Source organism: Pseudomonas sp. P106(2024) (assembly GCF_057480815.1).
On record NZ_JBLIYU010000008.1, the window covers coordinates 113,889 to 220,923 of the forward strand.

At 61.6% G+C, this 107,035-nt stretch carries 76 protein-coding genes, 3 pseudogenes and 2 riboswitches (1 of these 81 running past the window's edge); of the genes and pseudogenes, 47 read left to right on the plus strand and 32 right to left on the minus strand.

Annotated features, from left to right (window positions below):
- Both AC25M7_RS15310 and AC25M7_RS15315 read left to right on the plus strand, forming a co-directional pair.
- Window positions 1-419 (plus strand): annotated as a pseudogene (locus tag AC25M7_RS15310) (PAS domain-containing protein) (its annotated part extends 298 nt beyond the left edge of the window); the annotation flags it as partial.
- A gap of 114 nt (window positions 420-533) precedes the next feature.
- Window positions 534-956: pseudogene (locus AC25M7_RS15315) on the plus strand (methyl-accepting chemotaxis protein); the annotation flags it as partial.
- Here the strand turns inward: AC25M7_RS15315 and AC25M7_RS15320 are convergent.
- The 7 genes from AC25M7_RS15320 to AC25M7_RS15350 form a co-directional block, all read right to left on the minus strand.
- The gene (locus AC25M7_RS15320) at window positions 931-4,209 is read right to left on the minus strand and encodes a transporter substrate-binding domain-containing protein (RefSeq protein ID WP_062360325.1); all 3,279 of its coding nucleotides are present in this window, start codon (window positions 4,207-4,209) and stop codon (window positions 931-933) included. The pseudogene AC25M7_RS15315 and the gene AC25M7_RS15320 sit on opposite strands and share 26 nt — an antisense overlap.
- 3 nt (window positions 4,210-4,212) lie before the next feature.
- The gene (locus tag AC25M7_RS15325; protein ID WP_028690792.1) at window positions 4,213-4,827 is read right to left on the minus strand and encodes a response regulator transcription factor; all 615 of its coding nucleotides are present in this window, start codon (window positions 4,825-4,827) and stop codon (window positions 4,213-4,215) included.
- A 173-nt stretch (window positions 4,828-5,000) separates the two neighbouring features.
- Window positions 5,001-5,243: a DUF1272 domain-containing protein gene (locus AC25M7_RS15330; RefSeq protein ID WP_028690793.1), complete on the minus strand. Its 243-nt coding sequence runs from the start codon at window positions 5,241-5,243 to the stop codon at window positions 5,001-5,003.
- Window positions 5,244-5,307: 64 nt separating this feature from the next.
- Window positions 5,308-6,060 (minus strand): precorrin-4 C(11)-methyltransferase, encoded by a 753-nt coding sequence (cobM, locus tag AC25M7_RS15335; protein ID WP_028690794.1) that lies wholly within the window; start codon window positions 6,058-6,060, stop codon window positions 5,308-5,310.
- A gap of 29 nt (window positions 6,061-6,089) precedes the next feature.
- Window positions 6,090-6,491 carry a cobalamin biosynthesis protein gene (locus tag AC25M7_RS15340; RefSeq protein ID WP_062360324.1) on the minus strand — a complete coding sequence of 134 codons (402 nt, stop codon included), beginning with the start codon at window positions 6,489-6,491 and terminating at the stop codon, window positions 6,090-6,092.
- A complete protein-coding gene (locus AC25M7_RS15345) occupies window positions 6,491-7,186 on the minus strand; it encodes a CbtA family protein (RefSeq protein WP_062360322.1) in 696 nt (231 codons plus the stop codon). Before AC25M7_RS15345 ends, AC25M7_RS15340 begins: the two co-directional genes overlap by 1 nt.
- 10 nt (window positions 7,187-7,196) lie before the next feature.
- Entirely contained in the window at window positions 7,197-7,382 is a 186-nt protein-coding gene (locus AC25M7_RS15350) for a CbtB domain-containing protein (RefSeq protein WP_028690797.1), read from the minus strand.
- Window positions 7,383-7,484: 102 nt separating this feature from the next.
- Window positions 7,485-7,706: riboswitch (cobalamin riboswitch) on the minus strand.
- A 61-nt stretch (window positions 7,707-7,767) separates the two neighbouring features.
- A riboswitch (cobalamin riboswitch) is annotated at window positions 7,768-7,967 on the plus strand.
- A 100-nt stretch (window positions 7,968-8,067) separates the two neighbouring features.
- On the opposite strand from AC25M7_RS15350, the gene cobW reads away from it, so the two are divergent.
- From cobW to AC25M7_RS15370, 4 genes are all read left to right on the plus strand, one after another.
- On the plus strand, window positions 8,068-9,135 hold the full coding sequence (gene cobW / locus AC25M7_RS15355; RefSeq protein WP_028690798.1) for a cobalamin biosynthesis protein CobW: 1,068 nt from the start codon (window positions 8,068-8,070) through the stop codon (window positions 9,133-9,135).
- A 3-nt stretch (window positions 9,136-9,138) separates the two neighbouring features.
- Window positions 9,139-12,900, plus strand: coding sequence for a cobaltochelatase subunit CobN (cobN, locus tag AC25M7_RS15360; protein ID WP_069016603.1), 3,762 nt, complete (start codon window positions 9,139-9,141; stop codon window positions 12,898-12,900).
- A gap of 2 nt (window positions 12,901-12,902) precedes the next feature.
- A complete protein-coding gene (locus AC25M7_RS15365; RefSeq protein ID WP_088853048.1) occupies window positions 12,903-13,901 on the plus strand; it encodes a magnesium chelatase ATPase subunit I in 999 nt (332 codons plus the stop codon).
- Window positions 13,902-14,002: 101 nt separating this feature from the next.
- A complete protein-coding gene (locus AC25M7_RS15370) occupies window positions 14,003-14,569 on the plus strand; it encodes a vWA domain-containing protein (RefSeq protein WP_182323987.1) in 567 nt (188 codons plus the stop codon).
- Window positions 14,570-14,672: 103 nt separating this feature from the next.
- On the opposite strand, the gene AC25M7_RS15375 is transcribed toward AC25M7_RS15370, so the two are convergent.
- Complete coding sequence (locus AC25M7_RS15375; RefSeq protein ID WP_028690802.1) at window positions 14,673-14,939, minus strand: hypothetical protein; 267 nt, start codon at window positions 14,937-14,939, stop codon at window positions 14,673-14,675.
- Window positions 14,940-15,272: 333 nt separating this feature from the next.
- Here AC25M7_RS15375 and AC25M7_RS15380 point away from each other — a divergent pair, with 333 nt between their 5' ends.
- On the plus strand, window positions 15,273-16,598 hold the full coding sequence (locus AC25M7_RS15380) for a sigma-54 dependent transcriptional regulator (RefSeq protein ID WP_062574247.1): 1,326 nt from the start codon (window positions 15,273-15,275) through the stop codon (window positions 16,596-16,598).
- Window positions 16,599-16,604: 6 nt separating this feature from the next.
- On the opposite strand, the gene AC25M7_RS15385 is transcribed toward AC25M7_RS15380, so the two are convergent.
- The 11 genes and pseudogenes from AC25M7_RS15385 to AC25M7_RS15435 all read right to left on the minus strand — a co-directional run.
- On the minus strand, window positions 16,605-18,800 hold the full coding sequence (locus tag AC25M7_RS15385; protein WP_486971213.1) for an LTA synthase family protein: 2,196 nt from the start codon (window positions 18,798-18,800) through the stop codon (window positions 16,605-16,607).
- A gap of 129 nt (window positions 18,801-18,929) precedes the next feature.
- Complete coding sequence (locus tag AC25M7_RS15390) at window positions 18,930-20,210, minus strand: hypothetical protein (protein ID WP_028690805.1); 1,281 nt, start codon at window positions 20,208-20,210, stop codon at window positions 18,930-18,932.
- 45 nt (window positions 20,211-20,255) lie between these two features.
- On the minus strand, window positions 20,256-20,993 hold the full coding sequence (locus AC25M7_RS15395; RefSeq protein ID WP_028690806.1) for a hypothetical protein: 738 nt from the start codon (window positions 20,991-20,993) through the stop codon (window positions 20,256-20,258).
- A 33-nt stretch (window positions 20,994-21,026) separates the two neighbouring features.
- The gene (locus AC25M7_RS15400; RefSeq protein ID WP_486971214.1) at window positions 21,027-21,707 is read right to left on the minus strand and encodes a C39 family peptidase; all 681 of its coding nucleotides are present in this window, start codon (window positions 21,705-21,707) and stop codon (window positions 21,027-21,029) included.
- Window positions 21,708-21,769: 62 nt separating this feature from the next.
- A complete protein-coding gene (locus AC25M7_RS15405; RefSeq protein WP_062360314.1) occupies window positions 21,770-23,083 on the minus strand; it encodes a hypothetical protein in 1,314 nt (437 codons plus the stop codon).
- A gap of 52 nt (window positions 23,084-23,135) precedes the next feature.
- Window positions 23,136-23,708: a hypothetical protein gene (locus tag AC25M7_RS15410; RefSeq protein WP_062360313.1), complete on the minus strand. Its 573-nt coding sequence runs from the start codon at window positions 23,706-23,708 to the stop codon at window positions 23,136-23,138.
- A 1-nt stretch (window position 23,709) separates the two neighbouring features.
- Window positions 23,710-24,153: a hypothetical protein gene (locus AC25M7_RS15415; protein WP_186595817.1), complete on the minus strand. Its 444-nt coding sequence runs from the start codon at window positions 24,151-24,153 to the stop codon at window positions 23,710-23,712.
- 298 nt (window positions 24,154-24,451) lie between these two features.
- Window positions 24,452-25,003, minus strand: coding sequence for an AAA family ATPase (locus tag AC25M7_RS15420; protein WP_028691554.1), 552 nt, complete (start codon window positions 25,001-25,003; stop codon window positions 24,452-24,454).
- Window positions 25,000-25,566 (minus strand): nicotinamide riboside transporter PnuC, encoded by a 567-nt coding sequence (gene pnuC, locus AC25M7_RS15425; RefSeq protein ID WP_028691553.1) that lies wholly within the window; start codon window positions 25,564-25,566, stop codon window positions 25,000-25,002. Before pnuC ends, AC25M7_RS15420 begins: the two co-directional genes overlap by 4 nt.
- 95 nt (window positions 25,567-25,661) lie before the next feature.
- Window positions 25,662-26,396, minus strand: coding sequence for a methyl-accepting chemotaxis protein (locus AC25M7_RS15430; RefSeq protein ID WP_371877800.1), 735 nt, complete (start codon window positions 26,394-26,396; stop codon window positions 25,662-25,664).
- A 138-nt stretch (window positions 26,397-26,534) separates the two neighbouring features.
- Window positions 26,535-27,296, minus strand: a pseudogene (locus AC25M7_RS15435) (cache domain-containing protein); the annotation flags it as partial.
- A 300-nt stretch (window positions 27,297-27,596) separates the two neighbouring features.
- Between AC25M7_RS15435 and AC25M7_RS15440 the strand changes: the two are divergent.
- Both AC25M7_RS15440 and AC25M7_RS15445 read left to right on the plus strand, forming a co-directional pair.
- Entirely contained in the window at window positions 27,597-28,427 is an 831-nt protein-coding gene (locus AC25M7_RS15440) for an undecaprenyl-diphosphate phosphatase (RefSeq protein WP_069016612.1), read from the plus strand.
- A gap of 1 nt (window position 28,428) precedes the next feature.
- The gene (locus AC25M7_RS15445; RefSeq protein WP_028691550.1) at window positions 28,429-28,848 is read left to right on the plus strand and encodes a DUF1294 domain-containing protein; all 420 of its coding nucleotides are present in this window, start codon (window positions 28,429-28,431) and stop codon (window positions 28,846-28,848) included.
- A 12-nt stretch (window positions 28,849-28,860) separates the two neighbouring features.
- Here the strand turns inward: AC25M7_RS15445 and AC25M7_RS15450 are convergent, their stop codons facing one another.
- Window positions 28,861-29,529 carry an HAD family hydrolase gene (locus AC25M7_RS15450; RefSeq protein WP_028691549.1) on the minus strand — a complete coding sequence of 223 codons (669 nt, stop codon included), beginning with the start codon at window positions 29,527-29,529 and terminating at the stop codon, window positions 28,861-28,863.
- A 159-nt stretch (window positions 29,530-29,688) separates the two neighbouring features.
- Between AC25M7_RS15450 and AC25M7_RS15455 the strand changes: the two genes are divergently transcribed.
- The 8 genes from AC25M7_RS15455 to AC25M7_RS15490 all read left to right on the plus strand — a co-directional run bounded on the left by AC25M7_RS15455 (window position 29,689) and on the right by AC25M7_RS15490 (window position 39,682).
- Window positions 29,689-30,099 (plus strand): acyl-CoA thioesterase, encoded by a 411-nt coding sequence (locus AC25M7_RS15455; protein ID WP_028691548.1) that lies wholly within the window; start codon window positions 29,689-29,691, stop codon window positions 30,097-30,099.
- A gap of 326 nt (window positions 30,100-30,425) precedes the next feature.
- The gene (locus AC25M7_RS15460; protein WP_213882972.1) at window positions 30,426-30,896 is read left to right on the plus strand and encodes a thioesterase family protein; all 471 of its coding nucleotides are present in this window, start codon (window positions 30,426-30,428) and stop codon (window positions 30,894-30,896) included.
- Window positions 30,897-31,056: 160 nt separating this feature from the next.
- Window positions 31,057-31,818, plus strand: a complete 762-nt coding sequence (locus AC25M7_RS15465) for a hypothetical protein (protein ID WP_062360307.1) — start codon at window positions 31,057-31,059, stop codon at window positions 31,816-31,818.
- Between the two features lie 3 nt (window positions 31,819-31,821).
- Window positions 31,822-33,420 carry a hypothetical protein gene (locus AC25M7_RS15470; protein ID WP_088853040.1) on the plus strand — a complete coding sequence of 533 codons (1,599 nt, stop codon included), beginning with the start codon at window positions 31,822-31,824 and terminating at the stop codon, window positions 33,418-33,420.
- A 1,424-nt stretch (window positions 33,421-34,844) separates the two neighbouring features.
- On the plus strand, window positions 34,845-35,543 hold the full coding sequence (locus AC25M7_RS15475; RefSeq protein WP_486971215.1) for a hypothetical protein: 699 nt from the start codon (window positions 34,845-34,847) through the stop codon (window positions 35,541-35,543).
- Window positions 35,544-35,656: 113 nt separating this feature from the next.
- Window positions 35,657-37,453: a hypothetical protein gene (locus tag AC25M7_RS15480; protein ID WP_371041613.1), complete on the plus strand. Its 1,797-nt coding sequence runs from the start codon at window positions 35,657-35,659 to the stop codon at window positions 37,451-37,453.
- Window positions 37,450-38,364: an ATP-binding protein gene (locus tag AC25M7_RS15485; protein WP_486971216.1), complete on the plus strand. Its 915-nt coding sequence runs from the start codon at window positions 37,450-37,452 to the stop codon at window positions 38,362-38,364. Before AC25M7_RS15480 ends, AC25M7_RS15485 begins: the two co-directional genes overlap by 4 nt.
- Window positions 38,354-39,682, plus strand: a complete 1,329-nt coding sequence (locus AC25M7_RS15490) for a hypothetical protein (protein WP_144050974.1) — start codon at window positions 38,354-38,356, stop codon at window positions 39,680-39,682. Before AC25M7_RS15485 ends, AC25M7_RS15490 begins: the two co-directional genes overlap by 11 nt.
- Before the next feature lie 45 nt (window positions 39,683-39,727).
- Here AC25M7_RS15490 and AC25M7_RS15495 read toward each other — a convergent pair whose 3' ends face one another.
- The gene (locus AC25M7_RS15495) at window positions 39,728-40,819 is read right to left on the minus strand and encodes a site-specific integrase (RefSeq protein WP_015270469.1); all 1,092 of its coding nucleotides are present in this window, start codon (window positions 40,817-40,819) and stop codon (window positions 39,728-39,730) included.
- A 381-nt stretch (window positions 40,820-41,200) separates the two neighbouring features.
- On the opposite strand from AC25M7_RS15495, the gene AC25M7_RS15500 reads away from it, so the two are divergent.
- From AC25M7_RS15500 to AC25M7_RS15525, 6 genes are all read left to right on the plus strand, one after another.
- Entirely contained in the window at window positions 41,201-43,357 is a 2,157-nt protein-coding gene (locus tag AC25M7_RS15500) for a type I secretion system permease/ATPase (protein WP_486971217.1), read from the plus strand.
- Complete coding sequence (locus AC25M7_RS15505; RefSeq protein WP_486971218.1) at window positions 43,354-44,727, plus strand: HlyD family type I secretion periplasmic adaptor subunit; 1,374 nt, start codon at window positions 43,354-43,356, stop codon at window positions 44,725-44,727. Before AC25M7_RS15500 ends, AC25M7_RS15505 begins: the two co-directional genes overlap by 4 nt.
- A gap of 2 nt (window positions 44,728-44,729) precedes the next feature.
- Window positions 44,730-46,871: a type I secretion system permease/ATPase gene (locus tag AC25M7_RS15510; protein ID WP_486971219.1), complete on the plus strand. Its 2,142-nt coding sequence runs from the start codon at window positions 44,730-44,732 to the stop codon at window positions 46,869-46,871.
- Window positions 46,872-46,981: 110 nt separating this feature from the next.
- Complete coding sequence (locus tag AC25M7_RS15515; RefSeq protein WP_486971220.1) at window positions 46,982-56,473, plus strand: C80 family cysteine peptidase; 9,492 nt, start codon at window positions 46,982-46,984, stop codon at window positions 56,471-56,473.
- Window positions 56,474-56,545: 72 nt separating this feature from the next.
- Window positions 56,546-57,967, plus strand: coding sequence for a TolC family outer membrane protein (locus tag AC25M7_RS15520; protein WP_486971221.1), 1,422 nt, complete (start codon window positions 56,546-56,548; stop codon window positions 57,965-57,967).
- 40 nt (window positions 57,968-58,007) lie between these two features.
- Complete coding sequence (locus AC25M7_RS15525) at window positions 58,008-61,559, plus strand: PAS domain-containing protein (RefSeq protein ID WP_486971222.1); 3,552 nt, start codon at window positions 58,008-58,010, stop codon at window positions 61,557-61,559.
- A 53-nt stretch (window positions 61,560-61,612) separates the two neighbouring features.
- On the opposite strand, the gene AC25M7_RS15530 is transcribed toward AC25M7_RS15525, so the two are convergent.
- Genes AC25M7_RS15530 through AC25M7_RS15540 form a run of 3 tightly spaced genes read right to left on the minus strand, consistent with a single transcriptional unit; the run spans window position 61,613 to window position 64,491 of the window.
- Window positions 61,613-62,536: a LysR family transcriptional regulator gene (locus AC25M7_RS15530; RefSeq protein ID WP_486971223.1), complete on the minus strand. Its 924-nt coding sequence runs from the start codon at window positions 62,534-62,536 to the stop codon at window positions 61,613-61,615.
- Between the two features lie 15 nt (window positions 62,537-62,551).
- Window positions 62,552-63,526 (minus strand): response regulator, encoded by a 975-nt coding sequence (locus AC25M7_RS15535; RefSeq protein WP_486971224.1) that lies wholly within the window; start codon window positions 63,524-63,526, stop codon window positions 62,552-62,554.
- A gap of 44 nt (window positions 63,527-63,570) precedes the next feature.
- Window positions 63,571-64,491, minus strand: coding sequence for a LysR family transcriptional regulator (locus AC25M7_RS15540; RefSeq protein WP_486971245.1), 921 nt, complete (start codon window positions 64,489-64,491; stop codon window positions 63,571-63,573).
- Between the two features lie 150 nt (window positions 64,492-64,641).
- Here AC25M7_RS15540 and AC25M7_RS15545 point away from each other — a divergent pair, with 150 nt between their 5' ends.
- From AC25M7_RS15545 to AC25M7_RS15560, 4 genes are all read left to right on the plus strand, one after another.
- Complete coding sequence (locus AC25M7_RS15545; protein WP_280060154.1) at window positions 64,642-65,739, plus strand: alkene reductase; 1,098 nt, start codon at window positions 64,642-64,644, stop codon at window positions 65,737-65,739.
- 211 nt (window positions 65,740-65,950) lie between these two features.
- Entirely contained in the window at window positions 65,951-66,427 is a 477-nt protein-coding gene (locus AC25M7_RS15550; RefSeq protein ID WP_486971225.1) for a VOC family protein, read from the plus strand.
- A 117-nt stretch (window positions 66,428-66,544) separates the two neighbouring features.
- A complete protein-coding gene (locus AC25M7_RS15555) occupies window positions 66,545-67,021 on the plus strand; it encodes an Atu1372/SO_1960 family protein (protein WP_280060158.1) in 477 nt (158 codons plus the stop codon).
- A 15-nt stretch (window positions 67,022-67,036) separates the two neighbouring features.
- Window positions 67,037-68,302 (plus strand): MFS transporter, encoded by a 1,266-nt coding sequence (locus AC25M7_RS15560; protein WP_280060159.1) that lies wholly within the window; start codon window positions 67,037-67,039, stop codon window positions 68,300-68,302.
- A 40-nt stretch (window positions 68,303-68,342) separates the two neighbouring features.
- Here AC25M7_RS15560 and AC25M7_RS15565 read toward each other — a convergent pair whose 3' ends face one another.
- Entirely contained in the window at window positions 68,343-69,233 is an 891-nt protein-coding gene (locus tag AC25M7_RS15565; RefSeq protein ID WP_280060160.1) for a LysR family transcriptional regulator, read from the minus strand.
- A 106-nt stretch (window positions 69,234-69,339) separates the two neighbouring features.
- Here AC25M7_RS15565 and AC25M7_RS15570 point away from each other — a divergent pair, with 106 nt between their 5' ends.
- The 6 genes from AC25M7_RS15570 (at window position 69,340) to AC25M7_RS15595 (ending at window position 75,368) form a co-directional block, all read left to right on the plus strand.
- The gene (locus AC25M7_RS15570; RefSeq protein ID WP_486971226.1) at window positions 69,340-70,347 is read left to right on the plus strand and encodes a zinc-binding alcohol dehydrogenase family protein; all 1,008 of its coding nucleotides are present in this window, start codon (window positions 69,340-69,342) and stop codon (window positions 70,345-70,347) included.
- An 84-nt stretch (window positions 70,348-70,431) separates the two neighbouring features.
- Entirely contained in the window at window positions 70,432-71,574 is a 1,143-nt protein-coding gene (locus tag AC25M7_RS15575) for an L-dopachrome tautomerase-related protein (protein ID WP_486971246.1), read from the plus strand.
- 209 nt (window positions 71,575-71,783) lie between these two features.
- Window positions 71,784-72,110 carry a putative quinol monooxygenase gene (locus AC25M7_RS15580; RefSeq protein ID WP_486971227.1) on the plus strand — a complete coding sequence of 109 codons (327 nt, stop codon included), beginning with the start codon at window positions 71,784-71,786 and terminating at the stop codon, window positions 72,108-72,110.
- 10 nt (window positions 72,111-72,120) lie between these two features.
- A complete protein-coding gene (locus AC25M7_RS15585) occupies window positions 72,121-73,026 on the plus strand; it encodes a glycine betaine ABC transporter substrate-binding protein (protein ID WP_486971228.1) in 906 nt (301 codons plus the stop codon).
- Between the two features lie 197 nt (window positions 73,027-73,223).
- Window positions 73,224-73,784, plus strand: coding sequence for a hypothetical protein (locus AC25M7_RS15590; protein ID WP_486971229.1), 561 nt, complete (start codon window positions 73,224-73,226; stop codon window positions 73,782-73,784).
- A 498-nt stretch (window positions 73,785-74,282) separates the two neighbouring features.
- The gene (locus AC25M7_RS15595; protein ID WP_486971230.1) at window positions 74,283-75,368 is read left to right on the plus strand and encodes an L-dopachrome tautomerase-related protein; all 1,086 of its coding nucleotides are present in this window, start codon (window positions 74,283-74,285) and stop codon (window positions 75,366-75,368) included.
- 88 nt (window positions 75,369-75,456) lie between these two features.
- On the opposite strand, the gene AC25M7_RS15600 is transcribed toward AC25M7_RS15595, so the two are convergent.
- Window positions 75,457-76,392 carry a DMT family transporter gene (locus AC25M7_RS15600; protein WP_486971231.1) on the minus strand — a complete coding sequence of 312 codons (936 nt, stop codon included), beginning with the start codon at window positions 76,390-76,392 and terminating at the stop codon, window positions 75,457-75,459.
- 138 nt (window positions 76,393-76,530) lie between these two features.
- On the opposite strand from AC25M7_RS15600, the gene AC25M7_RS15605 reads away from it, so the two are divergent.
- The 5 genes from AC25M7_RS15605 to AC25M7_RS15625 all read left to right on the plus strand — a co-directional run bounded on the left by AC25M7_RS15605 (window position 76,531) and on the right by AC25M7_RS15625 (window position 84,924).
- The gene (locus tag AC25M7_RS15605) at window positions 76,531-77,022 is read left to right on the plus strand and encodes an Lrp/AsnC family transcriptional regulator (protein ID WP_280060171.1); all 492 of its coding nucleotides are present in this window, start codon (window positions 76,531-76,533) and stop codon (window positions 77,020-77,022) included.
- Window positions 77,023-77,884: 862 nt separating this feature from the next.
- Window positions 77,885-78,874, plus strand: coding sequence for a DNA-binding protein (locus AC25M7_RS15610; protein ID WP_486971232.1), 990 nt, complete (start codon window positions 77,885-77,887; stop codon window positions 78,872-78,874).
- Window positions 78,875-79,553: 679 nt separating this feature from the next.
- A complete protein-coding gene (locus AC25M7_RS15615; RefSeq protein ID WP_486971233.1) occupies window positions 79,554-80,471 on the plus strand; it encodes a radical SAM protein in 918 nt (305 codons plus the stop codon).
- The gene (locus tag AC25M7_RS15620) at window positions 80,468-80,875 is read left to right on the plus strand and encodes a DUF6375 family protein (RefSeq protein ID WP_486971234.1); all 408 of its coding nucleotides are present in this window, start codon (window positions 80,468-80,470) and stop codon (window positions 80,873-80,875) included. Before AC25M7_RS15615 ends, AC25M7_RS15620 begins: the two co-directional genes overlap by 4 nt.
- A 14-nt stretch (window positions 80,876-80,889) precedes the next feature.
- Window positions 80,890-84,924 carry an NACHT domain-containing protein gene (locus tag AC25M7_RS15625; RefSeq protein WP_486971235.1) on the plus strand — a complete coding sequence of 1,345 codons (4,035 nt, stop codon included), beginning with the start codon at window positions 80,890-80,892 and terminating at the stop codon, window positions 84,922-84,924.
- 743 nt (window positions 84,925-85,667) lie between these two features.
- On the opposite strand, the gene AC25M7_RS15630 is transcribed toward AC25M7_RS15625, so the two are convergent.
- From AC25M7_RS15630 to AC25M7_RS15645, 4 genes are all read right to left on the minus strand, one after another.
- Complete coding sequence (locus AC25M7_RS15630; protein WP_486971236.1) at window positions 85,668-88,862, minus strand: tetratricopeptide repeat protein; 3,195 nt, start codon at window positions 88,860-88,862, stop codon at window positions 85,668-85,670.
- Between the two features lie 466 nt (window positions 88,863-89,328).
- Window positions 89,329-89,634, minus strand: coding sequence for a hypothetical protein (locus AC25M7_RS15635; RefSeq protein ID WP_486971237.1), 306 nt, complete (start codon window positions 89,632-89,634; stop codon window positions 89,329-89,331).
- 643 nt (window positions 89,635-90,277) lie between these two features.
- Complete coding sequence (locus tag AC25M7_RS15640; protein ID WP_336201791.1) at window positions 90,278-90,595, minus strand: hypothetical protein; 318 nt, start codon at window positions 90,593-90,595, stop codon at window positions 90,278-90,280.
- Complete coding sequence (locus AC25M7_RS15645; protein ID WP_486971238.1) at window positions 90,592-90,993, minus strand: hypothetical protein; 402 nt, start codon at window positions 90,991-90,993, stop codon at window positions 90,592-90,594. The genes AC25M7_RS15640 and AC25M7_RS15645 overlap by 4 nt, the downstream gene beginning before the upstream one ends.
- 393 nt (window positions 90,994-91,386) lie before the next feature.
- On the opposite strand from AC25M7_RS15645, the gene lexA reads away from it, so the two are divergent.
- Genes lexA through AC25M7_RS15665 form a run of 4 tightly spaced genes read left to right on the plus strand, consistent with a single transcriptional unit; the run spans window position 91,387 to window position 97,111 of the window.
- Window positions 91,387-91,995 carry a transcriptional repressor LexA gene (lexA, locus tag AC25M7_RS15650; RefSeq protein ID WP_081791599.1) on the plus strand — a complete coding sequence of 203 codons (609 nt, stop codon included), beginning with the start codon at window positions 91,387-91,389 and terminating at the stop codon, window positions 91,993-91,995.
- Window positions 91,995-92,615 (plus strand): translesion DNA synthesis-associated protein ImuA, encoded by a 621-nt coding sequence (gene imuA, locus AC25M7_RS15655; protein WP_028691544.1) that lies wholly within the window; start codon window positions 91,995-91,997, stop codon window positions 92,613-92,615. The genes lexA and imuA overlap by 1 nt, the downstream gene beginning before the upstream one ends.
- Before the next feature lie 6 nt (window positions 92,616-92,621).
- Window positions 92,622-94,040, plus strand: a complete 1,419-nt coding sequence (locus tag AC25M7_RS15660) for a Y-family DNA polymerase (protein ID WP_028691543.1) — start codon at window positions 92,622-92,624, stop codon at window positions 94,038-94,040.
- Window positions 94,037-97,111, plus strand: a complete 3,075-nt coding sequence (locus tag AC25M7_RS15665) for an error-prone DNA polymerase (RefSeq protein WP_486971239.1) — start codon at window positions 94,037-94,039, stop codon at window positions 97,109-97,111. The genes AC25M7_RS15660 and AC25M7_RS15665 overlap by 4 nt, the downstream gene beginning before the upstream one ends.
- Before the next feature lie 90 nt (window positions 97,112-97,201).
- On the opposite strand, the gene AC25M7_RS15670 is transcribed toward AC25M7_RS15665, so the two are convergent.
- Entirely contained in the window at window positions 97,202-98,023 is an 822-nt protein-coding gene (locus AC25M7_RS15670) for an aldo/keto reductase (RefSeq protein WP_486971240.1), read from the minus strand.
- Window positions 98,011-98,916, minus strand: a complete 906-nt coding sequence (locus tag AC25M7_RS15675; RefSeq protein WP_028691540.1) for a LysR family transcriptional regulator — start codon at window positions 98,914-98,916, stop codon at window positions 98,011-98,013. Before AC25M7_RS15675 ends, AC25M7_RS15670 begins: the two co-directional genes overlap by 13 nt.
- A 119-nt stretch (window positions 98,917-99,035) precedes the next feature.
- On the opposite strand from AC25M7_RS15675, the gene AC25M7_RS15680 reads away from it, so the two are divergent.
- The 5 genes from AC25M7_RS15680 to AC25M7_RS15700 form a co-directional block, all read left to right on the plus strand.
- Window positions 99,036-99,734 (plus strand): CoA transferase subunit A, encoded by a 699-nt coding sequence (locus tag AC25M7_RS15680; RefSeq protein ID WP_069016620.1) that lies wholly within the window; start codon window positions 99,036-99,038, stop codon window positions 99,732-99,734.
- Window positions 99,735-99,769: 35 nt separating this feature from the next.
- A complete protein-coding gene (locus tag AC25M7_RS15685) occupies window positions 99,770-100,426 on the plus strand; it encodes a CoA transferase subunit B (protein ID WP_028691538.1) in 657 nt (218 codons plus the stop codon).
- A 137-nt stretch (window positions 100,427-100,563) separates the two neighbouring features.
- The gene (locus AC25M7_RS15690; protein WP_062360297.1) at window positions 100,564-101,982 is read left to right on the plus strand and encodes a short-chain fatty acid transporter; all 1,419 of its coding nucleotides are present in this window, start codon (window positions 100,564-100,566) and stop codon (window positions 101,980-101,982) included.
- A 206-nt stretch (window positions 101,983-102,188) separates the two neighbouring features.
- Entirely contained in the window at window positions 102,189-103,898 is a 1,710-nt protein-coding gene (locus AC25M7_RS15695) for a ShlB/FhaC/HecB family hemolysin secretion/activation protein (protein WP_486971241.1), read from the plus strand.
- Window positions 103,899-103,921: 23 nt separating this feature from the next.
- Window positions 103,922-107,035 (plus strand): two-partner secretion domain-containing protein (locus AC25M7_RS15700; RefSeq protein ID WP_486971242.1); only part of this gene is annotated, 3,114 nt, incomplete at its 3' end.

The following is a 107,035-nucleotide window of genomic DNA, read 5'->3' on the forward strand; positions in this document are numbered from 1 at the left end:
GCCAGCAGGTCACCAGCGTGATCAAGGTGGCCTCCGACATCACCCGCCATGTGATCGAGGAGCATGAGAGCGAAAGCCTGCTCAAGGCCATCGGCCGCTCCATGGCGGTAATCGAGTTCACCCCGGCCGGGCGGGTAATCAAGGCCAACCAGAATTTCCTCGATACCATGGGCTATCGCCTGGAGGAAGTAGTCGGGCGCCACCATGGGCTGTTCTGCCTGCCCCATGAGCGCGAGTCGGCCGAGTACCGCGACTTCTGGGCCTCGCTCAACCGCGGCGAGTACCACTCGCACCGCTTCGAACGCATCAACAAGCAGGGCCAGACCGTGTACCTGGAGGCGTCCTACAACCCGATCTTCGACAACAAGGGCCGGTTGTACAAGGTGGTGAAGTTCGCCAGCGACATCACCCGGCAGATCAGCACCCAGCAGACCGCCGCCGATGCTGCCCATGCCAGTTCGATGCAGACCGACGCCTGCGCGCGCAAGGGCACCCAGGTGGTGCAGCAGGCGGTGGAGGTGATCGAGCAGATTTCCTCCGAGTTGAACGACGCCGCCCGCACCATCGATGCGGTGAGCAAGCAGTCCGAGGTGATCGGGCAGATCGTCCTCACTATCCGCGGCATCGCCGACCAGACCAACCTGCTGGCGCTCAACGCCGCTATCGAGGCGGCCCGGGCCGGCGAGCATGGCCGAGGCTTCGCCGTGGTCGCCGACGAAGTACGCAACCTGGCGGCGCGCACCAGTAAGGCGACCCTGGAGATCGTCGAGGTGGTGCGGCAGAATCACGACCTGTCACTGACCGCGGTGGCCAGCATGCAGTCGAGCCTGACCCGCACGGGGTTGGGCGTGGAGCTGGCCAACGAGGCCGGCACGGTGATCATGGAGATCCAGCAGGGATCACGGCACGTGGTGGACGCCATCAGTCAGATCAGTTCGACCCTTCAATTGCACTGAGGCTCTGGCGAAGCTCCAGCTCCAGGCCTTGCAGGCTCGCCCGCAACCGGGCGAGTAATTGATCCACGGGCAGGCCTAGGGCGATGGCTTGCTCCAAGGCTTCGCAGTCCTGTCTGACACCTCTGACCTTGAGCATTTTCGCGCCACCTTTGACCCGATGGACAACGGGCACCAGGGCCTCGGGTGACGGATCTGCGCCGAGCGCATGCAATGCCTGCAGGTCCTCGGCACTGCTTTGCGCCAGTTGTTCCAGCAGGCGCCGGGTCAACTGAGTGTCGTCCTGGGTGAGGTGGCGCAGTTCGGCCAGGTCGAAGCCGCTGGGCCGTGGCATCATGTCGACCTGATCGGGCAGGGTGGTGGCCAGTGGCAGGCATGCCCTGAGCGCCTGCAGGCCGATCGGTTTGAACAGGCATTCGTCCATGCCGCTGTCCAGGCAGCGTTGACGCTCTTCGGCCTGGGCGTTGGCGGTGACGCCGATGATGCGACAGGCCGGTGATCGAGCCTCGCGTTCCTCGGCACGGATGCTGCGGGCCAGCGTATGGCCATCCATGACCGGCATGCTGCAATCGGTGATCACCACGTCGAAACGACCGACTTGCCAGAGTGCCAGCGCCGTCTTGCCGTGATCGGCGAGAGTCACCTGGTGGCCCAGCGAACGCAGTTGCTTGTCGAGTAGCAGCAGGTTGGCCGGATAATCGTCGACCACCAGGACGCGCAGGGGGCCGCTGCCGGTTTCGATCGAGGCGCGGTCGAGCGACTCCCGGGTGGCGGGTTCGGCAGCGGGCAGGGTGAGGTGGACATCGACCTGGGTCCCCAGGCCTTCGATGCTGTGCAAGCGCAGCTCGCCGCCCATGAGCTCGCACAGCTCGCGGCTGATCACCAGTCCCAGCCCTGCGCCTTGGCGCGCCTGGCGGCCATCGACCTGGGAGAAGGTGGTGAACAGCCGTGTCTGGTCGCTGGAGCTGATGCCTACACCGCTGTCCTTGATCTGCAGCGTGACGTGCTGCAGGTCGCCGTCGAGCGGGGTCACCACCAATGACACATCGACCTGGCCCTGGTCGGTAAACTTGATCGCATTGCTCAGCAGGTTCGACAGTACCTGCTTGAGGCGCAACGGATCGGCAAGCGCCCAGGCGCAGGTATCGGGCAGTACAGCACGCAGGTTGAGCCCCTTGAGACGGGCGTTGCCTTCGAAGACCCTCAGGGTGGTGCGCACGATCTCGACCAGGTCGGTGGCCACCGGTTGCAAGGTCATGTGGCCGGCCTCGATGCGTGAGATGTCCAGTACATCGCCGATCAGTTCGAGCAGGCCGATCGCTGAATCGTGGGCCGCCTCCAGCGCCTGGCGGTCGCTGTGGCCGTGGCGGCTGTCCTCCAGGGCCATTTCGAGCAGCCCGATGACGGCGTTCATCGGTGTGCGGATCTCATGGCTCATGACCGCCAAAAAGGTGCTTTTTGCCCGGCTGGCCTGCTCGGCGTCGTCCTTGGCCTGACGCAGCTGTTCGAGCAGCCCGCGGCTGAGCGTAAGCTGTTCTTGCAGGGCACGCTGGGCCTCGCTGCGTTGCTGGATCAGTTTACGCAGGTAGCTGTTCCAGAACACCACGCCGGCCAGCAGCAGCGTGGCCAGCACCAGGACCTGCAGCGCCAGCGTGCGGTAATTGCGCCAGGGGCTGTCACTGGCCACTGCGTTGGTGCGCCAGCGATTGACCAGTTGTTCCAGCTCATCAGGTGGGATACTCAGCAACGCCTTGTCGAGGATCGCCTGCAGTTGTGGCAGCGCGGGGCTGACGGCGAAGGTCGCCAAGGCGGGTTCATCGCCCAGTAACCCGGCGATTTTGAGGCGGCCACTGAAAGCCTGGTTGATGAAGTAGGCGGCATTGACGTGCGAGTTGATGGCGACGTCGGCATCACCGTTGGCCACCGCCTCCATGAGCTGCAAGGGATTTTCGACCTCCACGGTACGCAGGCCGACGACCTGGCGTTCCAGGTCGTCGAGCAATGGCGAGCCGCGCAGCAGTGCCACGCGCAACCCCTGCAGCGGCTGCTTGGTGTCTAGTGGCGGTGCATTCTGGCGGGTGACCAGCACTCGCGGGCTGATCATGTAGGGGCGTGTGTAGCGCAGGCGTTGGGCACGATGCACGCCGTAGCCGATAGCGCCGATCATGTCCACCTTGCCTTGGGCGACTTGCTCGACCATGTCCTCGAATGACTCCGACTCGACGATCTGGAATTGCAGGCCGGTGCGCAGGCCGATGCGCTCCAGCAAATCCAGGGCAATCCCCCGTGCTTGCTGCTGGGCGTCGGTGAAACTCAGGGGGGCGAGGGTGGTGTTGATCATCACCTTGACCTGCCGGTGCCGGGCGATCCACTCGCGTTCTTCGTGGGTCAGGGCGTCGAGGCGGCGGTCGAGCAGGAAGCTGGTGCTGCCGCCCGTCCAGCGCCGAAGGATGTTCAGCCGTTCGCTGTCGGAGATGCGGCCGAGGGCGAGGTCGACCAGTTGCAGCAAGCGCGGGTTGTCTCGAGCCAGGGCAAACGCGAAAGTGCTGGCCGGCATCTGGACGAAATGATCGACCTTGACCCTTTCCTGGAAGCCCTTGGCGATCACGTAGTCGGCGCTGATGGCATCACCCAGGTAGACATCGGCTTGCCCCAGCGCCACCGCGGTCACACCGGCGAGCGTGGAGCGGTAGAGGCTGAGCTGAGCGTGGGGGTAGAGTTGCTGCACTGTGCGAATGGGCAGGTAATGGTCGACCATGGCCAGGCGCAGACCCTCAAGCTTGTCCTCTACGCGCAGGCTTCGGTTCTGCCGGGACACGATAACCGGCAAGTCGTCGGCATAGGGCAGGCTCAGCGTAAGGTCAGCATCGTTGGCCTCGAAGGCATTGGAGCTGCCCAGCAGGTCGATCTCGCCGGCACGCAAGGCATCGAGCGCCTGGGCGCGGCTGGCATAGCGTCGCACCTCGATGGGTAGCCCGAGCTGTTCGCCGATCAGGCCGGCATAGTCGGCGCTGAGGCCTTCGTAGTCAGCCTGGCTGATGTTGATGTCGAAGGGTGGATAGTCCGGGCGCGAGCTGCCCAGCACCAGGCGCTTGCGTTGGTTCAGCCACTGTCGGTCGGTCGCTGCCAACGCCAGCGGTGGCGCCGCGCTCAGGGCACGGGCAAGCAGGTGGCGGGGCTCGCTGTGCACCTCGCTCAGTGCGGATGGCGACAGCAACGCGACCAGCAGCAGGCACAGTGATGCCCCCTTAGTCATGGTTCAGGCCACGTTGTTGCGTTTGGCGAGGTCCACCATTTCTACCAGCGACTCGACCTTGAGCTTCTCCATGATCCGGCCGCGGTAGGTGCTGATGGTCTTGGCGCTGAGGTTCATCTGCTCGCCGATCAGCTTGTTGCTCTGGCCGGCGCTGAGCCGGCGCAGCACTTCCATTTCCCGGTTGGACAGCAGTGCCAGGCGCTCGGTCTCGCTTTCCAGGGTGTTGCTGTTGACCGCCATCTGCGGGAAGGTCGAGTAACCCTTGACCAGTGCCTTGAGGGCGAAGACCAGGGCATCGAGGTCTTCGTCCTTGTTGACGAAGGCCGAGATGCCAGCGTCCATGCAGCGCCGCACGTAGAGGTCGGCGGGCTGGCCGGTGAGGGCCATGATCCGGGGCGGTGGGTCGATCAGCTTGAGCCGCTTGATCACCTCCATGCCGTCGAGGTCCGGCAGGCCGATGTCGAGGATGACCACGTCCGCCTTGGTCTGCTCGGCCAGGCGAGCAGCCTCCTTGCCTTTACCGGTTTCCCCCACGACGGTGAAGCGTTCGCGTTCGAGCAGCATGCGTACGGCGAGTCGAACAATGTGGTGGTCATCGACCAACAGCACGGATGTCATTCAGGTAGCTCCTGTCAAAGTGCAGCCCGCTTCCAGCCTATGATCAAAGGCGCTGAGCAGCGGACTTGCTGGGCAGCGCGCACCTTACGGATATTCAGGAGCCTTGGTAATAGGCGAGTATAGGTGTGTTGAAAAACCTGCACAAACCTGTAGAAAAGTCCTACAAACGAGGTTCAGGCGCAGGGCGCGTGCGGCTTGTGCACACGCTGTGTCGAGGCGGGATTGTTGTCCAGCACCTTGCCGGCGCGGGAGGGGCGGGCAACCAGCTGGCCGCCGCAGTTCGGGCAGCGGTGGTGGAAGTGCCGGTCGTTGCAGGCTCGGCAGAAGGTGCACTCGAACGAGCAGATCAGCGCATCTGGGCTTTCGGCCGGCAGGTCGGCGTCGCAGCATTCGCAGTTGGGGCGCAATTCGAGCATGGTCTTGGTTTCCTTCCAGTTGGAAAAACCAGTGTGCTACGCCGCGCCCCGGTCGGCAATCGCTTCACGTGCCTGGACGGTAAAGGTGGGCGTGACCAGCGCGGTACAGGGCCGAGTCGGCGAATGGCGCGTCTCCCAGCACATGACCGACCAGGATCAGCGCGGTACGCCGAAAATCCTTGGCGGCAACGCGCTCGCAGATATCGGCCAGCGTGCCCTTGACCCAGTCCTGGTCCGGCCAGGTGGCGCGATGGACCACCGCTATCGGGCAGTCGACGCCATAGTGTGGCAGCAGCTCCTGGACGATGCGGGCCAGGTGGCGCACCCCCAGATGGATGGCCAGGGTACTGCCGTGGCGGGCCAGGTCGGCCAGTTGCTCACCGGCCGGCATTGGCGAACGGTCGCCAAAGCGGGTGAGGATCACGGTCTGCGCCACATCGGGCAAGGTCAGCTCGCAGCCGAGCAGCGCGGCACTGGCGGCGGTGGCGGTGACGCCGGGGACGATCTGGTAGTCGATATCCAGTTCGCGCAAGTGGCGGATCTGTTCGCCGATGGCGCCATAAAGGCTGGGGTCGCCGCTGTGCACGCGCGCCACGTCCTCGCCGTTGGCGTGAGCCTGGCGCATCGCCTCGACGATCTGCTCCAGGTGCAGTTCGGCGCTGTTGATTACCGTGTGCGCCTGGTGACCTTCCAGCACGGCGGCGGGGACCAGGGAGCCGGCATAGACGATCACTGGGCACTGGCGGATCAGGCGCTGGCCCTTGACCGTGATCAGCTCGGGATCGCCGGGGCCGGCGCCGATGAAATAGACCGTCATGGGGGTTCCTTGTATAGAAGAGTGGCGGATTATCCGCCGATGGCCAGGGCCAGGGTAGCGCTGCCGAGGACCTGCCTCGGCACGTGCAGGCGGCCGTTATCGCCGGCCAGGGCCAGTGCGGCGCTTTCGGCGACGCCCCAGCAGCCGGTCTGCGCGTACGCCGTGGGCGAACGCTGGCTGAGCTGCGCTTCGAAAACCAGTAGATGCGCGGCATCGAAACAGATGTACGGCAGCCCCAGGCGTTCGGCCAGTGCCAGCAGGCCGGGCTCGCGGGCCTTGGGCTCGATGCTGGCAATGCCGCGCAGGGCCGAGAGGGGCAGGGCGTTGCGGGTGAGGGTCTGGCGCAGCAATACCGCAAGGGTCTCGACCGGGCAGCCGCGGCGACAGCCAAAGCCGGCGTACAACGCCGGCTGAGCAGGCAGATCGCGCATCAGGCCTGGCTGGAGCGACGGTACAGCCAGGCGCTGAGCAGGCCCAGGGCCAGCCAGAACGCGGCGTTGGTCAGCCAGGAAGCGATCTTGAACTGGGTCTCGAGGGCTTGCGGCGCCAGGCTTTCATGCACGGCCGGCTGTGGCGCGCCGATCAGGTGCGGGATCACCAGCAGAGCGGCACCCAGCGCCTTGAGCAGCCAGTGCCGGGCGAACACCAACAACGCCAGGCCGGCGGCGGTGGCCGCTGCGGTGCCGATCCACCAGGTCTGGCGCTGACCGAGGTCGGCGGCGGCGGTGCCGGGCAGTTCCGGTGGCAGGCCCAGGGTCGGCGCCAGGCAGAACACGGCAAAGCCGGCCAGGCCCCACAGCGCGCCGGTGGCCACGCGGTTCGGTTCACGCAGGCCGTAGAGAGCGACCAGGATCAGGGCGAAACCGACGGCGACCACCAGGTTGCCACCGGTGGTGGACAGCACGCGCTGCCAGCCGTCTTCCGGCGACCAGGCTTCGGCGCTGTGCTCATGCTCGTGGGGCGCGGTGGCGTCGCCGTGTTCATGGTGTTCGGCGACCGGGGCGGCGGACTCGTAGGTTTCCGCCTGGAGAATCAGTGGGGTGACCCAGAAGCTTTGCAGCAGGGTCAGCAGCAGGGCCGCGAGCAGGCCGCTGAAGCCCGCGGTACGGGCGATGCGCGTAATCATGCGGGTTTACTCAGTGGCAAGGGAAGGCGGCGCTGTGGCGGGTATCGTGGGCAGCGTTGTGCACTGCCTCGATGTGCGAGAAACCGGCGAAGTACACCAGGCACAGGCCCAGCAGGCTGGCGCCGACCGCGACGATCAGTCGCTGGCTGAGGCTGACGGGGGTGGCGATACTGTGTTTGGCGCTGGTGATGGGCATGACGCGTTCCTCTGCTGCTTTTGTTGTGGCAACGGACATGCGCGACGACCCCGGGCACGATTGGCCCAGGTGATACGACGACGCCCGCCCACCGCGGGGTGTACTGTGAGCACGTGTCAGGCCGGTCTCCGGGCTGGCGAGGTGGAGCAGGACTCCGTGGGGCGTCACCTTCCCATGCCTTACTGTTGGCACAGTGGTTCGGACGCTTCTCTCGCTTACCGTTGCGGGGGCAGCACCGGCCTTGTCGGCTCCTTAGCAATGGAGGCGCGACGCACCGGTTTCCCGTTTCACCCCCGTCGGGGGCACCTGAACGCAATGCGCTAGCAAATCACGGGGCCGGGCCCGCGTCAATCGCCATGGCGGTTGACCGCCAGGCAGGCACTGCGTAGCCTTGCCGCTGCGAGGTTCTCGGGCGTTGGCCCGAGCTAAGACGGGAACGCGGTACAAGCCGCGGCTGCCCCCGCAACTGTAAGCACTGAAGGGTTCGGCACAGCCACTGCGCAGGCGCGCGGGAAGGCGCCGGCCCACCGGCCAGCGAGCCGCAGCGGTGCGAGCCAGGAGACCTGCCTCGTGACGTTTTCGACTTTCAACCGGGCGGGGTGATCCGGTGGCGAACGCGCCAGGCCGGCAGGGCCGTGGCTGTCGTCCTGCATGCCCGCGCCATTGCTGCCAAGGGCATCGCGACATGAAAACACTGGCCAAGCTTCCCGTCACCATCGTTACCGGCTTCCTCGGCTCGGGCAAGACCACCTTGCTGCGCCATATGCTCGACAACGCCCAGGGCCGCCGCATCGCGGTGATCGTCAACGAATTCGGCGAGCTGGGCATCGACGGCGAGATCCTCAAGCAGTGCAGCATCGGCTGCACCGAGGAAGAGGCCAACGGCCGCGTCTATGAGCTGGCCAACGGTTGTCTGTGCTGCACCGTGCAGGAAGAGTTCTTCCCGGTGATGCGCGAGCTGGTGGCCCGTCGCGGCGACCTCGACCACATCCTTATCGAGACCAGCGGCCTGGCCTTGCCCAAACCGCTGGTACAGGCCTTCCAATGGCCGGAAATCCGCAACGCCTGCACCGTCGACGCGGTGATCACCGTGGTCGACAGCCCGGCCGTGGCCGCCGGCACCTTTGCCGCCTACCCGGAGCAGGTCGATGCCCAGCGCAAGCTCGACCCCAACCTCGACCACGAGTCGCCGCTGCACGAGCTGTTCGCCGACCAGCTGGCCAGTGCCGACCTGGTGGTGCTGAACAAGGCCGACCTGATCGACGCCGAGGGCCTGGCCAAGGTCCGTGCCGAGGTGGCCGAGGAGCTGCCGCCAGCGGTCAAGGTGATCGAGGCCAGCAGTGGCCGTCTGCCGCTGGAAGTGCTGCTGGGCGTGGGCGCCGAGTCCGAGGTGCATATCGATGGTCGCCGTACCCATCACGACTCGCATCACGACGGCGATGACCATGACGACCATGACCACGACGCCTTCGACTCGATCTCCATCGATCTGCCCGAGTCCGACGAGAGCCTGCTGCTCGACGCCCTGACCCAGCTGGTCACCGAGTTCGGCATCCTGCGCGCCAAGGGCTTCGCCGCGATTCCCGGCAAGCCGATGCGTCTGCTGATCCAGGGGGTGGGCACCCGCTTCGACAAGCATTTCGATCGCGCCTGGCGTAGCGATGAACCACGGATCACCCGCCTGGTGCTGATCGGCCAGGCGCTGGACGCCGCACAGCTGGAAGCGCGCCTGCGCCAGGCCCTGGGCGCCTGAACCATGCACCTGCTGCGGACCCAACCCGGCGGCTTCGTGCCGGACGACAGCATCGCCGACCTCGGCCAGACCCCCGCCGACCTGGTGATCCTCTGCAGCGGTGATTCACACCTGGCGCTGCTCGCCGAAACCGCCGAGCAGCTGCCGGCGCACTTTCCCAGCGTGCGCCTGGCCAACCCGATGCAGGTGCAGAACCATGCCTCGGTCGACGTGTATGTCGACCAGGTGCTGCGCCATGCCAAGGTGATCCTGGTGTCGCTGCATGGCGGCGTCGGCTACTGGCGCTATGGTGTCGAGCAACTGGTCGAACTGGCGGAGCGTGGGGTCGAGCTGATCCTGGTGCCCGGCGACGACCGCCCCGATCCTGAGCTTACCGACCTGGGCACGGTCCGCGGCGAACAGGCCGAGCGCCTCTGGCACTTCCTGCGCCAGGGCGGCAAGGCCAACGCCGTTAACCTGTTCAACTGCCTGGCCAGCCAATGGCTGGGTTGTGATTACCCGTGGGATGAGCCGCAGCCCTTGCCGCGCACGGCGGTCTATCACCCGGCCAAGGCCACGGCGCGCCTGGAGGACTGGTACGCCGAGTGGAATCCGGAGCATCCGGTGGCGCCGTTGCTGTTCTACCGTTCGCACCTGCAGGCGGCCAACACGGCGTTCATCGATGTGTTCTGCCAGCGCCTGCAGGCCTGCGGGCTGAATCCATTGCCCATTGCCGTGGCCAGCCTAAAGGAACGCGCCTGCCTGGACCAGGTCGAGGCCTGGCTCGACGAGGTGCAGGCCGAGGTGGTGATCAACACCACAGGCTTCGCCCTGTCCAGCCCCGAGCAACCCAACCTGCGTCCGCTGCGCCGCGATGTGCCGGTGCTGCAGGCGATCTGCGCCCAGGACAACCAACCTGGCTGGGAGCAGAGCGAGCAGGGCCTGGGCGCCCGCGACCTGGCGATGCACATCGCCTTGCCGGAATTGGACGGGCGTATCATCACCCGGCCGGTGAGTTTCAAGGACCTGGCCTGGCGCAGCGAGCGCAGCCAGTCCGATGTGGTCTGCTACCGGGCCCACCCCGAACGCATGGACTTCGTCGCCGAACTGGCACGGCGCTGGGTGACCCTGGCGCGCCTGGACAACCAGGAAAAGCGCGTGGCCCTGGTGCTGGCCAACTACCCGACCCGCGACGGGCGCATCGGCAATGGCGTCGGCCTGGACACGCCGGGCGCGGCGCTCAATATCCTTGAGGCCCTGCAGGCGCAGGGTTACCCAGTGGCTGGCCTGCCTGAAACCGGCACTGAGCTGATTCACCAGTTGCTCGGCGGGGTCACCAACGACCTCGACCATCTCGACCAGCGCCCCTGCGCCCAGAGCCTGGCCCTGGCCGATTACCAGCGCGCCTTTGCCGCCTTGCCCGAGACCAACCAACGCGCCGTGCTGGAGCGCTGGGGGCCGCCCGAGCAGGACCCGATGTTCCGCAGTGGGCGCATGATGGTTGCCGGCCTGCGCTACGGCCTGACCTTCGTCGGCATCCAGCCGGCGCGGGGCTACCAGGTGGACCACAGCGCCGTATACCACGACCCGGACCTGGTGCCGCCCCATGGCTACCTGGCGTTTCACTTCTGGCTGCGCAACGGCTATGCCGCCGACGCGGTGATTCATGTGGGCAAGCATGGCAACCTGGAATGGCTGCCGGGCAAGGGCGTGGGCCTGTCCGCCGAATGCTGGCCGGATGCCTTGCTCGGCCCGTTGCCCAACATCTACCCATTCATCGTCAACGACCCGGGCGAGGGCGCCCAGGCCAAGCGCCGCACCCAGGCGGTCATCATCGACCACCTGATGCCGCCGTTGACCCGTGCCGAGACCTACGGCCCGCTGCGCCACCTGGAGCAACTGGCCGATGAATACTACGAGGCGCAGTTGCTCGACCCACGTCGTGCCCGCGAGCTGCAACGTGACATCCTCGAACTGGTCAAGACCCACCATATCGACCGCGAACTGCAGCTCGAAGGCCAGATGGAGGACGCGGCGGTCTGGCTGCCGCGGCTGGACACCTACCTGTGCGACCTGAAGGAATCGCAGATCCGCGACGGCCTGCACGTGTTCGGCCAGTCGCCGCAGGGGCGTTTGCGCAGCGATACGCTGCTGGCGTTGCTGCGGGTGGCGCGGGGCGATGGCAGGGGCGGTAACGCCAGCCTGATCCGCGAGCTGGCCAAGGCGTTGGCGCTGGGCTTCGATCCGCTGGATTGCGACCTGGGGCAGGCCTGGGAAGGGCCGCGCCCGGACCTGCTGACGCAACTCGACGCCAGCCTCTGGCGAACCTGTGGCGATACTCGCGAGCGCCTGGAGTTGCTGGCGTTGTCATTGATCGAGCAGGCCCAGATGGGCACGGTGGCGCTGCCGGACGAGGCGCAATGGGAGGCGGTGCGCGCGGTGCTGCGCACGCTCATCGAGCAGGTCGCGCCCGACCTCGATGCCTGCGGCGGCGCCGAGATCGATGGCCTGCTGGCGGCCCTGGCCGGGCGTTTCGTCCCGGCCGGGCCCAGCGGCGCGCCCAGCCGCGGCCGCCTGGACGTGCTGCCCACCGGGCGCAACTTCTATACCGTCGATGTGCGCAACCTGCCCACCGCCACGGCCTGGCGCCTGGGGTTCGCCTCGGCCAACCTGATCCTTGAGCGCCATCTGCAGGATCACGGCGATCACCTGCGTCAGTTGGGCCTGTCGGTGTGGGGCACGGCGACCATGCGCACCGGCGGCGACGATATCGCCCAGGCCATGGCGCTGATGGGCGTGCGCCCGGTGTGGGCCACCGGCAGCCAACGGGTCGATGACTTCGAGATCCTGCCGCTGAGCCTGCTCGACCGGCCGCGGGTGGACGTGACGCTGCGGGTATCGGGCTTTTTCCGCGATGCCTTCGGCAACCTGATCCGCCTGTTCGACGCCGCCGTGCAGGCGGTGGCGGCGCTGGACGAACCGGACGACCAGAATCCACTGGCCGCGCGGGTGCGCGCCGAGCGCCAAGCGCTGCTCAAGGCCGGAGTCGAGGCCGAGCAGGCAGCGCGACAGGCCGGTTGGCGGGTGTTTGGTGCCAAACCTGGCGCTTATGGGGCGGGTGTGCAGAACGCTATCGATGGTCGCCTGTGGCACAGTCGCGACGATCTGGCCGAGGTCTACCTCAACCATGGTGGCTACGCCTACGGCGTCGCTGACGAAGGCACCCCGGCCCGCGCCGCGTTCGTCCAGCGCCTGGCCCAGGTCCAGGCGGTGCTGCAGAACCAGGACAACCACGAGCACGACCTGCTTGACTCCAACGATTACTACCAGTTTCAAGGCGGCATGCTGGCGGCTGCCGAAACCCTGGCCGGCACCTCGCGGGCCAGCTACCACGGCGACCACAGCCAGGCCGACCGGCCCCGGGTGCGCACCCTCAAGGAAGAACTCAACCGGGTGATCCGTGCCCGGGCGCTCAACCCCAAGTGGATCGACGGTGCCAAGCGTCACGGCTATAAAGGCGCGTTCGAGCTGGCGGCCACGGTCGACAACCTGTTCGCCTTCGACGCCACCACCCACCTGATCGACGATCATCATTACCAAGGGCTGGCCGATGCCTATGTGCTCGACCCGACCACCCGCGATTTCATGCGCGAGCACAACCCCGAAGCCCTGCGCGACCTCACCGAACGCCTGCTGGAAGCCCAGCAGCGCGGGTTGTGGCAGGAGCCGGGCGACTATCGTGAAAGCCTCGAGCAGCAGTTGCTCGCCGGCGAGGAAGACAGCTGAACATGAGTGAACCCGTGCAATTCCCCCTGGCCGCCGTGGTTGGCGCCGACGACCTCAAGCTGGCCCTGTGCCTGACCGCCATCGACCCGAAGATCGGCGGCGTGCTGATCGAAGGCCCGCGTGGCATGGCCAAGAGCACCCTGGCCCGGGGCTTGGCCGATCTGCTTGGCGACGGTCCGTTCGTGACCCTGCCGCTGGGAGCCACCGAGGAGCGCCTGGTTGGCACCCTCGACCTGGATGCCGCCCTCGGCCAGGGCCAGGCACGGTTCTCGCCGGGCGTGCTGGCCCATGCTGACGGTGGGGTGTTGTACGTCGATGAAGTCAACCTGTTGCCCGATCCCTTGGTGGACCTGCTGCTGGATGTGGCCGCCAGCGGCACCAACCGCATCGAGCGCGACGGCATTTCCCATCGGCATGCCGCCCGCTTCGTGCTGATCGGCACCATGAACCCGGAGGAGGGCGAGCTGCGTCCGCAGTTGCTCGACCGTTTTGGCCTCAACGTGGCCCTGGAAGGTTTGCCAGCGCCGCAGGCGCGTCAGCAGATCATTCGGCGCCGGCTGGCCTTCGACAGCGATCCGCAGGCGTTCTGCGAACTGTGGGCCGAGCAGCAGGCGGCGTTGCGCGAGCGCTGTCGGTCGGCGCGTGAGCGCTTGGCATCGATCGCCCTGGACGACCAGGCCCTGGCCTGGATTACCGAACGCTGCTTCGCCGCTGGCGTGGACGGCCTGCGCGCCGACCTGGTCTGGTTGCGCGCAGCGCGGGCCCATGCCGCCTGGCGGGGTAACGCGGTGATCGAGGAGGTGGATGTGCAGGCGGTTGCCGAGTTTGCCCTGCGTCATCGGCGCCGCACCGAGGCGCCGCCACCCCAGGCCACGTCGGCTGGCGGGCAGGCGAGTGCGCAGGAGGCGCCGGGCGGTCAGGGCGACTGGGGGGCATTGCCTGCCCAGCCGGTGGCCACGGGGGCTCGGCGCGAGGTGCCGAACTGGGCAAAAAAGCCCTGAGCATCCGCTCGCGCCATGATCGGGTGGCGGATGCCAGGCCTCGCGTCGGCCATTTGACGGGGTCTTCCCGGGGCCGCCCGCGCACCAGCGATAGCGGACGTATCGCCTGGTTGGCGACTTTGCTCAAGGGCCGGCCACGCCAGCGCCGCGACCTGTGTTGGCAGCAGCGCCAAGCCCTGGCGCCGGAATTGTGGCTGGTGATCGTCGATGCCTCGGCGTCGACCCGGCGCAATCAGGCACTGGCCCAGGCCAAGGGGCTGCTGGCCGGGTTGTTCGATGAGGCCTACCGTCAGCGTGCACGGCTGGCCTTGCTGACAGCCAGTGGCAACCGACCGCAATGGCAACGCCATGGCCTGAAAGCCTCGGCGGCGTTACAGCCCTGGTTGCAGGCGCTGGGGGCGGGCGGTGGTACACCGTTGCCGGCGGCACTGGAGGAGGCACGTCAGTGGTTGTTGGCCCGGCGCAAGCGCTTTCCCCATGAAACCCAGCGCTGCCTGGTGTTGACTGATGGCCGCCTGCAACAGGGTGCGGCGTTGCAACCGCTACCTTGCAGCACATTGCTGGTGGATATGGAAACAGCGGCGGTGCGCATTGGCCGGGCACGCCAACTTGCCGAACAACTGCAGGCCGACTATCGGCATATCGAGCAGTTCGCGGTGATCAAATAAGGATGTAACTGCGACAGGATGTCGCAATTGACCAAGTTATCCCCGAATGTGGGGAAACTTGCACAAGTGCGTGGTGGCCACGCACTTGCAGTACCGTGCTCTTTTACTTCGGCATCGACCAGGGTTGCAGGTCGTAACCTTTGCCGGACAGTTCGGCGCGCACTTCCTCGATCAGGCTGGCCCATTGCGCGGGGTCGGAATAGACGCGCGAGGACACTTGCTTGCTGCCGATACGGGTGCTGGTCCGGTCGATCACTGCCAGGCTCAGTTCACCAGTACCGTTAGGGGCATCCCAGGCTACGCACTGGAAGGGTTCGAAGGCGTGGTCGGCGATCAGCAGTGCTTCGTTGACACGGAGCGGGGCGTTCATGGTTCGGTCTCTCTCATGGTCCCAAACAGCGAAATAAAGTGCCGCGGTGTTATTCCACAAAAGTGTACAGCGCGGGGTTATTCGTACTGATGCTCCAGGTCAGGGTTCAAGTCACATGACCGTTGAAAATTTTTTAAATCGGCGATGTTTCCCTACCTGTCCATCGCGCCTATGACGGTAATCGAGTTGGAAAATTCCCGGCGTGGCATGCGCAGTTCTTACCGGGCTGACCAACGGTAGTGGGGAGCGTCAAGTTCATTGCTACTGTTAATTCGGGCGTCGCAACTGACTGTTTATAGTTAAAAAACCAAAATCTGGCGCCAAGGAAAGGTCATGCCCGATACCGCATCCCTGCGCCGCTTGCTGATCGTCGACCCCTGCGATGATTGCCACCGCCTCTTGCCGGGCCTGCGCAGCGTCGGCTGGGATGTGCGAAGTTGCACGCTCGAGGCTGCGATGGAGCAGCCCTGCGATGTGGGCCTGGTACGACTGCAAGCCTCGCACCTGCTGCACCCCGAGGCGGTCAAGGACCTGATCAAGCGCAGCAACACCGAATGGATCGCCGTGCTCAGCGCCGAAGAATTGCGCCTGCAGAATGTCGGCGATTTCGTCTGCGAGTGGTTTTTCGATTTCCACACCCTGCCATTCGACGTCTCGCGAGTGCAGGTTACCCTGGGCCGCGCCTTCGGCATGGCGCGGCTGCGCGGCAAGGGCACGGTGCGGGTGGACGAGCCCGAACACGAACTGCTTGGAGAGAGCCGTCCGATCCGTGAGCTGCGCAAGTTGCTGGGCAAGCTGGCGCCGACCGAATCGCCGGTGTTGATCCGGGGTGAAAGCGGCACGGGTAAGGAGTTGGTGGCGCGTACCTTGCATCGACAATCGCAACGGCGCGACAAACCGTTCATCGCCATCAACTGCGGCGCCATCCCCGAGCACCTGATCCAGTCCGAGTTGTTCGGCCATGAAAAAGGCGCGTTCACCGGGGCGCACCAGCGCAAGGTAGGGCGTATCGAGGCGGCCAATGGTGGCACCCTGTTCCTTGATGAGATCGGTGACCTGCCGTTGGAGCTGCAGGCCAATCTCCTGCGATTTCTACAGGAGAAGCACATCGAGCGGGTAGGGGGCAATCAGCCCATCGCGGTGGACGTCAGGGTATTGGCGGCGACGCACGTGGACTTGGAGAAGGCCATTGCGCTGGCACGCTTTCGCGAGGACCTGTACTACCGGCTCAATGTCCTGCAGGTGGTGACCGCGCCGCTACGTGACCGGCATGGCGACCTGTCGATGCTGGCCAGCCATTTTTCCCAGTTCTACAGCGCCGAGACGGGGCGCCGGCCGCGCTCGTTCAGCGAGGGCGCCTTGGCGGCCATGGGGCGCCACGATTGGCCCGGCAATGTTCGTGAGCTGGCCAACCGGGTGCGCCGCGGCCTGGTGCTGGCCGAGGGCCGGCAGATCGAGGCGCAGGACCTGGGCCTGCAGGAGCTGCAGGAGCAGGACCAGCCGCTGGGCACGCTGGAGGACTACAAGCATCGGGCTGAGCGACAGGCGCTGTGCGATGTGCTGAACCGGCACAGCGACAACCTGAGCATCGCGGCCAAGGTGTTGGGCGTTTCCAGGCCAACGTTCTATCGGCTGTTGCACAAGCACCAGATTCGCTAGCTGACCTCAGCTCGACTGGGCAAGATGCCCGTCCGCCAGCTCATCCACCATCTCCGGCTCATCTGGCAGCGCGGTAATCACGCTGAAATCGCTGACTTCCACCTCGCCCCTGCCATACCCCAGCAGATGGAAGGAAAACGCCTTGCGCACGGTTGGGTTGTCGAAGTCGAACGCCATTTCCAACGGTTCATCAGCCGTCACGCGGATCTCTTCGGGCAGCCCGAGCTGCACGTCCTGCTCCAGTTCCTTGGCCTTGAGGCGGATATACGCCGCATGCCGGGGATCCAGCGCCCGCACCTTCAGTCGCACACGGGTACGCGACCCCTCGGGCATCTCCAGGTATTGCGCGCCGATCAGGTTGTCCGCCCAGTCATCCTTGATGCGCTCAGCTAAGGCGATGGGCGAGGGCCCACCGAACTGGTAGCGCAGGTTGAGCGGGGTCTGCAGCAGCGACTGGTCGAGGTTGGCGGCCAGCAGATTGAGTTGCGGCCCTAGGCTGTCGTCGCCACGGCCGAGGAACTTAGCCAGGTCGGCAATGAATCCACTGCTGGCATAGCGCCTGCAACGTTGCTGGAAGTCGCACTCGCTGAAGGTGCCTTGACCGTCGTGGTAGCGCAGCATGCCGTTGGTGTAGGAGATCATCTCGCGGCCGCTGTCGTAATCGCGGTACAGCGAGCGTCCGCCCAGGGCTGCCGGAATCGGCAGGGCGAAATAGTCGAGCAGGGAGGTGCTCAGGTCAATGTGGCCGTAGGTGCCCTGCTTGAGCCTGGGTAGCTGGGCCTGCTCCGGCGCCAGTGTGAGGTTGAAGCCCCAGGCCGAGGCCAGGCGCACGCCATCGATGCCGTGCGACTCGTCCGAGGTGACGATCACCAGGGTGTCTTGCAGCACGCCCTGTTTCTCGAGGCTGTCGAGGAAGCCGCCCAGTGCATCGTCAAGGTAGGCCACTGCGGCCTGCTTGGGCGTATCGAAGCGTTGCAGATAGGCATCAGGCGCCGAGTAGGGCTGGTGAGTGCCGACCGTGAGCAGGGTGAGCATCCAGGGTTGTGGTTGCTTGCGCAGCTCGCCGACATAGTCGAGCGCACCTTCGAAGAAGGCGCGGTCGTCCTTGCCCCAGGGGAATTCCAGGTAGTTGTCGTTGGCGAACCACTCTTGGCCATGCACCGCGTCGAAGCCGATATGCGGCATGATTCGGTCCTTGGCCATGAAGCGCAACCCGGCGCCCTGCAGGTAATGGGTGGCGAAACCAGCCTCGCGCAGTTGGGCCGGCAGGCACGCCTGGTTGCGCTGCTGCTGGGTCAGCAGTTCGACGCCCTTGGGCGTGCCGTTGGCCAGCTTGTCGTAGTCGCCGCAGAGCATCGCATAGAGCCCGCGAATGGTCTGGTGGGTGTGCAGCACATAGTCAGGGGTGTTCATGCCGCGCTCGGCCCACTGGCTGAGCCGCGGCATCAGCTCCTGCTGGAAGCGGCTGCCGAGTGCCTCGCGGTTGGGGCGCAGGTAGGCGCCGGGGATGCCCTCTACGGTGATGATCAGCAGGTTGCGCGCCTTGCCCGGGGCGTCGAGCAGCTTGGCGCCATTGAGGTCGGATTGGGTCAGGCCGGCAGTGGGCAGCGCCGTGACCGCCGGCACATGGCCCAGGCCGCTCAAGGCCTGGTGCTGGAGCTTGCCCACCGCCGCCGACAGCGCCTGGTGGGTGAGACCGTACTGACGCCATTGGTCGGCGTCCGAGGGGGCCAGTTGCTGGCCGCCCCAGTGCAGCCCGAACAACGCCAGGGGCAAGGCCCAGAGTCGCCGTGGCAAGGGTGCGCCGACAGGCGATCGCCCTATGCTCGCCAGCCAGGCGACAAGACCGGCGACCAGCAGGGCGGGCAGCCAGGCATGGGCCAGGGCGCCAGCGGTGGAGTTCTCCATGAACTGCGGGTCGACCAGATAGGTCAGGTCGTCGACCGTGGGCAGCCGGCCGACGGCGCTGACCAGCTCGGCGCAGGCCACCCACAGGCCACCCCAGGTCAACAGCAGCGGCAGGGCCAGCCACCAGGGGCGGCGGTGGACGAGCAGCAACAGTAGGCTGCCGATGGCCAGGTCGGACAGGTAACCGAAGACGTTGGACCAGCCCAGCAGGGCGCGCGCGGTCAGCGGAATCACCAGCACCAGGATTGCCAGCGTGGCAAGGCGGGCGCGAGGGTGACCGAGCAGGTTGTTCACGAAACTTTCCTTATTGCCATTAAATCGTCACAAAACTGTGCGCGATGATAACAGGCCGATGCCGGGAAAGTTGGACGCTACAAAACCGGTAACCAAATCCCGGGCCCTGGATCGGGCCCGGTTGGTGGCTCAGAAGTAGTAGGGGAATTTCAGGCTGAACGAAAAGTCCGGTGCATCCTCGGTCAGTCCGATGGACAGGTTGGGGACGATGGTCAGGTTGTCGGTGGCGGCGAAGGTCAGGCCGACGTTGAAGTTGGCGGCGTTGTAGTCGCTGTTGGTGATCGACTGCCAGTCGCCGCCATCGGGCTTGATCTTGCTCTTGCGGGCAAACTGGTCGGTGACCGAGAACGACATGCTCATCCGTTCGTTCAGGGCAAAGGCGATACCGCCGCCGATCTGCCAGGAGTCACCCAGTTTCACGTCACCTTTGACCTTGCTGTTGACCTGGGGGCTGATGTCGCTGAACGAATCCTGCATGTTGTAGGTGTAGGACAGGCTGGCGAACAGCACGGCCGGGTCGAAGGTCTTGACCAGCGAGATACCCGGCGTGATCGCCCAGACGCCGTTGCCGGTCGGCAGGCTCTCGGGCACCGACAGGTTGTTGTTGGTGGGGTCTTCGACCAGCTTGATGCCATAGGGGTCCTTGCCGGTAGGGGCTTTGACCCGCAGGGTGACGACTGCGTCGGGCAGGTTCTCCGACTCGTCGAGGAACTTGTAGGCCACGCCAACGTTGACGTCGCCGATGGTCGGGTCGCGGGTGACCGTTGCATCGGAGGTGACCGGCCCGGCACCACCGGCGCCGCCGGAGGAATAGGTCGATTCGCGATAAACGATGGGTACGTTAATATCGAACTGCCAGCGTTGATCCATGTTGTAGCGGGCGGTCAGGTCCAGGGTCCAGTTGTCCGCCTTGATCCGGTCGAGGTTGATGTTGCCGAGGAAGATCGAGTCGAGGGCGAGGAAACCATTGAGCGTCAGCGCACGGGTATCGTAGTGCGTGTAGGTAATCCCGGTCTCGACGCTGAACTTGCCGCCACCGAAGAATCCACTGGCCTCGTCATACAGGTTGGAAACGCTTTGCGCAGGTTCCGAATCATCCTTGAGCGACTGGCCGTAGGAGCTGCCACTGCTCCCCGGAGCACCGGAAGCCACGGTCTGCGCGCCTTTGGCCGGTGTCGAGGGTGACTTGGTCAGTCGCTTGGGCGGGGGTGCCGCCGGGGTTTCCTCGACTTGACGGACGCGCTGCTCAAGCACCATCAAGGCATTCTGCTGGGCTTCGTAACGTTGTTTCAGCTCGCGCAGTTCTTGCTTCAGTGCCTCGACCTGAGGGTCCGGAGCTGCGTAAAGCATTGTCGCAGGGGCCAATGTACTCAAACAAACTACAGCTCTGAACGTCAACGATCGTTGCATGGGTTAGCCGTCCCTTCTGACTACAAAGATGAGACTCAGCGTAGATCAGTATCCGAGTGCGCGAAGACCTTTGAGCTGGTCAAGATTGCCGTTCAGCGCGGCGGCGGGCACATGGTCGCGCAGCACGACGTTCAGCGAGGTGAGGTTGCTGACCTGGTTGCCGCTGCCGAGCAGCGTGGCGTTTTGCATCAAGCCGCCTTGGGCGATCTGCTGCAGGGTGCTGCCCTGGTTGTTGTTGGCCACCACGTTCAGCTGCACGCCCGTTCCGCTCGCAGAGACGCTCAGGGAGCCGGCAGCGTTGCTGCCGACCAGTGTGGAACCGGCGGCAAGCAGTTGGCCTTGCTGCGGCGTTTCGGGCACCTGGTTGGCCTTGGTGACGCTGATGTCGACGTTGTTGTTGGCCGTGTTGTTGTCCCCGGCCGCGCGCACGACCTGAGTTACGCCGACGGTGGTGTTCAGGCCTGCGCCACCGGTAATGGTGCCGGTGCCCTTGGCGCTGGACGAGCCGGTGCCTTTCTCGTCGATCATGGACACATAGAACTGCGGCTTGATGGTCGACTGTTGCACCTGCATCGAGGTCCTGGCGCCGATGACATCGCCGTTGGCGTTCTGCCAAGTGCTGGTCATCACCACGCCGAAGCTGATGATGCGCCCTGGCAACACATAGCGACCGCGCAGGTTCGCCAACTCCTGATCCTTCAGTTCAATGGGCTTGAACGTCTCTGCCTGGATGGGCAAGGCGGTGGCCAGGCAGATCAGGGTAAGCCAGGCTGCAGTCTTCATGGGATGCTCCCGACGCGTTGCGCTCGATTATCGTTAGAAGAAGTCGCTGCGAATGAAGCCGAAGTCCATCAGTTCGGCGTCCTTGACCGGGGTGAAGGAATTGATGCGATCCTTGGCGCTCAGTGGCAGGGGCGGGTCGAGCAAGGCATTGGTCTTGTCGTAGCCCTGGCCGATCACGGCGAAGATGATGCCGTTCCAGCCCTTGAGGAAGTCTTCGACCTTGTAGCGTTTGTGGCCGAGCACCGGGTCGCCGATGTAGACCCAGCCCTTGTCGACCCGTTGCAGGACCACGAAGTGCTTGTAGCCACGGATGTCCATCAGCACCACCACGGGGATGCGCACGCTGCTCAGGGTGTCGGCGGCGACCCGGTAGCCGCGGGCTCGCATGCCGAGGCTTTCCACGTAGCGTTTCATGTCGAGCATCGAGAAACCCTGGACCTTGACCAGGTCCTGGTCGGCGTGGGCCAGCATGCCCTCGATGATCGTGTGTTCGTCCACGTCCAGCCAGTAGGCCTGGCGCAGGATGGTTGCCAGCGCCGCGGCGCCGCAACTGAAATCGGTCTTCTGTTGCACCAGGTCGGCGAACTTGCGCTCGCGAATGCTCTGGATGGGCTTGTAGATCACCGCGCCCCCCGGCAAAACCGAAAGCGGCATCTGCGCCGCTTCGCTGTAACTGGCCATGCACAGCAAAAACGCCAAGGCGATCATACGCATGGTCGTGCCCCCCGATCCTGTTGAGGAAAGGCCCCCCGAAGGGGGCCTCAAGGTCACAGCTGTCAGAACGAGGTGTTGGAGATGGCCAGCGAGTTGCTTTGCTGGTTGCCCACACCGGCTGCCACGTTCACGCCGAGGTTGCCGCTGCCGCCATTCACCGAGCCACTCAGGGTGGCGGTGTTGGTCACAGGGTTGGCCCAGCCGGTAGGCGTCAGCACCTGGAAGGACACGGTGTTGCTCAGGTCGTACGAGCTGGATTCGCTGTAGCTCTTCGAGCCGGATTTGGACGATTCGTTGGAGGCGCTGCCCGACTTCTCATAAGAGGAGTCGTAGGCTTTCTCGAACGCAGAGTCGCGGGCTTTTTCGTACGAGGAGCTGGAAGACTTCTCGTGCGACTTGTCATACGACGCGTCGATCGAAGCGCTCAGCGAAGCATCGAACGAGTCGGTGCGGCTGCGTTCGTGGCGACCGAAGTCCTGGGTATGGGTCACGCTGCCATTGGCCGAGGCATCCAGCGAAGCGTTCAGAGAACCGCTTGCCGAAGAGCTCGATTCATGGCTGCGCGAACCACTGGCGCTGGAGCTGTTGGAACCACTGGCATTCCAGCTGTTCGAACCTGCAGCATCCCAGCTCGACGAGGCGCTGCTGTCCTTGCTGTAGCTGGAGTCCTTGTCGTACGAGGCGCTGCCGCTTCTGGTGGTGGTCAAGGTCAGCGTATCGACCCGATAGGTGCGGTCGGCGCTGTTGTTCACGACCAGGCCTGGGCCGTTCTGGTCGGCGGAGGCTGTAGCGGTGGCGTTACCCAGTGGCGCATTGGAGTTGGCAATGGCCATGGTGTTTTTCTGCTGGTTCAGGTCGCCACCGGCAATGTTGATGCCCATGTTGCCGCTGCCGTTGTTGCCCGAGCCGCTCATGACGCCGGAGTTGGTGACACCGTAGTTGTTGACCTTGTTGTTGTTGCTGTACTGACGCACGTCGGCGGTGGCCGAGGCGGAGCCGAACACGAAGCTGTTGTCCAGGCTCGAGTCGGCACCGGCATTGGCGATGGCGGCGGCGTTGTCCTGCTGGTTGCCGGCGCCGGCTGCCACGTTGACACCGACGTTGCCGCTGGTGCCGGAAGCCGAGCTGCTCATTTCGGCTTCGTTCACGGTGCCTTCATTGTTGATGCGGTTGTTGGTGCTGCTTTGCTTGTCCCAGGCATTGGCGGTGGCATACACCGGGATCTTGGTAGGAGGAGGGGTGTGATGACCGTTGTTGTGGCCGTGGCCATTATTGTGTCCATGGCCACGCGGATCATTCTGCCCAGCTTGTACAGCCACAGCCATGATCGCAGCAATTGCGAAAACCAGAGGCTTGAGTGCCATCGAGGGTTTCATGGTGGTTCTCCGTACTTTATTTTAGGTTAAGTGTTGTTGTTACCTGTTTGGGTCAATCCGCGACCCGGATGCTCAGGGTGTTGGCCGTTCGGTTTCCCACCCCTGCACTCTGATTCAACTGCACCACGCCACGGCTACCGGTGAATGCCTGGTCGCTGGTGCTGACCTGGCGATGGCCGGGAGTCTGGGCAGTTGGATCCGAGCTGTTGACCAGCGCCACGTTCTGTTGCAGAAGGACGCTGTCGTCGATGCTTTGCGGTTGGGCACTGACGCTGATGCGCAGTGCGTTGGCTTGCTGGTTGCTGGCGCCGGCGCTCTGGTTGACACCGAGGATGCCATTGCCGTGACTGAACGCCGTGCCCTGAATGCTGGACTGCGCATCCAGCGCAGGGTCGACGTGAGTGCGCAGGCGCTGACGGATCTGTGTGCTGGCGTTGGCATCGTGGCCAATGGCGATGGCCCGTGCATTGACCTGCTGTTGCTGGTCGCCGGCCGCCTGGTTGACGCCCAGGTTGCCTTGGTATTGCGCGCCGGAACTGTCGATAGTGGCGGTGTTGGTCACGGGGGATTGGGCGAAGGCCGAAGCACTGCACAGCGTGGCCAGAATCAGCAGCGAATGCCTCATGTCATTGGCCTCCGCCGAGCACTTTCAGCGCGCCCAGGCCTTGCTGGACGTTCGAATTGACCATGTTGGCGATACCGTTGCCGCCCGAGCCCGAGCCACGTCCGCCGGCGATGTTGGGCAACTGGGTCTGGTTGCCGATGTTGGCGCCGATGGTATTGGTCTGCTGGGTGATCAGCGAGTTGATCCCTGCACCGCTGGTGATGCCGGCGAAGTCGCCATCGCTCAGCTCACTGGTCTGCCTGAGAATGTGCGCGGACGGGTTAGTGTTGACGGTGACTGGATTCGGGTCGGGGATCATGGGCGCGCGGATCGCACTGCGGGTCTGCACCTCGCGAGTGATGACGACGATGCCGTTGTCTGCCTGGGCGGGCAGGCTGAAGCTGGATCCCAAAGCGCAGCCAAGCAGCAGGAGGTGACAGATCTTGCCTTTTTCTGGTTTCCCCACGATGGCAATTCCTTCTTCGGCGTTTGGGCCAGGGGCCGCGTTGCCAGAAGAAGAGCAGAAGCTGTGCCGGTTTTGGTTATTGCTTAAGAATCAGGATCTTGGGTGGGAAGTGCTGGTGCGTCAGAGAATTGTTGTATCAGGGCTGAGACAGATCTCGGGTGAGGAGAGGGTCAAACCCTGCAATACTGGGCTTCGAGGGGAATTCGCCGCAGGTGTATCAACGGTGTGACACTGCCCCCGAAACGGTGGGATTACGCGCAAATCCGGGGGCTATGGCCGTTCGATGTGTATCAGCGGCTTAACATTCAGTGGGGAAAACCGGTGCTTTTCCGTCAAGCAAGCGTTGCACCGAGCTCAGCACCTTGGCGCTACGTTGCGGCCAGTCACCGTCGATGACCTGTAGATTCTGCCGGTGACCTTGCAACCAGGCCAGGCTGTCGTCGAAAAACGCCTGGCGTTCTTCCAGTCGTGGTTGGCAGCGTTGTCCATCACCGACCCATTCGACGCCTTCGGGGCGTAGCAGCAGGTGCAGGTCGTAGTGGCGCGCCTTCAGTGCCTCCTCGATCCAGGCAGGGCAGTCGCCAAACAGTGCCCGGCTCCAGAGGATGTTGCTGAGCAGGTGAGTATCGAGAATCAGCAGTTCCGGCGCTTGCTCTCGGCCCTGGTCTTCCCAAGCCAGCTGACCGCGGGCGATGGCGGGGATGTCGGCGTAGCAGGTGTCACGTTGCTCACAGTCCATGAAGTGGCGGACATATTCCCCTACCAGCACGCCGCCGAAATGCGCCTGGATCTCGCCGCTCAGCCAGCTCTTGCCGCTGGACTCCGGGCCGCACAGCACCAGGACCTTCATGCCGCCGCCAGCGCCGGATCGCGGCGCCACTCCAGCCAGCCGCGCACGGCGATCAGGGTGAACAGGGCATAGAGCGCGGCGGTGAGGTACAGGCCCTTGTACAGGAACAGGCCGACGAAGATCACGTCCACCACCACCCACAACGCCCAGCATTGCAGACGCTTCTGCGCCATCCACAGCTGCGCCACCAGGCTGAAACCTGTGAGGGCGGCGTCCAGCCAGGGCTGGGCGGCGTCGGTCCAGTGCGCCATGCCCGCGCCCAGCAGCAGGCTGGCCAGCAGGCCGGCCGCCAGGCCTTTGAGCATTGGCGCAGGGGCCAGGCGGGTCACCTGGCGGGCGTCCTCGATGCGGTCCGGCCGGGTCCACTGCCACCAGCCGTACAGCTGCAGCACCGCGTAGACCAGTTGCAGGAGCATGTCCGAGTACAGTTTCACCTCGTAGAAGATCCAGCTGTACAGCACCACCATCACCAGGCCGATCGGCCAGCACCAGGGGTTCTGCTTGACGGTGAGCCAGACGGCGATGACGCCGAGCGCGGCGGCGAAGAGTTCGAGGCCGGACATCGGCGATCCTTGGGCGGGGAAAGGCGGGATGCTAACCGCTTCGAGCGGGACGCTTCAAGCAGCGGGCGGACGTATCAGCCCGCCGCTTGCCGCCGCTAGACCCTGAACTGGCGCAACAGTTGCTCCAGCTCTTCGCTCAGCCGCGCCAGGGCCACCCCGGCGTCGCTGGACTGGCGCGCCGCCTCGGCGGTCTGCTGCGATAGGTCGGCTGTTTCGGTGACGTTGCGGTTGATTTCCTCGACCACATGGGACTGCTGCAGGGTGGCGCTGGCGATCGAGGCGTTGAGCGCGCCCAGGTTGCCCAGCGCCTGGCTGATGGCATCCAGGCTGCTGCCGGCCTCGCGGGCCTGCTCAACGGTCTGGCGCGAAGCTTCGCTGCTGGTGTCGATGGCTCGTACCGCGGCCTCCGACTGCCCTTGCAGATGCTCGATCATGGTCTGGATCTCGGCGGTCGACTGGGCGGTGCGCTGGGCCAGCAGGCGCACCTCGTCGGCGACCACGGCGAAACCACGGCCCTGTTCACCGGCGCGAGCGGCCTCGATGGCGGCGTTGAGCGCCAGCAGGTTGGTCTGTTCGGCGATCGAGCGGATCACCTCGAGAACACCTCCGATCTTCGTACTGTGGCTGGCCAGTTCGCGGATCACCTGCACCGCCTGCTCGATGGTCGCCGAGAGCCGGTCGATCTGCTGCAGGCTGCCGTGGATCGCCTGCTGGCCGTGGCCGACCTGGGTCTGGGCGTTGCGCATCTCGCTGGAGGCCTGTTCGGCGTGCTTGGCCACGTCGTGCACAGCGTAGGAAACCTCGTTGATGGCGGTGGCCACCTGGTCCATTTGCAGCGATTGCTGGGTGCTGCGGGCCTGGGCCGCGCCTGCGTTGTCGCCGACATGGCCGGCCGACTCGGCCAGGGCATGGGCGGCGCCCTGCAACTGGCCGATTACGCCCTGCAACTTGCCGTTGAAGCGGTTGAAGTGCTCGCCCAGGTGAGTGATTTCATCACGCCCATGGGTGTCCAGGCGTCGGGTCAGGTCGCTTTCGCCGCTGGCGATGTTGCCCATGGCCTGCACGGCTTCCTGCAGCGGACGGGCGATGCTGCGGGCGATCAGCATCACCAGCAGGGCCATCAGCAGGGCAATGCCCAGGCCCAACAGCGAGGCGTCACGCAGCTGGCGGGCGAACTCGGCCTGCACGTCGTCGATGTACACCCCCGAGCCGATGATCCAGCCCCAGGGCTTGAACAACTGGATATAGGACGTTTTCTCCACCGGTTCGCTGGCGCCCGGTTTGGGCCAGCGATAGTCGACCGGCCCCGCGCCCTGGCTGCGGGCCAGGGCGACCATTTCGTTGAACACGGCAAAGCCATCCGGGTCGCGGATGGCCGAGAGGTCCTGGCCATCGAGCTTGGGGTTGGCCGGGTGCATGATCATCTTCGGGTGCAGGTCGTTGATCCAGAAATAGTCGTTCTGGTCGTAGCGCAGGCCGCGCACCACTTGCAGGGCTTGTTGCTGCGCGGCTTCGCGGGTGAGCGTGCCGGCGGCCTCCAGGCCCTGGTAATACGTCAGGATGCCGGCGGCGGTCTGCACCACGTGGCGGGTCTTTTCGGCCTTGGCCTGGTACAGGTCGCCGTGGAGCTGGCGCAGCATCAGCAGGCCCAGCACCAGCAGCATGGCCACGGCCACCAGCAGGATCAGCCACAGACGGCGGCTGATCGACATCGACCTCAGGGTCTTCATGATGCGTTACTCCAGTCTTTGTTCTTTTTATCCAGGGCATCCAAGCATGCTTTGCCGCCGGCCCCCACTCGACCAACGGCTAATGAGTCTTTCTTGACATCCCGTGTAGCAGCTAACGCAAGCCTTGAAACACAGGCTCTGCTAGGATTTCGGCCGCGTCAGATGAAACCTTTAGGCAACCGCGTTTTTCAGCTGGCCTTGGCAGCTACAGTCACTGTAAAAAGCACGCGCCGCGTGCGGCATCATTGAGTCAATCAAAACAAGCGGCCTGCCATGCGCAGCGTCGCACTTGGGGGAAGGATGGATTTTTGGAGTGCCTTGCAGGCAATCATCTTGGGCGTGGTCGAGGGGCTGACGGAGTTCCTGCCCATTTCGAGCACCGGGCACCAGATCATCGTTGCCGACGTGATCGGCTTTGGCGGCGAACGCGCCATGGCGTTCAACATCATCATTCAGCTGGGGGCCATCCTGGCGGTGGTGTGGGAGTTCCGGCGCAAGATCCTCGACGTGGTACTGGGCCTGCCCACGCAGGTGCCGGCGCGGCGCTTCACCGCCAACCTGCTGATCGCGTTCTTCCCGGCGGTGGTGTTGGGCGTGCTGTTCGCCGACCTGATCCACGAGTACCTGTTCAACCCCGTTACCGTCGCCGCCGCGCTGGTGGTGGGCGGGGTGATCATGCTGTGGGCCGAGCGTCGCCAGCACCGCGTGGAGGTCGACCATGTCGACGAGATGCGCTGGAGCCATGCGCTGAAGATCGGTTTCGTCCAGTGCCTGGCAATGATCCCCGGCACCTCTCGGTCGGGCTCGACCATTATCGGTGGCCTGTTGTTCGGCCTGTCGCGCAAGGCGGCCACCGAGTTCTCGTTCTTCCTGGCGATGCCCACCATGGTCGGTGCGGCAGTGTATTCGGGGTACAAGTACCGTGAGTTGTTCCAGCCGGGTGACTTGCCGGTGTTCGCGCTCGGTTTCGTGGTGTCGTTCATTTTCGCCATGATCGCTGTGCGCGGGCTGCTCAAGTTCATCGCCAACCACAGCTATGCGGTGTTTGCCTGGTACCGGATCGCCTTCGGCCTGCTGATCCTGGCGACCTGGGAATTCGGCTGGGTCGATTGGTCGACGGCGCACGGCTGACATGGCGCGCAGGCATAACGCGCCCACGGGCGAGGCGGGCATACGCCATTTACGCCTGAAAATGCTGATGCTGGTGGTACTATGCCTGTTGCCGCTTTTCGGCGGTGTGCAAATGGGCCTGGGCGGCCGAACATGGCTGCCCTTGGCAATGTACCTGGCGGCGAGCCTGGTCAGCCTGTTGTTGTACTGGCAGGACAAACAGCAAGCCCGCAGCCAGGCTTGGCGTACCCCCGAGAAGGTGCTGCACGCCAGTGAGCTGCTGGGCGGCTGGCCGGGCGCGCTGGTGGCGCAGCAGCTGTTTCGGCACAAGACCCGGAAGGTCTCCTACCAGGTGGTGTTCTGGGGGATCGTCCTGCTGCACCAGGTGTTCTGGGTCGACTACCTGTTCCTGGCGGGGCGTTGGAGCAAGGTCGTGATATGAGGGATTTTCCGATCAATCACACTGTCGCTGCATCCGTTCGATCAGATCCCACAACCGCGGATCATCATACGTCTCGATCACCAGGCTAGCCCCAGCCTCCATCAGCCGTTCGGCAGGCTGGGTGGTCGCCAGCCCCACGGTGAAGATTCCGGCATCGACGGCGGCCTTGACCCCCGGCAGCGAATCCTCGAACGCCAGCGCCTGCCCGGCCTTGGCTCCCAGGCGCTGCAGCCCGGTGAGGTAGGGCAGGGGATCGGGCTTGGGTCGGGCCAGTTCGTCCGCTACCAGCACATGCTCGAAACGTGCGCCCAGGCTCATGGCCCCGAGCATGTGTTCGGCGTTCAGGCGCGGCGCGTTGGTCACCACGCACATGCCGATTCCCTGTCGTTCGGCGTGGTCCAGCAGGCGCAGCAGGCCGGGCATCGGCGCCAGTGTCGGTGACAGCTCACGGAACAGTGCTTCCTTGCGCTCGGCCAAGGCCTGGCGGCTGGCGGCATCGGCCTGTGGGAACAGTTCGGCGAACAACAGGCCGTTGGCGCGGCCGCTGACCTGAGTGTTGAACTGCTCCTGCGTCAGCTCGCGACCGTCATGGTCGAACAGCAGCTTGCGGAAGGCTTGCAGGTGCAAGGTGTCGGTATCGGTGAGGGTCCCATCGAGGTCGAACAGCAGGGCGGTCAGCATTGGGCATCCTGAGGCTGGAGAAACCATTCAGCATCATAAGGGATCAGGGTTGGAAAATGTACTTGGCGGGCAGTGCGGGGGTAAGTCAAGGTGCCAGCCGTTTTACCGTGTGCGTTAGTATGGCCTGCCAGGCATTCCTAGCACGGAGCACCCAACGCCATGCCTTTTGTCACCACCCGCAAGATCCTGTTCGGCGACTGCGACCCCGCCGGGATCGTCTATACACCGCGTATCTCCTATTTCGTCATCGAGGCGGTCCACGAGTTTCTCTCCCACTGCCTGGGCGGCGAAGGCCTGCGCAGGTTGTTCGCCATGGGCGTGATGCCGCCGGCGCGGGCCCTGTCCATCGAGTTCCTGGCACCCATGGCTTGGGATGATCTGATCAGCGTGCAGGTCAGCAGTGGCGAGCCGGGTACCACTTCGTTCAGTTTTGCCGTCGAGGCGCGCGGCGCCGGTGGCGAGGTCTGCTTTCGCGCCAGCATGACCCAGGTGTGCGTCTGCCCTGAGAGCAAGCAGCCGGTTGCAGTGCCCGAGGCATTACGCCAGGCATTGTGCAAGCACATGGACTAGCGGAGCACCGCGACGAATAGTTTTCCAATAAAAGAACAAACGTTTCAGCATCAATTGAATATAAAGTCCGAACGTGACCGGTTATTCAGTTGGCGTTTTTAGAGTAATTAAGGTGTTGGCCTCTGGTTGCTCCCGGTGAAAGCTGTTAGTTTCGCCACCGCTGAGAGGCAAACAAGCAGGCCTGCAATGCGCCGCTTGCAGCCAACCGATTAATCAACGGTTGGTTGAACAGGGAACGATAATAAAAAATCCTAGGGAGGGATAACCGGATGAACCTTTACATCCGCCTGTTGCTGGCTGTTCTGCGTGGTTTCTTCAAGCCGCCCATGGCCCTGACCGACACGCTGCACCGCACGTTGCGGGTCTGGCCGAACGATATCGACATCAACAAGCACATGAACAATGGCCGTTACATGACCATCGCCGATTTGTTCATGCTGGAACTTTGTCTGCGCGCGAAAATCCTCATTCCAGCCTTCAAGTTGGGCTGGAAGCCGATGCTCGGCGGCAACTTGGTCGTCTACAAGAAGCAACTTTCAATGTTCGAGAAGTACACAGCTGAATTCAGCATCTGCTGCCTCGACGAGAACTGGACTTACTTCCAGTACAGCTTCTTCAACAGCGCAGGCGACGTGGTCGTGACTGGCTACTCCAAAGGCGCCTGGGTTGGCCGCAAGGGCCTGGTCGCCAACGCGGTGATCGCCGAGAAGCTCAAGGTGCAGCCCACCACCGCGGCGATGCCCGAAGCCGTGAGGAAATGGCTGGAAGCTGAAGCCCACGTCCTCGGCAAGGCCTGAGCCAGGCCGCATTGCGGCCCTCTTGCCAGTCACCTGATACCTGCAACGCCTGTCCATTGCTCCACCGTCCCCGGCCTCTGGCCCGGGCGTGCGCGGCAGGCTTTGCCGTGCCCGGCGTTCACGCCGCACATCGATCCATGAACGAGTAGGGAAACCCCTCATGCCGAACACATTGCTGTTGATGCTGGCCTTCTTCGCCGCCTTCCTGCTGGTCGCCGAGCTGTTCAGGCGCTACCGCCTGGTGGGCCTGACCTTCTTCGTGCTGTCGCTGCCGGCGCTGCTGGTGCCCAACGCCAACCTGTTCATGCGCATCAAGACCATCAGCGTGCTGCTGCCCATGTGTTTCCTGGCCTATGCCCGCTACAAGCCAAGGATCGAAGGCTTCATCTACAAGCTGATCTACCTGGTGATCGTGCTGAACATCATCGAGGCCTCGGTGATCGACTGGCAGACCGGCAACATCCTCAACATCGTCGCCGCCGTGGGGCTGATCGTCTGCCTGCCGTACTCGCGCAAGCATTGGGAGGTTTCCGGGCGACACAGTGATTTCGTGGTGCATGTCCCGGCCTACTGGCCCTACCTCTACACCACCTGGAACCTGTGTTTCCTGTACTCGGCGCGGATCACCACCTTCGGCTACGCCCTGCCGCTGTTGCTGGCGCCGGTGGCCTACGCCTTGCTGCTGCGCCGCTCGGACCTGTACTTCCAGGCCCGTGCCTACACCTTCGGTTTCTACCTGTTCGTGCGCACGCTGGCCGGCGACACACCCCTGATGAACCTGCCGGCCTTCGACCTGACGGGCTGGTACAGCCCTGACGCGGCGCTCGCCTGGAGCATCGTCAACGTGATTTTTACAGGCGCCTGCCTGTACAGCTACGGCGCAAGCCGCAACAAGAACAAAGCGATCGAACAAGGAGTTTGAAGCATGCTGGAAGTCATCCTGCTGGCGTTTTTCATCACCGTCAGCCCCGTGATCATACTGATGAGCAAGACCCGCGCCGAGCCGTTGAAGCATGTGTACGTGGGCCTGTACTACGTGAAGTTCGTACCGCTGCTGCTGGCGTTGTACGCGGTCAATCTCGGCACCAGCTTCCTGGCCTGGAAGTGGGTTCAGCTGAAATGGCTGCTGCCTCGTTACTTCGGCTATCGCCACTACAACCGCGATTCCATCTCGATGGAAAGCACGCCGATCCCGGGCACCGACTACCACATGGGCTACATCCCCAAGAAGCTGCCCGCCGAGCTGGTCTACCGCTGGAGAAAGGACAAGGTCTACCACAACTACATCCAGTCGATCATCAAGGCCAACCGCGACTACTACAAGGTACCGCTGGGTCAGTTCCCACAGCCGACGGCCATCTCGGACGAGGACCTGCGGGTGTTCCTGATGTCGTCGCAGATCACCCACTACCTGCAGACGGTCGATGGCGTGTCGACCTTCGACATGCGTGGCTTCACCCGTGAGATCCGCCTGTCCAGCTCGGTGTTCGACGTGGCCAGCATCGCCATCGCCGAGGATTTTGCCGCCGACAGCATGCGCATCACCCTGCGCGACGGCTTCAGCGTCGGCCCGGGCGAGCCGGACTGGGACCTGGCCAAGGTGTACTTCATGTCCAACACCATGGTGTTCTTCATCCTTGGCGCGCACCTGCACCACCATCTGTTCTTCGCCGAAATGGGCGCGGCATTCCTGTTCAACCTGGTGCCCAAGGATTGCAATTTCCACAAACTGATGGACCCGCACACCGCCTATATCCTGATGCTCAATCACCAGTTCAAGGAGTCGCCGCTGTCGCTGCGCGAAACCACCGGCATCGCCGACAAGTTCCTCTATAGCTGCATCGGCTACTACTCGGCGCAGACCTTCTACAAGGTCGGTTATGAAAACGCCCTGAACATGTACAACAAACGCCAGACCGAGGACCAGGCGCTGACCCAGAAATTCGAGATCAGGTTCGCCATACCGTTCGACCAGTACCTCAATGGCCAGCACGCGCTCAATGCCCAGTACCGCGACTACTACGCGGCGGTGCTGAAGTTCGTCTCGGCCAGCTACGACGACCTGCTGCGTGACGGCTCCGAGCCCTACATCAACAACTGGGTTGCCGAGCTGTGCCGTTACGTCAACCTGCCGTGCCAGTCCGGCGACAGGGACTTCAACATCGAAGTGATCGCCACCTATATCTGGTACGTGTCGTTCGTCCACTCCCTGGAGCACTACCAGTTCCACAAGTACAAGATGAACTACTGCCTGCTGACCCGGGTGCCGTTCTCGGTTGCCAGGCACCTGCCGCGGGACCAGGTGTTCAGCCAGTACGACATCTGGAAGTCCAAGCACATCGTGCACACCTTCGGCAAGAACCACCTCAATGCCGGCGTATCGGAAAGCTATGCCGACCTGGACTACAAGTTCCGCGACCTGGCGCTGATCGACAGGCAGGAGCAGTTGAAGAAGGACGTGCTGGGGCTGCTGGAAAAACACCAGACGCCGAGCGAGGCGATCGCCCTGTCCATTCGCTACTGAGGAGTCATCTTAACTAAATCTTCCAATTTCTGGCTAGTCGATAATCTCGGCATTTCAATGGTTTGCGTTCCTGTCAGCTCGCGGATTTTAATATTTACTTGGTGCTTTCGAGGTGAGGGTTTAGTTGAGCTGGAGCGTTGTTACTAAAAATTGGCGAATAAGCTTGCAGTTACGCAATAAGGATTGCTGTTTTAGGTTCTTGAGGATATATAGCTTTCTGCTGATCGGGTGTAATGGCTCAAGATGGTCGTCAGGACCCTATCTATTGGTAAGTCCTGTCGATTGCGTCCTTGTTTTTGGAACTCCTTTTGAAGATGCCGAATGTGCTTTCTCCGATACTGGGGTAAGCACTGCGTGATGTCCGCTGCTGACCATCCACAATCCAGCAGAAAAGCCAGTAATCCGTTTCTCCACACAATCGGTCCTTTTAACGCATCAGGTGTAATGCGCTTTGCTCGGGACCTAAAATAATTTTGTAGGTTAGTTGCGGGCGTGTCAGCTAGTAGTTCGCCCGCTCTAATGTCTGGGAACAGGAGTCCCTCGCTAATTTTGCAAAGTCCTAACCAAGCGTGAGTTGCTCGCACTGGACATAGCTGAGGTAAATAACCCATAGTCAAAAGCTGGGGAGGCGACTTATGGGTCTTTGGGGTTGGGCGAACTGTTATCTGTATTCTTTTTGGCGTCACCACCACGTCCTCCAGGCTCAGTGCGCAAGTCTCATTCATCTCCAATCCGTACCAGTAAGAAACGAGCAATATCGCTCGATTACGCACTGATTTGAGGAGTTTATGATGTATCAGGTGTGCTCTGTCATGGTTCAGAAGGGCGCGGGCTTTTTTGAGCTCGTGTCGGTGGCGAGCGATCTCGCCTTTTAACATTTTAGTCAGTTCGGAGACACAATGAAATGTAGGAGTCGTTTGTGAAGATATAGGTGCTTGTAAGCATGTTACTTTCTCGAACTCTCTGCAGAGCCTTAACACGGAGGGGCATTGGGTAGGATCTGCAAGTCCGAGTGTTCGATGATAGCGAGAGAACGCTGTTAGGATCCGACCGATTTTGGTAGGGGTACCTCGGAAGCTATGCAGCAGATAGAGGCACAACTCTTCAGCTGTACAGGGAAGGCCACCTTCATAGTAATTTTGGAAATCGCGTATATAATCAATTGTTTGACGGTCAAATAGGGATGGTGTGAGACCTGGCATGGATAACGTTTTCATCGCGTCGCTTCCTCTATGCTTGTGATTTCGTAGCGGCTTATTATCTTTCTTACGCTATGCGGTGCCTTTTATTCCCAATAGGCATCATGGGTGTGGGGCAACTGTGCGATTATCACATTGTGGAATCCGCCCCCATTCGTCATAGAAGACATCCGCGAGGGGTTGGCATATCTACCTAAGCATGAAGTCTATGTTGAGGGTGTAGATATGTCTAAAAAAAGTACGAAGCAAGCGACGCCCAGCAATGCCTTGATTGCTCAGATGCGTAATCGCGGATCTGTACGCAGCAGTATTTGGCATGTTTATAGTTTGAAATCCAATAATGACCTGATTCTAGAAAGCCATCGTGAAGTCGCGCACTGGCTAATCTATCTTGAGTTTGACCCATCAATAGTAGCTTTCTGGAAGCCACAAGGCGAAGAGTTCAATGCAGACCAGCGAGGCGGGCGCAAGGTAAAACTTGATGCGATTGCGACTAATGTCGAGGGCCTTATCGAGTGGCATGAGGTGAAGCCGGGATACATTGATGATCTAGAGGCGCATGAGCAGCTGAAGGTTCAGAAGGAGTTGGCGCAGGCTGCCGGTGCTCTTTACCGACTCTTCGATGAGTCAACACGCGACGCCCGTCATTATCAAGTTATGCCCTTGCTAAGATTGGCAAATTTCGTGGCGTTGACGCGTTGGAGTGTGGATATCAACGCAACGGAAGCGCTTCTTTTTCAAACCGTCGGGCTAAATAGAACCGGTACCATTGGCAGCTTGGCGCAAATACTACCCAACCTAGACATGACGGAGTTGGTCGGCGGACTCAGCCGTTTGGCAATCAAAGGGCAGGTAGAGTTAACCATTGATGCTTTCACCCCAAACCTGCAGACCACATGGTCTTGCAAAGTTGAACGGCCATGAAGCGGGTTGTGATCCCCCAGACCGTGCAAGCCGGGAACTGGCCGAGATTACCAGCCTCGGCAGTCCCCGAGGAGCACTGGCAGCTGTTCTGTCGGCGTCGCACCGCAGTGCAGATGTACATTGAAGGTCACGCTTTGCGCGCAATCGAGCAGAGGACCCACCTAAAAGGCTGGGAAGTTAATCGATTAGCGTCCCGCTTTCTGACTTTGGATGACCAAGGCCAGTGTATTGGCGAAAGAGCGCTGCTTCCCCATATTCATCTCAAACCCTACGAACGGCGCAAACCATCGGGCAATAAATACAGTGGCCAGCAGGGGGGGATGTCAGGCTGCCTTCAGCAGTTACTCGAGACATACCCCGAAATTGAAGAGCGGATGGTCGCAGTTCTTAAAGACTCTGCACAGATGCTCGATGATCATAGGAATGCTATAGCGTTCCTCACCAAAAAGTTCATGCAGGTTTTGCACGCCATAGCCCCCGATCATCGTGGTTGGCCTTATACGACTAAGTATCAGGGACGCGTGAGCATACGCCGTTATATTCTCGCTCTGCGTAACCATGTTCCGGGCTCGTACATCAATGCGCATGGCAGTTCCGAGGCGAGAGCGCATATTGTCACCGGTACCGGGCACCGGCCTTACCTAGCCGCGCAGCGCCCGTTCGACATTGTGGAGTTGGATGGCCATTTTATCAGTGCTTTTTTTGTTTTGTTGGTGGAGCAAGTAAATGGCTTGATGTTCCCGATTCCGTTAGATCGCATGTGGTTACTCGCTGCTATTGATCAATATTCCCATGCCGTGCTTGCCTACAAATTGGTCTTACGAAGCCAGCCTGGGGCCAGTGACGTTCGCGAAGTGCTTGTGCGGGCAAGTTTGGGAGGGTGGAAGGCGCAAACGCTGGAAAACACAAATTTTTCCTACAAAGTCGATGCGGGTTTTCCTTCAAGCGTGATTGAGGAATGTTGCGGTGTCATGTTTAGTGTGCTTAGTGTTGACTCGCATCTTTCCAATATTGCTAAGAAAATTACGCTTCAAGCTCGGCAGGATTTTGGCTTTCACCATTATTTGGGCCCAACCGGGCGTTTTGAAACGCGCGCAAAGATCGAGCGACTTTTTGCGGAGGTGGTACGACACACAGCTTTATTACCATCGACAACCGGTAGTCACCCTCGCCATGGTAGAGCGGATGGCGCACAGGAAAAAGCCGTTGAGTATCAGTTGGATCTGACACGATTTATCCAAGCATTGGACGTTGCGCTAGCCAATTATAATACGGAACCTTCGGAAGGTATTGGCATGTTTTCGCCGTTGGGCTTGATTCGACAGTATATGAGTCAAGCCGCCATACTACCACGCATTGCCGTTGAACGCCGTGAGCGGCTGAAAGTCGACTTGATTACTAAGTATGTGACGGTGCGCGGAAGTTTGGCGGAAGGGCGACGGCCATACATCATGCTGGATCGGGTCAGGTATACCAGTGAGCATTTGGCGGCCAACTTTGATCTGATCGGGCTCAAATTGTGTGTGGAAATTGACGAGCATGATTATCGCGCTGTCAACGCTTTTCTACCCAATGGTGCAGCAATAGGTGTACTCCACGCCTGCGGTTGGTGGGCGACCTTTAGGCATACTCCGTACATTAGACGTTTGGTAAATTCATTGATTGGTCAACGAGCGTTGACTATCACAGAGGACCTTCCACCCAGTCAACAGATCTGTGACTATTTTATTCGCCACAACGAACCCAACCGGGCGCTGCTGGTTAAGCAGGCCGAGGATCCGAGCCTGTCGACACTGCCACGCGCCGTCGTACCTGTGAAGAAGCCAGTTAAGGACTACTTGCTTCAGCCGGATCAGGAATATCCCGGTCTTCCCGCAGCAGGACAAGCCGATAATCGGGGGGGGGCATGAATATAACGCATCCCTTAATCAGCAAGCAGGCACGTATCATCACGCCAGCGTTAAATTGGGCGGTGCGGTTGTGCCTTGATCGGGTTGCAATGAGGCGTTCCGCAGTGATGTTTCGTGGGCAATCACGGGTTGGCAAAAGTCGTTGCGCCGTGTTTGTGGCCGAGCAGCTAAAAAAACAGTTTCCTGAATGTCATGTTGCTTTTTATATAGCGCTGAAGCGTAAGACACGACATCCTAATAATCTTTGTCGTGAGCTTTGCTATACTGAAAATATTCATCCAAAGGAGCGCGTGGATTTGCGTTATCATTTGGTAGCTCATGTGGAATCATTGTTGGTCGGGCAGCAAGCCGGGCAGTATCTTTTGGTGATTGATGAGGTTCAAAGATTATTGCCGGTGGACTACTTCGACTTGGCGGATCTCTACAATCTGTTACAGGCGAAGAGCATCTGCATGACGCTGATTGCCTTTGCCCAGCCGGACATTGACGCACAAATCACCATGATTAAGGCGACACGTGAGCAGCAGTTGATGGCGCGGTTTTTAACCGAAGTATTGACTTACCCTGGTTGTCGCGGCGTGGATGAGCTCGGCGTGATATTGAATGCCTATGATACAGGCTCCGAGTTCCCCTCGGGTTCCGGGACGAGCTATACCGCGCATTTCATACCCAAGGCCTTCTCGGCAGGATTTCGTTTAGCGCGTGTCACCGAGCCGCTTTGGCTCGAGTTGTCGTCCAGTACCTCCGGACCTTATATGAACAACATTCCTATGGAGCATCTGTGTGAGTCGATACTTAATCTATTGCTCAGTCTCGCAGCCAAGGACAGCACCTCCATGGAGCTTGATCCTCGCTGGGTGAGTGAAGCAGTGCAAAAAAGCAACCTACGGGCTTTTTGTGATGCATTATAACCGTGGCTATTTCTTTCCTGATGGGTTTCCCACCCCCTTCGAAGCGGCCTTTGCTACTGTGCAAAGAGCTGCGGTCATCAACGGGGTACCGGCACGCGCTTTGTTGCTGGCTTTCAGTCCTGGCGAAGGCGACCATCGGTGGCGCCACGGCAGCGTGGCCAGCGCAACGATTCAGGGATTGTATGCGCCCGGGCGTCCCTACCTGGCGAATACGCACTTCATTGGCAGCGTTGCACAATTTTTTGCCCCGCGTGTCATGGATAAATTGCAGTACTGCCCACTGTGTGCCGCTGACTCAGGCTACCTTTCGCTCTTTTTCCATTTGCGATGTGTCCGGTGGTGTCCATGGCATCGGATTGAACTAAAATCTTTGTGCGCGCAATGTGCTGATGCCGCGGACTTTTGTCCCGATCGGAACAGTCAGCCGTGTGCTACCTGCGGTTATGCCGTGCCCAGCTTGAAAGTGATCCTCGACAGCTTGCGCTCGGGTCTCTGTGCTCAGCGTGCCGCTCATAGTTTGCGGCTATTTAGCACCTTGGCGCGTCTTCAGCGTCTGGGAATTTTAGACACCATGCGGTTGGAGGAGGGTCCTATAAATCCTCCCGTTCTGATTCAACCTCACAGTTTTTATGACGCGTTCGAAGAAGACTCGACCCTACGACGATACCGGGTGGCATTAGACATGAGAGGGGGCGAGGATAGCCTGACACAACCGCGGCAGGTGGATGTGGTCTATCGACGGTTTGTGTCATTCTGGAAGTCGAGGCTACTTCGGCGCCATCGTCATTGCCTGCATAACGCCAACAGTTCCCTAGGGATCCGCGAACGGGGATCGTGCGTGTTCGCGCTCACGCTGATGCTGTTTCGGCAGAAATTTGAAACATTGCCTATTTCAAATACTCGCATTTGCATGTCTGACGGGGCTCTGGAGTGCCTAAGTGAGTTGGGCTTCACGCGTAGTAGCCTACGCAATTATTTCAAAGTAATGTTTTATCGGTTGCTTTCCCGGCTGTGGTATCGCTGCGCCCATAGCAACGGTTTTTCTGTCCGTGTGGATTCTCGCTTCTTCTTCACGCCCTTTCTGGGCAGAACGCCATCGCTTAGCGACTACCTCGGTGAGACCATCCGAGGACGGGTCCATGAAATCATCATCGACTTGCCTGCCGGACTGCCGGTGCTGCGCAAGCTCATGAGCCACGGGCGCACCGATGCGTTGCTGCGGATTTCCCATGCTGCCGGCACCGTTTCAGTTCATACCGACGCCCAGCCAAAGTTCTTGTTCGGTTTCGAAATCCTGGCGAGCGCCTTTGTATTTTGAGTTCAGTGCATTGTGCGGGATGACGGTTGTCACTGATCGAGGCAATTATTCATCGGAGGGCGCGCTGGCACTCGCTTGAGGTGTGAGGGCCTGGCCAAGTAGCTTGGTCGCACGACTGCCCAGCAGCGATCCTGCCTGGAAATAGCCCATCACCGTAGTGATGCTGCGGTGCTCGGTCATCGCCATCACCTCTCCCAGTGGCACACCTTGACGCCCGGCCTCAGTGACAAAGCCCGAGCGCAGGCTGTGCGCTGCCCAATCCCCTTCAAGGCCGGCCAATTGCGCTCGACGCTTGACGATACGCGCCACCTGATCGCCTGATAGTCCGGTGCTACTGACCCGGCCGCCTCTGTACAGCCGACGAAACAGCGGTCCGGTCTGCGCGGGTGCCGCCTCCAGCCACGCCTGCAGTGCGTGGGCCGCAGGCCCTTGCAGGGGCTTTTCCCGCCGCTCGCCACCGGTGTCAGTCTTCGTCGCCCCCAACGCGTAGAGCCAAGTGTCTGCGTCCAAGCGACGGAGGTCCTGAACCTGCAGGCCAATCACTTCTGAGCGCCTGCGTCCGCCGCCACTCCATGCCAACAGCAACAGAGCACGGTCGCGGAGGCCGCGAATACCATCGGTACAGGTAGCAAGCATCGCCTGCAGCGGTTCCAACACCACGGCGGTTTTCTTGCGCACAGAGACGCCGTGGCGAGCCTGGGCCTTACGGGCTTCACGCAACAGGGTTTTCACGACCTGACTCTCTGCCGGGTTTTCCCACTGCTGCAGGCGATGCCACTTGGCCAGGACGGCCAGGCGGTGGCTGACCGTGCTGAACGCCAACGGGCCTGGTTTTCCTTTGACGCCGGCAGCGACCAGCGCAGCATCGAGGTCCGCTGGCAGCAGGTGGCTCCAGCAGCCTGCATCGTCGGGTCGGGCAAGGTGGTCGACAATGAACTGCACCGCCACCTCCGGCGGCAAGGGGCCATCACCGAGTGCGCGCCGGTAGCGCAGTTGTAGCCAGGCGGACCAATAGGCGAGGGCGCTCTGATAGCTGCGCACGGTGTTGGCCGCGGTACCGGCGGCGATGAATGCGTCGGCGGCGGCACGGGTGCTGGCGGCCAGTTCCGCCAACACTAAAGGCGAGGAGGAGGGCATCGCTATCGGTTCTGTCAATGTCTTCTCGCTCAACGGTGCAATAGGTTCGGATAACCTGTGGCTTATCAGACCTAATATAGCGTGAGTGGGGAGATGATCGGCCTGCGTTAGTGAAGGCCATTATGACTTGTTCTCTACGAGGCAGAGGACAAGCATGCTGGCACGCAAAATCTCGGTTCCGATTAGCAACAAGGCTAACAGCTCCTTCGACTCCGGGTGAATCACCATCGGCCGTGCAAGGCCTGGTCAATTATCAATTTTTAGTTAACACCCGTTAACGCCAATCACGATTATCACCCTCGATCTCATATCTCAATATCCATTCGTCCCACTCAGCCCCACACGGCAGGTGGCTTGCTCAAACGATATGGAAGAGCTCCAATGACGTCATCAACTGCGGCCTCGGAAACGATCGGATCGACGCCGGTGAGTCCGCTAGGGATCAGCGAAGCTCAGTCAGCGTTGAGCTGCTGTCGCTTGTTGCTGCAACTGCATCAGGACCGGGTGTCGTTGACTGCCGATGGGCATGAGCGTGAGAGCGTGCGCAAGTCGGTGAACAGCTATGCAACCGCTTGTGGCGTCGACTTGCGACTGGGGCGACTTGATCTGCGTGCACTCAAGCCGCAGATGCTTCCCTTGGCCTGGCGTACCCGCGCCGGTGACTACGCGCTCCTTGCTCGCTTGTCACCAACCCAGGCACTGGTCCAGTCACCGCTCTCCAGCACCCCGGAGATACTCAGCCGTGAACAGTTGGCGCATGCCTGGACGGGCGAGGTCATCCGGTTGCGGCAAGGCGGCCTGCGTTTCGACCTTTCCTGGTTCATTCCCGAGTTGCTGCGCCATCGTCGAATCCTGGGCGAGGTATTGCTCTGCTCGCTGTTGCTCCAAGTGCTGGCCTTGGCGACCCCTTTGTTCTTTCAGGCGGTCATGGACAAGGTCATGGTCCATCGTGCGCTGGCGACGCTGGATGTGCTGGTGCTCGCGCTGGTGGTGGTCGGTGTGTTCGAAGTCGTGCTCAAGGGGCTGCGGGAATACCTTTCGGCGCATACCGCCAACCGTATCGACATCGGCCTTGGGGTCAAACTGTTCCGTCATCTGCTGGGCCTGCCATTGCTCTATTTCAAGCAACGGCAGGTCGGCGCGATCATCGCCAGGGTCCAGGAGCTGGACGGCATCCGTGAGTTCCTCACCGGGTCGCTGCTCACGCTGTGTGTCGATGTCGCCTTCACGGTTGTGTTCTTCGCGGTGATGGCATGGATCTCCTGGCCGTTGACCTTGGTGGTGCTGGCGACCCTGCCATTGTATGTCGCCTTGGCCTGGGCCAGCGCCGGCCCACTTGAAAAGCGTATCGAGCGCCAGTTCCAGACCACCGCCCGCAACACCGCGTTTCTCAACGAGACCGTCAGCAGCAGCGAGACCATCAAAAGCCTGGCTGTGGAGCCGCGCATGCAGCGGCGCTGGGAGGCGCAAACCGCCGAGATGGTCGAGGCTGGGTTCGCCAGCCAGAGCCTGGGGAGCGCCATCAGCCAATGCGTGACCATGCTGCAAAAAGTCACTGCGGTGGCGGTGATCTGCTGGGGGGCGCACATGGTCATTGCCCTGGAACTGACGCTCGGCCAACTGATCGCGTTCAACATGATGCTGTCCCATGTCAGCCAGCCGCTGGCCAAGCTCATTGATGTCTGGCAGCAGTTCGTGCAGGTCCGCGTCTCGGTCGACAAGCTGGGCGATATGCTCAACCTGCCGATGGAGCAGACCCAGGGCCAGCAACGGCCGTCAGCCGCGTTGCGCGGCGAGGTACGTATCGAACAACTGGCCTTCCGCTACCGCCCTGACCTGGACCTGGTGCTCGATGGCCTGGACCTGCACATCGAGGCGGGGCAGACCCTGGGGATCGTCGGGCCATCCGGCTCAGGCAAGAGCACCTTTACCCGCCTTTTGCAAAAGCTCTACGTCCCGGACGCCGGACGCATCCTGATCGACGGGCAGCCTCTCGAACAACTCGATCCTGCCTGGCTGCGCAGCCAGGTCGGCGTGGTCCTGCAGGAAAACTACCTGTTCAACCGCAGCGTGCGGCAGAACATCGCCCTGCGTCACCCCACCGCCTCCCTGGAGCGGGTTATCGACGTGGCGCGTCTGGCCGGCGCCCACGACTTCATCCTGCAACTGCCGCTGGGCTACGACACCGTTCTGGCCGAGGCAGGTGGTTCCTTGTCCGGAGGGCAGCGTCAACGCATCGCCATCGCCCGGGCCTTGATGGGCGATCCGAGGATCCTGATCTTCGACGAGGCCACCAGCGCACTGGACGATGAATCCCAGGCATTGATCCAGGACAACATGGCGCAGATCGCCGAGGGGCGGACGGTGATCGTCATCGCCCATCGACTCAGCGCGGTGCGTGACTGCCAGCGCATCGTCGCCCTGGAGCGGGGGCAAATCAGCGAGTCGGGCAGCCACGCGCAGTTGCTAGCCAACGGTGGTTGCTACGCACGGTTGTGGGCGATGCAGCAAGCGATGCAACAGGAGACGCAGGCATGAGCCGGTACCTGGCGGGTTTGCCTGGCCGACTGCGCAACGCTTTGGCGGGTACCAGGCGGACTCGGGACGAATATGAGTTCCAGCCGGGATACCTGGAGATCGTCGAGCGCCCTCCAGCGCCATGGGCGCGGGGTACCGCTTGGCTGCTGATTGGAACGGTGGTGATCGCCCTGATGTGGGCGGTGCTGGGTTTTCTGGATATCCATGCCAGCAGTACGGGCCGCTTGATCGTGTCCAGCTACACCAAAGTGGTCCAGGCCCACCAGGCGGGGGAGGTCAGCGCGATCTTCGTCCGTGAAGGCCAGCGGGTGCGCGCAGGTGCGCCGCTGGTGGCCCTCAACCCGATCGGCGTCGATGCCGAACTGCGCGAACTGCAGGCACAACTGAACTTCAAGCGCCTCGAACTGGCCAGGGCCGAAGCGCTACTCAGCCACGATCCCCTGACCAGCTACCGACCGCCGGCCGACCTGCCCGCCGAGCAAGTGGCTGCCGCCCGCGCCCAGCTGCAAAGCACTGCCCGCGAAATTGACGCCAACCTCGACAGCCTCGAGGCCGAGATCAGCATCAACCAGGCCAACCAGCGCGCCCGCGCCGTGGAAATTTCCTCCCTGACCAAGCTTGCGAGCAATGTGCGACGCCGCCTGGAAGCGCGTCGGGCCATGGCGGCCGAAGACCTGATGCCCAGGGTCGAGTTGCTCGAGCAGGAGAAGGAACAGCTGGACGTGGAGCGTTCACTGGCCCAGCAGCACGCGGAGTTGAACGTGCTCAAGGCCGAAGCGCGCAACCGCGTCGAGCAGCGCGACAGCTACCTGGCAAAAACCCAGCGTGAACAGCACGACGTGGTCAACAGCAGCCGCCAGGACATCGCCGTGCTGCAAGAGCAACTGGTGCGAGGGCGAGACCGCCAACGCCAGCAGACGCTGCTGGCGCCTGTGGATGGCGTGGTCCAGCAATTGTCGGTGCATACCCTGGGTGGTGCCGTGCAGCCAGCGCAGCAGCTGCTGGTGGTGGTGCCGGACGGCAACGAGCTGGATGCCGAGGTGATGGTGCTCAACAAGGATGTGGGCTTCGTCAAGGCCGGACAGGCCGTCGAGGTGAAGGTCGACGCGTTTCCCTACACCCGCTACGGCACCTTGCAAGGCGAGGTAGTCCATGTTTCTCGGGACGCCATCAAGGATGAACAGCAGGGCCTGGTGTTTCCCACGCGAATCCGTCTGCAGCGCACCAGTATCGCGGTGGACGAGCAATGGATGCCGCTGCAGGCCGGCATGAGTGTGACCGCAGAAATCCGCACCGGTGACCGCAGGGTTATCGACTACCTGCTCAGCCCGATCCAGCAGTACCAGTCCGAAGCCTTGCGGGAGCGCTGAGCATGAGTGAACTGTTCAGCCATGAGCCAACACCGTCACCGCAGTTGCTGGACACAGGCCTGAATGCGCTGGTGTGGGCTGCGCGACGATTCGACGTGGCGGTAGACGTTGCCCAGTTGCACCACCGCCTGGGTCGAGTGGAGGGCATGGCGACGCCGATCGACCTGTGCCGCTGCGCCGGCTGGATCGGCCTGCGTGCCCGCCTGACGCAGAGCACGGTCACGCGCCTGGACAACCTGCCACGGCCGGCGCTGCTGAAAACCGTGCACGGCTGGGCGGTACTCGATGACCTGGCCGACAATCAGGTCACACTGTACTGGCCATTGGAAGACCGTTGCCAGACCCTGGCCACGGAGGCCTTGGGCGAACTCTGGCGGGGTTCGGTCCTGCTCCTGGCGGACCGGCACGCCGCACTGCAGGCCCCGCGCTTCGGCATTGCCTGGTTCCTGCCCTCGATCCTCAAGCACATCCGCCAGTTCCGCAGCGTGCTGCTGGTGTCGCTGATGCTGCAACTGACGGCGCTGGTCACCCCGATGCTGTTCGAGAACATCATCGACCGGGTGCTGGTCAGCCGCGGGCTGTCGAGCCTGCAGGTGCTGGGGATGGCGTTGCTGGCCCTGGCGTTGTTCGAGCCCCTGTATGGCTTTGCGCGCAGCTGGCTGTTCTCCAACCTGGCGAGCAAGGTCAACGCCGAGCTGTCGGCGCGGCTGTACCAGCACCTGATCCAGCTGCCCCAGGGTTACTTCCAGCAGCGCCAGACCGGCGAGATCATCGCCCGGGTCGGCGAGATGCAGCAGATCCGCCAGTTCCTCACAGGCTCTGCGCTGACCCTGGTGCTGGACCTGGCGTTCTGCGGCCTGTTCATCGCGGTGATGTACCGCTATGCGCCGACCCTGACCTGGGTGGTGGTCGGCTCGCTGGCCTTGTACTTCCTGTTCTGGTTGTGCGTGGGGCCGTTGCTGCGCAAGCGTGCCTTGCGCGAGTACGAACAGGGCGCGGACAACACCGCGTTCCTGACCGAAGCGGTGACCGGCATCGAGACCATCAAGACCAGCGCCACCGAAGAGGGTTTCCAGCAGCAGTGGCAGCGCCAGCTGGCGGGCTATGTGCGCGCCGCGTTCTCGACGCGGCTGGTGGGCATCTGCGCGGGGCAGGGCATTGGCCTGATTCAGAAGCTCACCGCAGCACTGCTGCTGTGGTGGGGCGTGACCCTGGTGATGGATGGCCAGCTCAGCCCCGGCCAGCTGGTGGCCTTCAACATGCTGGCCGGCCATGTGGTCGAGCCGATTTTGCGCCTGGCCCAAGTCTGGCAGGACTTCCAGCACACCCTGATTTCACTGCGTCGGTTGGGCGATATCCTTGATACAGAGTGCGAGAACGGCAGCGGTGGGCTGGCCTCGGTGCCGGCACTAGCCGGCAGCTTGAGCTTCCAGGGCGTGCGGTTCCGCTACCACGAAGATGGCCAGGAAGTCCTGCGCAACCTCAGCGTGCAGATTGAGCCGGGCGAGTTCGTCGGTATCACCGGGCCTTCCGGCTCCGGCAAGTCGACCCTGACCCGGCTGCTGCAGCGCCTGTACATCCCCCAGCACGGTCGGGTGATGGTCGATGGTATCGACCTGGCCATCGCCGACCCGGTGGCGCTGCGCCGAAACATGAGTGTGGTGCTGCAGGAGAGCGTGCTGTTCGCCGGCTCCATCGCCGAGAACATCCGCCTGTGCTGCCCGCAGGCCAGCGATGCCCAAGTGCAGGAGGCCGCGGCACTGGCCGGGGCCGATGGCTTTATCCAGGCCCTGGCCCATGGCTACGAGACCCAGGTGGGTGAGCGCGGCGGCCAGCTCTCAGGCGGGCAACGCCAACGCATCGCCCTGGCCCGGGCGCTGATCAGCAATCCCGGGATCCTGCTGCTGGACGAGGCGACCAGCGCACTGGACTACGCGTCCGAAGCGGCGGTGATGGCCAACCTCAAGCGCATCACCCAAGGGCGCACAGTGATCAGTGTCGCCCATCGCCTCAATACCCTGCGCCATGCCGACCGGATCCTGGTGATCGATCAGGGACAGGTGGTGGAGCAGGGCAGTCATGAACAGTTGCTCGCACTGGGTGGGATCTATGCCCGGCAATGGGCACTGCAAGTGGAGAGTTGAAAACGACAAGGAGAACGCACGCGAACACCACGCATTATTAGTCCAACGCCTATCGGCACAGGCCTGGTTGAAACGCAGGGCCTGCCTTCATAAAAAATAGGATGACCATCATGGTTTATACGTCCAAGGATTTTAAGAGTATTCTTAACGCTCGGGTCGCACAGCAGAATAACTCGGCGTTCTTCGATACTTTGGAAGCACTGGCGGGCCCCGGCCCCGTTTCCCCCTATGCATCCCTGCGTCAACGGACCGAGCTGGTTGCTCAGGTATATGAGCGTATCACCCGTGAAATGCCTACCAGCGGGGAGACGCTGACACCTGGTTTCGAGCGGATGAGCAAGCATGAACTCGACGCCTTGGACCTCAAGGCGATGGCGGATGATCTGTACTATCAGATCGACGATATTCTCGCTGAGATGACGGCTCAGCGGATGATCGTGCCACGCAGTGGGGCATTGACCGACAGCCAAACGCAGAAAATCGCTACACTCGCGGTCGAGGGCATCATTCGACAGGACTTCAACAAGCGCGCCGAGCTGATCACTTATCTCGACTCGCTGGGGTTCTCCTTCAAGCCCAAGGGACGTACAGACCGGGCACTCACATTTTGGTCCGACAATTTCAAAGATTATCAAGCGGTACTCAACGAGGCGATGCGCCGTGAGGGCAAACCTTCGGTCGCCATCGATTTCGATATCTCGGGGCTGAGTTTTGTCCACCACCTCCGCTCGGCACTTTCAGACTATGCGAGTGCCCCAGGTAGCCGTGCCAATCCCAAAGTAAAACAGGCCACCCAACAAGGCACCGCCAGTATGGCTGGCTTCCTCAGTTCGGTGTATGCGGCAAGCACTGCTGATTTGGGCGGTACAGTCTATGTCATGTCCGAGGGTGGCTTGCGCTACAACAGCTACTTCTGGAACGCCGAGTTGCCTGTGCTGCGAGCCTTGCAAAAAAACGGAGCAATTGGCGAAATCAGAATTCTTCACGAACCTGTCGCCGAGTATCGAGACTTGCCACTCGACGAGATAGGCTCGCCATTGACCGCGAGCAGTGTCCATTTACAGGCGAATCAGCAGTTCCTGACAGAGCCGGTCTATCAGGAGTTGCTGGCTTACAAGCATAGGCGTTGGGTTGAAGGGACGCCGATGAGTGACCTGGTAAACCTGCGCCACGAGGTAAAGCGCTACATCGAGCAACACCCGACTTCAGGTCGCAACGATGCCATGCACCAGCTGTTGGCGCAGACAGACAGGAAAATCCTTGAGCTCAGGGCCATGGATGGGATGGATGCAGCTTCCCGTGTGGCGGCGGCCAGAGTGAACGAACTCGGCACGCAGTTGGTCTGGACGCGTCAGGAACTTGTTGCAGCGGCAGCCGTCTTTGGCAAGCGCCAAGGGGAGTCCTATGTCCGGATTCAGGCATTGCTGGACAAATGGCATGCCAATAGTCTCCCCGAAGCCTTCGAGTTCCCACCGAACAAAGCGCAAAAGTACCTGCTTGAGCTCCCATTCAAGGGCGACTTCCTGGAGCGCTACTCCGATCAAATGAGGCAATTGTTGCCATTCGATTCGCTTCGACGAATCTGGGATGTCGAAGTCGTCAACGACACCCCCCACGGCAAGGTCACCCTCAAGTTCCAGACCGGTGCCGAGACAGAGGTGCGTTTCAGCCCGGCGAGCACGCTGGCCGAGAAGCTGGAGCAACAGTCACAGCTGGCAACCTTGCAATCTCTGTTGCTGGGCGAATTCGCACCGGAGAATGTCCCTGCACAACTTTCCTTGCACGGTACACAGTTGATTGCCAGCCGAAGTGTTGGAGATACCCCCAGGGTATTGGCGGCCAAGGGGGCTGATGGCGCATGGGTTGTACGCCCGAGCGAAGTAAGCGCGGTTCAGCGTGCATTCACTGTTCTGGCGCAGAACGAGCAAGGCGTGGGCCCGCTCAAGAATCAGGATGTCGACAGCTGGTCCCCCCCTTCGGTGCAAGGCAATCCAGAAGGAGGGGAAAGCCAGTATTCAGCCCAGATCATCATTCAGAGCGAAAGCGACCCTGTCGTCGCTCGGGCTGCTGCTCACCTGGCGGGCAAGCATCCAGACCAGAGCGTGGTGGTGCAACTCGATGCTTCTGGACAAATGCGCGTGATCTACGGTGATCCCGCACTGTTCGAGACCCTAGGTAGTAACGAAAAAGTGCGCTGGCAGATCGTCGGCCATGGGCGTGGGCCTGCACAGGCACGAACCCTCGGAGGGCTCGATGCACAACAGTGGGCGGGGCATCTGGATCAGCTTCAGCAAACGTTGTTCGATCAGTACAGTATTGGCTCGGTGCCAACGCGCATCAGCCTTGTCGGCTGTTCCCTGGAGGATGCCGAGCAACAGCAGGGCTTTGGTCGTCAGCTGGTGGAAGCGTTGCGTACACCCGAGTTGGAAGTGTCCGTGCGCAGCGCCAGTGTCGCGGTGGACAGTGAAGGCCGAAAGTTCACAATGGATGCTGGTGGTGAGTGGATACACAGCGCCGCCACTGACAAGATGGTACTGAAGTGGTCTGAACGCGAGGGCGTGATCGACACCGTAGAGCACGTTCCCGCCAGTGTGCTGGTAGGGCGCGACGGTATCGATGTGGTTGCGCTGCTTGACGATCTCGGGCAAGGCCGGATCAAGCTAGAACAGCTCGGCGCAGCACAAGAGTATGCGCTGAGCAGGCTTTACCCAGGTGCCGATGAGCGCCTCGATCAGGCCAAGCTGCGTTCGCTGCTCGAAAACCCATTGGAAGTCGCCCAATTGCAGGACGCGCTGGAGGGTTTGGCCAAGCGTTATCAAAGCAGCGCGGAACTGGAAAGCCTTGGCGCGGAGCAAATGATTCGAACCATGCTTGACGAGCAACAGCGCAATGCTGGATCGCAAAGCGGTGTGGCCATCGAAGGTGACCGGCTGTTGACGGCGATGCTCGATAACAGACTGGATGCCGATATCGACCGTGGTCGTGCGGTGAGCCACCTCGACCCTGACAGCCATGTCGAGCGCCTGCGCGCAGGTAATCGCCAGCAACTGTTGGGCGCCGGTGATGTGCTGTTCGATGGCCCGTCCAAGGGAACCTTCGGTCAGGCGATTCCGGTCGTGCAGGGTTCATTGTCAGCCGTGCTGCTGCATGACATGGGGTTGCTGGTAGATGGCAAGCCGCTCACCGCCGGGTTACTGGCAAGCCAGGGAGGCAAGCTGCGTGCGGACCAGAAACTGACATTCGACCCGATACGGTTCAACTATGAAATGGCAAAGGTGCCTTTGCAGCCCGAACTGGTCGAGCTGTCGCGCTTGGTCAGCACGTTGGTGGAGCGCAGCCGCGGTAGCAATGTCGCCTTGTTCAACACCGAGGACGTCCCGCAGGAGGCGCTCAAGTACATCAACGTGCTGAGGTACTATTCCGGCCCTCAGCTGGAGGTGGAAATCGCCAAGGCAGCGCAGGCTGCATTGGGTTCACGTCTTGGCGAGCGCGCCCAGTGGCTGGCACAGGCTGGCAGCCTCAGTGCGGATGAGCGGCGCAAGGTCCAGAACCTCTACGAACTGGCGCGAGACGTGGGCGGTTTTGACCTTGAGCGGTTCAAGCAACTACAGACGCAGAACCCAGGCGTATCGGGGGATCAGATCCTGCAGTCGATGGCGCTGGATGCAGCGGAAAAGCGCGTAGCTCCTGGGCATGACACCGAGGTAGTGCTGCAGGCCGCGAGATGGACAGAGCAGCAGGCCACTTCGTTCATGCTTGAGCGTGGATTGCTGGGTAGAAGTGGCGCGTCGATCAATGTCAACCGTGCGGGCTTCGAGCGTTTTGTCGAAAGTGCAAGCGGCTTGGACCGTGTACGCCTGGCGTCTGCAATGCTCAAGCTCGCGCCGGAGCAGCACCTGGCCGTCAAGCGCGCACTGGAGAGCTCCGCAGACATGCGGGTCCGAGATCTCGCCGACACAGTCGATGCGCAGCGTACCAGCAAGCCGAGCAGGGCGGCGGTAGCGGCTGACCGCTTCGGCACCGCGCTGGATGTGTTCGAAACACTCAACTCCGTGCGTGACCTGATTGGCAATTGGCAGCACATGAGCGCAACGGACAAAGGGCTCAACCTGACCGGGCTAATTGGTGGCGTGGCCATGTCGCCCTTGAGCGCCGCAATCGCCAAGGCCGTCTCTGCGGCGGGCAAGGCCTTGGGGGCGGTAAGTTCGTTCTCCAAGGCGGCGACCGTGATCAGGGGCGGTGTGCTGGATGCCACGTTGGCGCCCGTGACGTTTGCCGGCATCGGCCTGCAATGGCAGTCGTTCTGGTCGGGCAACGGCGACATGGGCAGCTACGAGTACAAGAGCCTGGTGGCCAACACGGTGATCACTACCGTGACCACAGCCGTCAGCCTGGCACTGACCGGCGTGTCAATCGCTGCCTCGCTGAGCAGCGCGGTGGCCGCTTCGGTGCTGGGCACGCTGGCCGCGTCGGCAGGACCGATCGGGGTGGCGATTGCGGCCGCCGGCTTCATCATCAACGGGGTCGTGCAGGGGGCCATGCAGCTCGCCGAGTTCGGTGACTATTTCGCCAGCACCGCTGATCAGGTCGCCCAGTTCTTCGCGGCCTGGGTCGGTGTCGAGACCGACGCGCTCAAGCGCGCAAGGGTCGAGAAGCAAGCTGTCGGTGCCGCAAACGAGTTGCGCAATACCCTCAACAGCGATTGGGAGAAGACCAAGCTCTACCTTTCCGATCTGTTCGCCAAGGACCAGTATGGCTATCTGAACTTCCGCGACCGCGACAACAAAGTGGCCCACGGTACGCTAAAGTCGGGCGGGGATTTCTACTACGCCTTGCAGCAGCAGGTGGCCTACGGTGAGATGAATCGGGTCGCTACACAGCTGCCCAACGACGGTGGTCAGGTGTGGATGGAGATGGGCAACCAGCACTCGGACTTCCGCGCGGTGGGCAGCCAGGATAAGCGCAACCTCTTCAACTTGGCAGGCCAGGCACTGGATATGGCGACAGGTGGGCGGCTGTCCGATGCGTTCAACCTGGACGCGGGCACGCGCCTTCGCCAGATCGACGCTGGGAGCCTGGATGCACTGCAATTGCAACAGGGGCTTAACGAGAACGACAGCCTAATGTTCGATGCTCAGGGCATGGATGTCGGCCTGGCGAGCAATACCGATGGGTCGATGACATTGAGTTATCGGGGCACGCGTGTGCTGCGTGACGGGTTGACCAACCACTCTGGGTCCACTCGTCCTGCAGTGACGCAGGCCGTCGACAGCCAAGTGCGGGTGAGCGGCGTTGAGAGCTATGTGCTGCGTGGCGCGCACAAGGCTGACGTGCGAGGTTCCACCCGTCAGGAGTTCTTCGACGTGGCGGGCACGCAGGTAGCGATCGAAGGCGGGGCCGGTGAGGGCAATGTCTACTCCGTCAACAAGGGCAACCGTATCGTCAGCACCAGCAACGATACTGCGCTGTGGAGCGCGGTCAACGCGTCAATCAGCCTGCAGGGCGCCCGCAATTCAAAAGGTGAGTTGCAGGCGTCGCAGACACTTCAAGTCAGCCTTTCGTCGCGCTACAACCAGATCAGCCTGCGGCGCAATGGCCGGGCCATCGAGCTGAATGATGGCAAGGGTGTTCTCACTATCCTGGGGCTGTACAACGCGGACGGCTCGGTGGACAACGGCAAGGTTTTGCAACTGCTGGATATCAACAAGTACAGCTTCTCGCTGCCTGGGTTGGGCCTGATCGACGACCAGTGGCGTTCCCTTGAAACCATGGCCAAGACCTTTGTTTTCGGCGCCGACCCACAACGCGCAATCCAGCGACTGAGCAACGACCATGCGGTCAACACTTATGCGCTGAAAGCCGGGGCAGGTCATTTTCGAGCGGCGTTGCATACCAACCAGCTGATGCAGTTCATGCTTGAGGCGCCTTTGACGTCTCTGAGTTTCAGCATCATCGATGACATGCTGACAATTCGCTCCAACGATAAAGAAAAACCATTGCAACTCAGTATCGAGAATTATCAAGATGCCAAAGACCGGCAGTTACTTAAACTCTGGCTGCAAAATAATGATGACACTGGCAAATCCCGGCTTGTGGAAATCGCTCTGCCAGCGATTCAGGAAGGGGGTGATCAGCCTCTGACTGCAGTAGACAGTCACCAGGCTGATGCAGACATTGACAAGGCAATGGCCAGCCTGGTCAAGACGCACAAAGTGGCATCCATCACCCGCTTGAACTTGCTCACCAGCACAGAGAGCTACGAAGTTGACGCGTTGGCGAATCCTCAGATTTCCCTCGTCATGCCGCCCAGCGGGCTGATGAAGGGCCGGCCTGAAATTCAACTCAAACAGGTCCGGGTGGGTGACGATCTGGTGCTGTATTATGCCAATCGGCTGAGCTCCAGCGGTTTGATGCAGACGCCGCACTTACGGGTCCGCCAATATTTCACCCTGCCTTCCGATGCGGTGCCAAGAATCCGCTACGACCTGAAAACGTTTGATCTGAAGGTAGCGGTCGACCAACACATTGGCGATGAGCGCGCTGAAACACTTGATGCGGCGCAGGCGAGCAACCTGGCGGGGGGGAGTGGAAGCGACCGTTATCGGATCGATGTAGCGTCGACCACCTTGGTGACGTTGGACAACATGTCTGGGGACAGCAAACTCGACATCCTCGAGCTTCAGGGGAATATCAGCCTTGATAGATTGGGTTTGAGCGTGGTTGGCGACGATCTTCAGTTGCTGGTCTTTGATACAGCCGCTGCGGCGCATCGGCGAGTAGAGGGTGGGTACGGGACGCCGAGCAAGACGATTGTGTTGAAAAACTACGTCGCCGACAGCCGAGCTCGCCATCTGCAGTTGGAGCTGCAGGGCCAGCGGTACAGCCTGCCAGAGGTGGATGCACAGAGTGGCTATTTCATTCACATGCCGCAAACTGCCAATGCGGTATTGGGCATCGGTATCCATGGCCTGCGAGTTTCCCCGTTCGCACCGGCCAACAGCCAGGTGGTCGCGCTCGAGAGGCCATTAGGTGAGTATCTGTCTGCAGTGGGTGGGCAGGGTTATGATCTGACGCTTGTCAAAGATGGGCAAAGCCTGATTTTGCGCGATTACTACCGCAATCCACAGAGTGTGAAATTCAGTTGGTTTGACGCTTCGCAAAACCGTATGCAAATGCATGCGAATGTCGTATTCCCGCCTAACTACCGAAGCGCCGAGCTGGCTTTGCTCCAGGAATTGAATGTTCCTGTGGCGGATCGGATGGCATTTATCAACAACGCTGTCACTTCACGCGAAGATATTCAGGCGCTCGTGAACCTTGAGGCTGGCACCCGTGCCGAATCCTTCACGACGTTGCCTGGTACGCAGGACTTCAGTGTCTATGTTCGGGTCCTGCCCGCCCCACACGGCGAGCAAATGTTGTTTGGTACCGGTGGTTTGTCGAACGAAGGATTCCAAGTGGTGATTGATAGCGAACGCCGCCTGGGTTTCAGTAGTTTTTCGAAAAGTACAAGAAGCGCGAGCCCTGTTATCGAGCGGATTGACTTCGGTGGGTTCCACGCGCCAGCGATAAGCTCCACACAACTGGACTTATCCTCGGGTGAACTGGTGCTTCGATTCAGGGAGAATCGTTATATTGATGTGTATGCGCCAAACAACGGCATTCCACTGCTGCTCAAGAAGTACGATTTGGGCGAAGGTGGTACGTCAAGAGACTCGGCAGGTTTCGCACGCCCAACGCTCAGTGCGACACGCGGCTTGAGCAACTTCGTGAGGAGCTACTTGTCACAAACGCCCAAGGTGCTCAACGGTGTCGCTACCGATGCGCAGATTCGTGCCATTTTCAATAGCGATGGCGACAATTGGGGCGTGATGTCTGAGCAGGCTAAAAAGTATTTGCGAGTCAAGGGGGTGTCGGAGACCATCGTTGGCGAGCTAGGCATGTGGGACGTTCTGACGCGCGCAAACCTGGAGAAGGTTGTTGACCTCCACCTGCGTGGGCAAGGGCAGTTGTCGGCCTCCTTCATTGTTGACTATGTACTGTCCGGTCGCAATTGGATCCTCAACCCGGCGCACGCCGAGTACGCCGTCAACCTTGAGAAGTTGCAGGTTGACGGGACTTTCATCGCCCGGGCGTTCAACTATGGTCTTTCGCTGGATGAAGCAGCCGTCTACCTCAAAACCCAGTCAGCAGGCTGGCCGGGCAGGGACATGCTGTTGAACTTTGCCTTGGCCTTGCGTGGCGACGACCGCAATTATCTGGACAATGAGCTCCAAGCCATTCGCAATAGCAACGGTATAGGGTCCGACAACCGTGCCAAGTTCTACTTCCGCCCAGAGCGTGTTGAAGATGCCCAGGTACTGCAAGCTGCGCTGATGCACAAAGGCTACTTGCCGTTGCGTGCCGAGCAATTGGCCCAGCGCATGGTCGCGATCCACTCGCTCGATTACCGTCGTGTCGATAGCCTGCTCAAGGCGGGGATTGCCGATGATGCTCTGCTTGGACGGCTGGTGGCCGCCGGTGTCGATGGTGAGGATGTGATCGCCGGCAACAGCGAGCACTCGCGCTATGAAACCGGTAACCGTGGCGAACGCATCAAGGTGAGCAGCAGTGGCAACCTGTCGCAGTTCTCCTCGCGCAGCTCGTCGCAGTTCTACTCCAGGCAGTACCTGCGTGTGGACGGTGATGGCAACGTCTATCAACTGGGCGATCAACCCTATGACCTGGCCAGTTTTAATCAGCAGCAACGCAGCATTGGCTTGCCTGTCTATGCAACGGTTGAGCAGGCGTTGGCGTCCGTCCACGGTTCGCAGTTGCGCGACAACTTCCGTTATACCTTCCAGCCTGGCCAGATGCTGGGGGCCAACGGCAACACCTTGACCTACCAGCAGATCGGCAGCGGCGAGCGGGATGGGGCATTGGCGCTTTGGGAGCAGGGCGCCATTGAGCGCGCCGATGGTGAGATACCTGCCGAGCAAAGCTGGTTCGGCCGAAGCGCACCAGGCAACCTGGTCGATGGCTTCGACCAGGCTGGCGAAGCATTCGCCTGGCGAGCGGCCAGCAACCTGGGCTTCGGTGATCAGGCCAATAAGGTGGCGGATGTGCAATTCGAATCCGGCGCGCATACGCCAGACATGGAAGCCAAGGCCAGTTACCTGCGCTTCGACCTGAAGCACAAGGTGGTAATGACCGCGCTCACCCTGCATACACAGAACAGCGTGGCCCAGGAAGGCCAGGCGGACAGCACCCGCAGCGGTACCTACCGTGTCGAAGCCTTGCGCTCAGGCAACGACTGGATCGAAGTGTCTGGCGACTTGAATTGGAGCGGCCAGCAGGACGTCATGCGTGTGGCGATCAACACTCAAGGGGTGCCATACCAGCAGTACCGCCTGCGCGGCATTTCGGGGAGTTACGACCGTGATCGCTGGATCAAGGAAGTCACCTTCGAGACCGCTGCTGTTGCGGTTGTACAGGACAGCGCAGGGCAACTGGCGAAGCTGAGCGGGGCCATGGCCACGTTCCCGGACGCGGGGGTGGCCAGTAGCACCGGCACGCCGGCACGCCAGGCCGAGCGACCACTGTTGACCTCGCCGTTGGCTTGACGCCGTTACGGTCGGCTGGCGGGGCAGTGCCCCGCCAGCCTCTTCCTGTTTTCCCTGCGGAATTCCATACCCATGCGTACGCCAATCAATCCGATTCGGCGGGCCGCCGCTGGCCTGCTGTTTGCCCTCGCAATGCCCATGACACCCGCCAGCGCTGCCACCAGCGATCTCTGGCAGGTCTACCTCGATGCCGCCCAGAACAACAGCGAACTGGCCGCGGCCCGCGCCGACCAGGCCGCCCGCGCCGAAGCAGTGCCGCAGGCGCGCGCCGGCCTGCTGCCAACCCTCTCGGCCGGTGCCGAACTGAACAACAACAGCACGCACCTGAACCAACCTGCGCAAGCCACCCGACGCAGTGGCACCAGTTACCAGCTCACGCTCAACCAACCCGTGTTCCGCGCCGATCGCTGGTTCAGCCTCAAGGCCGCCCATGCCCAGAGCGACCAGGCGCTGCTGGAACTGTCCGCCACCGAACAGAAGCTGATGCTCGACAGCGCCGAGGCCTATTTTGGCCTGCTCAAGGCCCAGGATGGCCTGGCCGCGAGCAAAGCCGAAGAGGCCGCCTTCCTGCGCCAGCTGGACCGTGCCGGCAAAGGCTTGCAGCTTGGCCTGTCGGACCGCACCGATGTGCTGCAGGCCCAGGCTGGCCACGACAGCGCCCGGGCAACCCGCATCGTCGCGCAAAAGCGCCTGGAGGATGCCTTCGAGGCCCTCGACACCCTGACCCACCAACGCTACACGGCGATCCAGGGCATGCGCCACGACATGCCGTTGACCCTGCCAAGCCCCAATGACGCCCGGACCTGGGTCGACACCGCCATGCGCCAGAACTTGTCGCTGCAGGCCAGCCAGCAGGCACGGGACGCCGCCCAGCACACGCTGAGCGCGCGCAAGGCCGGGCACCTGCCGACCCTGGACGCGGTGCTGCGCTACCAGACCGGTGACAACGACAACCTGGGTTATGGCAACAGCGAGCTGCGCGGTGGCAGCTATGGCGGCGGGGTCGAACAGCGTTCGATCAACCTGCAACTGAACATACCGTTGTTCAGCGGCGGGCAGACCCGCTCGCAAGTGCGCGAAGCCAGCCAGCGCCTCAGCCAGCGCGAGTTTCTCAACGATCACCTGCAACGCCAGGTGGTGGAGCAGACCCGCAATCTCCACCGCAGCCTCAACAGCGGCGTCGAGCAGGTCCAGGCGCGCCGCCAGTCGATAATCTCCAACCAGGGCGCGGTGCTGGCTTCACAAATGGGTTTACAGGTCGGTACCCGCAACATCGTCGATGTGCTGGAGGCCCAGCGTCAGTTGTACAACGCAGTACGTGAGTACAATAACAGCCGATACGACTATATCCTCGACACGTTACGCCTCAAGCAGTCCGTCGGCACCTTGGCTCCTGAAGACCTGAAGGCACTTTGCGATTATCTCAAAGCCGATTACGATCCGGATCGGGATTTCCTGCCACCGGAATTCCCCCACAGCCTGGCGCGCCGCTGAACAGCGGCGCCAGGCCGGCGGTGCAGGGAGGGCGCACACTATGATTGTGAACTGTTTCGACCGTCACCGGCGGGCGTGCCTGTCGGGGTGCCTGATCGTCGCCATCGTGGCTGGCATGGGCATCGGCGTCTTTTACCGCAATCAGGTCGAAGGCCGGTTCGTAGCCGAGGTGATGCAACAGAACCAGGAGCGCGCCATCGACCTTGGCGACTGGAATGTCGATGGTTTCGCGATTGGCGCGCTGTCGATGCTGGGGCGGCACAACACCGCGCTGAAAGCGGTGATCGACCAGCCCGTAGCGCACGCGCGCCAAGTGGCCGCCATGCCATTGAAGACTCTTGCCATTGTGGTAGGGGCCGACCATGCCTTCGTTGCCAACCGCCAAGGCGTGATCGTTGCCGCCTACGACAGCCTGGAGCGGCCCGTGGTGGGGCTTGACGTCGGATTCAGGCCCTACTTCAGAACAGCGCTGCAGGGTGGACGCAGTGTCTATGGCGCTATCAGCAGCACCACTGGGCAGCGTATGTTCTACATGGCCGCGCCTGTCTATGAGTCGCAGAACAAGCATGACCGGGTCATTGGAGTATTGGTGGCGCGGTTCGATGCCCGCACACTCGAGGCTGGCTTCAACAAGCCACGCAGCAATGACCTGGTGCTGGTGATGTCTCCCGACGGCATCGTGCTGGGCTCCAATGCGCCGCAGTTCGTACTCAAGGCCGATCACCCGTGGACGCTGGCAGCGTTCTCCTGCGATATTCGCCGGCAGTTCAGCGATCATGCCTTTCCCGGCGGGGTGCCGGAACCTTTGCCATTCGAGATGGGACGCCCGGTGGTGGAGGTCGAGGGCCAGCGTTATGCCGTGGCCCGGAACAGTTTCGACTGGAGCGACTCGGGAGGGCCCTGGTCGGTGGTGACCCTGAGCAACCTGAATCAGGTGCTGACCGATGGCCAGGTGCTGCTGGTTTCAGGCGCAAGCGCGCTTTTGCTGATGCTGCTGATGTGGGCCGCCCTGCGGCGCATGTCCGACGCACGTCAACACCAGCGCGATGCGCAGCGGATCGAGCAGAGCGAACAGCGACTGGACCTTGCATTGCAAAGTGGCGCGTTGGGCTTGTGGGACTGGCATGTGAGCCTCGGCATCATCGTCAACAACGATGTCTGGCTGCGTATTCTCGGCTACTGCAAAGGTGAACTGGACCAGACCCTCGGCAATGGGCTCGAGCGCTGGGCCGGGCTGGTGCATCCGGATGACCGCGCGCAGGTGTTGGCCAAGCTGTATGCCCATGTCGACAACCACACCGACGAGTATCGTGCCGAGTACCGCATGCTCAACAAAAGCGGGCAATGGCTGTGGGTGCTGGACATCGGCAAGGTCATGGAGCGTGATGCCCACGGCGCAGCGACGCGGGTAACTGGCGTGCTGCAGGACATCAGTGCGATGGTTGACGTACAGCAGGCCATCGTCGAGAGCCAGACCAAACTCAGTTCGATGATTGGCAACATCCCGGGGGCGGTGTTTCGCAGCCTCCCAGATCGGGAGCGCAGGATGCTGTTCGTGAGTGACGCCATCGAAGCGATCTGTGGCGTCTCGGCTCAAGTGTTCATGGCCGGGCGCCCCTTGCGCGACCTGGTCCATCCCGACGACCTGGTCGTGTTCGATCGGAGCCTGGAAAGCCCGGATTATGTCCTCGAGTACCGCATCATTGCGACCGATGGCGCCATCCGCTGGCTGTATGACAAAGGGCAGATCATCAGGCAGGACGGGTTCCCCCAGTATCTGGACGGTGTGATATTCGACATCAGTGAACGCAAGGCATCCGAGGCTTTGCTGCAGCACTCCCTACGGCAGGCCGAACAGGCCATCCAGGCCAAGTCGGCATTCCTCGACAACATGTCCCACGAGATTCGAACACCGCTTAACGCGGTCATCGGCATGGCCCACCTGGTGCTCGACATGCCACTGGGGCCCGGGCAACGTCGTTATATCGAGAAGATGGACCGAGCGGCCAAGCACCTGGTCACGCTGGTCAACGGGATGCTGGACCTGTCCCGGATCGAATCCGGGAAACTTGCGCTGGAACAGGTGACCTTCAATCTTTGCGATCTGCTTGAAGAAGTAGTGGGGCTGGTGAGCTCGCGGTTCGAGCAAAAATCGATTGAATTGCGTACAGATATCCCACAGGCCCTGAGAGGGGCGTTCATCGGCGATTCGCATCGTTTGCAGCAGGTCTTCATCAACCTGCTGGACAATGCGTTCAAGTTCACCGAGTCGGGGCTGGTGACCATCGACGCCAATCTTCTGCGGCAGTGGCAGGACAGCATCGAGCTTGAGTTCACCGTGCGCGATACCGGCGTGGGTATGACCCCGGAGCAAAGCGCCCGCCTGTTCGATGCGTTTGTCCAGGCCGATGCTTCCATCAGTCGGCGTTACGGCGGGACGGGCCTGGGGCTGGCGATCTGCAAACGTATCGTGCAAATGATGGGCGGCACTATCGAGGTGCACAGCCGCCAAGGGCAGGGCAGTGCGTTCCGCTTCAACGTCTGCTTGCGCATCCCACCGGCCTCACTGGACGAGCCGCCACGCGGGAATGGATCTGCAGAGGCGGCACGATCGCTGTTGGCCGCACGCATACTGGTGGTGGAAGACAACACCCTCAATCAGGAAGTCTTCACCGACCTGCTGCTACGTGCAGGCGCTCAGGTGGTGATCGCGGGCAACGGTGAGGAGGCTGTGGCGATCCTGGCTCGGGACCCGGCATTCGACGCCGTGCTCATGGACTGCCAGATGCCCGTCATGGACGGCTACCAGGCCACTGCCCGGATTCGCCAGCAACTGCGTCTTGATTGTTTGCCAATCATCGCGGTGACGGCCAATCTGCCCAGCGAGGTTCAGGCCAGAGTCCTGTCTGCGGGGATGAACGATTGCGTCGTGAAACCCTTGGAAGTTGAGATGTTCTATCGCACCCTGGGTCGCTGGATCGGCCGTGGCGCGAGGCCAGCCGATGCAAGTGCAAGCGTCGTGTGCTTGGCGCAAGCGCCGGCGGGAGTCGACCTGGCGCAGGGCCTCGCGGTGGCGGGCCATGACCCGGCCTTGCAGCAACGGCTGTTGCGCATGTTCCTGCGTGACTACCAGGCGTTGCCTACGCAGCTATGGTCAGCCCACGAAAGCCATGACAAGCCATCCCTGGCTGCATTGGCCCATGGTTTGCGCGGCAGTGCGGGCCACATCGGCGCCATGGCCGTTCAGGCCGCGGCAGCCAGGCTCGAGCAAGGTGCTGAACGTGGTGAAGACACCCTTGCGCTTGTGCTGGCGCTGAACACCTGCCTGCAAGCCTTGTTGGCGAGCCTGGCGTCGATACCCGCGCTTGGCCCGCAACTGCCGCCCAAAGGTGAAGGGGCTGCTCCCGCCTCCTTGCAACCCGCCATGGAGCGATTGGCGAGCTTGCTGCTGCAGAATAACGCCCAGGCGCTCGATCTGGTCGAAACGCTTTGCAAGGCGGACAGGTCCGGGCAACTGCTGGAGGTTCGTGAAGCCATATATCGCCTGGACTTTGCCTATGCCTACCGACTGCTGAGCGCGATTCGGGCTTGACCCTAGCTATTCACCGGCAAGCAAGCAGGGTGACAGGTCAGCAGGGTGACAGGTCAGCAGGGTGGCCAGGCCTCAAGGGCTGCATGGCAACGACTGATCCGTTCGTTGCAGGCCTCGACCAACAAGGCATGCAGATGTCGCAATGAGGAGGTGATTCGCGAGCGATGGGAAACGACCAGGCTTAACGGGGCCAGATCCCCCCTCCAGCCTGGCAACAACGGCAGAAGCTGTCCGGCCTGCAAGTCCTGCGCAACGTTGAGCAAGGGAAGGTAGCAGACGCCTTGGCCTGCCAGCGCCCAACGCCTCGCCAGGTCACCATCGTCGCAACAGAACATCCCTTGGACCCGTACATGCACAACCTCCGCAGCATCATGGAAGCGCCAGTGCGATTCGGTCTTGCCCAGAGCATGGTTGACAATGCAGTCATGCGTGCTCAACTGCTCAGGGCGTTGCGGTGCGTCGTGGCATGCAAGATAGGCCGGTGACGCACAGGCGATGAAGTGGTGCTGTTTGAGTATCGGCAGCTCGACCAGATCCAGTGCCAGGCTGCGGCCGAAACGCAGCGCGGCATCGAAGCGCCCTGTGAACAGGTCTTCTTCCTTGTCATCGAGCGAGAGACGGATCTGCAGCCCAGGTTGCTGTTTCTTCTGATGCAGCAAAAGGTCAAGCAGCAGGTGGCGCCCAAGGTCGGAGGACACTGACAGCTCCAGCTGACCGTCATCCTGGGAGAGCGCGCGCTGGCCTTGAGCAAGAATCTTCAAGGCATGTTGCGCGCTATCCAGGTAGCGCGCCCCCTCTCTGGTCAGCTTCATCAGGCGCGTGGAACGTGTGAACAGCCTTACTCCCAAACGGTTTTCAAGGCGCTTGAGCGCCAGGCTGGCCGCCGCCGGCGTGATGGACATGGCACGTGCCGCAGGGGAAAGCCCTTGCAGCTCGGCGATGAGGACAAACAGCTCGAGATCTTCCAGGTTGGCCATGGTCGGGGCGCTCGCTCAACTGTCCAGGCGAGCATGAGCGATGCCCAGCAGGGTCGAGCACAGATGCTCGGTGTCGCTGGGCAGGTTGTAGGCCGCAGGGTGCGAAAACATGGCACCCAGGGCCAGATCGTGCCGAAGCGCCACACTCACCGCTGGCTGCAGTAGCGTCAGATGGTACGTCAGCGTGAGCGCGAACAAGCGGGCGAACAGTGGGGCGTGCTCGTCCAGTGTGGTTGACGCGTGCCCCCCCAGCAGGCCATCGGCCTGGCTGAGGTCCCATGCCAGGTTCAGCACCGGGTCCTCCGCATTGGTGTGCTCGATGATCTCCTCGATCAGTAAACGGCTAGTACCCAGTGCCTGGGGCAAGGAATTGTGCGCCTGGCCGAGGCCGAGCAAAGCCAGGCAGGCCGCCGAACGCAACGCCTTCAGGTCGGGCTCGTCGAGGGCATGGGCGAGTACCGCAGCGAAGCTGTCGAGCAGTGCGTCCAGGTGCACCTGTGGGTTATGCCTCAATTGCATGGCCAGGGCGGCGATGAAGCCTTCGCGCATGTCGCTGCCCGCGGCCGAGCCGCCAACGGGTTGGCATGGGTGCAGCAGTTTGTCGCGATACCCCAGGTGGATAGCGACCCTGGCCAGCACGACCGGTGGGGAAATGGGCTTGGTGATGTAGTCCGATGCGCCGAGCAGCAGCCCTAGGCGCTCATCCTCGACGCTGGTGCGGGAAGTCAGGAATATCACCGGGATGCCGGCAGTGGCGGGGTGCTTGCGCAGTTCGCCGAGCACCTGGAAACCGTCCATCTCCGGCATGGTGATATCGAGGATGATCAGGTCGGGCTGGCTGTTCCTGGCCAGCTCCAGCCCTCGTGCGCTGCTCTTGGCAAGGAGAACCTCGTACTCGGCCGTGAGGATCTTCGACAGGATCACCAGCGATTGCGGATCGTCATCGATGGCCAGCAGGGTGTATGGCTTTGCAGTTTGGGCGGAGGGCATGGTGACGGCGCCTGTTCGGACTTGAGCGACAGGCAGCCTACCATTCAGATGGCGCGAATGTCCTGCGTCCCGGCCAACGATGCGCAGCGTTCGCGTAGAAAGGCTTGAAGGACCCTGACCCGCTCACTGACCTGAACCCTGTGGGGACACATCAGATATACCGGCGCGGGTTCTCCCTGCCAGTCGGTGAACAAGGCGCACAGCCTGCCGGCGCGCACATCCGTAGCGACATCGAGCCAGGCCTTATACACGATCCCGTGCCCGGCAAGCGCCCAGCGCCTGGCAACCTCGCCATCGTCGCTGCGATAGTTGCCGCGGACCTTGACCTCGCAGACTTCGTCACCACGACTGAATCGCCAGACATCGTAGGGACGCCCCTGACGCTGGTAGATGATCGCCGAGTGTTCGGCCAGTGCCTGAGGTGATTCAGGCTTCCCCTGGCGAGCAAGATAGGTGGGGCTGGCGCAGGCGACCCGATGATGCGCCTCCAGCACCGGCAAGGCCACCAGAGTTGAATCGACCGGGACGCCAAACCGCAACGCGACATCCACCGGTTCGCCGAACAGGTTGTTAGGGCGGTCGTTGAGCAACAGGTGCAACTGCAAGTGGGGGTGCAAGGCATGCAAATCATCCAGCCAACCCAGCAGCACACTGCGGCCGAAGTCCGAAGGTGCCGCCAGTTGCAATACGCCGGCCAGACCCCGCCCGGCCCCGCGAATAGCCCGCTCACCTTCGTCCAGTGCCGCCAGCGCAAGCCGTGCCGCTTCGAGATAACGCTCACCCTCCGCCGTCAGGCGTTGCTGGCGCGTCGAGCGGGCGAACAGGCGAACCCCAAGGCGGGACTCCAGGCGCTTGAGCGTGAGGCTGGCTGCGGCGGGGCTGATATCCAGCTCACGCGCCGCAGCCGAGAGGCTGCCGGCTTCGGCAGCTTTGACTAGCACTTTCAACTCAGCCAACCCGTGCATTTGTAAGCGTTCCTTATAAGTCATGTGCCAAAGGCCATATTTATCGCACATTTCCAATAAATGATGATGCAGGCACCCAAAGCGCACGACGAGGTGTTGCCCATGACTACCAGCACAAACGCCAAGCCACCGTCTGACCAGGAGCCTCCCATGTCCAGCCCTCTGCAACTCTTCACATCCTATGAACTCGGCCCCCTCACGCTGCCCAACCGCATCGTCATGGCGCCGATGACCCGTTCACGCAGCACCCGGCCTGGAGACGTGGCCAATGCGATGATGGCGCATTATTACGCCCAACGCGCCAGCGCCGGTCTGATCATCAGCGAGGCGACGCAGATCAGCCCCCAGGGCAAGGGCTACAGCTTCACCCCGGGCATCTACAGCGCCGAGCAAGTGGCAGGCTGGCGGCAAGTCACCGACGCCGTGCATGCCAAGGGTGGGCGCATGTTCCTGCAGTTGTGGCATGTAGGCCGGATGTCCCACGCTAGCTTCCACGCCGATGGCCAGCCGGTGGCGCCCTCGGCGCTGCGTGCCGACGCGCAGGTATGGGTGGCCGGTGATGACGGGGTAGGGCGGATGGTCGATGTCAGCGAGCCTCGCGCCTTGAGCCAGGAGGATATCCAGGCGGTGATCGAAGACTACCGTCTGGCCGCCCGGCATGCGCGCGAAGCCGGATTTGATGGGGTGGAGATCCACGCTGGCAACGGCTACCTGATCGACCAGTTCCTGCGCACCACCTCGAACCTGCGCGATGACAAGTACGGCGGCAGCCGTGAGAACCGTATCCGATTCCTGATCGACGTCACCCGTGCGGTCGCCGGGGAGATCGGCGCGCAACGCACCGGCGTACGCCTGGCCCCCTACATCACGGCACGTGGCATGAACTGCCCGGACGTGATCCCGACCATCCTCCAGGCCGCTCAAGCGCTCGATACCTTGGGTGTCGCCTATCTGCACCTGGCCGAGGCGGATTGGGACGATGCACCGCAGATTCCCGAACCCTTCCGGCATCAACTGCGCCGCGATTTCAGCGCAGCGATCATCGTGGCCGGGCGCTATACCCTGGCGCGCGGCCAGGCGCTGCTCGACGCAGGCCTGGTGGACTTGGTTGCCTTCGGCCGTCCTTTTGTCGCCAATCCGGATTTTCCCGCGCGACTGCAGCATGACTGGCCCCTGGCCGAGTTCGATGGCAGCCGGCTGTTCGGCGGTGACGAGGTGGGTTACAGCGACTACCCGGCTTATCGATAACCTGGAGTGTTGAACCAAGGTGGCCCGGGCGTCGAGGCGGTGCATTTTCACGTAGGCGATGAAAGTGTTAATGGGCAGGGCCGATTAATCACGGGCGCAAGGCACGCCAGACTCGTCAAGCGCCTTGCCGGTTTCCCACCGGTCGTCTAGCGCAATTAGCCGCGTGTTGCGACGGCTAGCTTATTTGGCATTACCCTATCCGGAGAATTTCATGAGTGTCCACAAACTCGATCATTTCACCATCCGTACCCCACTCTGGGTCGAAACTGCAGAGTTCTTTGAGCATGTGATCGGTTTGGTGCCTGGGCCCCGGCCGGGTTTCCAGTTCCCTGGTTACTGGATGTATGCCGGCGACCAGCCGCTGCTGCACATCGCCAGTGTCCAGGGCGACCCAAAGGAGCTGCAGATGTACCTCGGTGACAAGCCAGGCGGGTATGGATCGGGTTCGCTCGATCATGTGTCGCTGCGTTGCGAGGGACTGGAGCAAGTCCAGGTGCGATTGCAATCTATGGGTATTGCGTTTCGTGAACGTGTCATACCGCAAATCGGCGAACACCAACTGTTTCTTGAGGACCCCAACGGCATAACCATCGAGATGATCTTCGACTACGTGCCGGGTAGCCGAATCGTTGGCCAGAGCATGCCGCACCTTGAAATTGACTCGCCTCACCCCGCCAACCCAAGTTGACAGCCGTTGGTTCGACAAGGATCTGCGGCTACCTGCCTCTGCTTGCGTTTTCCCCGGTATAGCGTCCAGGCGCGCCTTGCGCGCGCTTGACAATAACAACAGCACAAGGACCTCACCATGAACATGCTCGACACGCCTGAATCGCGCCTGCAAGCTGCCGGCCTGACCTTGCCCAGCCCTGCTCCGGCACTGGGCAACTACGTACCCTGGAGCATCGTCGGCAATACGCTGATGACGTCCGGGCAGTTTCCCTGGATCGATGGGCAACTGCAGTACCGTGGCCGCCTGGGACGCGATCTCGACCTCGACCAAGGCTATGCGGCCTGCCGCTTGGCGGCATTGAACGCGATCGCCCAGCTCAAGGATGCGGTGGGTGAATTGAGCCGGATCCGTCAGATCTACAGGCTCGAAGGCGTGCTCAATGTGGCCGAGGACTTCCACGATCATCCCAAAGCGCTGGATGGTGCGTCGGACCTGTTGGTGGAGCTGTTCAACGAGCGAGCCCGGCACACACGCATGATCTGGTCCAACCCGGTGATGCCCATGGACGGCTTCTGCCTGGTGTACCTGTTCGCTGAAATCGATGCCCAGTGAGCAGGAGCCACGAACATGATCCAGGCCAACAAGCTGTTCTTCGCCAGTTGCCTGTCGCTGCTGGTGACCTCGATGATTTTTTCCATCCGTGCGGACGTCCTGCATTCGATCGGCGACGATTACCAGTTATCCAATGCGATGATCGGCTTGACCATCTCGTCGGTTTTCTGGGGCTTCACCCTGGGTATCATTGCCTGTGCCTTGATCGTTGACTGGATTGGCATGAAATGCCTGCACATCGTCTCTGGGCTGGGCTACCTGCTGGGGATCGCCCTGATCCTGCTGGCTCCGGCCAACCACGGCGGTCAACCAATCGACGATGTGTTCGCGGCCACGGGGACCACGGTGCTTTATCTTGGTTTCCTGCTCACCGGCATTGCCCAGGGCATTGTCGAGGGCGTGACCAACCCGCTGGTCGCGACGCTGTTCAAGCATGACAAGCGCCGCATGCTCACTCGGCTCCATGCGTGGTGGCCGATGGGCCTGATCGTCGGTGGCTTGACCGCCTGGGCCCTGGGGCTGCTCGAACTGCCGTGGCAGGCCAAGCTGGCGGTGGTGGCCGTGCCGGTACTTGGCTATCTGATGCTGGTCATTCCCTTGCGCTATCCCAGTACCGAACGGGTCAGTGCCAGGGTATCGAGCAGTGTCATGTTTGCCCAGGTAAAGCGCCCACTGTTCATCGTGCTCATGCTGTTGATGTGGGTGACGGCGGCAACCGAACTGGCGCCGGACCAATGGTTTGCAAAAATCATGGTCGATCTGCTGCCTGAGTTGGGCAGCAACAGCATCTTGCTGCTGGTCTATACCGCAGGCTTGATGTTCATCCTGCGCCAGTACGCGTCAAGCTGGGTCTTCTCGCGTTTTTCCCCCTTTGCCGTGCTTACGTTCAGCGCTGTATTGGCAATGTCTGGCTTGCTGGGGCTGGGAATATCGGGGCAGGGTGCCCTGCCGGGGTACTGGGCCGGCGCAGCAGCGTTGCTGTGCGTCACGGTGTTCGGTATCGGCAAGACCTTCTTCTGGCCCACCATGCTCGCAATCACCAGCGAGTTGCTGCCCAGGGGTGGGGCACTGCTGATCAATCTGATGGGGGGCGCCGGCATGCTCTCGGTCATGGTGGCCGTGCCGGTAATCGGCTCGTTGATGGACCGCTACACGACTTCCAGCGCCTTGATGCTGGTCGCAGGGTTGCCGGGCTCGTTGGTCATCGCCTTTGCCACCTTGTGGATCTACTCCCGTCGACGTGGCGGGTATCGACCGGACCTGCTCGAGACGCCGCACTGAGGGGCGCTTCACCCGCCTCCCGCTGATCAGTCGCGGCTGATCAATCGCGCTCTAGTACGGCGAAGCGGCTGGACAGCCAGGCGTGCAACTGCCTCACCGCAGGCGACAACTGCTTGCGGTGCGGGCATACCAGACTCAGCGGCATGGCCGGTCCGGGGTGATCCTGCAGCAGCACGACAAGCCGTCCCGCCAACACATCATCGCTGACATCCAGCCAAGATTTGTAGGTGACTCCTTCGCCGGCCACGGCCCAGCGCCGGGCGATATCGGCATCGTCGCAGAGTAGGGCTCCACGCACCTGGACGGTCTCCGTTCCCAATTGCCATTTGTCGTAGACTCGGCCTTGCTGCATGTACAGCAGGCACTGATGCTCGCGCAAGTCCTCGGGAGCGAGCAGCGGACCTTGCCGCGCCAAGTACTCGGGCGAGGCCACTAGCACCTTGCGGTTCCAAGGTGCCAGTGGCAGGGCGATATAGTTGGCGTCGGCGTTAAGGCCGTAGCGGATGGCGATATCCACGGGCTCGCGGAACAGATCGGCGACTTGGTCAGAGAGAAACAGGCGCAAGTTCAACTGCGGGTGTTCGCGGCGAAACGCCGTGAGCCAGGGCAGCAGCACGTTGCGTCCCAGGTCGGAGGGCGCGGCCACCTGCAATGTTCCGCTGAGCTGGGCGCTTTCCCGACGCAGGTTATCCCGCCCGTGCCTGAGCGCTTCCAGAGCAGCGAGGGCAGAGGGCAGGTACTGCTCGCCCTCGGCTGTCAGGCGCAAGCTGCGCGTGGTGCGGGCAAACAGCCGCACATCCAGCTCACGTTCCAGGCGCTTGACCGCCTCGGCCGCCTGGCCGGGCAGCAGGTCGGCCTCGTGGGCCGCTGCGGTAAAACTGCCCAGCGCGGCGCTGCGAACGAAGATGCCCAGATCGTCGAGACGGATCATTATTACTCCTGCAATGAAAGTGTTCACGGGCAAAGCCGGTTTTTCCAAAGGGCCGGACACGCCAGACTGGGTTCACGAATCAAACCATATCCAGCAGCGAGTGCCTATGAAAGCGATCACCTTTATCCACCATGGCTTGCCCATCGAAGACCCGGCGTCTCTTCAGGACATCTACATGCCCAGGCCAAGCCCTGGGCCTAGAGATCTTCTGGTGGAGGTCAAGGCCGTGTCGGTCAACCCCGTCGACACCAAAGTGCGTGCCGGAACCTTCACGTCTGAGCCGAAAATACTCGGCTGGGACGCGGCCGGTATTGTCCGTGAAGTCGGCACTCAGGTGACCCTGTTCAAGCCAGGCGACCAGGTGTTCTACGCCGGCTCCATCGCCAGGCCCGGCAGCTACAGCGAATATCACCTGGTCGACGAACGCATCGTCGGGCACCAACCGCGCAGCCTGGATGCGGCGCAGGCGGCAGCGCTGCCGCTGACGGCCATCACCGCCTGGGAACTGCTGTTCGACCGCTTAGGCTTGGTCGAAGGTGGCGGGGAGGGCGATGCCCTGCTGATCGTCGGCGCCGCCGGCGGTGTCGGCTCGATGCTGGTGCAACTGGCCCGGCAACTGACCCGCCTGACAGTCATCGGCACGGCCTCCCGCTCCGAGACCGCCGACTGGGTGCGCGAACTGGGCGCCCATCACGTCATCGATCACAGCGCGCCGCTGCAAGGGCAACTGCAGGCCCTGGGGATCGAGTCGGTCAGTCATGTCGCCAGCCTCACTCATACCGAGCAACACTTCGCGCAACTGGTCGAGGTGCTGCGGCCACAAGGTCGCTTGGGAGTTATCGACGACCCGCAGACCCTGGATGTCATGCCGCTCAAGCGCAAGTCTCTGTCGCTGCACTGGGAACTGATGTTCACCCGCTCGCTGTACGAGACCGAAGACATGGTGCGCCAGCACGATTTGCTCGAGCGGGTGGCCGGTCTGATCGACCAGGGCATCTTGCGCACCACCCTGGGCGAGCATTTCGGTGCCATTAATGCTGCCAACATGCGCCGTGCCCACGCGATGGTGGAAAGCGGCAAGGCGCGCGGCAAGATTGTCCTGGAAGGTTTCTGAAACTCATCTGACAGACAACGGCGGACCTGTCGATACGGTCCGCGAGGAGCATCTATGCTTAAACCAACGGTATTTCTCTGCACCATGCTGACAGCAGGTGCATCTTCCGCCCAGGTCATCGAGGCCACCGCCCTTTCTCCGCACGCGCCAGCAGAGCGGGCTTTCGGCAAGCTCGAACAGGTTCACGCGTTCCGTGACGCCATGCCGACAGGCGTCACCGTCACCGAGACCGGGCGCATCTTCGTCAACTATCCACGCTGGGGGGACAATGTCCCTTTCACCGTCGGCGAGCTTCGCAACGGCCAGGTCCGGCCCTTTCCGGACCTGGCAGTGAATCAGGAGGACCCAAAGGACCCCGGAAAAGGGTTGATCAGCGTGCAGAGCGTGGTGGCCGACGGCCGCGGCCGTGTCTGGCTACTGGACACCGCGGCGCCGGGATTTCAGGCGCCACGCCCCGGAGGCGCAAAGCTGATCGCCGTCGACCTGGCAAGCAACCGTATCGTCAAACGGCTAGTGTTCCCGGATAACGTGATGTTGCCCAGTACCTACGTCAATGATATGCGTTTCGACTTTCGCCACGGTGCCGAGGGAACGGTCTATGTAACCGACTCCTCGCTGCACGGTCCAGGTGCAATCATCGTGATGGACATCGCCAGCGGGCGTGCCACACGGCGCCTCAGTGGCGCCACCTCGACCTCAGTAGCACCAGGTTTCATCCCGGTGGTCGAGGGAACAGCGGTGATGGCCGGCCAGCCAGATGGCACCTCGAAACCTTTGTCGGTGGCGTCCGATGGCATCGCCTTGTCGGCCGATGGCCAGACGCTCTATTTCACGCCGCTTTCGAGCCGGCACCTGTATGCCGTGTCTACTGCCTTGTTGCGAGATCCTGCCATCAGCGAAGCTCGGCTCGCTGCAGCCGTGAAGGATCTGGGTGAAAAGGGCGCCTCCGACGGCATGGAGGCCGACGCCGAGGGCGCCGTCTATGCCGGCGACTACGAGCACAACGCCATCCGCAAGCGCTGGCCAGACGGCCGCTGGCAGACCTTGGTGCATGATCCGCGCCTGCTCTGGCCCGACACCCTGTCGATCGGCCCCGACGGCTACCTGTATTTCATCGCCAACCAACTCCATCGGCAGGCGTTGTTCCAGGGCGGCCGGGACCTGCGGCAGAAACCCTATGCCTTGATGCGTCTGAAGATCGATGCGGCGCCGGCACCGACCCATTGAGCACTTGTGGATGACCAGCGAGCCCAAATTGCTCTAGCGCTATGCGAGCAAGCGGCGCTCGAAACAGATTTGATCGGTATTTTCACTTCAGCCATGAAAGTGCTGATGTGCAGTCTAGGTTAATCCGGGTGAGCAGCCCGGAGACACTGACACACACCTCAAGGCATGGCTCACCGTGCCTGCCTTCGACAACCTACCAGGATTACGGTATGAACCAGCAGCATCACCCCCTTGTTTCCCTTGCCATCCTCAAGGCCAGGCGAGGCCAAGCACCGGCACTGAAAGCGGCCTTGCTGGCCTTGATTGAGCCAACCCGAGCGGAGTCCGGCAACCGCGACTACATGCTGTTCGAACGCTGCGACGAGCCCGGGACGTTCTACATGCGCGAAGCGTTCGACGACCAGCAGGCATTCGACACGCATCTGGCCACCGCACACTTCCAGCGTTTTGCTGAGCAGGCCGACCAGCTGTTGGCGGAGCCCTTGCAACTGATCTTCCTTGACCCGGTTTCTTCTACTGTTGCGCCCCATCCCTGAGGGGCAGGCAATGCGACCTGTCAAGCGCAGACAATTCATCCAGGCCCTCGCCACTGTGGCGTTGCTGCCAGCGGCATTGGCGCGTGGGCACATGCAAGAGAGAGGGGTAAAAATGGTCAGGCTCGGCGTAACCGATTTGTCATTTCACCATGCCACAGCAGCGGTCGTGGCCATGGTGTTGCAACGCATGGGCTACGTGGTGGAGCGTTCCAGCGCGCCTCACGAGCGCAACTTCGAGCGTCTGCGAGAGGGCGCGATCGACATGCTCGCGTCAGCGTGGATACCATCAAGTCATGGACTTTACAAGGCAAAGGTGGAGGAACAGGTAGCGACCCGAGAACTGGGGCTGCATTACACTCCCTATGCATTATGGGGGGTTCCCGATTATGTACCGGAATCGATGGTCGCGTCGGTGGAGGATCTGCTTGACCCCAATGTCAGCGCACGCATGCACAAACAGATTCAAGGTATAGGGGCGGGTGCCGGTATTACCCGCTTTTCCCTGAAAATGATGGTCGACTATGATCTGGTGGGCGCTGGGTATAGTTTCCGTACCGGGACCCAGGAACAATGCGTCGCCGCCTTTGAGCAACTGGTGCGTGAGGGCAAGTGGGGGATAGTACCGCTCTGGCACCCGCAATTCCTGCATCACAGTTATCGGATCCGCGAGCTCAAGGATCCCAAGGGTTTGCTGGGCAGTGTTGACCGGGCCGTATTGCTTGCACGGGATGACCGGCTATCGGGTTTCAGTGCTGCACAGTTGGAGGTGCTCGACAACATCCGACTGGACAACACCATCGTGGCCGAGCTCGACTATGCCGTAAACCGCCGCGGCGTGAGCCCTGACGAAGCGGCGCGTGCATGGTTCGAGAAACACCCACAGATGTTGGCTTCGTGGTTGCGCCCTGTGACCTGAGTGTACGTACCAGCCGGTGGGCGCGATGCTGCAAGCTGGTGAAGTATCGTGCCCAGCGTTGCCGCCATTGGCTGCCATGCCACAGGGCACATTAGCCAGGGTAGGGCGGGTGCGTGGATAGCGAGTAAGAAAGATAGCTTCGAAAAACGCCGTTGCCCCGCTACGCTTTTCAGTGCGCTGGCTTATAAGGAGGCAACATGAGCAATTTCCCAATCGTCGCCACTGTCTTATCGATGATTTTGGGTTTATCCGCCACGCGCTTGCTGCTGGGGGCGCTGACCGTCTTTCGGATTCGTCGCTATGCTGCCCCGGATTGGGTTGCCGTTGTTTGGGCGATCATGCTTTTCACCACACAGATGGACTTCTGGTGGGCGGTCAATGCGCTACCGCAAGTAAGGGCGACCTTTTCGTTTCTGGAATTTATGCTGCTGGTACTACTGGCACTTTCGCTGTTCGTGTCATCGGCTCTGGTATTGCCCAGCCGAAGCGAAGACGAACTCGAAGGGCTTCGTGGGTATTTCGAACAGGATGGCCGATACGCGCTGCTGTTCCTGTCGGGCTACTACCTGCTTGGATTCATCGTTAACATTTTATTGTTCGGTGTTTCACCGGTGGCACTTTGGGGCGGCTTTGACCTGCTCATGATCGTTATCCCGCTGTGTGTGTTTGCAGCCAGCATGCGAAAGGCCTATGCGCTGCTAACGGTAGCATTCGTACCTATCAATATTGCAGATCTGGTGATATCGCTACTGTCGTGAGCGACTGTTTCTGAGAATTAAAACTGTCGCTGACGAAGGGAACCTTAACCGGCTTCTCACTTCGTTGCGCTACACCTCTCAGCTGGTGCGCTCACCGCAACTCCGACGTTGCTCCATGCCTCTCCACATGTAAGCCCTCCACATGTTCGCGACACGTCAAACCATGGGGATAACACATTTCTGCCGATGCTCGATGGTATTGACAAACGAATAGTGTCAGCGATCTCGCCACTGCCCTGGGTCAGCGCTACCTCGCCATTGTCAAGTGCTTTCAAGGTTTGCCGCGGGTTCGGCAAGTAGCGCTCGCCGAGGCGCGAGATGTCGAGCAGGCGCGCAGCGGCGGATAGACTACCCGGCGCTGCCGTCAATACGAAGTTCTGCAGATCATCGATTCGCTTGATTTTCTTCACCGTGACGAAACTGTTTACGTGATGACGAGGTTTTTCAGCGCAATGGGAAAAATGATCATTGCCCAGCCCTTCAAATCAGGAAATTGGAATGATTTTCCCTAAACGATTTTTACTAACAGCTCTGATGGCAGGCTTTATCGGTGTATCACACGCCGAGGTTCCACCAACCCTTCACGTGGTAGCCCAATCGGCGAATGCTGTATGGAATGCAGTAGCAGTGGATAGTGCCGGAAACCTATATGTATCGGGTCCAAAATGGACTGGTTCAGCGGGGCCATCCGTATCGAAGCTAGACCAAGCTGGCCAGCCCCATCCCTTTCCAAATAAGCGATGGAACAGCGATGACGCAACCATTCCAGCCGAAGAGCGCTTCGTCAATGTTAATGCCATGCGCGTCGATGACAATAGTCGGCTGTGGATTGTAGATGCAGGCGTAACTGACTTCGGCGGCAAAGTCATTCCAGGAGGGGCAAAGGTCGTGATCGTTGACCTAAAAAGCGGCGAAGTGATCAAGGTCATCCCATTCGACAGCAGCATCGCTGAAGAACATAGCTACATCGACGATATCCGTCTCAATGGCAGGCATGCCTACCTGACGGACGCCGGTGTTCCTGGCATTGTTGTCTTGGACTTCGAAACCAACAAAGCCCGGCGCGTCTTAACTACCAGTCCTGCTGTACGCGCGCCCGAGAACCGCGACATTATTCTGAGCGGGAAGGTAGTCAAAGCGCCAGATGGGACAGCATTGAGGGTTCATTCCGATCCTCTTGAGGTTTCTCCAGACGGGAAGTGGCTCTACTTCGCTCCGTTGGCAGGCCCTTGGCACAAGATTGAAACGCGCTGGCTGAATGATTCCAACCTGCCTGATGTTGAGCTCAACAAACATGTCGAGTTTTGGCGAGATCTGCCACCGGTTGGTGGGACCGTCATTGACAGTAAGGGCAATTTCTACTTCAGCGACTTAGCTGAAGATAGCGTCAAGCGAATCACCACTGACGGCACCATTCAGACCATTGCAAAGGACGCTCGCCTACACTGGGTAGATGCACCCGCATTCGACAACCAGGGCAGATTGTACTTGCCAGCAGCACAAGTCGATCGAGTAAGCTTGTTCAACAATGGTGCATCGAAGGTCGAGCGACCACTGAACGTCTATCGCATAGACCCTAAGTAACTTAGTCACACCCGTTTCAGAGCTAATGCCTTATGCATTGCAAGCTACGAAACGGGTTTACCGAAGCGTCTGCGCCAACCTTTTGGGTTTAAGTCCGGCGAGAGCGCGAAGCTAACGCAGATACCATGACCCCCAAGACCACCAGGCTGAGCCCGGCGAGGAACATAGTCGAAACGGTCGCACCAAAAGACAAGCAGGAGAAAACTGTTCCAACCAAGGGTACCCCAAGTGTGAAATTTGAGATGCCGAACGTCGAAATTCGCCGTCCGTACTCCGCAGAAATCACAAAGCATGCCGATGTCGCAATCGGACCGATGAAGAACAATTCCACAGCCAGTTTGCTATCCAAGACAATAGATGTCGGAGAGCCTTCGCCGACATAGGCTGCAATCGCCAACGGTATGGCAGCCAAGAGCATCTGCCACGGGGCAAGCACCAGAGGCGGGGTCACCCAACGATGACGTTTCACATGAAGGATGACAATCGCCCAACTGACGGCTGCGAGAAGCAGGAACAGCGCCCCCAATACTGTTTCCTGATTTGTCCAGTCGAGCTCTCCTGGAGAGCACACAGCAGCGACCCCTGACATTCCTACGACAAGCCCTGCAATCTGCAATCTAGAGGGCATTTCACGGAACATGACCCAAGCGACAACTACACACCACAGTGGCGTTGTGTATGCCAAGAGAACAGCGCGACTAGTGTCGACATGAACCATTGCCACCATCCCCAGACCAGTGAAAGCCATCATCTGCAACAAGCCCACGCTTGCGATGATAGGCATATCATCTTTAACGGGAAGCTTGAGCTGTTGTCTCGCAAAAAGATAGGCAAAAAGACAAACTGCTGCACTGGCGAAACGCACGGTAGCCAGCCAGAGCGGAGGCACGTCCTGGAGTGCGAGCTTAGTAACCGGCCAGCTACTTCCCCACAGAACCACCATGACAGCAAGCCAAACGTAGGTCGAAGATAATCCCAATTTTTTTATGCGATTCTCAATCACTTGCTGAGTTGAAGCGCTCATGGTGCGACCTCGTTGAATTCTAGTTACGTAGCACCATGATATTTTTTGGCAAGCGAAAAAGCGGACCTATTTCCTCTTCAGAAGTAGAGATCTCGGAAAATTTCATTGAAAATATCTAATATAAAGGAAAAATTTACCATGCGCCGCTCAAAGCTCGATGACGCTAGCCTGCGTATCCTAGATGCACTCCAAGAAAATGCAGAGTTGAACAATGCGGAGCTCGCTGAAATTGTAGGGCTTTCAGCTTCTCCGTGCTGGCGACGAGTCTCACAAATGAAGGAAAATGGAGTCTTACGAGGCGCCGTAACGCTCGTTGACCCTGCAGCGCTCGGTCTTGCAATAAATGTATTCGTGCACGTGTCACTCAAGCTCCAGGATAAGCAGTCTTTAGAAATATTTACGACCGCTATCAGGAAACGCCCAGAAGTGATGGAGTGCTATTTGATGAGCGGCGAGGCAGATTTTATGTTAAGGGTGGTTAGCGAAGACCTGGAAAAGTATCAGGAACTTCTGCTTGACTGCTTAACCACCATACCCGTTGTGGCAAGCATCAAGTCAAGTTTTGCGCTCAGCCAAGTCAAATATACAACTGCACTGCCTACTAATCATTTGAGAGGGCGCGCTTCTTAGGCCAACAGCTGATATTGAAGTAGTCGGCTATGAGATTTTCTCCAGCTCTCACCGGAGCCAGTCCATCGTTGAACTGATGGGTCGGATCCAGTGGTGACGCTTCATCAGGTAAAGGCGGGGAAGAACTGCGCTTCAAGTGGTCCAGCCCTGCTTGCGACATAAAAGAGACTACCCCTGCTGGGCACACAACGGCACAACGTTATGCCGGACAAACGAGTGGTCGACATGGTGGGCTAAGAAAATGACCGGCTGACGCGCGTAGCGCTGGGCGACGAATGCAGATCGTCCTGCAGCCCACCAGTACATCGATGTCGCTCACATAGTTTTCCAAATCGGCCAGTACTGAGGCTGAGGTGCCGACACGAATGAGACATCGATCTGCGGAGACTGGGCCAGGTAACGGTCAACCATCTCGATCAAATGGAACAGGCCGACCGAACCGATGCAGTTGGTCAGCGGCGCGGCGCAGATTGGCGACTTTCTAGGCCGCTCGCTGCCGTCGGACCTGAATATCCTCCCAAACCTCTGACGTCCAGAGCTGCAAAACCCTTCAGATCCCGATCTGGGGCACCCTGCTGGGGATTATCGGCTTCATCCCGCGCGCCAACAAGAGCGTTGATTCGGGCAAATCAATAGGCGAGGGTGCTCTCCCAATCAAGCTGCAGGCGCGGCAAAGACAACCGTTTATTACGGCCGCAAGGACTCCCCTGGTTCAAAGGCATCTGGTGGCCCGGGCGGCCTTCGGCGCAGTATTCATGAGATCCGTTTTTTTAAATACGTTTAACGTATTATAAATGAATATTACGGCAAATCAGGTCGGATAAGATTTAATTATCAGACCTAAATGGGTGGAGGGTAGGGCATGGCAGTAGGTGTACCAGAAAATGATGTGTTTGCCGCGGCAGACGTGGTGCTCGCCCGTGGCGAACGGCCGACGGTGGAACGGGTACGCCTGGAGTTGGGACGCGGCAGCCCGGCGCGGGTCGGTGCTTTGCTCGATCAATGGTGGGAACAACTGGCCGGGCGCCTGCGCGGCGAAACCCGCTTACCCGGCTTGCCGGCGGAGGTGGCGCAGGCCTTCGTGGCCATTTGGCAGCAGGCCACCCTGATGGCGCAAGGTGTCGCCGAGCAGGCCCTGGATACCCAGCGCCAGGTGTTGGCCGAGGAGCGCGAGACACTGGCAGCGCTGGAAGCCCGCGCCCGCCTGGAGGTGCTGCAGGCACAGCAGCAAACCGCTGAGGCCGTCAACACACGACAACGCGTGGAAACCCGCCTGGCTGATCTGGAACAGCTGCTAGTTCAGCGCCAGGCGCAAATCGACGACCTGCGCGCGCAACGCGACGCGCTGCAGACGCAGCGTGACGAATCCCAGATGCAGGTGGCCGAGCTGCGGCAGCAGTTGCACGACAGCCGCGAACAGGCCGAGCAGGCGCGCGTTGAGCAACAGCGCTATACCCGCGATGTCGAAGACCGCGCCTATCGCGAGATTGATCGGGCCCGCGAAGAGAGCAAGGGCCTGAGCGCCCAACTCAAGGACACCCAAGGTCAGTTGCACGGGGTGCAACAGACACTGGCGGTCGCGCAGAAGGCCCTGGCCGAAGCGTGTGAACAGCGCAGCACTGCCCAGGCGCAGAGCGTGGCACTGACCGAACAGCGGGATCAGGCACGCCTCACCGCCCAGCAAGCGGGCGAGCAACGCCAGGCTTTGCAGGACCGTCTGCAGCGCGCCGAGGTGGAGCTGGGGGAGGCGCAGCGTAGCGCGGCAGCCCACGAAGCTCGTGCGCAGACCCTGGACGTGCAGTTAGGCCAGTTGCGCGATACCCTGCAGCAGAAACGGCGTCAGCGTTCTTGACCGGCGCCAGCCGCGGCAGCGGCTGGCGCTCGCCATACCGTTCAGCAAAGCCATACGCTCCCGACACCATGCCTGAGGCGCTCAGCACACTTTGCGCACGTTTCAGCAAGTCGCTACCTTCTGGCAGCGCGGCGACGATCTCTCGCATCAAGGGATAGGCCCCCGTGTAAGTAACCCGGTCGGTGAAGAACGCGCTCTTTACGGAGAATTACAACGGTCGCGAGAGTTTAGAACCTGTCATAGCAATGTTTGAGGTACAGCGGGTGAGCATCTTTGACCAGGCCGAGACCTGTGACAAAACAATAGTACATTCGCGTCGGTGATCAGCAGAAATCGACCTATTGATGTCCTTCGCAAAGGACGGATATCGTCGGTCAAACGTAGCCACTCGGCGTTAGCGACACGACGGCCATTATCGGTCAGAAAGCGGGGGCTGCGACTCCGCACTGCCCTGGCATGATCGAAGCATTCGAGCGCACGGTGCAATTTGCCTCATGTAAGTTCTCTGTGATCAATCCGTGATCATGTGAGAGCTGCGCCCGCGAATCGGCAGCACACGGGCTCTGGAACTGACTTACAGTAGGGCGCTAAGCAGACGATTGCACCAGAAGTTGCCTCAAGAACATTGGCACGTTAGATGACCCATTTAAGCTAGAACTGCTTTCGGTGATAATGCCTTATGAAATCCAGATACGGCCCAAACGGGGTGCATTTTTTCGATCGAATTTCAGGCCTGAATCTCCTGCTGGACGAGCTGCGCCCGGAGGAGGCAGATTGGTCGAGGTCTCCCCGCCAGGTATCCATTGCACTCACCAATGTTTGCGACCTTCACTGCGCGTACTGCTACGCGCCGAAGCACAAGGCGTCGCTGCATACCGATCAGGTGCTCGGTTGGTTGAAAGAAGTGGATAAAGATGGGGGCCTCGGCGTCGGATTTGGCGGCGGCGAGCCCACGCTGCATCCTGATTTCGTCGACTTATGCAAACGGGTTGCGGGAGAGACTCAGCTCGCGGTCACATTCACCACTCACGGTCATCGCCTGACGCCCCAGCTGGTCGAACGCCTCAAGGGCTCGATTCACTTCGCACGCATTAGCGTCGACGGGGTCGGTCGCACCTATGAAGAACAGCGCGGGAAGCAGTTTTCCAGCCTGCTCAGAGGCTTGGAGTCGATTGCGACCTTGTCGCCCTTTGGGCTCAACGTCGTGGTCAACGAGCGCACGGTTGCAGAGCTTGACGCGATAAGTCAGCTCGCGCAAAACGTTGGGGCTAGCGAATTGCTGTTGCTTCCTCAGCAAGCAACAAGCGCGGTCGCAAGCATTGATGGAGTGGTCGGCCGAGCCCTTCAGGACTGGGTCTCCAACTACGGAGGTAAGATTCGTCTTGCAGTTAGTGAGGCGGGGGCGTCAGGACTGCCTACCTGTGACCCGTTCCCCCATGAACGAGGTCTTCTGGCATATGCGCACATAGATGCGTCCGGCATGCTTCGCGCGAGTTCTTACTCGCCCGCCGGCGCGAAAATTGGAGACGCAGGCGTTCTGTCAGCGCTTCAGCGACTCAGAAATACCTTCGAGGTCCAAGGAGAGACGCAAACATGAAGATTTGGAACGGATACGGGTCTGAGCATTCGATGAACCTGGTTCTCATCGGCAAGTTCAAGCGAGCGCAAGACGCCGAGAAGGTCGAGAAGGACATTGACAAGCTCAGCGCTCAAGCTGCTAAAGACGACAGCGACTCCATCCCTTTTGCTAAACCTGAGAATCAGAGATTTTCAGATAACATGCTCTCGTTGCTGTGCAGTCTGAACCTCAATACCTTAGGGCCGGCTGATCTCGGCCAGTTGGTATCCGATCATCACCTCTCGCGTGAAGGCGATAGAATCACTGTCACGACTGACGAGGCGGAGGTGTCCGCGTTCGTGAAGCTCTTCATTGAGGCTGGGGCTAAGGTCGAGGTCTTCTCTGCGCACGACTACCCGTCCGATTCTGCCGATGCCAGCTGACAGGGAAAACGCTGATGCCTGCAATAAATTGGGATGTATTCAGCGAGCTACCTGGAGCCGCGGACGAAAACTTCGAGAAGCTTTGCCGCTCTCTGGTGCGCCGACACTACGGACACTACGGTCGCTTCAAGCAACTCGCAAATCAGCCTGGCGTGGAGTTTCATCTTCAGCTGACTGAGTCTTGTGATCTCGGAGCGCCGCCACGCTGGATTGGCTGGCAGTGCAAATGGTATGAACTGGCAAACGGACAAGACTTGGGCGCCACGCGCAAACAAAAGATCATCGAGGGCATGGAGAAGACGCGCAAGCATGTCCCAGGTGTGACCGATTGGAAGCTTTGGACGCACCACACGCTGACAAAGGGGGACCAAGAGTGGTTCTTCGCACTTGAGAAAGACCGCTTCCCCGAGTTGAAGTTGGAGCTGCTGACAGCTACGGACATCGAAGACCTCCTAGTGGGGCCGGGAGCACTACTTCGAGAAACCTACTTCGGCGAGCTCGTTCTGACGCCTGCACTGCTTGCTGAGCAGCATAGGCTCGCTGCTGCTCCATTCAAGCGCCGATACCAACAGGAAGTTCATGTTGTCGTTGGAGCAGAGCAAAAGGTGCTCAGGAATCTGGGCGGCCAGGGTGCGTGGGACTCACTGGAGAAACTCTCGAGTGGCCTCAAGACGAATTGCACGGACATCGCTTCGCTCACGGGGCAACTCAAAGCCGAACTCAAGGCCGAAGTCGACTCGCTCCTGGCTAGAGCCATCGGATTGGCTGGCCTGCTAGATGACCTGCACACAGCGCTCGGCAAGGGCGACTTCGACGCTGTACAGCAATTGCTGGCGGCGAACCCGCCGCAACCGGTGCGCTACGACAGGCTTCTCTCGAAGCTACGTGGGGCTCGTTCAGGTGGGGCTCCGTTAACCGCAAATCTGGTCGCGGATATCCACGCAGTTTCGTCGGAGCTGCTCAGTCTGGAGAGATCGATCGGCGTTCGAGCCGTAGCCGTACTTGCAGCTGCGGGTGAAGGAAAATCCGAGCTTGCCGTTAAGGTGACGCAGCCAGGCGGAGACCTCACCGGTGGTGTCTTGCTGCTGGGCAAGAATCTTCATGCAGGCCAGGGGCTTGACGACCTTGTGTCTGCCTTCAAAATTTCTGGCAGGCCAGCGGAGAGCTTCGACCGGCTGGTTGAGGCCGTTGATGCGGCGGGGCAGCGCGCTGGCAAGCGCATCCCAATTGTAATCGACGGCTTGAATGAAGCAGAAGACCCGAGAAATTGGAGGGATGAACTCTTCCGGGCGGATGAGCTTCTGAAAGACTTTCCGTACGTCATGCTGGTTGTCACGCTACGCAATGAGTTCGCACCGATGTGCCTGCCGGAGGAGTTTCCTCAAGTTGAGCACAACGGGTTCCAAGAAGATCCGCAGACGGCCATCGACAAGTACTTTGAGTACTACAAGATCGACGCCACCGACGCGGATCTGCCAATCGAGTTCTTGCAGCACCCGTTGACGCTGAGAGTTTTCTGCGAGGTGGCGAACCCTCGGCGCCAGCACGTTGTCGGAGTGGAGGCGCTGCCCAGTTCGCTTGCAAGCCTGTTTGAAGCGCACTTCAACAAGGTTGCCGAACGGGTTGCTGAGCTTTCACCAACGGCGCATCGCATCTATCAAGATGAAGTCCAAGATGCGCTGCTGACGATCGCGGGTCTCCTCTGGGAGGGCAACGCGAGAAGCGTGGAGTTCAAAGCTGCTCGGACGGCAGTTCAAGACGTGGGCCGTTGGGACGTCAGCATCATTCGCGCACTGGAGTCCGAAGGTGTCCTTGTTCGAACGACTTCTGGAGAAGGCGGACAAGGAATCGCGTTTTCATACGACCTGATGGCTGGACATATGATGGCGCGCTATCTGCTTGCCCGGCCTGCCTTGGCGCAGTGGCTGCAAAGCGATGAAGGACGCGCGCACTTTCAATTCCGTGAGCGTGGTTCGCATACCTTCGCCTATGACGTGTTCCAGGCTCTGGTTGGCCTGTATCCGCAACGCCTTGACAGGCGCCAGCTTTGGCAAGACTTGTCGGACGAGAACCTTGTCATGAACGCACTATTGTTGACGGCGCAATCAGACCCAAGGCACATCGGGCGGGAGACGGTCGAACGGTTCGCGCGCGCAATGCAGGAGTCGAAGCGGTTTGCGCGGATCGCATTCACGAGGCTTCGAAGTACAAGGGCAGCGCGAGCGCATCCGTTTGACATGGACTTCTTGCACGGCGTGCTGTTGGCCATGCCGAATACGCAGCGCGATCTTTCCTGGTCGGAGTGGGTTCGCGAGAGATCTGAGGATGTTAAAGACGACTTCGAATTCCTGTCGACCAGGTGGAAGTTGGGGGACCTAGACGAGCGAGAGATCCGGCGAGCGCGCTGGGTAATGTGGACGCTGACGTCGACGTCCAGAAGCCTGCGCGACGTGGCCACCAAGACCCTGTACGAATTCGCAGCCAAGCGGCCTAGGGAGTTTTTCCGGCTGGCAGTGGAGTCAATTGCCGTTTCAGACCCATACGTCCCCGAGCGGATGTTTGCCACGGCCTACGGTGCAGCGTTGACCACGTGGTCGGACATCAATGCTGTGGAGATGCGTGAGGCACTGCCTAGCCTCGCGCGTGAGATTTATCGAGCGATGTTCGCGCCTAGCGCGACGCATCCTACTTGGCATGCTCTCCTCCAGCAGTATTGTTTGGGAATCATTGCCATCACAAGGATGGTGGATCCAGCTTGCATGTCTGAGGACGAGGCAGATCATCTCCTTCCACCGTTTAGTCATCTACCCAATCCGTTTGCGAATATGCCGCAGTACGCTCCGGAGGTGGTCGAACGTGCGAAATGCGGGGCGATTCGAATGGACTTCGGCAACTATACGATCGGGAGACTGATTCCACGTCGGTCGAACTACGACGACCGCAATCCAGAGTACCAGAAGGTGCTGCCAGCACTCGTTTCGCGAATGCTGGTACTTGGCTATGACCCTGAGCAGTTCGAAGCTGTTGACCAGCAAATGAACTCCGGCCCTCGTATGGGTAATGACAAGCACAAGGTCGACAGGTACGGGAAGAAGTACGGCTGGATCGCTTACTTCGAGATGTGGGGGGTACGGTACGCGCAGGGCCTTCTTGCCGAGGAACGCGGCGCTCGCCCCTCAGATGCGGACATCGACCCGACGTTCCCGGTCGAGGCCGCGAGCATCGACCTGCCGCTCCCAGACTTGTTCAGTGGTCAGCCGACGGATGCTGGTGACTGGATAGTGAGAGGGCCGCAACCAGACTACTGTGGCATCTTGGAGATCGCAGAGATTGATGGCGTGACCGGGCCGTGGGTCGTACTTGACGGATTCCTCGAACAAAACGCTCCCGCTGATGACCGACAGGTCTTCACCTTCCTCCGCGGTCTATTCGTGGACAGCGGAGAAGTCGACCGTCTGTGCACGTTGTTCACCGGTCTCGAGTATCCCGGCAATGATGCTATTCCGGAGGAGCCAGGCTACTACTACACCTATGCGGGTGAGATGCCTTTCTCCTCGATTCCGGGTCTGCCTAACGCTAATGAGCAGGAGGGCGACCGCGCCGAATACATGGTGTCCGCTGATCGGTGGTCAGAAAGTGGCGTCGCGGTCGACATCCCAGTGCAGAAGTACAACTGGGAGAGCTACCACAGCGTGATGAACCAGAACAACGGTGCAAGCCTGCCTTCTAAACTGCTCTGTGAGGCTCTGAGTCTCAGGTATCGCGCCAACAAATGGGACTTGCACGATGCTTCAGGCGTGGCGTCCCTGTACCGCGAAGTCGGCGAGTATGGCTCGCAGGTCAGTGGTTCTTTCAGCTATCTGCGTCGTGACCTTCTTGACAGCTACTTGACGCAGTCCGGCAAGGCGCTGGTGTGGCTCATGTGGGGAGAGCGTGGCTTTCATCACCGGTCGGCCGAGGCGCACAACCTGCACGAGTACTACGCGGACCACCAGCATATTCACAAGCGTGTTGACGTCTATCAGCCTGCTTCGAGCACTCAATCGTAGGCCAGTTCAGGCGAGGGGAGGCCGCCATTCTTGGGCGCAGTAGCCGTTTATGAGGGGGGGGAACCGGCGGCGGATTCAGTATTCGTTATGGATTCGCCGTTCGACGGCCTGACCAAGTCGCCTCACGTTCAAATCAGCGCTTCGGGCACCCGCTATCCGGCGCACCATTTGCCGGCACGACTGGATAACAAAGTCAATTGACTTCGCCGGCGTCAGCTCTCGAACCGCATAGGATTTAAGTGTCGTACAAGCGGTCATAGCGCTCTCGTCTCGCCAGGTGCGTAACCGCTGCCAAGTGGTCAATCAACCCATGACGCGCTGAATGAACTCTGGTGATAATCGTGTCGGCAGCACAGAAATATCCATGACCGGTTACAGCCTTAATCGGCCAACCAAAACTAAGTGATGACCGGCTGCTTCTGCCCGATTGTTGTCCTCCGGGAAGGCAGCTATGGGTCGATTTCTGCCAGTCAAGGCTCACCCCGTGCGCAGGTCAAGTCCGATGCAAACAACTGGTCAGGTCGAATGCAAATGAATGGTCAGTGGCAACGCAAACGGGTAGTCATGGGGAGTGCAACTCTCCACACAGGCTTAGGAGACGGGATAACTGTCAAGCATCGGCCACGTAGATGCACCGTTTGATCTTCGCCCACCGCTATGCACAGACAGTACCCGTCTGCGCGTAATCTCAGGGCGAGCTGGGGTTATCAAGTCCGTCAGCGGCAACACCTGGAGGGATGCGCCTAGGTAGTCGCATACCCTCGGGACACCAGGAACAGATGCTCCATGTCATGGGGACCAACCTCGGCGGCTGTCTTCACATGCAAGTTTCTTTTAAGGAGGTAAACATCCTTGATGATTTCTGGGGGCTGCCCAAGCTCCATCACTGCCGGGACCAGTAGGTAACAACCTGCCCGCTGGTGATCGTCAAGAAATCTGCAAAGGTTGATATCGGTCTCAGGGGTCATCGTCATCGAGCGTGATGCGAGGCTTTCATACTGGGAGTCCGTCACGCTTTCGCTGGGCCTTGATGTAATGACCAACCCATAGTGGGTTGCTGGCTGATTGCACAGCTGTCGGATGATGCTGATATGAAGGGCTTCGTTTTTATCGACCGCTCCGAAGCGATCGCGCCAGCGTTCAAAAATCTTGATTGCACTGCTGCGATCTTTGAACAAGAGTGCCATGAAGGGTGGAGCGCTGTGGCTGAACGTGCCGTAGGCGGTCCCTAACCAACCGGCGCGATCCCACAGGTGAACATCAATCACGGAACGCACTGTCAGCTGACGGTGGTCCTTTAGCGTCGCCGGAAAGTCAGTGTTACCGCTTTGTTCCTCCGATTGAGCGAGGCGAGCCTCGGCCACAGTTTCGCGTATGACCTGCGGTCGGTGAGGTTTGGCCGCATAACAGTGGGGATTTCGCTCATTCCACATGTCCAGCCGTGCAACGCCATTGAACATGCGCTCCCGACTGTTGCATACAGACCCGATCATCGCCAGGCGATCCATGGCCGCATCGGACTTGAACAGCTGCTCGATCGCCACTTCGAATTCTTTAATGTGGCAGGTTGCCGTGAAAACGTTGGTGGCGACGCGCAGCAATAGATCCAGAAACTGGGCGTGCATGGGTGGAGCACCTGGAAACACACCGGCAGGCCAGATGACGGTGGCCCGCATACGCTCAAGATCAATGTGCACGTCGACCTGTGGTCCATCCGTTTCCACAACCTCGATCTCGAACAGCTCGGCATGCGCATAGGCCTCCACCTCAAAAGCAGTCGCGAAGAATGCTTCTAGGGTCCCTGCAATCGCTTCAGATACCGTGATGGCGGTGTCGGAGGGTTGATGGATGACGTTCACCTGCATGCCGAGCACCTTGGTAGCTAAGACCTGGTGATGGCCATCGTTCAGAATCACAGGACGCCAAGCTTCTTTCACGCACGGTTGGCTCGCCAAAAAGCTGAAGAACTTCTCGATATTTTCAGTGGATTCGTCCTGTGGAACCCAACCTTCCTCACGTAACAGGTGTTCATAGCCGAGCAAATATAACAATGTGAACCTGCTGATGGGCAGGTCGAGCGCGAGCAGAACATCAGGGAGTATCGCTAGGCGTGGAGCCTCATCAGCAGCAAAATTCAGCAACTGGCAGGCGAAGAGCCGGTCGAAATCCGCGAGTTGTGTATCCGCGCGCTGCCGCGTGGTGTCATCACAGGACACCGCTTTCAAGCACCCTTTGGCGAGCTGCAGCGCCTTAAGCATCTCGGGCAGGTGTTTAAGTTGAAGCGCTTGCCAGGCAGTGTTCATTAACGCAGGAAACAACTGGGAAGAGAGCGCACCAGTGGTCTCTGCCTCGATAAAAAGCGCAGTTGCAGCGCCGGTGCAGCTGGCACGAGCCGCCCAATGCAGACCTGCGCTCTGATAAGCCAGCCCCAATTGCAGCTGTGCATCGACCAAACGGTCGACTTCTTCCTTCTTGGAGAGCAGCAGCACGGCTTTACCTAACAGGCGGATCAACTCCATGTTTTGATCCAGTTCCAATTGCCTCGATCGATTGAGCAATATCCGCGCGGCCTGAATTTCACCCGTGCGTTTCACGACGAAATCGGACAATTGGTCCACCAATCTACGATAGCCGCGATCGGTCCCGGCCACGTGGCCGAAGACCTCGATCATGCGGCTCAAGCGCTCGGCGTCATACTCGCCCAGGCATTCCGCCTTGCCGAGGATGTCACCAAAGCGCGGCCATATCGCAACCAGACGCTCGGGTGCTTTTGCAAGGACCGCCGCGTTGACTTGGAACACCAACGCGGACGTTGCCGCTTCCAGGGCGTTATTGGGTCGGCTGGAGTCATTGGCCAGCGCCTCCAATTTGTCGACCAATCGACCGACGCGAGCCTCAAGCTTGACTTGCTCGGCCGTGCGCACGCCATGGATTACCAGGCTGTATAGCAGCTGGGCGAGATTACACAGCAGCTCAAGGTTGACGGCATGGTCGCTATCGATGACCCGGGCTTCGAAGCTGTCGTAGCCGTCCAGCAGTGTGGAGATATCGTCATACCACCAGAACGCGGTCCACAACGCTTCGTAGCGTGCCGCGTATTGCTGGCGTAGGGCGCCTCCATCGTCAGCGAGGCGGACTGCGCGCTGGAACCTGCCGTCAACTTCAAATCGCGGCAGTTCTAACCCGCGCGCAAGCTTCGCCGCGACCAAGGCTTCTGTGGCGCGCTCCATTTCCCTGCCGACGAATCCCGCCGGCTCGCTCAATGCGCGTTCAATGTCGTCAAGTTGCTGTTGGCGTGAGTAGTCTGTGGGACCCAGCGCTCGCGTGCTAATTTGCTCGCCAATCCCCAAGTAATTGTACGCGAGGTCCTGGCGGCCGTTTTCAATGACTTCCTTGATGATCCAGCTGCGGTCGTGGATGACGACCTGCACGCCATACTTGTCGCTGAGTTCGTCTTCCAGCCGGGCTCTATCCTTGGCGCGGGCAGGCCTGGACGTGACAAAAAAGACTTTCTGATAGCCACGCTCGGTATCCATGATGCCGGCGACATCCGCCCTGACCTTGTCTGCCCAGGCTTTTTTCGCGCTGAAGGCAAACGCCCAGCGCTCGCAACCGCTGTTAGCCTCACCGATGTAGGTGAGCGTTTGGATTTCTGACGACACGGGTGTGGTTTCGGTATCCGCCTTGCTGTCGCCACCACCCTCCGGGCCGGTTGCTGGCCTGAGGTTGGGACAGATCGTCCGCTCGCACAGCTTGCGGCAGAAAAGTTCGAAGTCGTGTGTCTCGTTGCGGTCGGTAATGGTTTCGAGATGGTGCGACAGTATCTCGGCCCTGAGGCCATGCTCGAATTGGTCGCTAGAGTCCGAATAGAGCTCTGGCCGGAGTTGGCGCATGAACTGCGATGGACTGTTTACCGCATCTCCAGCGAATCTATGCATCACGCGTCTCATTGATCGGTAGATAATCAGCGATTGTTGTAGAGCTTTCAAAAATGCGTCAACCAGCCTCTAGTAAACCTCATGCAGCACTGTACGGCAGATTGCGACTCAACGGAACATCACGTCTGATGTGCCATCCTAACCATAAATATCACTGTAAGGCGCCCGTGCCCTGCGACTTAGATAGGGCAAGCTGAACGTGCGCCAGCGGTTAAACGTTTCAGTCGGTGCATCTCAAGGCAAGGAGTATTCTCTTCACCCAAGTGAAAGCCTTGACGCCATGCAGTGCAGCGGGCATTACGCCTAGTCAAGGGTTAGCAGACCGAGCACTGATCAGAATCTCCTCCGTGCGTGCAGGTCCGTTTCAATGCGCGATGAGGTTTTTTGCTTGTGTCGATCCCCTGTCTCTCTGCGACCTGCGAAGCACACTAGTGTGTTTGATTTTTGATCTATATCCCTGGGCGTGTCAGTGGCCATCGCGAAAAAAATCATCTTGAGACAACAAGCCCAACTCGTCCTTAGATAATTGGGAATCTTCCCCAAGCAAATTGGAAGTCCTCCGTTCTTGCTTGAGATACGCTAGGGTGGCAAAGAAGCAGGACTCGCATAAGTGCAGCTCGTAACGCGAGCCATCATGAGAAGCACCGTAGCCCCAATGTGCTTCGAGTCTCCCATATTGGAAATTACCGTCAACCAGCCGGGTATTAACACCGCATACATCACAAAGAATATCTGTCACTGCGTCGATTTCAACTCGGCCAAAGATTTTCATAGTCCCACCTCAATCGCGGCATTTACTCAGCATAAAATGGAGCGGATCATTTGTTGGGCTTACTAAGCATTACGCCTACTGAGCAGCATTTGATTGCTCCAGACATCTGTCGTACCCATCTCATCCCTGCGGAGGTTCGAGTCTCAACCTTTGCGGAGCAGGCCAATGCCGACAGCATTCACCTAGGCATCGTGCAGGCCATCAGCTTGTTCAATTCCTCAGCATAGCAACCCTGGATCGCGTGCGTCAGGCCCGTTTAGCGATGCGTGTCGCTGTCACTCGTGCAATGAAGAAGACGACTACCTTGACGCCGACTGGGCGAAATCGTTGCCGTTGATTTGAGCGCAAGATTGGGGATGCCGCCTGGGACCATTGCGTCATTACTGATGTGCGGCTGATCGGACGTTACGGCCCGCTAGCCTATAGTGAAAGACAAAATGTCCAGGCCCAACCACCTCGCCTTCTTTGTCTGGCGGATAATGGTGAACGGGTTCCAGATTAGTGCAAAACGGCGCTAGTTGATCAAGGTTGTAGCATTCCCCCTTTCTTACAGCTCGCGGATGATACTCCGATTAATCGGCTCCCGAATAAGTACGAGTTTTATTCTGCCCGATGTTCTGCGCACAAGCTCTTTCATTTTTCATCAGAGGCCTAGAAACTGATTGAGGTCTGCTGTTTTTGAATAATTATACTCCTTAGGTGAAAAGCGTCCATGTGGGCCAAACAGTAATTTGGCCGTTAGGTGTTCGAGATAGGTGATCGCCTCCGGTTGCGCATATCGCATAAAGCACTCGCGCTGTGCCGCAGATAGGCAGGCTCGGTGCTTCAGACATGTTTTCACCATTTCCGCCAGTACATAGCCGCGTATGTCGTATCGCTCATCCATGGCGCAAAGGATGGTTCGATAGCATAAGTGATAGTTGGGTTGCTGGCCGGTCTGTAGGTAGGCGTCGTTACTCATCCTTGACTCCCGGCCTGCCAGGAAGCCAAAAATTGCAGCACCTGCTCAACTTGGCCCTGACTGACTAGTTGCTCCGCAGTTCGCCCCTCGAAAGTTAACAATTGATCTTGGCGGAACCAACCAATTGCTTGCTCGATAGTCGCACCTGTCTCAGTCACCGTCAGAACCACACGTAGGACATCTGTTATGAAGCGTGGCGCTGCTTCGGAGTCAGTCTTGGTTGCACCATCTGACTGGCTTTTGCGATACGTAGCGAGGTAAACGTCAAACTCAGCTGGGTTGAGGGCAAAAACCCTGGCGTAACGCTCCCCTGGAGAGGTCGTCCCTTTCGTGTTGCGTAGGTAATCAGCCAATTCAGCAGCTGACAGCGCGCTTAATTGAAATGCCTCTTGGTTCATGACTTGTTCCCCTCGCGACCTTTAGTTAACAGCATGCCCCCAAATCAACAGTAAGCAAAGCCATAGCTGTGTGGCTTTTATGGTCGACGTGGCAAGGGCGGTCGTTCAGCGGAATCGTATGTACGCCACGGATGTGGAGCTTTCACGCAACGGCCTAGGAGCATCCCCCGATGACACAGTAGACACAGAGAGGGTTAGGCGGAACGACTAAGACCACGCGATGGTGGTGGGCGGCCTGGAACTAATGTTTAGGGAATGTGCGGTATGGTCGATTTGGGGGTTTGACTTACCGTTTTTTGGCCTTTTCAGTTCTGATCACTTGAGGCAGGGTGGGGAGGGCCGGCGACGAAGGGAGCTGTTCAGTGTTATGAAAAAAGAGTACAAATGTGCTCCATGGACACTTTATCCCCCAAACGCCGCGCCATCCTCGCGTTCATCCGCGAGCGCATCACCGATCAAGGTCAGCCACCGTCGCTGGCCGATATCGCCGAGCGCTTCGGTTTCGCCTCGCGCAGCGTGGCGCGCAAGCACATCACCGCCCTGAGCCAGGCCGGGTTCATCGACGTCACGCCCAACCAGGCGCGTGGCATCCGCCTGGCCGAGCCCCTGCGCCGGCCCGAGATCCTCGAGGTGCCGGTGCTTGGCCAGGTCGCCGCCGGTGCGCCAATCGGCCCCGACCTCGATATCCACGAGCAACTGCTGCTCGACCCCAGCCTGTTTCGACGCACCCCCGACTACCTGCTCAAGGTGCGTGGCGACTCGATGGTCGACGACGGCATCTTCGACGGCGACCTGGTCGGCATTCGCCAGCAGGGCGAGGCCCGTGACGGGCAGATCGTGGTCGCCCGGCTCGACGGCGAAGTCACCATCAAGCGCCTGCAGCGCACCCGTGATGGCTATCGCCTGCTGCCCCGCAACCCGGCCTATGCCCCCATCGACGTGACCCCAGGGCACGAATTCTTCATCGAAGGCGTGTTCTGCGGCCTGCTGAGGCGTGACTGATGGGCGCCGTGGTCGACCTCGACCGTTTGCTCGACCAGCGCCAGGTATGGCGCGGGCGGCAGGCCCAGGCACGTCCGCAGGGCCTGCAGCCCACCGGGCATGCCGGCCTCGACCAGCGCCTGCCGGAAGGCGGCTGGCCGGCGGCGGCGCTGAGCGAACTGCTGCTGGCCAGCCCCGGTTGCGGCGAACTGCAGCTGCTCTGGCCGACGCTAGCCCGGCTGACGGGCGAGGGGCAGCGGGTGGTGCTGGTGGCGCCGCCGTTCATCCCCTATGCCCCGGCCTGGCAGGCCGCCGGGGTGGACCTGCGCTGGCTGGTGCAGGTCGACGCCGAGGCGATCGATGCCTTGTGGGCCGCCGAGCAGTGCCTGCGCTCGGGCAGTTGCGCCGCCGTGCTGTGCTGGCCAGAGCGTGCCGACGACCGTGCCCTGCGGCGCCTGCAGGTGGCTGCGGAGACCGGCGATGCGCTGGCGTTCGCCTGTCGCCCGCACCAGGCCGCGCTGAACCCTTCGCCCGCCGCCCTGCGCATTGCCCTCGACCTGCGTCCGGCGCAGTGGCGCGTGCTCAAGTGCCGGGGCGGCCTGGCGCCGGTCACGCCCATCGCCTGCCCGGGGCGGGAGTAATGCGCCATGCTCTGGGCCTGCATCCTGTTGCCACAGCTGGCGCTGGACACCGTCCTGCGCGAACGCGACGACCCCGAGGCGCCGCTGGTGCTGCTGGGCGGTCCGCCCCAGCGCCGTGTGCTGCGGGCGGTCAACCCGGCGGCCAGTGAGCTGGGGCTGCGCGCAGGGCAGACGCTGACCGCCGCCCGCGCCCTGGCCGACGGTTTCACCTGCGTCGAGGTCGAGCCGGCGCGTATCGAGCAGTTGCAGCAGTTGCTGGCGGCCTGGGCCTACCGTTTCAGCGCCCAAGTCAGTCTTTACTATCCCCGTGCGTTGCTGCTGGAGGTGGGCTCGAGCCTGCAACTGTTCGGCCCCTGGCCGCTGTTCGAGGCGCGCTTGCGCCAGGAACTGGCGGCGCTGGGGCTGCGCCAGCGCATTGTCGTGGCCAGCAACCCGGTGGCGGCGAGGATGCTCGCCAACGGCCATGACGGCCTGGCGCTGACCTGCCCGCAGGCGACCCGCGCTGCCTTGCTGGAGATGCCCGTCAACCGTGTCGGCCTGCCGGTCGACGCAGTCGAGGCCTTCGCCCGCATGGGGCTGCACCGGCTCGAGCAGGTGCTGGCGCTGCCGCGCGATGCCTTGGCCAGGCGCTTCAGCGCCCAGGTGCAACTGCACCTGGACCAGTTGCTCGGCCTGCGCAACCTGGGGCTGGACTTCTACCAGCCGCCCGATCGTTTCGAGGCGCGGCTGGAGCTGAACTTCGATGTCGAGTCGCATCAGGCGCTGCTGTTCCCCTTGCGTCGCCTCATCAGTGACCTGGCGGCCTTCCTCGCCGGGCGCGACTGCGGCGTGCAGCGTTTCGAGCTGCACCTGGAGCACGCCGAAGGCGCGGACACCGTGCTCAAGGTCGGCCTGCTGGCCGCCGAGCGCGACGCTTCGCTGCTGTTCGAGCTGGCCCGTGGCCGCCTGGAGCCGCTGCGTATCCCGGCGCCGGTGCGCAACCTGCGCCTGCTGGCCGCCGACCTGCCGCCCTTCGTGCCTCAACGCCAGGCGCTGTTCGACCCGCGCGCGCAGCAGGTCCAGCCCTGGGAGCAGTTGCGTGAACGGCTGCGGGCGCGGCTCGGTGACGAGGCGGTCAGGGGGCTGCGTGCCGAAGCCGACCATCGCCCCGAGCGCGCCTGGCAAGGCGTGGAGCAGGGCGCCCAAGGCCAACGGGTGATGGCCCCTGGTCGTCGTCCCGGTTGGCTGCTGCCCACGCCCCAGCTCTTGAGCGAGGCCGGCCTGCAACTGCTGGGTGCCGCCGAACGCATCGAGTCCGGTTGGTGGGACGGTGGCGACGTGCGCCGCGACTACTACCGCATCGAGACCCGCGATGGCCTGTGCGGCTGGGCCTTCCGCGACCTGGCGGCCCCGGGGCCACTGTGGTTGCAGGGCTGGTTCGCATGAACGGTCCGGCGTATGCGGAGCTGCACTGCTTGTCGAACTTCAGTTTCCAGCGTGGTGCTTCCAGTGCCGACGAACTGTTTCGCCGCGCCCGCGAGCAGGGCTACCAGGCCCTGGCGATCACCGACGAATGCACGCTGGCGGGGATTGTCCGGGCCTGGCAGGCGGCGAAGCAGCATCAGTTGAAGCTGATCGTCGGCAGCGAGGTGCGGGTGCACCAGGGGCCGAAGCTGGTGCTGCTGGTGGAGGACCTTGCCGGCTACCAGAATCTCTGCGCGCTGATCACTCGCGCCCGGCGGCGCTCGGAGAAGGGCAGCTACCAGTTGCTCGTCGAGGACCTCGAGGCCCATCACCAAGGCTTGCTGGCGCTGTGGGTGGCCGAGCCCGACGACGGCGACGCGGGCTGGTTGCGGCCGCTGTTCGGCGAGCGCCTGTGGCTGGCGGTGCACCTGCATCGCGGGGCCGACGACACCCGGCGTCTGGCACAGTTGCGCGCGCTTGGGACTCGGCTGGAGATCCCGCTGGTGGCCTGCGGCGATGTGCACATGCATGTGCGCGGGCGGCGGGCGCTGCAGGACTGCATGACCGCCATCCGCGAACAGTGCGCGGTCGCCGAGGCGGGGCGTTTCCTGTTCGCCAACGGCGAGCGTCACCTGCGCTCGCTCGACCAGTTGCGCGAACTGTACCCGGACGATCTGCTCGCGCCGACCCTGCGGATTGCCGGGCGCTGCACCTTCGACCTGTCCCAGCTGAACTACCAGTACCCACGGGAACTGGTGCCCGCAGGGCAGACCCCGGCCAGCTGGTTGCGCGAACTGTGCCGGCGCGGCCTGCCCGAACGCTGGCCCCAGGGCCCGAGCGACAAGGTGCGCACGGTGCTGGAACGGGAGCTGGCATTGATCGAGGAGCTGGGCTACGAGAGTTACTTCCTGACTGTCCACGACATCGTCGCCTTCGCCCGCCGCCAGCGTATCCTCTGCCAGGGGCGCGGTTCGGCGGCCAACTCGGTGGTGTGTTTCGTGCTCGGCATCACCGAGCTCGACCCCATGGAGCACCGCCTTTTGTTCGAGCGCTTCCTCTCCCGCGAGCGCAACGAGCCGCCGGACATCGATGTGGACTTCGAGCATGATCGCCGCGAAGAGGTGATCCAGTACGTGTTCCGCCGTTACGGCCGACACCGGGCGGCACTCACTGCGGTGGTCAGCAGCTACCATGCCGCCGGCGCGGTGCGCGATGTGGCCCGGGTGCTTGGCCTGCCAGCTGACCAGGTGGATGCCCTGGCCAAGTGCTGCGGACGCTGGAGCGATCGCATTCCCGATGCCGGGCGCCTGGCCGAGGCCGGCTTTGATGCGCACAGTCCCTCGCTGCGGCGCATCCTGGTGCTGGCGGGGGAACTGATCGGCTTTCCCCGGCACCTGTCGCAGCATCCCGGTGGCTTCGTCATCTCCGAGCAGCCGCTGGACCGGTTGGTGCCGGTGGAGAACGCGGCAATGGCCGAGCGCACGGTGATCCAGTGGGACAAGGATGACCTGGACATGGTCGGCCTGCTCAAGGTCGATGTGCTGGCGCTGGGCATGCTCAGCGCGCTGCGCCGCTGCTTCGACCTGATCACCCGGCACCGGGGACGCGAGTACACGCTGGCGACCCTGCCCAAGGAGGACCCGGCCACCTACGCCATGATCGGCCGCGCCGAGACCATGGGTGTGTTCCAGATCGAGTCGCGGGCACAAATGGCCATGCTGCCCCGGCTCAAGCCGGTGAAGTTCTACGACCTGGTGATCGAGGTGGCCATCGTCCGTCCCGGGCCGATCCAGGGCGACATGGTCCACCCGTACCTGCGGCGCCGGCTCAAGCAGGAGCCGGTCACCTATCCATCGGAAAAACTCCAGGCCGTCTTCGAGCGCACTCTGGGGGTGCCGTTGTTCCAGGAGCAGGTGATGGAGCTGGCCATGGTCGCCGCCGACTACAGCCCGGGCGAGGCCGACCAGCTGCGCCGCAGCATGGCCGCCTGGAAGCGCCATGGCGGGCTGGAGCCGCACCGCGAGCGGCTGATCGCGGGCATGCTGCGCAATGGCTACGAACTGGCCTTTGCCGAGCGCATCTTCGAGCAGATCAAGGGCTTTGGCAGCTACGGTTTCCCCGAGTCCCACGCCGCCAGTTTCGCCCTGCTGTGCTATGCCAGCAGTTGGCTCAAGTGCCATGAGCCGGCGATCTTCACCTGCGCACTGGTCAACAGCTGGCCGATGGGCTTCTACAGTCCCGACCAGTTGTTGCAGGAGGCCCGCCGCCAAGGGATCGAGGTGCGCCCGGTGGATGTGTTCCACAGCGACTGGGACTGCACCCTGGAGGCCGTGGGCGAGGGGGCGTTGGCCATCCGCCTGGGGTTGCGCCAGATCCGTGGCTTTGGTGAAGACGATGCCTGCCGCCTGGCACAGGCGCGGGCACAGCGCCCGTGGCGCGACGTCGAGGACCTGTGCCTGCGCGCCGGGCTCGATGCTCGTGCCCGTGCGCGCCTTGCGGATGCCGGGGCGTTGCGCGGGCTGGTCGGTGACCGTCACCAGGCACGTTGGCAGGTGGCGGCGGTGCAATCGCAGTTGCCGTTGTTCGCCGGGCTCGAGCCGGTGTCCGAGCAGGCGGTGGCGTTGCCGGTGCCGAGTGTCGCCGAGGACCTGGCCGCCGACTACGGCACCCTGGGCACCACCCTCGGGCCGCATCCTTTGACCCTGCTGCGCTCACGCTTGCGGGCACTGGGCTGTCGCAGCTCGACGGAGCTGGCGGGGGTCGAGCATGGCGACACTGTCGCCGTGGCCGGCATCGTGGTCGGGCGCCAGCGCCCGCAGACCGCCAGCGGTGTGACCTTCGTCACCCTCGAGGATGAGCACGGGATGATCAATGTGGTGGTCTGGCGCGACCTGGCCGAGCGCCAGCGGCGGGCACTGGTGGGTTCGAAGTTGCTCAAGGTGAGCGGGCGCCTGGAGCAGGAGAGCGGGGTACGGCACCTGATCGCCCGGCGCCTCGAGGACATCAGCCCCCTGTTGCAGGGGCTGGATGTGCGCAGCCGGGACTTCCACTAGTCATTGGCACTTGGCTTGAAGGTGGCACGGTCGGTGTGGGAGCCGGCTTGCCTACGATAGGGCCGCGGCGCGGCCCCTCGTGCAGGCAACTCAGACCATCGCCAGGCGCTGCTTGCGTGTCGGAGCGGGGAATGCCTGCTCGATGTCTTGCAGGTCTTCTTCGGCAAGCACCAGGTCGGCCGCCGCCGCATTCAGGCGCACATGCTCTGGATTGACCGCCTTGGGAATCGCGATTACCCCTTCACCCCGCGTCACCCAGGCCAGGCTCACCTGGGCCGGCGTAGCACCGTGGCGCTCAGCGACCTGCGTCATCACCGGATGGCGCAGCAGGCGCCCGGCCTGGGCCAGCGGGCAGTAGGCCATGGTCGGCAAGCCCTGCTGGCGGCTCCACGGCAGCAGGTCGAACTCGATGCCGCGCTCGGCTGGGTTGTACAGCACCTGGTTGGTGGCGCAGGCGGGGTTGTCGAGCTCGCGCAGGTCGTCAAGGTCGAAGTTGGACACGCCCCAGCGACGGATCTTGCCTTGCTCGACCAGGCGCTCGAACGCTTCGACGGTCTCCTCCAGCGGATACTGGCCGCGCCAGTGCAGCAGGTACAGGTCGATGCAGTCGGTGCCCAGGCGCCGGAGGCTGCGCTCGCAGGCGGCCGGCACAGCGCGTCGGCTGGCATTGTGCGGGTAGACCTTGCTGACCAGGAACACCTGGTCGCGACGCCCGGAGATGGCCTGGCCGACCACCTGCTCGGCGCCGCCCTCGGCGTACATTTCAGCAGTGTCGATCAGGCCCAGGCCCAGCTCGATACCCTGTTGCAGCGCCGCCACCTCGGCGGCCCTGCGGCCCGGATCTTCGCCCATGTACCAGGTACCCTGGCCGATGGCCGGAACGCGGGAACCCGCAAGATTCACGTAACGCATGTCACCTCCTGTGGATGGGTATGGGTCAGCAGCACATCGAGCAGCGCTTCGGCGGCCTTGGACAGTTTGTGATCGCCCAGGGCGATCACGCCGATGCGCCGCTCCACGGTCGGTTCGACCAACGGCACGCAACGGGCGCCGAGCTCCTGCATCTGCCCGATGCACAGCGCCGGCACCGCGCTGACGCCCAGGCCGCTGGCGACCATGCGACCGATGGTCGACAGCTGGTGGCTTTCGAAGGCCACTGCCAGCTTGCCATGGTTGGCGGCCAGGTGCTGCTCAAGCAGCAGGCGCACCGCCGAAGGCCGTTGCAGGGCGATGAAATCCTCGGCCAGCAGCTCCTGCCAACGCACCTGAGGCTGGTGGGCAAGGGGCGAGTCGGCCGGTACCACGGCGACGAAGCGGTCCATGTACAGCGGGTGAAAACGCAGCGCCTCGCTGCTTTCAGGCTCGAAGCCGATGCCCAGTTCGACGCGACGGTGGCGTACCAGTTCCAGCACCTGCTCGTTGATCACGTCGTGCACGGTGACGTTGACCTTGGGGTAGCGCTGGCGGAACACCTTGAGCGATTGCGGCAGCAGGTTGCCGGCGAAGGCCGGCATGGCCGCCACCGAGACCCGCCCCAGCTGCAGGGTAAAACGCTGTCGCAGCATCTCCTCGGTGTCGTCCCAGTCGGCCAGCAGGCGCCGGGCCAGGGGCAGCAGCACCTCACCCTCGGGAGTCAGGCTGACGCTGCGGGTGGTGCGGGTGAGCAGGGCGCCGCCCAGGTTGTCCTCCAAGGCCTTGATGGTCAGGCTCAGGGCCGGTTGCGAGACGTGCAGATGCTCGCCGGCCTGGGCGAAGCTCTGGTACTTGGCCACGGTGACGAAGGCGCGCAGCTGCTTGACGTTCATGAGGAGTGGCCTTTTGTTTTGTAAAAATTATCAATCGATGACGAAAACAAAATTAACAAATCAGTCGACTACAGTGAAGATGACCGTACGGTTCCAACAACTACAAAAGGCGACTGAGCATGGCCGGACTGGACAAGCGTGTAGCAACTTATGAAGAGGCCCTGGCGGGCCTGAGCGACGACATGACCGTGCTGGCCGGCGGCTTTGGCCTGTGCGGCATCCCCGAGAACCTTATCGCCGAGATCAAGCGCCGCGGCGTCAAGGGCCTGACCGTGGTGTCCAACAACTGCGGCGTCGACGGCTTCGGCCTGGGCGTGCTGCTCGAGGACCGGCAGATCCGCAAGATGATCGCCTCCTACGTCGGCGAGAACGCCGAGTTCGAACGCCAGCTGCTCAGCGGCGAACTGGAAGTGGAACTCACCCCGCAAGGCACCCTGGCCGAGAAGATGCGTGCCGGCGGCGCCGGCATCCCGGCCTTCTTCACCGCCACCGGTTACGGCACCCCGGTTGCCGAAGGCAAGGAAGTACGCGAGTTCAACGGCCGCAAATACATCCTCGAAGAATCCATCACCGGCGACTTCGCCATTGTCAAAGGCTGGAAGGCTGACCACTACGGTAACGTGGTGTACCGCAACACCGCGCAGAACTTCAACCCGCTGGCCGCCACTGCCGGCAAGATCACCGTGGTCGAGGTCGAAGAGATCGTCGAGCCCGGCGTGCTGCTGCCCAGCGAGATCCACACCCCGGGCATCTATGTCGACCGGGTCATCGTCGGCACCTTCGAGAAGCGCATCGAAAAGCGCACCGTCAAGGCCTGAGCGCCGCCCTCAAGAACAACAAAGAGATCCTGACCATGGCATTGACCCGCGAACAAATGGCGCAACGCGTCGCCCGTGAACTGAAGGACGGCTACTACGTCAACCTCGGCATCGGCATCCCCACCCTGGTGGCCAACTACGTACCCGACGGCATGGAAGTGATGCTGCAGTCGGAGAACGGCCTGCTGGGCATGGGCGAGTTCCCCACCGAAGCCACGATCGACGCTGACATGATCAACGCCGGCAAGCAGACGGTCACCGCCCGCCGTGGCGCGTCGATCTTCGATTCGGCGCAATCCTTCGCCATGATCCGTGGTGGCCATGTCGACCTCACCGTGCTCGGCGCCTTCGAGGTGGACGTGGAGGGCAACATCGCCTCGTGGATGATCCCCGGCAAGCTGGTCAAGGGCATGGGCGGCGCCATGGACCTGGTGGCCGGTGCCGACAACATCATCGTTACCATGACCCACGCCTCCAAGGACGGTGAGTCCAAGCTGCTGCCCAAGTGCAGCCTGCCGCTGACCGGCGCCGGCTGCATCCGCAAGGTGCTGACCGACCTGGCCTACCTTGAGATCGAAAACGGCGCCTTCATCCTGCGCGAGACCGCCCCGGGCGTGAGCATCGAGGAAATCATCGAGAAGACCGCCGGCAAGCTGATCGTGCCGGACGATGTGCAGGAAATGACTTTCTAAGCAGCACCGTTGCAAGCGCCCCATCGCGGGGCAAGCCCGCTCCCACGAAGGACCACGCATCCCTCGTGGGAGCGGGCTTGCCCCGCGATGGGGCGACGCCGTTTCATTCCTATAAAAATCAGAAAAAGGAAAACATCGTGGCCGCTGATATCCAAGACAGCCGCTCCGCCCGCTTTGCCCTGCGCTGCTCCAACTGGGCCGAACGCTGGTTCCCCGACTCCTGGGTGTTCGCCGCCCTGGCGGTGATGCTGGTGTCCCTCGGCGCCCTGGCCATGGGCGGCAAGCCCACCGACACCGCCAAGGCCTTCGGTGACGGCTTCTGGAGCCTGATTCCGTTCACCATGCAGATGGCCTTCGTGGTCATCGGCGGTTATGTGGTGGCCAGCTCGCCACCCGCTGCCCGGTTGATCGACCGCCTGGCGCGCCTGCCGAAGAACGGCCGCTCGGCGGTGTGTTGGGTGGCGCTGATCTCGATGCTCGCCTCCTTGCTCAACTGGGGCCTGTCGCTGGTGTTCGGCGGCCTGCTGGTACGCGCCCTGGCCCGTCGCAGCGACCTGAAGATGGACTACCGCGCCGCCGGTGCCGCCGCCTACCTGGGCCTGGGCGCGGTGTGGGCGCTGGGCCTGTCGTCGTCGGCCGCGCAGCTGCAGGCCAACCCGGCCAGCCTGCCGCCATCGATCCTGTCGATCACCGGGGTGATCCCGTTCACCGAGACCATCTTCCTCTGGCAGTCCGGGGTGATGCTTGCCGCGCTGGTGGTCGTCTCGCTGGTCGTGGCCTATGCCACCGCGCCTGGGCCGAACAGCGCCCGCAGCGCACAGGACTGCGGCGTCGACCCGAGCTTCAGCGCGCCGCCTTCGCCACAGCGCACCCGCCCGGGCGAGTGGCTGGAATACAGCCCGATCCTGATCCTGCTGCTGGTTGCCCTGGCCGCCGGCTGGCTGTACCAGGAGTTCGCCACCAAGCCTGCGATCACCGCGATTTCCGGGTTGAACACCTACAACCTGCTGTTCATCATGCTCGGCGCCTTGTTGCACTGGCGTCCGCGCAGCTTCCTCGACGCGGTGACGCGTGCCGTGCCGACCACCACCGGGGTGTTGATCCAGTTCCCGCTGTATGGCTCGATCGCCGCCATCCTCACCCAGGTCAAGGGCGCGGACGCCCAGACCCTGGCGCACCATATCTCGGTGTTCTTCACCCAGATCGCCACCCATGACACCTATGCGCTGCTGATGGGCGTGTACTCGGCGGTGCTCGGTTTCTTCATTCCGTCCGGCGGCGGCAAATGGATCATCGAGGCGCCCTACGTGATGCTGGTGGCCAACGACCTGCAGTACCACCTGGGCTGGGCGGTGCAGATCTACAACGCCGCCGAGGCGCTGCCGAACCTGATCAACCCGTTCTACATGCTGCCGCTGCTGGGGGTGCTGGGGCTAAAGGCGCGCGACCTGATCGGCTTCTCGTTCGTGCAGTTGCTGGTGCATGTGCCGCTGGTGCTGGTGTTGCTGTGGGCGCTGGGCACGACCTTGCAGTATGTGCCGCCGGTGATGCCGTAAGGCCCAAGTCGTGGAGCTGCACGGCAGCTCCACATCGTTCACGGCGACAGGGCAAAAATTTTTCTCTGTAGCGCAACAGCTCTATCTCAATGGTTTCATTCAACACGGAGAGCGGTGTTACAAAAAACCGGGTGATGGCAAATTGACGCCAATATGATGGCAAAATAGTATGCCCGCCACTTTGCACTGTTCACCAGGGATTGGTCATGGCGGGACGTCTAGTTTCAGGGCGCAAAACGGCCCTCTGTGCGCTTGTCAGCCTGCTGTGCTGCCCTCTGGCCTGGGCCGTTTCACCCGGTGACCAGGACCTGATCCGCGACCGCCAGGACCGCCTGCTTGAAGAGCAGCAACGCCGCCTCGAAGAACTGCGCAACCTGCCCGGCAAGGCCGCCGAACCCGGTGAAGCGCAACCGGCGGCCGACAGCCGCTGCTTCACCATCCACACCATCGAACTCAAGGGCGCCGACAGCCTGTCCGCCGCCGACCGCGACCGCCTGCTCAAGCCCTTCATCGACCAGTGCCTGGGCGTCACCCAGCTCAATGCCCTGCTCAAGGCCATCACCGACCATTACCTGGGGCGCGGCCTGGTCACCAGCCGCGCCTACCTGCCGCAGCAGGACCTGTCCTCGGGCCACCTGCAGGTGCTGGTGGTGGAAGGGCGCCTGGAGGGGCTGCGCCCGGACTCGAACAGCGGCTTGAGCGACCGCGAACTGGCCATGGCCTTCCCCGGCGCTATCGACCAGCGCCTGAACCTGCGCGAGATCGAGCAGATGGTCGACCAGCTCAACCGCCTGCCGTCGAACAAGGCGCAGATCGAGCTGACCCCGGGCAAGGCCGTCGGCGGTAGCGAAGTGCTGGTGCGCAACACCCAACAGAAACCCTGGCGCGCTTCGCTGTCGCGCAACAACGAAGGCCAGCGCAGCACCGGCGAGCAGATGCTCAACCTCGGCCTGGAATGGGACAGCCCGCTGGGCCTGGCTGACCAGCTGATGCTGCGCGGCGGCCACGACGTGGTCAGCGATCACACCCAGGGTTCGAAGAACGGCGTGCTGTTCTACAACCTGCCCTGGGGCTGGTGGAACTTCACCTACAGCTACAGCGAGAGCGAATACCGCTCCCTGGCCCAGGCCAACGGCTTTGCCTTCAAGCAGACCGGCGACAGCCAGAACCACCAACTGCGCGCCGAGCGCGTGGTGCACCGCGATGCCACCAGCAAGACCTCGCTCAATGCCGGCATGGCCCACCTGCGCACCAACAACTACATCGAGGACAGCCGCCTGGCCGGCAGCAGCAACCGCCTCAGCGAGGCGCAGTTCGGCATCAACCATGGCCGGCGCCTGGGCAATGCCTTCGTCAACCTCGACCTGGGCACCCAGGAGGGCATCGGCGCCTTCGACGCCCAGGACAACGGCCATCCACGCCCGGGCCAGCCGGTGGCGCGCTACCGCAAGTACAGCGCCACGCTCAGCTACGTGCAGGGTTTCCAGCTCTTTGGCGAGCGCCTGAGCTTCACCAGCCTGGCCACCGGCCAGCGCAGCGAAGACGTGCTGTTCAGCCCGCAGCGCATCAGCCTTGGCGGGCTGTCGTCGGTGCGCGGCCTGAAGGACCAGTCGCTGTCCGGCGACAGCGGCGGCTACTGGCGCAACGACCTGCGCTGGACCCGCCCGGTGAACTGGCCGCTGCTGCAACCGCTGGTGGCCGAGTACGGCCTGGGCCTGGGCTACGACCTCGGGGTAATCCGCAACGATCGCTACAACGGCGAGTATCACGGCCGTGCCAGCAGCCATTCGCTGGAGCTGTTCGCCCGCGGCCAGCACATGGCCGCCAGCGTGACCTTCGCCCACAGCCTGGAACGCCCCGACGTGCTGACCGAAAAGGAACGCCCGGTGTATTTCCGCCTGGACTTCTTCATTTGACCGCCTGATTCACGAGACCTGACATGGACGTCCGCCTGTTTGCCTTCCTGGCCCGCCAACGCTCGGCCGAAATTCAGCCCCGTGAGCATTTCTGCGGGTTGCCCAAGCGTGGCCTGGCCTTCCTGCTGGCCAACGCCATGTTCTGGCAGCCGCTGTGGGCGCAGGCCGCCGAAGGCGTGGTGGTCAGCGGGCCGGGCACCAGCCTCGGCCAGGCGGGCAATGGCGTGCCGATCGTCAACATTGCCGCGCCCAACGGCAGCGGGCTGTCGCACAACCAGTTCAGCGACTACAACGTCGGTCAACAGGGGCTGATCCTCAACAATGCCACCGATCGTACCCAGGCTACCCAGTTGGGCGGGATCATCCTTGGCAACCCGAACCTGCAGGGGGCGGCGGCCAATGTCATCCTCAACGAGGTCAACGGCGCCAACGCCAGCCAGCTGCGCGGCTATACCGAAGTGGCCGGACGCGGGGCGCATGTCATCGTCGCCAACCCCCATGGCATTACCTGTGATGGCTGCGGTTTCATCAACACGCCACAGGCGACACTCAGTACCGGCAAGCCGGTGATCGAGAACGGCCAGCTGACCCGCTACCAGGTCGACCAGGGCCACATCGCCATCGAAGGGGCGGGAATCAACGCCAGCAACGTCGACAGCTTCGAGCTGATTGCCCGCAGTACCAAGATCAACGCCGAGATCCAGGCCCGCAACCTGGCCATCGTCGCCGGGCGCAACGATGTCGATGCCCGCACCTTGGCGGCCACCGCGCGTGCTGACGACGGCAGCGCCAAGCCGAGCCTGGCGATCGACTCCAGCTCGCTGGGCGGCATGTATGCCGGCGCGGTCAGGCTGGTCGGCACCGAGGCCGGTGTCGGTGTGCGCCTCGACGGGCGGATGATCGCCAGCGGTGGCGATATCCAGCTCGATGCCAATGGTCAGTTGCGCATGGCCCAGGCCAGTGCCACCGGGGACGTACGCCTGCAGGCGCAGACCATTGATGCGCAGGGCCCGGTGCATGCCGGCAAGCAACTGCAGCTGGACAGCCGCGGAGAGTTGGTCAACCGCCAGGGGCTGACCGCTGCAGGTTCGGTACAACTGGACGCGGCTGGCAAACTGAGCAACCTCGGCGGTATCCAGGCGGGTATCGACGCCGCTGGCAACCGCGTGGCCGATGCCGACCTGAATGTCAACGCCGGTGCCGTGGACAACCGCAACCAGCGCTTGATCGCCAGTGGTGACCTGACGCTGTCCACGGGTGGCCGCCTGGATAACCAGGGCGGCAGTCTCAGCGCCGGGCGCCATGTCGACATCAACGCCGCAACGCTGGATAACCGCCAGCAGGGCAAGGTTGTCGCGGACGGGCGCATGACCCTGGCCGGTGGGCAACTGCTTAACAGCGACCGTGGCCAGATCACCAGCCAAGGCGCGCTGAACGCCACCTGGACCCAACTCGACAACCAGGCCGGCGAGTTGTCCAGCCTCGATGTCCTGGCCCTGAACCTCGGTAGCCTGGACAACCGCAATGGCAAGGTCCTGGCCAACCGGGGCATTACCGTCACCAGCCAGGGACTGGTCGACAATCGGACCGGCCGGATCGCCAGCCAGACTTCCCTTGACCTTACCGCCCAGGCCCTGAACAACGGTCAGGGCGGCCATATCAGCGGCAACCAGGCGGTCACGGTCAACGTCTGTCGGCTCGACCAGCAAGGTGGCCACCTGAGCAGCGTCACCGAGCTGACCCTTGACCTGAACCATGGCCGGCTGGACAACCGCGACGGCGAGATCGTCGCCAACCAGTTGCGTCTGCGGCAGATGGCCGATATCGACAACCAGCGTGGCGAGATCTTCAGCAAGGGCGCCTTCAGCCTGACGGGCCGCAGTCTCGACAACACCGGTGGCAAGTTCTACAGCGAGCAGGCCCTGACCGTGCGCCTCGATCAGTTGCTCGACAACCTGGATGGCCTGGTCTCGGCCGAGGGCCTGGATATCCAGGCCCTGGCGTTGCACAACCAGGGCGGCGTGGTCACCAGCAAGTCCGGCCTGGTATTGACCACCCGCGCAGCCATCGACAACCAGCACGGCGAGATCTCCAGCACCGGTCACGGCCAGGTAAAGGCCGGCAGCCTCGACAACCGTGAGGGTATGGTCACGGGTGGGGCGCTGGAACTGGTGGTCGCGCAGGCGCTGGACAATCGCCAGGGCGTGCTGGCCGCAGGCAAGGCAATGACGCTGAACGCCGCCAGCCTCGACAACCGCGAGCAAGGCAAGCTGCTCAGCGATGGCACGCTGACCGCCAAGGTCACCGGCCTGCTGGACAACCAGGCCAAGGGCCTGGTGAATGGCCAGGGTACCACTGATATCGACGCGGGGCAGTTGGATAACCGTGGTGGCCGGTTGCAGGGCAAGGACCTGCTGACCCTGCATGGCCAGCACTGGGACAACCGCGGTGGCAAGATCGAGGGCGATGGCGCGATGACGCTGACCATTGACCACCTCGACAACCGCGACCAGGGCCTGGTCAGCGGCCAGGCCGGGGTGCGCTTCAATGGCACCGAACTGCTTAACCAGCTCGGCATTTTCGGCGCGAAGGGCAACCTGGACCTGGTCGCTGCGTACCTGGACAACAGCGGTGGCAGCCTGACCAGCGGCGGCGATCTTGATGGGCAGGTCACGCGTCTGGAACAGCTCGGCGGCAAGCTGTCCGCCGACGGCAAGCTGACCCTCAAGGGCGATTCGCTGGTCAACCGCCAGGGCGCCGTGCTGGGCGCCGGGCAGGGCATGCGCCTGACCGTGGGCAGCGTCGACAACCGTGGCGGTGAGCTGTCCGCGGCCAAGGCGCTGAGCCTGACCGGGCAGCGCCTGGACAACACCGGCGGCCAGGTCCTGGCCGAAACCGACCTGGCGCTGACGGTAGCCGAGGTCATCAACCAGGCCCAGGGCTTGCTGCGCGGCAAGGGCCAACTGACCCTCGACGGCCAGACCCTGGACAACCGCGATGGGCGTGTTTCCGGCGAGCAGGGCGTGCGCCTGCGCCTCGGCCAGGCGCTCGACAACGGCAAGGGGCTGCTGACCAGCGAGGGTGACCTCGATATCGGCGCCGCCAGCCTCGACAACACCGACGCCGAGCTGAGCAGC

Coding starts and splice junctions, on each gene's coding strand:
- AC25M7_RS15320 (WP_062360325.1), bottom strand. CDS start 4,209: ATGACTAAGGGGGCATCACTGTGCCTGCTGCTGGTCGCGTTGCTGTCG.
- AC25M7_RS15325 (WP_028690792.1), bottom strand. CDS start 4,827: ATGACATCCGTGCTGTTGGTCGATGACCACCACATTGTTCGACTCGCC.
- AC25M7_RS15330 (WP_028690793.1), bottom strand. CDS start 5,243: ATGCTCGAATTGCGCCCCAACTGCGAATGCTGCGACGCCGACCTGCCG.
- cobM (WP_028690794.1), bottom strand. CDS start 6,060: ATGACGGTCTATTTCATCGGCGCCGGCCCCGGCGATCCCGAGCTGATC.
- AC25M7_RS15340 (WP_062360324.1), bottom strand. CDS start 6,491: ATGCGCGATCTGCCTGCTCAGCCGGCGTTGTACGCCGGCTTTGGCTGT.
- AC25M7_RS15345 (WP_062360322.1), bottom strand. CDS start 7,186: ATGATTACGCGCATCGCCCGTACCGCGGGCTTCAGCGGCCTGCTCGCG.
- AC25M7_RS15350 (WP_028690797.1), bottom strand. CDS start 7,382: ATGCCCATCACCAGCGCCAAACACAGTATCGCCACCCCCGTCAGCCTC.
- cobW (WP_028690798.1), top strand. CDS start 8,068: ATGAAAACACTGGCCAAGCTTCCCGTCACCATCGTTACCGGCTTCCTC.
- cobN (WP_069016603.1), top strand. CDS start 9,139: ATGCACCTGCTGCGGACCCAACCCGGCGGCTTCGTGCCGGACGACAGC.
- AC25M7_RS15365 (WP_088853048.1), top strand. CDS start 12,903: ATGAGTGAACCCGTGCAATTCCCCCTGGCCGCCGTGGTTGGCGCCGAC.
- AC25M7_RS15375 (WP_028690802.1), bottom strand. CDS start 14,939: ATGAACGCCCCGCTCCGTGTCAACGAAGCACTGCTGATCGCCGACCAC.
- AC25M7_RS15380 (WP_062574247.1), top strand. CDS start 15,273: ATGCCCGATACCGCATCCCTGCGCCGCTTGCTGATCGTCGACCCCTGC.
- AC25M7_RS15390 (WP_028690805.1), bottom strand. CDS start 20,210: ATGCAACGATCGTTGACGTTCAGAGCTGTAGTTTGTTTGAGTACATTG.
- AC25M7_RS15395 (WP_028690806.1), bottom strand. CDS start 20,993: ATGAAGACTGCAGCCTGGCTTACCCTGATCTGCCTGGCCACCGCCTTG.
- AC25M7_RS15400 (WP_486971214.1), bottom strand. CDS start 21,707: ATGCGTATGATCGCCTTGGCGTTTTTGCTGTGCATGGCCAGTTACAGC.
- AC25M7_RS15405 (WP_062360314.1), bottom strand. CDS start 23,083: ATGAAACCCTCGATGGCACTCAAGCCTCTGGTTTTCGCAATTGCTGCG.
- AC25M7_RS15410 (WP_062360313.1), bottom strand. CDS start 23,708: ATGAGGCATTCGCTGCTGATTCTGGCCACGCTGTGCAGTGCTTCGGCC.
- AC25M7_RS15420 (WP_028691554.1), bottom strand. CDS start 25,003: ATGAAGGTCCTGGTGCTGTGCGGCCCGGAGTCCAGCGGCAAGAGCTGG.
- pnuC (WP_028691553.1), bottom strand. CDS start 25,566: ATGTCCGGCCTCGAACTCTTCGCCGCCGCGCTCGGCGTCATCGCCGTC.
- AC25M7_RS15430 (WP_371877800.1), bottom strand. CDS start 26,396: ATGGACCAGGTGGCCACCGCCATCAACGAGGTTTCCTACGCTGTGCAC.
- AC25M7_RS15440 (WP_069016612.1), top strand. CDS start 27,597: ATGGATTTTTGGAGTGCCTTGCAGGCAATCATCTTGGGCGTGGTCGAG.
- AC25M7_RS15445 (WP_028691550.1), top strand. CDS start 28,429: ATGGCGCGCAGGCATAACGCGCCCACGGGCGAGGCGGGCATACGCCAT.
- AC25M7_RS15450 (WP_028691549.1), bottom strand. CDS start 29,529: ATGCTGACCGCCCTGCTGTTCGACCTCGATGGGACCCTCACCGATACC.
- AC25M7_RS15455 (WP_028691548.1), top strand. CDS start 29,689: ATGCCTTTTGTCACCACCCGCAAGATCCTGTTCGGCGACTGCGACCCC.
- AC25M7_RS15460 (WP_213882972.1), top strand. CDS start 30,426: ATGGCCCTGACCGACACGCTGCACCGCACGTTGCGGGTCTGGCCGAAC.
- AC25M7_RS15465 (WP_062360307.1), top strand. CDS start 31,057: ATGCCGAACACATTGCTGTTGATGCTGGCCTTCTTCGCCGCCTTCCTG.
- AC25M7_RS15470 (WP_088853040.1), top strand. CDS start 31,822: ATGCTGGAAGTCATCCTGCTGGCGTTTTTCATCACCGTCAGCCCCGTG.
- AC25M7_RS15475 (WP_486971215.1), top strand. CDS start 34,845: ATGTCTAAAAAAAGTACGAAGCAAGCGACGCCCAGCAATGCCTTGATT.
- AC25M7_RS15480 (WP_371041613.1), top strand. CDS start 35,657: ATGTACATTGAAGGTCACGCTTTGCGCGCAATCGAGCAGAGGACCCAC.
- AC25M7_RS15485 (WP_486971216.1), top strand. CDS start 37,450: ATGAATATAACGCATCCCTTAATCAGCAAGCAGGCACGTATCATCACG.
- AC25M7_RS15490 (WP_144050974.1), top strand. CDS start 38,354: ATGCATTATAACCGTGGCTATTTCTTTCCTGATGGGTTTCCCACCCCC.
- AC25M7_RS15495 (WP_015270469.1), bottom strand. CDS start 40,819: ATGCCCTCCTCCTCGCCTTTAGTGTTGGCGGAACTGGCCGCCAGCACC.
- AC25M7_RS15500 (WP_486971217.1), top strand. CDS start 41,201: ATGACGTCATCAACTGCGGCCTCGGAAACGATCGGATCGACGCCGGTG.
- AC25M7_RS15505 (WP_486971218.1), top strand. CDS start 43,354: ATGAGCCGGTACCTGGCGGGTTTGCCTGGCCGACTGCGCAACGCTTTG.
- AC25M7_RS15510 (WP_486971219.1), top strand. CDS start 44,730: ATGAGTGAACTGTTCAGCCATGAGCCAACACCGTCACCGCAGTTGCTG.
- AC25M7_RS15515 (WP_486971220.1), top strand. CDS start 46,982: ATGGTTTATACGTCCAAGGATTTTAAGAGTATTCTTAACGCTCGGGTC.
- AC25M7_RS15520 (WP_486971221.1), top strand. CDS start 56,546: ATGCGTACGCCAATCAATCCGATTCGGCGGGCCGCCGCTGGCCTGCTG.
- AC25M7_RS15525 (WP_486971222.1), top strand. CDS start 58,008: ATGATTGTGAACTGTTTCGACCGTCACCGGCGGGCGTGCCTGTCGGGG.
- AC25M7_RS15530 (WP_486971223.1), bottom strand. CDS start 62,536: ATGGCCAACCTGGAAGATCTCGAGCTGTTTGTCCTCATCGCCGAGCTG.
- AC25M7_RS15535 (WP_486971224.1), bottom strand. CDS start 63,526: ATGCCCTCCGCCCAAACTGCAAAGCCATACACCCTGCTGGCCATCGAT.
- AC25M7_RS15540 (WP_486971245.1), bottom strand. CDS start 64,491: ATGCACGGGTTGGCTGAGTTGAAAGTGCTAGTCAAAGCTGCCGAAGCC.
- AC25M7_RS15545 (WP_280060154.1), top strand. CDS start 64,642: ATGTCCAGCCCTCTGCAACTCTTCACATCCTATGAACTCGGCCCCCTC.
- AC25M7_RS15550 (WP_486971225.1), top strand. CDS start 65,951: ATGAGTGTCCACAAACTCGATCATTTCACCATCCGTACCCCACTCTGG.
- AC25M7_RS15555 (WP_280060158.1), top strand. CDS start 66,545: ATGAACATGCTCGACACGCCTGAATCGCGCCTGCAAGCTGCCGGCCTG.
- AC25M7_RS15560 (WP_280060159.1), top strand. CDS start 67,037: ATGATCCAGGCCAACAAGCTGTTCTTCGCCAGTTGCCTGTCGCTGCTG.
- AC25M7_RS15565 (WP_280060160.1), bottom strand. CDS start 69,233: ATGATCCGTCTCGACGATCTGGGCATCTTCGTTCGCAGCGCCGCGCTG.
- AC25M7_RS15570 (WP_486971226.1), top strand. CDS start 69,340: ATGAAAGCGATCACCTTTATCCACCATGGCTTGCCCATCGAAGACCCG.
- AC25M7_RS15575 (WP_486971246.1), top strand. CDS start 70,432: ATGCTGACAGCAGGTGCATCTTCCGCCCAGGTCATCGAGGCCACCGCC.
- AC25M7_RS15580 (WP_486971227.1), top strand. CDS start 71,784: ATGAACCAGCAGCATCACCCCCTTGTTTCCCTTGCCATCCTCAAGGCC.
- AC25M7_RS15585 (WP_486971228.1), top strand. CDS start 72,121: ATGCGACCTGTCAAGCGCAGACAATTCATCCAGGCCCTCGCCACTGTG.
- AC25M7_RS15590 (WP_486971229.1), top strand. CDS start 73,224: ATGAGCAATTTCCCAATCGTCGCCACTGTCTTATCGATGATTTTGGGT.
- AC25M7_RS15595 (WP_486971230.1), top strand. CDS start 74,283: ATGATTTTCCCTAAACGATTTTTACTAACAGCTCTGATGGCAGGCTTT.
- AC25M7_RS15600 (WP_486971231.1), bottom strand. CDS start 76,392: ATGAGCGCTTCAACTCAGCAAGTGATTGAGAATCGCATAAAAAAATTG.
- AC25M7_RS15605 (WP_280060171.1), top strand. CDS start 76,531: ATGCGCCGCTCAAAGCTCGATGACGCTAGCCTGCGTATCCTAGATGCA.
- AC25M7_RS15610 (WP_486971232.1), top strand. CDS start 77,885: ATGGCAGTAGGTGTACCAGAAAATGATGTGTTTGCCGCGGCAGACGTG.
- AC25M7_RS15615 (WP_486971233.1), top strand. CDS start 79,554: ATGAAATCCAGATACGGCCCAAACGGGGTGCATTTTTTCGATCGAATT.
- AC25M7_RS15620 (WP_486971234.1), top strand. CDS start 80,468: ATGAAGATTTGGAACGGATACGGGTCTGAGCATTCGATGAACCTGGTT.
- AC25M7_RS15625 (WP_486971235.1), top strand. CDS start 80,890: ATGCCTGCAATAAATTGGGATGTATTCAGCGAGCTACCTGGAGCCGCG.
- AC25M7_RS15630 (WP_486971236.1), bottom strand. CDS start 88,862: ATGCATAGATTCGCTGGAGATGCGGTAAACAGTCCATCGCAGTTCATG.
- AC25M7_RS15635 (WP_486971237.1), bottom strand. CDS start 89,634: ATGAAAATCTTTGGCCGAGTTGAAATCGACGCAGTGACAGATATTCTT.
- AC25M7_RS15640 (WP_336201791.1), bottom strand. CDS start 90,595: ATGAGTAACGACGCCTACCTACAGACCGGCCAGCAACCCAACTATCAC.
- AC25M7_RS15645 (WP_486971238.1), bottom strand. CDS start 90,993: ATGAACCAAGAGGCATTTCAATTAAGCGCGCTGTCAGCTGCTGAATTG.
- lexA (WP_081791599.1), top strand. CDS start 91,387: ATGGACACTTTATCCCCCAAACGCCGCGCCATCCTCGCGTTCATCCGC.
- imuA (WP_028691544.1), top strand. CDS start 91,995: ATGGGCGCCGTGGTCGACCTCGACCGTTTGCTCGACCAGCGCCAGGTA.
- AC25M7_RS15660 (WP_028691543.1), top strand. CDS start 92,622: ATGCTCTGGGCCTGCATCCTGTTGCCACAGCTGGCGCTGGACACCGTC.
- AC25M7_RS15665 (WP_486971239.1), top strand. CDS start 94,037: ATGAACGGTCCGGCGTATGCGGAGCTGCACTGCTTGTCGAACTTCAGT.
- AC25M7_RS15670 (WP_486971240.1), bottom strand. CDS start 98,023: ATGCGTTACGTGAATCTTGCGGGTTCCCGCGTTCCGGCCATCGGCCAG.
- AC25M7_RS15675 (WP_028691540.1), bottom strand. CDS start 98,916: ATGAACGTCAAGCAGCTGCGCGCCTTCGTCACCGTGGCCAAGTACCAG.
- AC25M7_RS15680 (WP_069016620.1), top strand. CDS start 99,036: ATGGCCGGACTGGACAAGCGTGTAGCAACTTATGAAGAGGCCCTGGCG.
- AC25M7_RS15685 (WP_028691538.1), top strand. CDS start 99,770: ATGGCATTGACCCGCGAACAAATGGCGCAACGCGTCGCCCGTGAACTG.
- AC25M7_RS15695 (WP_486971241.1), top strand. CDS start 102,189: ATGGCGGGACGTCTAGTTTCAGGGCGCAAAACGGCCCTCTGTGCGCTT.